Origin of the sequence: Pseudomonas sp. IC_126, from assembly GCF_004331835.1 — a bacterium.
In the GTDB taxonomy this organism is placed as follows: Bacteria; Pseudomonadota; Gammaproteobacteria; order Pseudomonadales; family Pseudomonadaceae; genus Stutzerimonas.
The window spans coordinates 1-115,343 of the sequence record NZ_SJSS01000008.1; the positions used below are offsets into that span (position 1 = coordinate 1).

At 58.0% G+C, this 115,343-nt stretch carries 97 protein-coding genes and 7 pseudogenes (1 of these 104 running past the window's edge); 48 read left to right on the forward strand and 56 right to left on the reverse strand.

Going from position 1 to position 115,343, the window contains the following annotated elements:
* Window positions 1-205: 205 nt before the first annotated feature.
* The 10 genes from E0D86_RS19500 to E0D86_RS19545 all read right to left on the reverse strand — a co-directional run bounded on the left by E0D86_RS19500 (window position 206) and on the right by E0D86_RS19545 (window position 13,774).
* Window positions 206-1,873, reverse strand: a complete 1,668-nt coding sequence (locus E0D86_RS19500) for a hypothetical protein (RefSeq protein ID WP_131651713.1) — start codon at window positions 1,871-1,873, stop codon at window positions 206-208.
* A gap of 104 nt (window positions 1,874-1,977) precedes the next feature.
* Complete coding sequence (locus E0D86_RS19505; RefSeq protein WP_131651714.1) at window positions 1,978-3,351, reverse strand: heavy metal sensor histidine kinase; 1,374 nt, start codon at window positions 3,349-3,351, stop codon at window positions 1,978-1,980.
* Between the two features lie 97 nt (window positions 3,352-3,448).
* Window positions 3,449-3,679 carry a hypothetical protein gene (locus E0D86_RS19510; protein ID WP_131651715.1) on the reverse strand — a complete coding sequence of 77 codons (231 nt, stop codon included), beginning with the start codon at window positions 3,677-3,679 and terminating at the stop codon, window positions 3,449-3,451.
* A 23-nt stretch (window positions 3,680-3,702) separates the two neighbouring features.
* Complete coding sequence (locus E0D86_RS19515) at window positions 3,703-3,960, reverse strand: DUF2933 domain-containing protein (RefSeq protein ID WP_131651716.1); 258 nt, start codon at window positions 3,958-3,960, stop codon at window positions 3,703-3,705.
* Between the two features lie 29 nt (window positions 3,961-3,989).
* The gene (locus E0D86_RS19520; protein ID WP_131651717.1) at window positions 3,990-4,307 is read right to left on the reverse strand and encodes a co-regulatory protein PtrA N-terminal domain-containing protein; all 318 of its coding nucleotides are present in this window, start codon (window positions 4,305-4,307) and stop codon (window positions 3,990-3,992) included.
* Window positions 4,308-4,444: 137 nt separating this feature from the next.
* Window positions 4,445-4,801: a copper-binding protein gene (locus E0D86_RS19525; protein WP_131651718.1), complete on the reverse strand. Its 357-nt coding sequence runs from the start codon at window positions 4,799-4,801 to the stop codon at window positions 4,445-4,447.
* A complete protein-coding gene (locus E0D86_RS19530; protein WP_131651719.1) occupies window positions 4,798-7,962 on the reverse strand; it encodes an efflux RND transporter permease subunit in 3,165 nt (1,054 codons plus the stop codon). Before E0D86_RS19530 ends, E0D86_RS19525 begins: the two co-directional genes overlap by 4 nt.
* The gene (locus tag E0D86_RS19535; RefSeq protein ID WP_131651720.1) at window positions 7,959-9,404 is read right to left on the reverse strand and encodes an efflux RND transporter periplasmic adaptor subunit; all 1,446 of its coding nucleotides are present in this window, start codon (window positions 9,402-9,404) and stop codon (window positions 7,959-7,961) included. Before E0D86_RS19535 ends, E0D86_RS19530 begins: the two co-directional genes overlap by 4 nt.
* Complete coding sequence (locus E0D86_RS19540) at window positions 9,401-10,678, reverse strand: TolC family protein (protein WP_256681280.1); 1,278 nt, start codon at window positions 10,676-10,678, stop codon at window positions 9,401-9,403. The genes E0D86_RS19535 and E0D86_RS19540 overlap by 4 nt, the downstream gene beginning before the upstream one ends.
* Before the next feature lie 735 nt (window positions 10,679-11,413).
* Window positions 11,414-13,774 (reverse strand): heavy metal translocating P-type ATPase, encoded by a 2,361-nt coding sequence (locus tag E0D86_RS19545; protein WP_131651721.1) that lies wholly within the window; start codon window positions 13,772-13,774, stop codon window positions 11,414-11,416.
* Window positions 13,775-14,044: 270 nt separating this feature from the next.
* Here E0D86_RS19545 and E0D86_RS19550 point away from each other — a divergent pair, with 270 nt between their 5' ends.
* Window positions 14,045-14,671 carry an HAD family hydrolase gene (locus E0D86_RS19550; RefSeq protein WP_131651722.1) on the forward strand — a complete coding sequence of 209 codons (627 nt, stop codon included), beginning with the start codon at window positions 14,045-14,047 and terminating at the stop codon, window positions 14,669-14,671.
* Window positions 14,672-14,879: 208 nt separating this feature from the next.
* Here E0D86_RS19550 and E0D86_RS19555 read toward each other — a convergent pair whose 3' ends face one another.
* Window positions 14,880-15,185 (reverse strand): hypothetical protein, encoded by a 306-nt coding sequence (locus E0D86_RS19555; RefSeq protein WP_131651723.1) that lies wholly within the window; start codon window positions 15,183-15,185, stop codon window positions 14,880-14,882.
* A gap of 49 nt (window positions 15,186-15,234) precedes the next feature.
* Window positions 15,235-16,128: a cation transporter gene (locus E0D86_RS19560; protein WP_026006648.1), complete on the reverse strand. Its 894-nt coding sequence runs from the start codon at window positions 16,126-16,128 to the stop codon at window positions 15,235-15,237.
* A 101-nt stretch (window positions 16,129-16,229) separates the two neighbouring features.
* On the opposite strand from E0D86_RS19560, the gene cadR reads away from it, so the two are divergent.
* The 6 genes from cadR to E0D86_RS19590 all read left to right on the forward strand — a co-directional run bounded on the left by cadR (window position 16,230) and on the right by E0D86_RS19590 (window position 20,587).
* On the forward strand, window positions 16,230-16,637 hold the full coding sequence (gene cadR, locus E0D86_RS19565; protein ID WP_017246254.1) for a Cd(II)/Pb(II)-responsive transcriptional regulator: 408 nt from the start codon (window positions 16,230-16,232) through the stop codon (window positions 16,635-16,637).
* A 107-nt stretch (window positions 16,638-16,744) separates the two neighbouring features.
* Window positions 16,745-17,092: a DUF3703 domain-containing protein gene (locus tag E0D86_RS19570; RefSeq protein WP_102821478.1), complete on the forward strand. Its 348-nt coding sequence runs from the start codon at window positions 16,745-16,747 to the stop codon at window positions 17,090-17,092.
* 44 nt (window positions 17,093-17,136) lie between these two features.
* The gene (gene lspA, locus E0D86_RS19575) at window positions 17,137-17,598 is read left to right on the forward strand and encodes a signal peptidase II (protein ID WP_230697886.1); all 462 of its coding nucleotides are present in this window, start codon (window positions 17,137-17,139) and stop codon (window positions 17,596-17,598) included.
* Window positions 17,595-18,341 carry an AraC family transcriptional regulator gene (locus E0D86_RS19580; protein ID WP_023083084.1) on the forward strand — a complete coding sequence of 249 codons (747 nt, stop codon included), beginning with the start codon at window positions 17,595-17,597 and terminating at the stop codon, window positions 18,339-18,341. The genes lspA and E0D86_RS19580 overlap by 4 nt, the downstream gene beginning before the upstream one ends.
* Before the next feature lie 68 nt (window positions 18,342-18,409).
* Window positions 18,410-19,318: a sterol desaturase family protein gene (locus E0D86_RS19585; protein WP_023083085.1), complete on the forward strand. Its 909-nt coding sequence runs from the start codon at window positions 18,410-18,412 to the stop codon at window positions 19,316-19,318.
* Between the two features lie 21 nt (window positions 19,319-19,339).
* Window positions 19,340-20,587 (forward strand): cytochrome P450, encoded by a 1,248-nt coding sequence (locus E0D86_RS19590; RefSeq protein WP_023083086.1) that lies wholly within the window; start codon window positions 19,340-19,342, stop codon window positions 20,585-20,587.
* 157 nt (window positions 20,588-20,744) lie between these two features.
* On the opposite strand, the gene E0D86_RS19595 is transcribed toward E0D86_RS19590, so the two are convergent.
* The 4 genes and pseudogenes from E0D86_RS19595 to lnt form a co-directional block, all read right to left on the reverse strand.
* The gene (locus E0D86_RS19595) at window positions 20,745-21,329 is read right to left on the reverse strand and encodes a protein-disulfide reductase DsbD domain-containing protein (RefSeq protein WP_017246245.1); all 585 of its coding nucleotides are present in this window, start codon (window positions 21,327-21,329) and stop codon (window positions 20,745-20,747) included.
* Window positions 21,330-21,346: 17 nt separating this feature from the next.
* The gene (locus E0D86_RS19600) at window positions 21,347-22,537 is read right to left on the reverse strand and encodes a protein-disulfide reductase DsbD (protein WP_017246246.1); all 1,191 of its coding nucleotides are present in this window, start codon (window positions 22,535-22,537) and stop codon (window positions 21,347-21,349) included.
* Between the two features lie 567 nt (window positions 22,538-23,104).
* Window positions 23,105-23,759: pseudogene (locus E0D86_RS19610) on the reverse strand (IS5 family transposase); the annotation flags it as partial.
* Between the two features lie 100 nt (window positions 23,760-23,859).
* Window positions 23,860-25,299 (reverse strand): apolipoprotein N-acyltransferase, encoded by a 1,440-nt coding sequence (gene lnt / locus E0D86_RS19615; protein WP_017246079.1) that lies wholly within the window; start codon window positions 25,297-25,299, stop codon window positions 23,860-23,862.
* A gap of 592 nt (window positions 25,300-25,891) precedes the next feature.
* Between lnt and E0D86_RS19620 the strand changes: the two are divergent.
* Window positions 25,892-26,005, forward strand: a pseudogene (locus tag E0D86_RS19620) (Cd(II)/Pb(II)-responsive transcriptional regulator); the annotation flags it as partial.
* A 122-nt stretch (window positions 26,006-26,127) separates the two neighbouring features.
* Here E0D86_RS19620 and E0D86_RS19625 read toward each other — a convergent pair.
* The 3 genes from E0D86_RS19625 to E0D86_RS19635 form a co-directional block, all read right to left on the reverse strand.
* Window positions 26,128-27,501, reverse strand: a complete 1,374-nt coding sequence (locus E0D86_RS19625; protein WP_003292663.1) for a heavy metal sensor histidine kinase — start codon at window positions 27,499-27,501, stop codon at window positions 26,128-26,130.
* Window positions 27,498-28,172: a heavy metal response regulator transcription factor gene (locus E0D86_RS19630; RefSeq protein WP_008569962.1), complete on the reverse strand. Its 675-nt coding sequence runs from the start codon at window positions 28,170-28,172 to the stop codon at window positions 27,498-27,500. Before E0D86_RS19630 ends, E0D86_RS19625 begins: the two co-directional genes overlap by 4 nt.
* A 320-nt stretch (window positions 28,173-28,492) precedes the next feature.
* Window positions 28,493-29,812, reverse strand: coding sequence for an OprD family porin (locus E0D86_RS19635; RefSeq protein ID WP_131651724.1), 1,320 nt, complete (start codon window positions 29,810-29,812; stop codon window positions 28,493-28,495).
* A gap of 840 nt (window positions 29,813-30,652) precedes the next feature.
* On the opposite strand from E0D86_RS19635, the gene E0D86_RS19640 reads away from it, so the two are divergent.
* The 3 genes from E0D86_RS19640 to E0D86_RS19650 are packed head-to-tail and all read left to right on the forward strand — an operon-like array spanning window position 30,653 to window position 36,510.
* On the forward strand, window positions 30,653-31,960 hold the full coding sequence (locus tag E0D86_RS19640) for a TolC family protein (protein ID WP_131651725.1): 1,308 nt from the start codon (window positions 30,653-30,655) through the stop codon (window positions 31,958-31,960).
* Between the two features lie 9 nt (window positions 31,961-31,969).
* Window positions 31,970-33,322, forward strand: a complete 1,353-nt coding sequence (locus E0D86_RS19645; RefSeq protein ID WP_037041095.1) for an efflux RND transporter periplasmic adaptor subunit — start codon at window positions 31,970-31,972, stop codon at window positions 33,320-33,322.
* A 17-nt stretch (window positions 33,323-33,339) separates the two neighbouring features.
* Complete coding sequence (locus E0D86_RS19650; protein WP_038663116.1) at window positions 33,340-36,510, forward strand: efflux RND transporter permease subunit; 3,171 nt, start codon at window positions 33,340-33,342, stop codon at window positions 36,508-36,510.
* 639 nt (window positions 36,511-37,149) lie between these two features.
* Here E0D86_RS19650 and E0D86_RS19655 read toward each other — a convergent pair.
* Window positions 37,150-37,479, reverse strand: a complete 330-nt coding sequence (locus tag E0D86_RS19655) for a hypothetical protein (RefSeq protein WP_128576267.1) — start codon at window positions 37,477-37,479, stop codon at window positions 37,150-37,152.
* Window positions 37,480-37,857: 378 nt separating this feature from the next.
* Between E0D86_RS19655 and E0D86_RS19660 the strand changes: the two genes are divergently transcribed.
* A complete protein-coding gene (locus tag E0D86_RS19660; protein ID WP_037041098.1) occupies window positions 37,858-38,778 on the forward strand; it encodes a cation diffusion facilitator family transporter in 921 nt (306 codons plus the stop codon).
* 216 nt (window positions 38,779-38,994) lie between these two features.
* On the opposite strand, the gene E0D86_RS19665 is transcribed toward E0D86_RS19660, so the two are convergent.
* From E0D86_RS19665 to E0D86_RS19675, 3 genes are read right to left on the reverse strand one after another with little or no spacing between them, the layout of a single operon-like run.
* Window positions 38,995-39,456 (reverse strand): isoprenylcysteine carboxylmethyltransferase family protein, encoded by a 462-nt coding sequence (locus E0D86_RS19665; RefSeq protein ID WP_131651726.1) that lies wholly within the window; start codon window positions 39,454-39,456, stop codon window positions 38,995-38,997.
* 4 nt (window positions 39,457-39,460) lie between these two features.
* On the reverse strand, window positions 39,461-40,141 hold the full coding sequence (locus E0D86_RS19670) for a thioredoxin domain-containing protein (RefSeq protein ID WP_023444712.1): 681 nt from the start codon (window positions 40,139-40,141) through the stop codon (window positions 39,461-39,463).
* Window positions 40,138-40,572 carry a disulfide bond formation protein B gene (locus E0D86_RS19675; RefSeq protein WP_031297409.1) on the reverse strand — a complete coding sequence of 145 codons (435 nt, stop codon included), beginning with the start codon at window positions 40,570-40,572 and terminating at the stop codon, window positions 40,138-40,140. The genes E0D86_RS19670 and E0D86_RS19675 overlap by 4 nt, the downstream gene beginning before the upstream one ends.
* A 230-nt stretch (window positions 40,573-40,802) precedes the next feature.
* Here E0D86_RS19675 and E0D86_RS19680 point away from each other — a divergent pair, with 230 nt between their 5' ends.
* Window positions 40,803-41,762: an arsenic resistance protein gene (locus tag E0D86_RS19680; RefSeq protein WP_131651727.1), complete on the forward strand. Its 960-nt coding sequence runs from the start codon at window positions 40,803-40,805 to the stop codon at window positions 41,760-41,762.
* Window positions 41,763-41,787: 25 nt separating this feature from the next.
* On the opposite strand, the gene tnpC is transcribed toward E0D86_RS19680, so the two are convergent.
* The 11 genes and pseudogenes from tnpC to E0D86_RS19735 all read right to left on the reverse strand — a co-directional run bounded on the left by tnpC (window position 41,788) and on the right by E0D86_RS19735 (window position 57,747).
* Entirely contained in the window at window positions 41,788-42,150 is a 363-nt protein-coding gene (tnpC, locus tag E0D86_RS19685) for a Tn3 family transposase post-transcriptional regulator TnpC (protein ID WP_131651728.1), read from the reverse strand.
* Window positions 42,147-45,160, reverse strand: a pseudogene (locus tag E0D86_RS19690) (Tn3 family transposase). The gene tnpC and the pseudogene E0D86_RS19690 overlap by 4 nt, the downstream one beginning before the upstream one ends.
* A 58-nt stretch (window positions 45,161-45,218) precedes the next feature.
* A complete protein-coding gene (locus tag E0D86_RS19695) occupies window positions 45,219-45,596 on the reverse strand; it encodes a UvrD-helicase domain-containing protein (RefSeq protein ID WP_256681283.1) in 378 nt (125 codons plus the stop codon).
* 2 nt (window positions 45,597-45,598) lie between these two features.
* Window positions 45,599-47,581: an ATP-dependent endonuclease gene (locus E0D86_RS19700; RefSeq protein WP_131651729.1), complete on the reverse strand. Its 1,983-nt coding sequence runs from the start codon at window positions 47,579-47,581 to the stop codon at window positions 45,599-45,601.
* Window positions 47,582-48,039: 458 nt separating this feature from the next.
* Window positions 48,040-49,311: a hypothetical protein gene (locus E0D86_RS19705; RefSeq protein WP_131651730.1), complete on the reverse strand. Its 1,272-nt coding sequence runs from the start codon at window positions 49,309-49,311 to the stop codon at window positions 48,040-48,042.
* The gene (locus E0D86_RS19710; protein ID WP_165914270.1) at window positions 49,298-50,842 is read right to left on the reverse strand and encodes a helix-hairpin-helix domain-containing protein; all 1,545 of its coding nucleotides are present in this window, start codon (window positions 50,840-50,842) and stop codon (window positions 49,298-49,300) included. The genes E0D86_RS19705 and E0D86_RS19710 overlap by 14 nt, the downstream gene beginning before the upstream one ends.
* A 696-nt stretch (window positions 50,843-51,538) precedes the next feature.
* The gene (locus E0D86_RS19715) at window positions 51,539-52,171 is read right to left on the reverse strand and encodes a hypothetical protein (protein WP_131651732.1); all 633 of its coding nucleotides are present in this window, start codon (window positions 52,169-52,171) and stop codon (window positions 51,539-51,541) included.
* Window positions 52,168-54,459: a site-specific integrase gene (locus tag E0D86_RS19720; protein ID WP_131651733.1), complete on the reverse strand. Its 2,292-nt coding sequence runs from the start codon at window positions 54,457-54,459 to the stop codon at window positions 52,168-52,170. Before E0D86_RS19720 ends, E0D86_RS19715 begins: the two co-directional genes overlap by 4 nt.
* Complete coding sequence (locus E0D86_RS19725) at window positions 54,456-56,309, reverse strand: hypothetical protein (protein WP_131651734.1); 1,854 nt, start codon at window positions 56,307-56,309, stop codon at window positions 54,456-54,458. The genes E0D86_RS19720 and E0D86_RS19725 overlap by 4 nt, the downstream gene beginning before the upstream one ends.
* A 109-nt stretch (window positions 56,310-56,418) precedes the next feature.
* Window positions 56,419-57,456: pseudogene (locus E0D86_RS19730) on the reverse strand (YifB family Mg chelatase-like AAA ATPase); the annotation flags it as partial.
* A 27-nt stretch (window positions 57,457-57,483) separates the two neighbouring features.
* Entirely contained in the window at window positions 57,484-57,747 is a 264-nt protein-coding gene (locus E0D86_RS19735) for an accessory factor UbiK family protein (protein WP_131651735.1), read from the reverse strand.
* A gap of 393 nt (window positions 57,748-58,140) precedes the next feature.
* On the opposite strand from E0D86_RS19735, the gene glnK reads away from it, so the two are divergent.
* The 5 genes from glnK to sutA all read left to right on the forward strand — a co-directional run bounded on the left by glnK (window position 58,141) and on the right by sutA (window position 62,257).
* Window positions 58,141-58,479 (forward strand): P-II family nitrogen regulator, encoded by a 339-nt coding sequence (gene glnK, locus E0D86_RS19740; protein ID WP_003096476.1) that lies wholly within the window; start codon window positions 58,141-58,143, stop codon window positions 58,477-58,479.
* A gap of 161 nt (window positions 58,480-58,640) precedes the next feature.
* Window positions 58,641-59,957, forward strand: a complete 1,317-nt coding sequence (locus E0D86_RS19745) for an ammonium transporter (protein ID WP_131651736.1) — start codon at window positions 58,641-58,643, stop codon at window positions 59,955-59,957.
* A 117-nt stretch (window positions 59,958-60,074) separates the two neighbouring features.
* On the forward strand, window positions 60,075-61,328 hold the full coding sequence (locus E0D86_RS19750) for an ammonium transporter (protein ID WP_131651737.1): 1,254 nt from the start codon (window positions 60,075-60,077) through the stop codon (window positions 61,326-61,328).
* A 96-nt stretch (window positions 61,329-61,424) separates the two neighbouring features.
* The gene (locus E0D86_RS19755) at window positions 61,425-61,850 is read left to right on the forward strand and encodes a secondary thiamine-phosphate synthase enzyme YjbQ (RefSeq protein WP_131651738.1); all 426 of its coding nucleotides are present in this window, start codon (window positions 61,425-61,427) and stop codon (window positions 61,848-61,850) included.
* 74 nt (window positions 61,851-61,924) lie between these two features.
* Entirely contained in the window at window positions 61,925-62,257 is a 333-nt protein-coding gene (gene sutA / locus E0D86_RS19760) for a transcriptional regulator SutA (RefSeq protein ID WP_131651739.1), read from the forward strand.
* 146 nt (window positions 62,258-62,403) lie between these two features.
* Here the strand turns inward: sutA and E0D86_RS19765 are convergent, their stop codons facing one another.
* From E0D86_RS19765 to E0D86_RS19790, 6 genes are all read right to left on the reverse strand, one after another.
* Complete coding sequence (locus E0D86_RS19765; protein WP_131651740.1) at window positions 62,404-63,099, reverse strand: HAD family hydrolase; 696 nt, start codon at window positions 63,097-63,099, stop codon at window positions 62,404-62,406.
* On the reverse strand, window positions 63,096-63,995 hold the full coding sequence (xerC, locus tag E0D86_RS19770) for a tyrosine recombinase XerC (protein WP_131651741.1): 900 nt from the start codon (window positions 63,993-63,995) through the stop codon (window positions 63,096-63,098). The genes E0D86_RS19765 and xerC overlap by 4 nt, the downstream gene beginning before the upstream one ends.
* 88 nt (window positions 63,996-64,083) lie before the next feature.
* On the reverse strand, window positions 64,084-64,779 hold the full coding sequence (locus tag E0D86_RS19775; protein ID WP_131651742.1) for a DUF484 family protein: 696 nt from the start codon (window positions 64,777-64,779) through the stop codon (window positions 64,084-64,086).
* The gene (gene dapF / locus E0D86_RS19780; RefSeq protein ID WP_131651743.1) at window positions 64,776-65,606 is read right to left on the reverse strand and encodes a diaminopimelate epimerase; all 831 of its coding nucleotides are present in this window, start codon (window positions 65,604-65,606) and stop codon (window positions 64,776-64,778) included. Before dapF ends, E0D86_RS19775 begins: the two co-directional genes overlap by 4 nt.
* A 10-nt stretch (window positions 65,607-65,616) precedes the next feature.
* Complete coding sequence (gene lysA / locus E0D86_RS19785) at window positions 65,617-66,864, reverse strand: diaminopimelate decarboxylase (RefSeq protein WP_131651744.1); 1,248 nt, start codon at window positions 66,862-66,864, stop codon at window positions 65,617-65,619.
* An 11-nt stretch (window positions 66,865-66,875) separates the two neighbouring features.
* Entirely contained in the window at window positions 66,876-67,016 is a 141-nt protein-coding gene (locus E0D86_RS19790; protein WP_131651745.1) for a lipoprotein, read from the reverse strand.
* 276 nt (window positions 67,017-67,292) lie between these two features.
* Between E0D86_RS19790 and cyaY the strand changes: the two genes are divergently transcribed.
* On the forward strand, window positions 67,293-67,625 hold the full coding sequence (gene cyaY / locus E0D86_RS19795) for an iron donor protein CyaY (protein ID WP_131651746.1): 333 nt from the start codon (window positions 67,293-67,295) through the stop codon (window positions 67,623-67,625).
* A 164-nt stretch (window positions 67,626-67,789) separates the two neighbouring features.
* Window positions 67,790-68,197, forward strand: a complete 408-nt coding sequence (gene rnk, locus E0D86_RS19800) for a nucleoside diphosphate kinase regulator (RefSeq protein ID WP_131651747.1) — start codon at window positions 67,790-67,792, stop codon at window positions 68,195-68,197.
* A 23-nt stretch (window positions 68,198-68,220) separates the two neighbouring features.
* Here the strand turns inward: rnk and E0D86_RS19805 are convergent, their stop codons facing one another.
* From E0D86_RS19805 to E0D86_RS19815, 3 genes and pseudogenes are all read right to left on the reverse strand, one after another.
* Window positions 68,221-71,046, reverse strand: a complete 2,826-nt coding sequence (locus tag E0D86_RS19805) for a class I adenylate cyclase (RefSeq protein ID WP_131651748.1) — start codon at window positions 71,044-71,046, stop codon at window positions 68,221-68,223.
* Between the two features lie 179 nt (window positions 71,047-71,225).
* Window positions 71,226-71,471 (reverse strand): TIGR02647 family protein, encoded by a 246-nt coding sequence (locus E0D86_RS19810; protein ID WP_131651749.1) that lies wholly within the window; start codon window positions 71,469-71,471, stop codon window positions 71,226-71,228.
* A gap of 78 nt (window positions 71,472-71,549) precedes the next feature.
* Window positions 71,550-71,807 (reverse strand): annotated as a pseudogene (locus E0D86_RS19815) (hypothetical protein); the annotation flags it as partial.
* Between the two features lie 153 nt (window positions 71,808-71,960).
* Between E0D86_RS19815 and E0D86_RS19820 the strand changes: the two are divergent.
* On the forward strand, window positions 71,961-72,923 hold the full coding sequence (locus E0D86_RS19820; RefSeq protein WP_131651751.1) for a magnesium transporter CorA family protein: 963 nt from the start codon (window positions 71,961-71,963) through the stop codon (window positions 72,921-72,923).
* Here the strand turns inward: E0D86_RS19820 and E0D86_RS19825 are convergent, their stop codons facing one another.
* The 5 genes and pseudogenes from E0D86_RS19825 to E0D86_RS22060 all read right to left on the reverse strand — a co-directional run.
* Complete coding sequence (locus E0D86_RS19825) at window positions 72,924-73,451, reverse strand: hypothetical protein (protein WP_131651752.1); 528 nt, start codon at window positions 73,449-73,451, stop codon at window positions 72,924-72,926.
* A 79-nt stretch (window positions 73,452-73,530) separates the two neighbouring features.
* Complete coding sequence (locus E0D86_RS19830; protein WP_131651753.1) at window positions 73,531-74,013, reverse strand: GNAT family N-acetyltransferase; 483 nt, start codon at window positions 74,011-74,013, stop codon at window positions 73,531-73,533.
* A 107-nt stretch (window positions 74,014-74,120) separates the two neighbouring features.
* Window positions 74,121-75,515, reverse strand: coding sequence for an argininosuccinate lyase (gene argH, locus E0D86_RS19835; RefSeq protein WP_131651754.1), 1,395 nt, complete (start codon window positions 75,513-75,515; stop codon window positions 74,121-74,123).
* 145 nt (window positions 75,516-75,660) lie between these two features.
* Window positions 75,661-76,158 (reverse strand): annotated as a pseudogene (locus E0D86_RS22055) (methyl-accepting chemotaxis protein); the annotation flags it as partial.
* A gap of 360 nt (window positions 76,159-76,518) precedes the next feature.
* Window positions 76,519-77,592: pseudogene (locus tag E0D86_RS22060) on the reverse strand (HAMP domain-containing protein); the annotation flags it as partial.
* 257 nt (window positions 77,593-77,849) lie between these two features.
* Between E0D86_RS22060 and E0D86_RS19845 the strand changes: the two are divergent.
* The 9 genes from E0D86_RS19845 (at window position 77,850) to E0D86_RS19885 (ending at window position 86,155) form a co-directional block, all read left to right on the forward strand.
* On the forward strand, window positions 77,850-78,932 hold the full coding sequence (locus tag E0D86_RS19845; protein WP_131651756.1) for a sensor histidine kinase: 1,083 nt from the start codon (window positions 77,850-77,852) through the stop codon (window positions 78,930-78,932).
* Complete coding sequence (locus E0D86_RS19850) at window positions 78,929-79,675, forward strand: LytTR family DNA-binding domain-containing protein (RefSeq protein ID WP_131651757.1); 747 nt, start codon at window positions 78,929-78,931, stop codon at window positions 79,673-79,675. Before E0D86_RS19845 ends, E0D86_RS19850 begins: the two co-directional genes overlap by 4 nt.
* Before the next feature lie 154 nt (window positions 79,676-79,829).
* Window positions 79,830-80,768: a hydroxymethylbilane synthase gene (gene hemC / locus E0D86_RS19855; RefSeq protein WP_131651758.1), complete on the forward strand. Its 939-nt coding sequence runs from the start codon at window positions 79,830-79,832 to the stop codon at window positions 80,766-80,768.
* Entirely contained in the window at window positions 80,765-81,535 is a 771-nt protein-coding gene (locus tag E0D86_RS19860) for a uroporphyrinogen-III synthase (RefSeq protein ID WP_131651759.1), read from the forward strand. Before hemC ends, E0D86_RS19860 begins: the two co-directional genes overlap by 4 nt.
* Window positions 81,536-81,551: 16 nt before the next feature.
* Window positions 81,552-82,757, forward strand: a complete 1,206-nt coding sequence (locus E0D86_RS19865) for a uroporphyrinogen-III C-methyltransferase (protein WP_131651760.1) — start codon at window positions 81,552-81,554, stop codon at window positions 82,755-82,757.
* Window positions 82,754-83,992: a heme biosynthesis HemY N-terminal domain-containing protein gene (locus tag E0D86_RS19870; protein WP_131651761.1), complete on the forward strand. Its 1,239-nt coding sequence runs from the start codon at window positions 82,754-82,756 to the stop codon at window positions 83,990-83,992. The genes E0D86_RS19865 and E0D86_RS19870 overlap by 4 nt, the downstream gene beginning before the upstream one ends.
* 82 nt (window positions 83,993-84,074) lie before the next feature.
* Entirely contained in the window at window positions 84,075-84,566 is a 492-nt protein-coding gene (locus tag E0D86_RS19875; protein ID WP_131651762.1) for a disulfide bond formation protein B, read from the forward strand.
* A gap of 254 nt (window positions 84,567-84,820) precedes the next feature.
* The gene (gene rsd / locus E0D86_RS19880) at window positions 84,821-85,282 is read left to right on the forward strand and encodes a sigma D regulator (RefSeq protein WP_131651763.1); all 462 of its coding nucleotides are present in this window, start codon (window positions 84,821-84,823) and stop codon (window positions 85,280-85,282) included.
* A 99-nt stretch (window positions 85,283-85,381) separates the two neighbouring features.
* Window positions 85,382-86,155, forward strand: a complete 774-nt coding sequence (locus E0D86_RS19885; RefSeq protein WP_131651764.1) for an AlgP family protein — start codon at window positions 85,382-85,384, stop codon at window positions 86,153-86,155.
* Here E0D86_RS19885 and E0D86_RS19890 read toward each other — a convergent pair.
* The gene (locus E0D86_RS19890; RefSeq protein WP_131651765.1) at window positions 86,131-86,610 is read right to left on the reverse strand and encodes a TIGR02444 family protein; all 480 of its coding nucleotides are present in this window, start codon (window positions 86,608-86,610) and stop codon (window positions 86,131-86,133) included. The genes E0D86_RS19885 and E0D86_RS19890 overlap by 25 nt on opposite strands.
* Window positions 86,611-86,677: 67 nt before the next feature.
* Between E0D86_RS19890 and E0D86_RS19895 the strand changes: the two genes are divergently transcribed.
* Genes E0D86_RS19895 through E0D86_RS19915 form a run of 5 tightly spaced genes read left to right on the forward strand, consistent with a single transcriptional unit; the run spans window position 86,678 to window position 91,087 of the window.
* Window positions 86,678-88,588, forward strand: a complete 1,911-nt coding sequence (locus tag E0D86_RS19895) for an ATP-binding cassette domain-containing protein (protein ID WP_131651766.1) — start codon at window positions 86,678-86,680, stop codon at window positions 88,586-88,588.
* Window positions 88,585-89,166: a mechanosensitive ion channel family protein gene (locus E0D86_RS19900; protein ID WP_131651767.1), complete on the forward strand. Its 582-nt coding sequence runs from the start codon at window positions 88,585-88,587 to the stop codon at window positions 89,164-89,166. The genes E0D86_RS19895 and E0D86_RS19900 overlap by 4 nt, the downstream gene beginning before the upstream one ends.
* A 5-nt stretch (window positions 89,167-89,171) precedes the next feature.
* Window positions 89,172-89,933 (forward strand): TerC family protein, encoded by a 762-nt coding sequence (locus E0D86_RS19905; protein WP_131651768.1) that lies wholly within the window; start codon window positions 89,172-89,174, stop codon window positions 89,931-89,933.
* A 51-nt stretch (window positions 89,934-89,984) separates the two neighbouring features.
* Window positions 89,985-90,617: a LysE family transporter gene (locus tag E0D86_RS19910; protein ID WP_131651769.1), complete on the forward strand. Its 633-nt coding sequence runs from the start codon at window positions 89,985-89,987 to the stop codon at window positions 90,615-90,617.
* Between the two features lie 14 nt (window positions 90,618-90,631).
* Window positions 90,632-91,087, forward strand: coding sequence for a YaiI/YqxD family protein (locus tag E0D86_RS19915; RefSeq protein ID WP_131651857.1), 456 nt, complete (start codon window positions 90,632-90,634; stop codon window positions 91,085-91,087).
* A gap of 104 nt (window positions 91,088-91,191) precedes the next feature.
* On the opposite strand, the gene E0D86_RS19920 is transcribed toward E0D86_RS19915, so the two are convergent.
* Window positions 91,192-91,659, reverse strand: a complete 468-nt coding sequence (locus tag E0D86_RS19920) for a thioesterase family protein (RefSeq protein ID WP_131651770.1) — start codon at window positions 91,657-91,659, stop codon at window positions 91,192-91,194.
* A 153-nt stretch (window positions 91,660-91,812) separates the two neighbouring features.
* On the reverse strand, window positions 91,813-92,475 hold the full coding sequence (gene elbB, locus E0D86_RS19925) for an isoprenoid biosynthesis glyoxalase ElbB (protein WP_131651771.1): 663 nt from the start codon (window positions 92,473-92,475) through the stop codon (window positions 91,813-91,815).
* A gap of 425 nt (window positions 92,476-92,900) precedes the next feature.
* Between elbB and hemB the strand changes: the two genes are divergently transcribed.
* Both hemB and ppk1 read left to right on the forward strand, forming a co-directional pair.
* A complete protein-coding gene (gene hemB / locus E0D86_RS19930; RefSeq protein WP_131651772.1) occupies window positions 92,901-93,914 on the forward strand; it encodes a porphobilinogen synthase in 1,014 nt (337 codons plus the stop codon).
* Between the two features lie 19 nt (window positions 93,915-93,933).
* Window positions 93,934-96,141 carry a polyphosphate kinase 1 gene (gene ppk1, locus E0D86_RS19935; RefSeq protein WP_131651773.1) on the forward strand — a complete coding sequence of 736 codons (2,208 nt, stop codon included), beginning with the start codon at window positions 93,934-93,936 and terminating at the stop codon, window positions 96,139-96,141.
* A gap of 61 nt (window positions 96,142-96,202) precedes the next feature.
* On the opposite strand, the gene ppx is transcribed toward ppk1, so the two are convergent.
* On the reverse strand, window positions 96,203-97,705 hold the full coding sequence (gene ppx / locus E0D86_RS19940; RefSeq protein ID WP_131651774.1) for an exopolyphosphatase: 1,503 nt from the start codon (window positions 97,703-97,705) through the stop codon (window positions 96,203-96,205).
* Between the two features lie 210 nt (window positions 97,706-97,915).
* Between ppx and trxA the strand changes: the two genes are divergently transcribed.
* The 4 genes from trxA (at window position 97,916) to E0D86_RS19960 (ending at window position 102,331) form a co-directional block, all read left to right on the forward strand.
* The gene (trxA, locus tag E0D86_RS19945) at window positions 97,916-98,242 is read left to right on the forward strand and encodes a thioredoxin TrxA (protein ID WP_021207111.1); all 327 of its coding nucleotides are present in this window, start codon (window positions 97,916-97,918) and stop codon (window positions 98,240-98,242) included.
* A 233-nt stretch (window positions 98,243-98,475) separates the two neighbouring features.
* Window positions 98,476-99,735: a transcription termination factor Rho gene (rho, locus tag E0D86_RS19950; protein WP_131651775.1), complete on the forward strand. Its 1,260-nt coding sequence runs from the start codon at window positions 98,476-98,478 to the stop codon at window positions 99,733-99,735.
* Between the two features lie 123 nt (window positions 99,736-99,858).
* Complete coding sequence (gene ubiD, locus E0D86_RS19955; protein ID WP_131651776.1) at window positions 99,859-101,325, forward strand: 4-hydroxy-3-polyprenylbenzoate decarboxylase; 1,467 nt, start codon at window positions 99,859-99,861, stop codon at window positions 101,323-101,325.
* Between the two features lie 34 nt (window positions 101,326-101,359).
* Window positions 101,360-102,331 (forward strand): CDP-6-deoxy-delta-3,4-glucoseen reductase, encoded by a 972-nt coding sequence (locus E0D86_RS19960; RefSeq protein WP_131651777.1) that lies wholly within the window; start codon window positions 101,360-101,362, stop codon window positions 102,329-102,331.
* A 45-nt stretch (window positions 102,332-102,376) separates the two neighbouring features.
* Here E0D86_RS19960 and E0D86_RS19965 read toward each other — a convergent pair whose 3' ends face one another.
* From E0D86_RS19965 to E0D86_RS19975, 3 genes are all read right to left on the reverse strand, one after another.
* Window positions 102,377-103,036, reverse strand: coding sequence for an SPOR domain-containing protein (locus E0D86_RS19965; RefSeq protein WP_131651778.1), 660 nt, complete (start codon window positions 103,034-103,036; stop codon window positions 102,377-102,379).
* A complete protein-coding gene (argS, locus tag E0D86_RS19970) occupies window positions 103,037-104,776 on the reverse strand; it encodes an arginine--tRNA ligase (protein ID WP_131651779.1) in 1,740 nt (579 codons plus the stop codon).
* 137 nt (window positions 104,777-104,913) lie between these two features.
* On the reverse strand, window positions 104,914-107,136 hold the full coding sequence (locus tag E0D86_RS19975) for a primosomal protein N' (protein WP_131651780.1): 2,223 nt from the start codon (window positions 107,134-107,136) through the stop codon (window positions 104,914-104,916).
* A gap of 209 nt (window positions 107,137-107,345) precedes the next feature.
* Here E0D86_RS19975 and rpmE point away from each other — a divergent pair, with 209 nt between their 5' ends.
* From rpmE to E0D86_RS19990, 3 genes are all read left to right on the forward strand, one after another.
* The gene (gene rpmE / locus E0D86_RS19980) at window positions 107,346-107,558 is read left to right on the forward strand and encodes a 50S ribosomal protein L31 (protein WP_131651781.1); all 213 of its coding nucleotides are present in this window, start codon (window positions 107,346-107,348) and stop codon (window positions 107,556-107,558) included.
* Between the two features lie 23 nt (window positions 107,559-107,581).
* On the forward strand, window positions 107,582-108,376 hold the full coding sequence (locus E0D86_RS19985) for a thermonuclease family protein (protein WP_131651782.1): 795 nt from the start codon (window positions 107,582-107,584) through the stop codon (window positions 108,374-108,376).
* A gap of 170 nt (window positions 108,377-108,546) precedes the next feature.
* Entirely contained in the window at window positions 108,547-109,815 is a 1,269-nt protein-coding gene (locus tag E0D86_RS19990) for a malic enzyme-like NAD(P)-binding protein (protein ID WP_131651783.1), read from the forward strand.
* Between the two features lie 160 nt (window positions 109,816-109,975).
* On the opposite strand, the gene E0D86_RS19995 is transcribed toward E0D86_RS19990, so the two are convergent.
* Entirely contained in the window at window positions 109,976-112,417 is a 2,442-nt protein-coding gene (locus tag E0D86_RS19995; RefSeq protein ID WP_131651784.1) for a penicillin-binding protein 1A, read from the reverse strand.
* A gap of 184 nt (window positions 112,418-112,601) precedes the next feature.
* On the opposite strand from E0D86_RS19995, the gene E0D86_RS20000 reads away from it, so the two are divergent.
* The 4 genes in view from E0D86_RS20000 to pilP are tightly spaced (each overlapping or abutting the next) and all read left to right on the forward strand, a layout consistent with a single transcriptional unit that may run on beyond the window.
* Entirely contained in the window at window positions 112,602-113,666 is a 1,065-nt protein-coding gene (locus E0D86_RS20000; protein ID WP_131651785.1) for a pilus assembly protein PilM, read from the forward strand.
* Window positions 113,666-114,238, forward strand: coding sequence for a type 4a pilus biogenesis protein PilN (gene pilN, locus E0D86_RS20005; RefSeq protein ID WP_131651786.1), 573 nt, complete (start codon window positions 113,666-113,668; stop codon window positions 114,236-114,238). The genes E0D86_RS20000 and pilN overlap by 1 nt, the downstream gene beginning before the upstream one ends.
* Complete coding sequence (pilO, locus tag E0D86_RS20010; protein WP_131651787.1) at window positions 114,235-114,858, forward strand: type 4a pilus biogenesis protein PilO; 624 nt, start codon at window positions 114,235-114,237, stop codon at window positions 114,856-114,858. Before pilN ends, pilO begins: the two co-directional genes overlap by 4 nt.
* Window positions 114,855-115,343, forward strand: the 5' portion of a protein-coding gene (gene pilP, locus E0D86_RS20015) for a type 4a pilus biogenesis lipoprotein PilP (protein WP_131651788.1). Its footprint extends 39 nt past the window's final position; the window shows 489 of its 528 coding nt (coding positions 1-489); it begins with the start codon at window positions 114,855-114,857; its stop codon lies off the right edge, out of view. The genes pilO and pilP overlap by 4 nt, the downstream gene beginning before the upstream one ends.

Here is a 115,343-nt window from a genome sequence, read left to right on the forward strand (position 1 = left end):
AGCACCAGGCAGGCGGCCTCTCGTTTGAACTCGGGCGTAAAGGAACGACGTTGCTTGGTCATCAGACACCTCTCTATGGCGAGCATTCTCGCCCTAAATGGGTGTCCGGAATCAGTAGACCACTACATCGGCTACTGGCGCTGGCACTGAGCGGCAAGCTTGGTTCTGCGCTCTAGGGGAACCTCTGGGGCGTGCAAGACCGGCATCACTCATTTCGAAACAATAGTCCCTCGATCTTATTGTGTTCTTCGAATGTCGGAAGAGCAGATGAGTCTACATTGCCAGCACTATCCGACTGGCCGTTTTTCGGTGAATCAACTTCAGGGTGGTAACCACCATCTGCGTCGAACGCTACCCAACCGTACCATTCTCGGATGACTTTGGACGGCTGGCCGGCTTCCATTGCCACATACCAATCCGCCAATCGGAAGCGCTTACCGGCAAGTTTCGAGGTAGCCCTTTCGGCACGAACCAACGCCAGATAGAGCGGGTGCGGCAGCTCCTCTACGGCGCCGTTTTCGTCGAGCAAGAAAGTGAACGAGGCGTGTGACCGTTGCTCTGAGGAGCCAGCTCGCTCCTCTTCCTCGCCTAGGGTAAACACAGGAGCAAAACCGCCCCCCTCCGTTCGAAAGTTGGTCGTCTGTCCTTGGTAAACCCTGGCAGCGTTCCACTGCACCTTGCCAGCATAAGCGTACGCGCGTAGGTCAAACTTCATCGGACGTACCTGAGGGTCGGCGACGGTTCTACGCTCGCCAGGAGCCACAAGGGACTGGGCCACGTAGTTTCCGCCAAGGATTTCTTCCCACACACGCTTGGTGAGCTTGTCTCCTCGGTACGCACCGCGACTACCAAACCCACTGACAGGTTTGAAAAAGAGGCTGCGGCGTTTTTCCCAAAGCTGCTCTGAATTACGATGCTCGACAGGGACCGTAAGCGGGACGTACTGGGCCAATACGGCTCGGGTCTGCGGATCAATGCCAATCTCTTCCAACAAACTTGCGTTGGTTAAGTCGACCAGCCTGCGTTTGTCGGCGTAAAGGGCATAGGCCTGAGGGTGTGGCGTTACCGTCACAGCATCAGCTAAATAAGCGCTCCGCAGCGCGCTGCAATTATCGCCTTCCAGATAGAAATCGGTGAGTCGGTTGTAGACGAGATCCACAGGCTTTCCGTCGATCAAGAGGCAATCGTTGTGAAAGGCCAGATCGGCTGGGTCTGCGATCATGCAGTCGATCCGTGCTGACTCGAACAACCGCTGAAAGAGAAAAAACTCCGGGTACAGGTACTGGGCTTGTGGGCTTTCATCCAAGATGACCAGGCGCTTGAGCGGTCGTTGCTCTCCGCTCGCAGACCATTCTTTGGTAAACATCTCCAGAATCGAATGCTCGAAGCCGCCAGCACCTTCCGGCCCCGGCGATAGCCCGACTACGCCGCTGCAACAACTGCGCTGCGCACGGGCGAGCAATACGTTCAGCATCGCTCCGCCCGCATTTGTGTTTATTTCGATGAGACCAAGCTTGTCCTCATCCAGGTGAAAATCGTAGCCGAAGAAGACGCCACGCGCGCCCCGGGGACTGTGTCGCGCAATAGGTGGGGCAGAACCCAGAGCATGTTCATGCCAAGCGGGCAAGCTCACGGTTCGCTCGATGGCCTGGATGACCTCACTCACCTGGCGCAGCCGCGACGGCGATACAAAGACCGGTCGCGCAGCAAACACATGGGGGCAACGTGACTTCAATAGATCTGACAGCTCGGGATTGCCAAGCTGTTCGGCCAGTGCATTTGCAAGCGCAACCTGATCCAGGCTTACACAGAAGCACGCTTCGTTGAGCGCTGAGGCTGTCGTACCGCACTTTCTCAATGAGGATGTATGCACGGGAACCTCCAGGACCAAACATACAGGTTCGAAAGGCGTGACCTCTTTCGGTTCAGCTGGGCATTTTCTATAGCATCGGTCAGAGGCATTGCAGGCCTGCGCCATTAACTGGACATAAGCCTTGGAAGCGTCATTGTGAAAGTCGTGTGCCCCTCATCCGATTTGCAAGCGATGCGCCCCTTGTGTGCTTCAACTATCGAGCGAGTGATAGCCATGCCGAGGCCCGCATTCATGGTGGTACCTTCGCGCCTTGCGGTATCGACCCTGTAGAACCGATCGAATATTCGGGTGTGAAGCTCGGCTGGAATAGTTGTGCCTCGGTTGGAAATAGCTGTGGATACCGAGGTACCGCTCTCGCTTATTTCAACGCTGATGGTGCTGCCTTCCTCTGCATACCGAACTGCGTTCGAGACTATGTTTGAGATAGCCCGTCTTAGCATTGACTTATCACCATGCACCGATCCATCGCCTGAAAGCGCTATTTCTACCTTTTTGTCCTCGGCCGCAAGCTCGTAATATTCAATGACGCTCGCGGTAATCTCAGCCATGCTGGCCTCTTCGGCATTGGGCGTAATTTTTCCGTTGTCTGCCTTGGCGAGAAACAGCATGTCATCTACCATTTTTGACATGCGCCTAAGCTCTTCGAGGGCGGAATACAAAATGTCTTTGTAGTCGGCATTCTCGCGATCGCGCAAGAGTGCGACTTCTATCTGGGTAAGCATGCTGTTCAGGGGGGTTCTTAGTTCGTGAGCAATGTCCGCCGAGAAACCTGACAACCTGAGAAAAGAGTCATCTAGGCGCGAGAGCATTTCATTGAAGTTGTCCACAAGTTCATGAAGCTCGCCTGGCACTGACTCGGTTGGAATTCTGGTATCCAAGCAATTGGCGGTTACCGTAGAAGATGTCTTGGACAGTTCGTCGATCGGTTTTAAACCCTTCTTGATCAGAACAACACCTAAAGCGCCACTCAGAAGCGCACTGACCGCCAGCGTATAAGCAAACCATTGCTGAATCATTTCGAAGAAGTGGATCCGGTGCGTTACATCCAAGGCCAAATAGATAACAGTATCCTGCCCTTCGATCCACCGGTTTACTTTTCTGGTAATTCCGCTGTACTGATGGCCACCGAAACTTACCGTCCAGCGTTCCTCTTGGAGGCCGGTGACAAGAGGCAGCAAGCTCTCAGACAAATTGTGGTGCGAATAAACAGTCTTCCCGTCTACCACGACCGCAGTTGCGAAACCAAAGGAGTGCTCAATAACCTTATCAATTCTTGATGCGGTTTCTTGTCCGAATGCCGTACTGCTGCGTAGCGTACGCTCTACTGCAGCGGCCTTTTCACTCAGCACTTGCGCATCTTTGCGTTCGAAATGGAGCTGGCAAAAGTAATTAAAGCTTATTGCAGCCGCCAATAACACAACCGTAACCACGAGCATGAAAGCTATCGCCATTCTGCTCGTCAGTGACACTTTACCCATCAGTACGATCCTGTTGGCCCATCACGCACAAAAGCAGGTACAGCACCCGAGGAGGAGCCCTACCTGCTTCGATCACTGCCGCTAGCACTTTTGTATTCTAGGCCTCGTCTGGATTTTGGCCATTTTGCGAGTGGCTGGCTTTGGCGGCCCCCATCATTTCACGGCATTCTTTCATCATTCCATGCATGTCGCCCATCATTTCCATATGCATGCCGCCACTCATCATGCCGTTTTCAGAATGGCTTTTGCTTTCTTTATCTGCCGCTGCGAAACTCAGCCCGCTCGCCAGAGTGATTGCAATTGCTGTTACTACTATGGTCTTTCGCATGTTAAATCTCCAAGTTTGATGGATTATTCGCTCTTGCTTAACAAGGTATTTTCGGCGACCTCCGGCTCCTTGGATTTGTCACACTTGCCGCTGGACATATGTTTCATGCATACGACCATCATCAACAGGCAGGGCAAGAGGAAAAGCAGGCTTGGCAAAGTAGTTGCCAACGCCCCGGTGCTTTGGCTCATGAGCATGTAGCCAACCACAGCGGCGGTTAAACCCGTTACGACCGGGTTGCGCTGCAGGATGGTTTTCATCTTCGAAAATAGGCTGTTCATCGGATTAACCTCGGTTATTAATCTGCAGGTTAGCCGTTGTTGACGCCTACTGGTGTGCTCAAGAACTCTACCGTATGGATCATTCCGTCGGGGGTCTTTACCTTCATCTCGTACGTCTGTACTTTTGCGTTAGTTCTATAGTTCTGGATCATGCCAGTCGTGCCGGTCGCCCCGGCGGGTGCAATGCTCAGCACATTACCTTCTTTAACAAGCGTTTTTAGTGTGGGCTTTGCTCCCGACGTATTATCAAGGCGTTGCAGTGTTCTGTCGCTTCCGCCTTCGGCCATTGCAAGCGAAGAAGCAATGGTCAGAATTAACGGGAGAAATACTTTGGTCATGCGGCTCATGGGTAACACCTCTTGGTTAGTTATGCCTTTAGGTTAAAGGGTCGGTCCTTACCAGGAGCTGTTCTCCACGTTACAAAGTTGTAATTAACGTAATTGATCTGATAGCGACCGCCGCGTGTGCGGCGGTCCTTCTTTTCTTACTGCTTTTCAATGCGTGTAATGGTTGAATTCATGCCTTTCGAGGTGAACTCGAATTCGACTTGGTCCCCCTCCTTCAACGCTTTGAGCTGATCAGGCTTTGCTTTGAAGCCCATCGTCATCGACGGCCAGCCCAGCGCTTCGACTGGGCCGTGGGCTATGGTGACGGTCCCGATTTCCTTATTCAGTTTCTTGACCGTACCGGTGGCAGTAGCGGTCTGTCCGGCCGACTTCTGGTCCATTTGCATGTTCATGCCTTTGTGATCCATGGGCATGCCGTCCATAGGCTCCTTTTCGGCGGCATAGGCGACTGGTACCAGGAAGAGTGTGGCAAGGGTGATGTGCTTGATGTTCATGGATGTTCTCCAGTGGGGTTGGTTGCTTGCTGGGTGGTGACTCGCAATTGCCGACGGCGCATCAGCAGGTAGGCTGCCGGCAGAACGAACAGGGAAAGCAAGGGGGCGGTGATCATCCCGCCTACCATCGGGGCGGCGATGCGGCTCATGATTTCGCTGCCGGTTCCGCTACCCCAGAGGATGGGCAGCAGGCCGGCGATGATCACTGCGACGGTCATGGCCTTGGGGCGCACCCGCTGTACGGCGCCTTCACGGATTGCGTCGAGCAGTACGCCTTCGCCTTGGGCTCCGGCGTTAACGCGATCTGTCCATGCGTTCTTCAAGTACAGCAGCATGATGACGCCGAACTCAGCGGAAACCCCTGCCAGCGCAATGAAGCCGATTCCGGTCGCTACGGATAGGTTGTACCCCAATAGGTACAGGAACCAGACGCCACCGGTAAGGGCGAATGGCAGCGTAGCCATGATGAGCAGCGCCTCGCCAAAGCGGGCAAACGTGAGGTAGAGCAAGACAAAAATGATCAGCAAGGTAGCCGGAACGACGAGCTTTAGCTTCGCGTTAGCTCGCTCCATGAATTCGAATTGACCGGAATAGCTGATGCTCATGCCGGACTCGAGCTGGACGCCTTCGCTGATCCTTTCCCTCAAATCGCCAACGACCGCCGCCATGTCGCGGCCTCGAACGTCGACGTAAACCCAACCCGACAGCCTCGCGTTTTCGCTTTTGAGCATTGGCGGCCCATCGGTCACCTGTACCTTCGCCACAGTCCCCAAGGTGATCTGACTGCCTTGCGGCGTGTAGATAGGCAGGTTGCGCAGATCGCTTATCGAGTCGCGCCACTCGCGACCATAGCGGAGGTTGATGGGATACCTGGCGAGCCCTTCCACGGTTTCACCAATGGTTTGACCACCGATGGCACCGGCCACGATTGATTGCACGTCCGCGATATTCAGGCCGTAGCGCGCGGCGGCGACACGATCGATATCCACATCGATGTACCGGCCACCGGTCAGTCGCTCAGCGAGCGCCGAACTGACCCCAGGCACCGTTTTGGCGATCTGCTCGACCACCAGGGTCGCTTTGTCGATTTGCGTGAGGTCAGTGCCGTATACCTTCACCCCTATCGGGCTTTTGATCCCCGTCGCCAGCATATCGATGCGGTTTCGAATGGGCGGGATCCACAGATTTGCCAGCCCGGGCACCTGCACCGTGCGATCCAGCTCTTCCACCAGTTTTTCCGGGGTCATTCCAGGGCGCCATTGGTCCTTTGGCTTGAATTGGATGGTCGTCTCGAACATCGTCAGCGGTGCCGGATCCGTCGCGGTATCGGCTCGGCCGGCTTTGCCGAACACGTGAGCCACCTCGGGCACGGTCTTGATAAGGCGGTCAGTCTGCTGCAGTAGCTCGGAAGCCTTCTGGGCGGAGAGGCCTGGAAGAGCGGTGGGCATATAAAGCAGGTCGCCTTCATCCAGCGGTGGCAAGAATTCACCACCGAGGCGAGAGGCGGGCCACAGGCCCGTCAAGAAAACCAGAACCGCCACAAGCAGGGTCATTTTGGGCCAGCGCAGCACAGCATCCAGGACCGGCTTGTAGATCCAGATGAGGCCACGGTTGAGCGGATTGCGGTGTTCGTCCGGGATATTGCCCCGTATCCAATACCCCATGAGCACCGGAACCAGCGTTACCGACAGACCCGCGGCCGCTGCCATTGCATAGGTTTTGGTGAACGCCAGTGGGCCGAACAGCCGGCCTTCTTGCGCTTCCAGGGTGAACACTGGGATGAACGACAGCGTGATGATCAGAAGGCTAAAGAACAGTGCCGGCCCCACCTCAACGGCTGCGTCAGTAATGACTTTCCAGTGCGCCTGGCCTTTCAAGGTGGAATCGGGATGCCGCTTGTGCCAGGCCTCGATGTGCTTGTGGGCGTTTTCGATCATGACGATTGCTGCATCGACCATCGCTCCGATCGCGATAGCGATGCCACCCAAAGACATGATGTTTGCGTTGATGCCTTGCCGCTGCATGATCACAAAGGCAATCAAGATGCCGATCGGCAACGAAACGATGGCGACCAGAGATGAGCGCAGATGCCACAGGAATAGTGCGCAAACCAGCGCAACGACGATGAATTCCTCGATGAGCTTGTGGGTGAGGTTTTCAACGGCACTGTCGATCAGCTTGCTACGGTCGTAAGTCGTGACGATTTCGACGCCTTCGGGAAGGCTCGCTTTGAGCTCATCAAGTTTGGTTTGAACGGCAGCGATCGTTTCCCGAGCGTTCTTGCCGCTACGCAGGATCACGACTCCGCCGACTACCTCGCCTTCGCCGTCAAGCTCGGCGATGCCGCGGCGCATTTCCGGGCCAAGCTGGATGTGCGCAACGTCCCCTAGGGTCACGGGCACGCCGCCGTCGAGACGCAAAGGAATGGCTCGAAAATCCTTGAGTGTCTTGAGATACCCGGTCGCACGGACCATGAACTCGGTTTCCGCGAGTTCCAGAACACTCCCGCCGGTTTCACGGTTGGCCTCATCGATCGCCGTTGCAATCTGCTGCTGCGTCACGCCTCTGCTGGCCATGCGTACGGGATCGAGTACCACCTGGTACTGCTTGACCATCCCGCCTATGGGCGCGACTTCCGCCACGTTGGGCAGTGTCTTGAGCTCATAGCGCAAGAACCAATCTTGCAAAGAGCGCAGCTGCGAAAGGTCATGTTTGCCCGTTCGGTCTACCAACGCATATTGGTAGATCCAACCGACACCCGTGGCGTCAGGCCCCAAGGCGGGTTTGGCGGCGGCGGGAAGCCGACTCTGCACCTGGCTCAGGTACTCCAGCACCCGTGAACGGGCCCAGTACAGATCCGTGCCGTCTTCGAACAGGACGTACACGTAGCTGTCCCCGAAGAAGGAGTAACCGCGGACTGTCTTCGCGCCGGGGACAGACAGCATGGTCGTTGTCAGCGGGTAGGTGACCTGATTCTCGACAATCTGGGGTGCCTGCCCGGGGTATGGCGTGCGAATGATGACCTGAACGTCGGAGAGGTCTGGCAACGCATCAACAGCGGTGTTTTTGACCGACCAGACACCCCAAGCCACCGCGAACACAGTAGCCAGCAGGATCAGGAAGCGGTTGGCCACTGACCAGCGGATTATGGCTGCGATCATTGTTGGCCCCCGAGCTTCTCGATGCGCTCGATGACCAAGCCTTCGTCGCTTTCACGCACGCCAACACGGACACGGTCGTTCACTTGCAAGCCTGAGAGGAGGGACTGATCGGCAACGGGAAAGGACATGGTCATTCCAGGCATGTTCAGCGTCTTGAACGGCCCATGCGACAGGCCAACCATGCCATCTTCCAGGCTGACGATCGTACCTTCAGCCTCATGCAAAGCAGGTTTGACAGGCGATGCCGGCTGCTCCAGACCCTGAGCGGTCAGCCCGCGTAGGCTCGCCTCTGAATCCAGGAGGAACTGACCGGATGCCACGACCTTCTGACCGGCTTCCAGCCCTTCAAGCACCTCTGTCTGGTCATCGAATTCCCGGCCTGTGCGAACCTCAATCGGGCGGTAACGGCCTTGATCCTCGGCCAGCATCACCAATGCGCGCCGGCCGGTGCGAATGACCGCCTCGGACGGGATGACCAAGACATCTTCGACGTTGCGACTCAACGTCACCTCGGCCGTCATGCCGGGGCGAAGCCGCTGCTGCGGGTTGGGCAGTTCGACTCGGACACGCACAGTGCGGCTATCCAGGTTGGCTTGCGACAGTACGGCCTGGATCGTGCCTTCCAGCGTTTCACCCGCAAAAGCAGGGAGGCGGGCTGTCACCGACTGCCCCGGCGCTAAATTTGTGATCTGCGCTTCAGGCACCGCAACCTCTAGCCAAACCGAGTCCAGCCCATTGATGCGTGCGAGAGAGGCGCCGGCGGGGACGGTCATGCCCTCGCGGACATCGAGACTGTTCAACACGCCACCGATCGGGCTCGTTACGGTCCATACGGGGCGCGCCTTACCGGTGCGTTCCAGCTGCGCAATGACCTCTGGTGGCATGCCAGCAAGGCGCAACCGCTGACGGGCTGCTGCGAGGAGCTGGGGTTGGCCGACCCCTTTGAGCGCCAGGTACTCTTCCTGTGCCGCTGACCATTCGGGCACCAACAGATCGGCCAGCGGTGCGCCTTTTTTGATGACATCTTCCGGCGCTCGGTCGTAAACGCGCTCGACAAAGCCACCAGCCCGCGCCTGCACAACCGCTACGTCTCGCTCGTCGAACATCAATGCGCCTGTCGCTTCGAGCGACTGGCTAATCGACTCGCGCGTTGCGGTCGCCAGGCGCATACCCAGGTTTTGCGTCACGCTCGGATCGATGCTAATCGACGCCCCGTCACCGCCTTCATCGGCATAGCGCGGAACCAGGTCCATATCCATAAAGGGGGATTTGCCCGGCTCATCGAATTTCTGTTGCGGATACATGGGGTCGTACCAATAAAGCACCTCCTTTTCTTCTTCCGCTTGCGCGAACACAGAGGTAGACAGACCGACAATGCCCCCAGTACCGATAATCAGCGGAAGGCTTAGGACGACGGCCAGCCGCTTGAGTAGAAATGTCATGGTCGGGTATCTCCAAAGGCAAAATGCAGGCGGGCGTTGCTCAGCGATCGGTCGCGGGCTACGTCAATACGACGCAGGCGAGTCTCAACGAGCTGGCGGCGCGCATCGATCACTGCGGTCAGTTCGCCGGTCCCGGCGCGGTAGTCCGCCATGGCAAGGCGGACCTTTTCCTCGGCGAGTGGCAGTAGGGTTTCTTCAACACGTGCGAATGCGCGGTCAAGGCGCTGATATTCAGCCAGGTCGGCGGCCAGCTCCTGGTTATGCATACGCAACATCGCCTGACGCTGCGCCTCGATCTGTGTGAGGCGCGCTCGCTCAGCCGCGATCTTTGGATCCTGTCGAGAGCTGGTAAACAGCGGCAGGTCGAAGCTGACGCTGAGGTTGACCATGTCGCCGTATTCTCTGCCGCGATGCAGATAGTCGACGCCCCAACTCCAGTCCGGAGTTTTTTCGGCGACTGCCTGGCGCACCTTGGCCTCCGCCTGTTGAGTCATCGGATCAAAAACGAGCAAGTCTGGATGTTGGTGAAGGTTGTGCTGGTAATGATCAAAACTCTCAAGCCATTGCGGCCAAGTGCCGGTAAGTGGCGCGGTTGCTTCGTTACCTATCCAGCGGCGAAGCTCGGCCCGTGCAACAGCCTGATTGCGTAAGAGTTCGTCCTCCTGCTCAGCCAGCAATGCTGCTTCTTGCTTTGGAGCCACGCTATCCGCGGCTTGGCCCCGACCACCGGCAATGCGTGCTGTCACAGCCCGCAAGAAAAGCTGGTTTTCGCCGTAGAGCTGTTTGAACAGGCTGAGTTTCTGCTCGACCGCGAAGGTGGCAATCCACGCCTCGGCAGTGTTTTGCCGCACTTTGAGCCGCTCAATGGTTTGTTGGATATCGGCGAGTGCTACATCGGCTTCCGCCGACTCGACACGCGCACGCCTTTTCGCTCGATTAGGTACGTCTTGCATGACCCCGACCATCTGCATGGTCATGAAGTCTTCATCCAGCCGCCAGCGTTGCTCGCCTTCAATAGGCACGTTTTGCAAGCCAAGTTTCAGCTTTGGGTCCGGTAGCTCACCTGCTGGAATGGCTGCGCTACGCGCTGCCTCTAGGTTGGCCCGCTGAGCATCGAGTGAGGGTGCTTCTTGCTCGGCCAGGTTCAGGGCCTGCTCCAAGGTTAGAGCGAAAGCGGACCCAGGCAGGCCAAAAGCGCCCGCCAGCAGGGCGGCCGAAATGGCACAAGCCCGCAAATCTTGGGGTTTCATGGTCAATGATTCCTGATCTTCCATGCGAGCCAGAGGCGCGCGAATTCAGCCCAGATTTCTACGGCTGGGAGGTGTTTAGGAGGGGATCGGAATCAGACCCGAGGTGGATGCCAGACGGGCTCAAGCGCTAAGGACGGAGCGAGGCCAATTGAAGGGGATGGGCGATGTGAATGTGGAAAATAGACCGCTGGCCTTTCCGTTAAGCTCTGAAGCATGCTGCTTGTTTGGCATTCTTGGCCGTTTTTGCAGACGCCTTGGTGCTTATGGCGGTGTTCCAGTGCGCAGCAGTCATGCTCAGCATCCAGTGCCTGGTTCGCAGCAAGATTTACGGCTTTGGCAGGTATCGTGGGATTTCCGGTTGTCATCAGCATTTGCGCCATCCCGGTAATTGGGATAGCGACACTGAGGAACAATGAGAAGCACAACCGGATGAACAGCTTCATATGATTAGTCTATTGGGTCTGAGCTTTTGGCACAACGGGCCTGCCGATAAGGAACCTGTTGCTGTAACCGAGCTTCCACGCAACTGAATGTTTGGCTCAACGGGCGTACCTTACAGAGCGTTTGCTGTCAGAAACCTGTTACTTACATTACTGTTTTGTCAGGAATTTTAGGGCCTGATGGACGTTGTGCATGCCGAGCAAGAGAACGCGACAGCGGGGCGCTTGCCCACACCGCCCGATACGCAGCGCCAAAGGTGTCCATCAATCCAGGTAGGAATGGGCAAATCAGCCCTCGATCAAACTGACGCTTCCATAGCTAGATCTTCGCGCTGCGTAGCCTAAGCGCGTTGAACACCACCGACGCTGAGCTAAGGCTCATAGCTAAGGCCGCGATGATCGGCGATAGAAGCAGTCCCATTAACGGATAGAGAACACCGGCCGCAATTGGGATACTTATACCGTTGTACATGAAGGCAAACAGGAGGTTCTGCCGCATGTTGCGGACGGTAGCAAGCGAAAGGGTTCTAGCCCGAACGATGCCCATCAGGTCCCCTTTTACTAAGGTCACCTGAGCACTGTTCATTGCTACGTCTGTCCCGGTACCCATCGCAATCCCTACATCTGCACGCGCCAGAGCTGGAGCGTCATTGATGCCATCACCCGCCATGGCCACGATTTTCCCTTGCGCCTGTAGCTTCGAAACTAACTGCTCCTTGTCTTTTGGTTTGACCTCCCCATGGACTTCTTCTATTCCCAACTCCCGAGCTACGGCCCGGGCGGTTGTCAGCCCATCACCAGTAGCCATGATGACTTTGACGCCGTTCGCTTGAAGGTTTTCCACCGCCTCCTTCGAAGTTGGTTTGATTGGGTCGGAAACCGCTAGTAGGCCAGCAAGAGCCCCGTCTACGGCTAAAAAGATAATGCTTGTACCGTTCTCACGGAGCTGCTCAGCCTTGTCTCTCAGCTCGTCCACGCTAACACCTGCTTCCTGCATAAGTGCCGTGTTGCCGAGCTGCAATTGCTTGCCCTCGACAATTCCCCGTACACCGATTCCGGAGCCCGACTCGAAAGTTTCAGGCCGTACCAGTTCAATTCCTTGGCCTCTGGCGTGGTCAACGATGGCATGAGCAAGTGGATGCTCGCTGCCTTGGTCAAGGCTGGCGGCCAATCGGATCACTTCCCGCTGGTCGTACGGCGATACGCCTTCGGCCCTATCAAAGACTGGCCGGCCCTCCGTCAGAGTCCCCGTCTTATCAACAATCAAGGTATCAATCTTACGGACGTTTTCGATTGCACTGGCGTCCCTGAAAAGCACACCGCTACCGGCGGCCTTGCCAGTAGCGACCATGATAGACATCGGTGTGGCTAGCCCAAGCGCGCATGGGCAGGCGATGATCAAAACCGCGACGGCGTTGATCAAGCCGAACATCCAACCATGCTCAGGGCCAAAAAGCCCCCAGCCCATAAATGTCAGCAAGGCGATGCCGATTACGGTGACTACAAAGTATCCCGCGACTTTGTCGGCCATGCGCTGCATAGGCGCTTTGGACCGTTGCGCATTAGCTACCATCTGCACGATCTGGGAGAGCATTGTTCCTGAGCCAACCTTCGTGGCCTTCATTACCAGGGAACCGCTGGTATTGAGCGTGGCCCCGATTACCGTATCACCAACTCGCTTGGTAACTGGCACAGGCTCGCCAGTCAGCATCGATTCGTCGACAGCACTTTCACCTTCAAGCACCTCACCGTCGACTGGGACCTTTTCGCCTGGTCGGATGCGTAGCTGATCGCCTTCTTGAACATCATTCAAAGGGACATCCACTTCGGTTCCATCATCAGCGATACGACGTGCTGTCTTAGGGGAAAGGCCCAAAAGAGACTTGATCGCGGATGACGTCTGCGAACGTGCCTTAAGCTCAAGCAGTTGGCCCAGAAGCGTCAAAGAGATAATGACCGCAGCCACCTCATAATAAACCCCGATCCCTCCTCCCATATTGAATGATTCAGGAAAGAGGCCAGGTAGCGCTGTCGCTACCAAACTGTAGAAATACGCTGCTCCGGTCCCTATGCCTATTAAGGTCCACATATTGGGGCTGCGCTGTCTGATTGACGCGAGCCCTCGTTTGAAGAATGGCCAGCCTGCCCACAGCACCACAGGCGTAGAGATAGCTAGCTCAACCCAGCTCTGGCTAGCGCCGTGAAATAGCGGTATCGAGTGTCCCGCCATGGCCAGTAACGTCACAGCAACCGTTAACGGCAATGACCACCAGAACCGCTTTGAAAAGTCCTTGAGTTCAGGATTCTCGTCTTCATCAAGTTCAGGGATCACTGGTTCCAGTGACATTCCGCAGATAGGGCAGTCACCTGGTCCCATTTGGCGAATCTCAGGGTGCATCGGGCAGGTGTATTCGGTCGTTACATCACCGTCGGGTGCCTTCTGTGCCGCCGACGTAGAAGCCTGAGACGACGCCCCATGATCCCGCTGTGCAGTGAGATATCTAGCAGGATCAGAACGAAACTTGGTCTGGCAGCCCTGGCTACAGAAGCGGTAAGTGCTTCCCTGATAGTGCTCTTGATGCTCGCTGTCCTCTTTCACCTTCATCCCGCAGACGGGGTCTGTGAGTCCTGCAGATCCTTTCGTTTGGTCAGGCTGATGATGGCAATGCGAGGAGGTCATGCGGGCTCCTTGATAAGTTAGTTAGCGACGATCATGGCTACTACACCGACAGTTGGGGGGATTTCTTCCATAATCGCTACGTCTGACAGCCAACATATGAAAAACGTCCTGACTTAGAACTGAAGCATCAATTACATTTTCGTAAGGTTGGCCTAAATTCTTCGGGCAGAAATAGTCAGGCTGCCTTCACAGAAGATGCTCGAATCTAAAGAATGAGGCTCGGCCCCGCATATTGGACGGCGGTTCGCCTTTAACCGTATAGGTACCAGCGTGATACAAGCAGTAGTTTTCGACGTATTCGGCACGCTGCTCCAAATTGGCGAGCGACGCCATCCTTTCCGTCAACTCATGAAGCAGGTGCGGCTTGAGGGCAGGCAACCCAAGTCGGACGATGCGCGGGCTTTGATGACGAAAAATTTAGGCTTGGCTGGAGCAGCCGCTTATTTCGGCGCGCAATTGAGCCACTCCGAGTTGGCTAGCCTTGAGGCCGACCTTTTCACTGAACTGGCCAGCGTTCGCCTTTTCGACGACACCCTGGAAACGTTAGCTCAGCTCAAAGACGCTGACCTGAAGCTCGCGTTGTGCTCCAACCTGGCGGCGCCTTACGCGATTCCAGCCAAGCTACTATTGTCCAAGTTCGACGTTTACGCGTGGAGTTTCGAGATCGGAGCGATAAAGCCAGAGCCTGCTATCTACTATCAGATGATAGAGCAGCTTGGCTGCGAGGCTTCCGCCATCGCTATGATTGGAGACACGTTGGAGGCCGACGCCCTAGGGCCGATTGCACATGGGATGCAGGGTTACCATTTGCAGCGAAGTGGGATATTAGGGGAGTCCGGATTCGCCTCGCTGACTGATTTTGCTTCTTATGTCGTGCAGCACGCACGTCACGCATAGCTCTAACGCTGTGGCAGATCGGCGCTAGACTACTGGGAACCGCTGGTATTGAGCGTGGATCCGATCTATATCACCGGCTCGCTTGGAATATTGCATGACTACAGCTGCTCAGCGCCGTGCGCACCTCGCAGCTTCACGTTGCTAAAGGCCCTTCGCTCAAAAGTGAGTTAGCTTCACCCGCAGCCCATTCGGCGCCTTCTCACCTTTTTTAAGAATTTCTAAGCGTCTTCGTAGTGCAGCTGCTCGCCCATTCCAAGTCGTACTGCACTTCAAGGTGAAAGGCCTCATAGAGTCGCCAGGCCTTTTTGCTAGCTTGCTCCAAGGCCTCCTCCACCCAGGCTTCTGTACGGGTTCTATTCACATCAGGCTGGGGTGGAAGCTGTTCACGAAGCGCCTCGAGCTTCACATAAACAGCATAAGCAGCATCGCGACTCTGTGCGGCATGCCCTTCGGCAATTTTGCCGTCCAATCCAGCCATCAGCTGTTCTATCTCAGCCGTCTCAACGTCACTCACAAGCTACGCGTCTCTGTTTGGAAAATGGGGGTGCTGTCGATCCGGTTGGTCAGGCTTTCAATGCCAGGATTCGGCGCGCACCGTTGAGTACGATGAGGCCAACTACCGTACCAATCACCAAATCTGGATAGGAAGAGCCTGTCCACGCAACCAGAGCTCCAGCGGCGATAACACCAATATTCGCGATCACATCGTTGGCCGAAAAAATCCAACTCGCTTTCATGTGTGCACCGCCTTCACGATGGCCGTAGATCAATAAGAGACAGCTGACGTTCGCGACGAGTGCAACTAAGCCAATCCCCATCATCAGCATCGACTCAGGTTCGCTGCCATAGATGAAGCGCCTAACCACCTCCACGAGTACCCCCAGAGCCAACACGATCTGGATAAAACCCGCCAGGTGCGCAGCGCGAACCTGCAGCTGCGCAGCCCGACCGACCGCAAAGAGAGCCAGACCATAGACGGCAGCATCAGCAAACATGTCCAGCGAGTCGGCGATCAGACCCGTCGACTGAGCAATCAAGCCTACGCCCAACTCGATGACAAACATCGTGGCATTGATACCGAGCAGGATTTTGAGCGAGCCAGCCTCCTTGGAAGCAGTCAGCTCTTCACTGGCGCTATTGGCCGAAGCTGCTTCCTGGCTGGCCGGTTGAGTACCGAGCAATGTTGCCCCCAAACCAAGTGATTCCAGCTTGGTTGCGATCTGGTCAACCGGACCGTCATGGAAAGCGCGTACCTGTCTGCTGCTCAGATCAAAGGACAGCGAATTGAGTTCAGAAAAGCCATTGAGCGCGAGCCGAATCATTCGCTCTTCTGACGGGCAATCCATCTTGGGCACAGAAAAACTGCTGACCCAAGTCCCTTCATTCGAAGGCGCGGCTGCCGCTTCAGTGCTTACCGGCTCAGGGCCACAGCCACAGGATTTATCACAAGAAGTCATGACTCGCCTCTCCTATAGGACTTGATTCTACCGATTAAAAACCATGTAGTGGCTATAGGGTCAAGCCTGGATATACTGGCTTTTTTACCAAGGGACAGACCATGCGCATCGGTCAACTTGCACAGCGGACAGGAGTGGACACTCAGACGATTCGTTTTTATGAACGTCAGGGACTGCTTCCACCGCCCGAACGCGAGGACAATGGCTATCGAACCTATAAAGCAGACCATGCGGACAAACTGCTGTTCATTCGCCGATGCCGCTCTTTTGGCATGTCACTGGAAGAAATTGGTGTTTTGCAGAGCTATCAGGAACAGCCGCAGCAACCCTGCGTTGCGGTCAATGAGCTCCTTGATAGACATATCGCACAGGTAAGGGCTCAGATCGCATCCTTACATGCTCTCGAAAACCAGCTGGTGACGTTGCGAGGTTGCTGCGATAACGAACGACAAAGTCTGGACTGCGGGATACTTTCGGGCCTGCTGGGGGGCGACAAACCTCTTTCGTAATTCCGACATAAAGTCATTTTTGCGTCGTCTTGAATCGCCCATAGCGCTTGACCCTATAGCAGCTATAGGGTGTTCACTCGGGCATCTACTGCGTAAGTGAGATCCAGATGAATACCGCCCTCAGCATTGCCATTGATGAGGCCTTCTTCCAGGCTAGGAAAGCACTTAATGCAGAGGCGCCAACCGAGGCTTTCTCCTGGCTGGAGCGAGCCCACATATTGAGCCAGCGAATGCCTATTCTTCATGCTCAGAGCCATTGGCTGATGCTGAGGGCCGACTGGCAGTTGCGCGACTTTCGAAAGGTGCTCAGCCAAGTACCGCGAATCATGGCGGCCCTGCTGTTCTCGAAGATCTGGGTGCCGCTCGGAAACAGCGGGCGCGCCAGGGTTAGTGCTTTTGCGCCGATGCCTATTTCACCGGAGCTGCAGCGACTTCTTCAAGGAGAAATGCAATGAGGTCGTCTCCTAGATCACCTCTTGTTGCTCCTGGGTTCTGGTGGATGCTATCGCTAGCCATTGCCTCGGCCGACCTAGCGTTGAAAAGCGCAATTACGGGTTCGCTCCCGGTCGGCACCGTGATTCCTCTCACCCCGTTCTTCAACCTGGTTCACTTCTGGAATACCGGTGCAGCGTTCAGCTTCCTGGCTGACGCGGGTGGTTGGCAGCGTTACTTCTTCATTGTCATAGCTTTGGTCGTTTCGATCGTGCTGGCTCTGATATTGCGTAAACGCAGAGCCAAAAGCGAAGCCCTAGGCTATAGCCTTATCTTGGGCGGGGCAGTTGGGAATCTGATTGATCGCGCATTTCGAGGCCATGTAATCGACTACCTGGATTTTTACTGGCAGTCCTGGCATTGGCCTGCGTTTAACCTGGCGGATATTGCTATCGTCGGTGGCGCCGCCATGTTGATCCTGAGCAGTTTGCTAAGCCCAAATGCGGAAGCCGACCGAGTCAACGAATGAAAGGCTCGCTCTCAACGGATACCGTACGCTGGGCAGGCCAGGCCTGGATAGGGCCCGGCATCGGCATCTTTCATGGCCGTGCCGGCCACCAGGAGTGGCACCACCATCAGGCGCATCAGATTTCAGTGGGCCTCGATTCACCTGTATCGGTTGAAACTCCGTTGGGCATTCAAACAGGGGCTGCCATCTTCATCGCCGCGGGCCTGAAACACCGGATCAGTGCTGGTCGAGTGCTGTCGATCTATCTGGATGCACTATCCGATGAAGCCCCAACTATGCGGGGTACCGAAGAAGCAAGGGTAGTCGTGATCGCCCCGGCGGACGTAGTAGCGATTATCGATATGCTGCGCGAGACAGGACATACCGCTCTCCAGGTTAGGACGGGGGTGCGCCAGGCACTGCGGCTACCCGATCCACCGATTCCAGATCCTCGCTTGACAAAGGTGATTGAAGCGCTGCATAGAGGCCAAATGAGGCGCGAAGAAATGGCCGCGTTGGTGCATTTATCCCCTACACGGTTTTCCCATTGGTTCGTGGAACAGACAGGCTTGCCGCTGCGCAGCTATGCGAAATGGTTACGTCTCACACAAGCCCTACAGCACCTAGCCAAAGGGGGTCTACTCACCGAAGCGGCCCATGAGGCGGGCTTTTCTGACTCGGCACATTTCTCCCGGACATTCCGGGCACTGCTGGGCATCGATCCTTCCTCCGCCCTGGCTGAAGTCGATCTTCAGGGGTCGTAGCTCTTTCGTTCAAGCCGAAAGCGGACCTTCCCACATACAGTCATGGCTCCCTACTCAGGAGCTGAGCGATGTCTATTCCCTTGCGATTCGCCATAAGGTGGCTGAGCTATCCACTTGTGTTTGGCGGCTGTGCCTCCTTCATGATTTGGGCGCTGTATGCAGGTATACCGTATTGGCCCACCACACCCATAGTCGCCGCGGCGGGGCTGCTACTCATTGCTGGCTTGGAGCGCATCCAGCCTTTTCGGCGAGCCTGGCTGGAAGATCATCAGGACACCCTGACGGATCTGCTGCACATGCTGGTGAACCTGTCTGTCATTCAATTTACTGCAGAATTCCTGGCTAAGTTAGGCGATGCGGTACCGGCTTCGGTTCGGCTCTTTCCGATCGAGAGCCCATTGTGGCTGCAATTGCTACTAGTCGCCGCCGTGCTCGACTTGAGCCTGTATGTGATGCACCGCATCAGCCACCGGGTGCATTGGCTGTGGCGCTTTCACATGATCCATCACAGCGCTGAGCGGCTCTACTGGATGAACGGAGAACGTCGACATCCTCTGCATGCGGCGTTGATGGCCGGGCCGGGGCTGGTGGTTTTGCTCATATCTGGAGCTCCGTCTGCCGTAGTCGCAACGTGGTTTGGGATCCTAACCGTCCATCTGGCCTTTCAGCATTCGAACCTGGACTACAGCGTGGGTTGGCTGCGGCATGTGCTAGGGGTTGCTGAGGTCCATCGTTGGCACCATAAGCGCGACTTCGAAGACGCTCAGGTCAACTTCGGTGAGTTTTCAACTGTGTGGGATCAGATGTTTGGAACCTTCTACGACAGCGCCGGGAAGCTGGGCGAGGCTGAGGTTGGATTGCATGAAAAGGACTACCCCAGAAATTATTTCGGGCAATTTATTGATCCTGTTCATCCAACATCTGCTTACCCGGCCGGTCACAATTCTTCAGAGCAGGATGAAATCCGCAACACGTAGCTAGAACGGGTGGAGTCAGCAATGCCAAACATACCGCGTGACACCGGATTGGACAGTACTTGGGCCTTTTTGCGAGATCCCTACCGATTTATCTCCACGCGCAGTAAGTTTCATCAATCGCCTGTGTTTCAAACTCGCTTGATATTACAGAAAACTCTGTGCCTAACAGGTGCCGAAGCTGCTCGCTTGATTTGCGACCCTGACCGATTCGTTCGCCAGAACGCTGCGCCCAAGCGACTGCAAAAAACCTTATTCGGACAAGACGGTGTCCAAGGTTTGGACGGTGATGCGCATCGTCACCGAAAGGCCCTCTTCATGGGAGTGCTCACACCCGCGAACGTGCAGGAACTAGCAGAGTTGAGCGAGGTTCGTTGGAGGGAGTATGCGCGAACTTGGCGTCCCGGTGAGTCAATCGTCCTCTACGAGATTGCTCGCGAAATTCTATGCCGCACCGTATGCGACTGGGCCGGTGCTCCAATCGCTGAAAGAGATGTTCAACAATGGACTCAAGATCTTGCAGCTCTCTATGAGCACGCCGGCGCGATCGGTCTGCAGCACTGGCAGGCACGGAAGGCACGTCGCCGATTGGAGCAATGGGCGGCAGAGCTCGTCGAGTCCACTCGCGCCGCTCCCCCTACACCCGAGCAATCGCCTCTCGAACGCATCGCCCATTACAAGGACCAGCACGGACAGCCGTTGGATCTACATACCGCATCAGTGGAACTACTAAATCTGCTGCGGCCGACGGTAGCCGTCTCTGTATTCATAACCTTTGCAGCGCTAGCGCTGCACAAGCACCCGTTCTGTCTGAGAAACCTGCAGTCGGGAGATGAAAGAGATATAGGTTGCTTTGTGCAGGAAGTGCGGCGTTTCTACCCCTTCTTCCCAGCGATCAGCGCTCGCGTGAAAGAAGATTTTCTATGGGAAGGATTTGCCTTTGGCAGGGGCACCTTAGTCCTGCTGGACTTATACGGAACCAATCACGATTCCCAGCTCTGGGAGGAGGCAGATCGTTTCAAGCCTGAGCGCTTTCGATCCAACTCTCCGTCGCCATACTGCTTCATCCCACAAGGACCAGGCGACCCGCATGTTAACCATCGCTGTCCAGGTGAAGGCGTCGCCGTCGCATTGATGAGCGTTGCTGTTCGCTTCCTGGCTCGCTCGCTCCAATATGAGGTTCCCGAACAGGATCTATCAATCACCTGGGACCGATTGCCGGCACTGCCCCGAAGCCACTTCGTCATGCGGAATGCGCGAATCACAATGTAAGTTTGGTGTTTAACGAAGCGAGTCTCGCCCATCTCAAGATATGAACGGTGGGGCATGGCGTTGAGCTGCCCAGCGCAACCACGGCAATCGGGGAATACTCAGAATAAGCTGTTCACAGTCATTCCCCAATTGAGTCATTTCCGAGGGCCGTTCTGACTTATTGTCGCTTGGTATCGTCCAGATTCAGCGCAACGGGCAGGTCAGTCGGTGCCAGACAAATGCCCTCGTCACTGCAGGCCTGCACCCGTACAATCATTTCGAGCCTGCCTACCTTTTCCAGCACGGCGGTCTGTTTTTCGTCGGGCCGCAGCCGAATACTTGCACCGTCGTCATACACCTCTAGGGCGGTGTCACTCAGCACAATGTCACTGACCCGGCCGCGCGGGTACTGCGTCGGGATTATAAGCGCCTGGCCGTTGACTGAAGAGCTGACGACGGTGGGAATCAGGAATTCCATGGAGGCCGGATTTGCATTCACATGCCAGCCCGGTTGAATGTTCAGTGTTAAAACGAAATCACCCGTCTTTCCCGCCATTGCTGCGGCGCCTCCCGCAACAGTGAGGCGGACCTTATCAGCGGAATTTGCCAACCCTGCTCGGGTCGGCACCGGGACTTCAAGACCGGCACGTTCAGTCTGGGCAGCGTCGAGGTTGTTTCCGTTGGTGTCGATCAACATGAACGCAGCGATCGCGATCGCAAAAACCACTACTCCAGCTAGCAATCCTTTTTGTCGAATCACCATGATTGGGTCTCCAGTATCTAAGGTTGTGGGTTTCCGGTGCGATTGATAGCTTCGACCAAGCTGTCGGTGTCAAAAAGCCCCGTGAAACGGGCGATAACGGTGTCGTCACGGTCAACAACCACTGCGAAGGGTAAGGCCTGCCCGCCGGTCGCAGTTAATAGCGCATCTTTTTCTGGGTTGCTCGCTGTCACGTCAACTTGTATGGGCACCATCTTGGTGCGCCGCACGGCTTCGGCCACAGCGGCCTCCTGGTAGACCGTGCGCTCAAGTATCTTGCAGTTGATGCACCAGTCGGCGGTGAACTCCAGCAAATAGGGTGTGCCCTGGGCTTTTGTCTCCGTCAGTAGTTTTGCGGAGTAGGGTTGCCAGACGAGTTCGTCTTCGCTGTTGCCCAGCGGGGATGCGAATTCCACAGTCATCGCAAGGGCAAGGCCTGCCGCCGTTGTGGTGATCACACGCACGGTACCATTACCCTGGACGAAACGGCGGGCACCCCAGGCCAGCACCAGGGCCAGCCAAGACCACCATAGCCAGGTATAAACCGCTTTGGGCACCAGGCTCGCGCTGAAAAAGACGGCTGCGGCCAGCAAGACCAACGCGAGCACTTCTCTAATGACCAGGGTCCAGGGCCCCGCCTTGGGCAACCGGCTCAGCCAATCGGGTTTGAGCATCAATGCTGCGTAGGGCAGCGACAACCCCAGCCCGATACTGCCGAATATCCCCATACTTACCGGCGTCGGCTGGGTAACGGCAAAGGCTAGGACTCCACCAAGGAAAGGACCGGCGCAGGGTGCGGCCAAAACCGCACTCAATAACCCAGATACGAATGCTTCAAAGTAGCGCCGGCCATGGACCGAGGCGGCGAACGCCGGGATCGGGATGGGCAAATCCAGCCAGGTGACCACCGCAAACCCGACCATCAAGGCAACAAGGACACCAACGAACACCGCAGACTGAAACAAAGTGCCCCAGCTCCACTGCAGAAGTGCGGTCAGTCCGCCCAACGTCAGGAAAAACGCGAGCGTTCCTGCGGTGAACGCCAATGCCGCCAGCACGCGGTGCGATCGTTGGCTGCCCGCCTCTCGTAAGATGGTCCGGACCTTAATGGGAATTGCAGGCAAAACGCAGGGCGTCAGGTTGAGCAGCAAACCTGCCACTATCGCCATTAAGAGCTGGCCGGCGATGAGTAAAGAGGGAATTTGATCCATCACTCAGCTATTCCCAGCCCCTTCCCACCCTTCCTGGCCGGAACGTCCGGTCTGACCCCGCCATTGGCTGCTTGCATACTTAAACAGCAGATTTTTTGAGTGCTCATATCTCTTCTCCATATAGACCCCGTCCTTTGAGTTATTGGCAAACGTCAGCTATCGGTAACGATTATCGCATCGGCTTCAGGCATCGCGAAGAGCTGAGATGACATTAAAGAATTTTACACAGGCGAGGCAGATGCTTGGTTAGTGCCACTCTGGGTATGCTAAAAACCTAGCGGCTTACCATTTTCATACGACTAGCCAACAACTAAATATAAGTCTGTTCACGCTGAGGCCCACAATCGCTCAATGAGCAGCTGCACGCACCGAGCCTACTGGTCCTCTCAAGAATAAGTAATGGCCTATAAACAATCCCCTAGGGATGGTCTGAAGTAGCCATGTATTTCTGGCTGACTTCAGCTTCCGCCGATTTTGAAAGCGGAAAATCGACCAAAAATGATCAGATCACCGCTCATTTCTGTGTTTTTAGCCGCCGCGAGCACCTCGCGGCGGCCATTCCCCGCATTACAGGCGCACCTCTCCCGCGTTGGTCAGTAACCGTCGGCGCGCCTTCCACAGATTCGACAGCGCGAACAGCGTGACCAACTGAGCGGTGTTCTTCACCAGCCCGCGGAAGCGCACCTTGGTATAGCCAAACTGCCGCTTGATCACGCGGAACGGGTGCTCGACCTTGGCGCGTACTTGGGGCTTTGGCCTTCTCGATCTTGCGCTTGGCTTTGTATAGCGCGCTGCGCTTATCGAGCTTCTTGTAGGTGATGCGGCGTGCCGCAACCTGCCAGATCACCTGACGCCCCTCATGCTCGGGACGCTTCTCAACGCCGGTGTAACCAGCGTCGGCGCAAACCACATTCTCGTCGCCGTGCAGCAGCTTATCGACCTGGGTGACATCCGCCACGTTGGCCGCCGTGCCCACCACGCTGTGCACCAAGCCCGATTCGTCATCCACGCCGATGTGCGCCTTCATGCCGAAGTAGTATTGCTGGCCTTTCTTGGTCTGGTGCATCTCCGGGTCGCGCTTGCCGTCCTTGTTCTTGGTTGAACTCGGCGCGTTGATCAGTGTGGCATCGACGATAGTGCCTTGGCGCAGCGACAGGCCGTGGTCACCCAGGTGGCCGTTGATCACAGCCAGGATGCCGGCAGCCAGCTCATGTTTCTCCAGCCCGGCTTTGGAGCTTTTTCCTGCGAGCCAATGCCATATGTAGACAAATCCCTTCCTTCTCACCCGATACAGAGTCTGCTCGCTGTGAGAATGGCAAGCGTTATGTATCCAACCGATGATACTGCCGAATTCGACGAAGCAGGAGCAAACCGAGTCCGAGTGCGATCACGCCAAGGATAGGCCAATCCCGCCAGCGCACATAAGGGGTCGCGCCAGTTCGGGGGGTCACTTCGGCGCTGAGGGTGGCTACGCGGAATTGAGGAGCGCGTGTAAGGACCTTTCCCTCATAGCTGACAGTTGCTGTGATGCCCGTGTTCGTGGCTCGCAGTAGGTCACGTCCGGTTTCGATGGCACGCATGCGGACCATCTGGAAGTGCTGGAGAGGGCCGATTGAGCTGCCGAACCAAGCATCGTTGCTGACATTCACCAGTAACTGCGCTTCGGGCAGAAGTTCCGTGACTTCAGCACCAAAGACCGCCTCGTAGCAGATGAGTGCTCCGACGGGCACACCCGCTGCGTTAAGGACGTGCGCTTCCCGTCCTGGTGTGAAATCGGACATAGGCGCCCCGAGCACGTCGAGGGCCGAACCCAAGAAGTTCCGGAGCGGAACATATTCACCGAATGGCACCAGGTGGCGTTTGTAGTAGTACCCTGCGGGATCTGAGAGGCTTATCACCGCGTTGTAGGTGCGACCGTCCGTCTCGCGTATAGGGACGCCAATCATTAACGAGGTGCCGGCCTGATCGGCTAACGCCTCGAGCTCAGCAAGATATTCTCTAGCCTGGTCATGCCACATCGGGATTGCCGCTTCTGGCCAAATCACGATGTCGGCCCCGAGATGCTGCTTCGTAAGCGTCTGATAGCGGTCAAGCGTGATTTCCCGGGAATCCGGGTCCCATTTTTTGTCTTGCGTGATGTTTCCCTGCAAGAGGGCAATATTGATAGGGCCAGCGGCTGGCTGCGTCCACTCACGATCCAGAATCTGCAAGCTGGCGAGAGTAGCGATTAACACGGCACCGGCTACCGTCGCACGGTGCAGGCTTAAGCCCAAGATAACCCACGCAAGCCCGCCAGCGAGCAAGGCCACCAGAAAACTCACGCCAAGCACACCAAAGACAGGAGCGATAGTGGCAAGTGTGGTGTCGGTCTGGCTGTAGCCGATAAAAAGCCAAGGAAAGCCGGTTAAGAACCAGGTGCGCATCCATTCACTCAACACCCATGCCGCTGGTAGCCCTAGCCAGAGCGCCGTCGCATCGATCTCAGGGTGCAGGCGGCGTACGAGATACGCGACGCCCCATGGGAAGAGAGCTAGCAGCGAGACAAAGGCCGTTGTGGCTAACACTGCCACCACGGGGCCATTGCCGTACTGGCTGATGCTGATGTAGACCCAGGAGACACCTACGCCGAAGTAACCAAGGCCAAATATGTAGGCCGACCATAGCGCCTGACGCCTTGAAGATTGCGCGACCAGGACAAATAATGCGGCAAGAGCCATCACCGCAATCCATGCCCAGCCCACAGGGGCAAAGGCAAGCGGCATGGCGCCTCCGGCTAGTAAAGCCATCACCCTTGTCAGAAACGTCTTGTAGCGCATTCCCGAGGTTAAGTCGGACGGTAGAGCGCACTTATCACCCAATGCTCTCGCCTCCTAAGCCAAGATCAACCCTGTAGCTCATGCTTTCTTGCTCCGCTCAACTCACACCCATCAACCCATTCGACGGGCTGACCAGAGTAGCAAAGTGAACTTTCTGAACTCGACAAGGTGCGCCGTAAGCTGGGAGCTGCTCCGTATTCGGGGCCATGCCGAGATAACGGGAAAATTCACTCACATCCATCCTAACTGATTGATTTATCAGAACATTTCCATGACGGGAATTTTTATGGAATCATAACGAGATCACGGAAAATTAAGACATTCAAACCATAAATGTTTGATTTCTAGGCTTTGTGTTGCTCTCACATGCTTGCGCATGTTCGCCCACCTTCAATTAGTCTCAAATGTGGGCTCGATGGCAGCTGTAAACTTTCCTCCCCTCGGAGGTGATGATCATGCGGCACGTTGCAATGCAGCCAACGGAAACGACTTCAGACGTTACCTGTGACGCTTGTTGCCAAAGCACAAGTATTGAGGGCTGCAATCACTCGAACGACAACTCGTTTCACTGCGGGCTAATTGCAACGATGGGCGGGAAGTTGAGGCTTGCGGCATTCTCGCCGGAATTAGCGAGGACGCATGCATTAAATGAACGGCGTTGGGGCTTGCGGGCCTGGTTACCCGGCCAACGCGCATGCCCTCGAAATGGTTGTTTGTCCCTGTGGTTTTTGCCCCTTCGTAGTGATGGCTGTCTCCGTGCGGTATCACTTTGAGTCAGGCCTGCCGAGGAAACGTGAGTTCAAACGTGGTCCGACCGTCTTTGCTGGCGACGGCCACGTGGCCTTTGTGGAGGTTCATCACTGAGCGGACAATCGCTAGCCCCAATCCTGCCCCGCGAGGTTGTATGCCGTTAACGCGGTAAAAGCGGTCGAACAGATGTGGGAGATGATCCGATTCGATAGTCGCGCCATGATTGGTGACAGCCAGCGAGACGATGTCTACGTCCTCCTCAAGGATCTTAAGTTCGACCGTACTGCCAGTATTTGAATGCCGCAGCGCGTTGGATAGCAGGTTGGAAATGGCCCGCTGGACCATAAGTCGATTTCCCAAAATCATGGCATCGCCCGTTACTGTCGTAGCGACTCCCGCTTCTTCGGCAAGGACTTCGAAGTATTCACATACGCGCCTCGCCTCGCTTCCTAAAGATAATTGTTCGAGCTTCAGTGCTGGGCTGGCGTGGCTGGCCTGGGCGAGAAACAGCATGTCTGACACGATTCGATCCATGCGTTCGAGTTCTTCAACCGACGACTCGATCACCTCCCGATAATGCTCCTTGCTTCGCTCACGCACCAAAGTCACCTGCGCCTTGCCTATCAGGTTGTTCAGCGGAGTTTTTAACTCATGAGCCACATCGTCCGAGAATTGTGACAGTTGCTGAACGCCGTCATCGAGTCGATGAAGCATTACGTTGAGGCTGTGCGCCAATGCCTGGAGCTCTTGCGGAAGCCGATCGGTGCGGATTCGAGGTGATAGATCCTGTGTAGATACCTTAGTCGCCAAGGCCCGGAACTTGCGAAGCGGCCGCAAGCCATTTTGGGCGATTAGCCATCCAGCCAATCCGATCAATATCAGTAGCATCGGCACGGTCACTAAGGCCGAGCGCAGGAATGCAGCCACCAGCCGTTGATCGGCACTGCGATCTTGCGAAAGTAAAAGCGTCATTGGAGCCAGTCCCGGGACTTGGATTTGCTTGCGCCCGGTTAGCATCTGCACGCCATCTTTCGTTGTCCAGCCAAGATAGTCGCCGTCCCTGCTCACGAGATCCAGCTGCTGCGGCGCATTGGCGAATCGGCCGATACTGAAAATGGGTGATTTCGCTGTATCGCCGATGACCGTAATCGAAAGGTTGTCATGGCCGAGTACGGTATCGCTCAATGCGTGTTGCCAGGAGCGGCCCATACGGGCTTTGGTGTCTTCGAGGAGTCCATGATCGATCTGAGAGAGCTTGGCCGTCACTTCCTCCTGGGCGCGCAGTTCCAGTTGGCGCACCAGTACCCAGTAGCTCAGTGCAATCAGCAGCGCGACCAAAGCGGCGCCGGTCAGTGTGATTTGAAGCGCGAGACGCGATGCGAGGCTGAGTGGCTTCAAGGCCGCGCCTCCAGCACGTAGCCCACACCCCGGATGGTGTGTATCAGGCGATCGCCGAAGGGTTCGTCCACTTTCATCCGCAGGCGACGAATCGCAACATCCACCACATTGGTATCGCAGTCGAAATTGATGTCCCACACCATGGCAGTTATTTCCGTACGCGTGAGGACTTCGCCAGTCCGGCGCATGAGCAGATGCAATAACGCAAATTCTTTGCTGGTGAGGTCGATACGCTGACCGCTCCGGTAAGCCCTATGCCGGGCCGGGTCCAGTTCGAGGTCGGCTACACGCAGGTTGCTCGGAAGTGTGACTGCCTCGCCTCGCCGCAACAGTGTCCGGATACGGGCAAGCAGCTCGGGGAACTGGAACGGCTTGACCAGATAGTCGTCGGCGCCCGATTCCAAGCCGCGGACTTTTTGCTCTAAGCGGCCATTGGCAGTCAGCATGATGACGCGTGTCTGCTTACGCCGCCTGATGAGTTCGAGAACCTCCCACCCATCCATGGTTGGCAGATTCACATCTAGCAGCACGATGTCATAGTCGTTCTGCAGTGCCAGGTGAAACCCATCGAGGCCATCACTTACGCAATCGACCAAGTAACCACATTCGATAAGACCCTGCTGCAAGTATTCCGCAGCTTTGATCTCGTCTTCGACAACCAGGATGCGCATGTTTTCAGGTAACTCGGCAAGGAGGTGCGCGGTAAGCGGAACCAAAAAAATCCATGTAGTAACTAGGTCAAGACGAAAGCGGCTTGGCTCTAGCGTGAAAGGCAGAGGCGAAAAGATCTGCCCAGGGAAGCGGGAAGCACTTTAACGCGGTAAAAGCCCTGTGAGGGCTATCTTGCGAATTTGTAATCTACCGGTCATTTGGTTGACCCGCAGCGCGAGCGGGTGCACCAAACGAAAAAAGGCGCCCTGATGGGCGCCTGAAACACATCTTCAAACCAAGGGAGCAAAACTAAAGAAGATGTGGTGTTGCCCATGGTGTTTCACAAGATCGAGAGAGGGTACTCGGCGATGAATCGGACCTCATCGAGGTCGGACTCGAAAGCAGTCGCCCGCGTGGTAGCCTGGCGCACCCGCAGAGACAAATCCTTGAGAGAGCCAGTCTGTACAACGTAGCGGGCTTCGACGTCGCGTTCCCAGCGGTTCTGTCCCGTCAGCGGCGCACCGTTATCGTCTTGGCGCATGTACACCTCGTTCGCGTTGCTGTAATCGGCGCCCCAACCGCGGGCGTAGCGGGTCATGAAAGTAAGCCCGGGTATGCCGTACTCCGCCATGTTCAGGTCGTAGCGCAGCATCCAGGACTGCTCTTTAGGCGAGTTGAAATCACTGTACTGGATGGAGTTGTTCAGGTAGATCGAGTCCGCCTGGCGCAAGTAGTCAAAGTCGTTGTTACCGTTGTTTCGCTGATACGACGCCGTGACGGTGTGCGCGCCGAAGGCGACACCCAGGCTGGAGCTCCAGATGTTGTTGTTGAACTCGCCCAGCAACTCGCGGCCTTCGTCGGTTGCCTTGTAGTAGTTGAAACTGCCCAGCAACGCGACGACATCGGAAAGCGGATAGGTGGCCGATAGACCGAAGTAATGTTGGTTCCAGGCATCCTTGAGCCGGCTGGTATACAGGCTAAGACTAAGATTTTCGTTGACGCTATAATCGCCGCCTGCGTAGCCGAGCCAAGGCGCGTCGACGTTTCCGCCGTAGAAGGTGACGAAGTCTTCGTTCATGTTACTAGTGTTGGGCTGGCTCATCGCGTGCAAGCGGCCTCCCTGGAGGGTGAGGTCGTCCAGCGAGTTGTTCACAACGGTGACACCCTTGAAAGACTCTGGCAGCAGCCGTGAGTCGCCGAAGTGCACGACAGGTGTAGTGGGAAATACATCGCCGGCCTTGATCTCGGTGTCGAGCAATCGTGCTTTCACCGCGCCTCCCACCCGTGTGAAATCATCCTCAGGATCGCCGGCGCTGTCGTGGGGAAGCAGGTCGATGCTGCTGCCCACACCGGAGCGCCCCGAACCGGAGTCGAGTTTGAGGCCGAGCATGGCGAATGCGTCGACGCCGATCCCCACCGAGCCTTGGGTATATCCGGACTCAAAGAAGGCCATCAATCCGTGGGCCCATTCCTCGGAGTAGCCATTGCCGGTGGCGCTCTCACCGTCGCGAAAATCCCTATTGAAATAGAAGTTGCGATTTATCAGCGATAGCGTGCTGCCTTCGATGAAGCCCTCCGCTGTTTCCGATTGGGCAAAGACCGGGGCGCTGCCCAGTGCCAATGAAAGGGCTGTCAGTGAAAGGGCGGCCTTTTTGCTCATGATGATGCTCCTGATATACGGCAGGTCAGCGCTCGAATGGCGCCTCTTGCCTTTTTGTTCTTTAGCGCCTGGCCATGTTCTTCCCCTGCAGATGACCGCAGGATTAGCGGCAAATGACTATTTTGTAATCTGGGGGAAAAGCAATCGCGCATTTCCTCGATTACAGATTTGTAATGTTGCGGTCACCCGGTCGTTATCCACTCTTCTTTAAAGTCACCACCCCATAGCATCAGCTATCTCGCCGGCTTGGCAAGGCTGAAAAAAAACGCTTATGTGTATTTGTCTAAACCTAAGGCGAATCACTATCGCAGTAGAGGCGCATGTGTTTCGCGTCTTGGCGGGGGTAGTTCTTATGATTGGATTCGACATCTAAACCAGGAAGTCATCGTTTTGCCTTGGATGAGAAAAATAGTTTTGCTGATGTTGCTAGCCTTGTTCCCATTGCAATCATCATGGGCAGTTGTTAGCACGAGCTGCAGTCATGAGGATGGTTCGGCAGCAAATCATCTTGGACATCACGAACATCCGCACGAGTCTCTGGGTACTGACGAGGAAGGATCGTCAAAAGCCGCAAAAAAAAAAATCAGTCTGGATGGAGACTGTGTCTTTCATGGCGACCATATCAAGCCGCTTATAACGAAAGGGATCTGCCCTGGTTCGGTATTATCAATGAGCTTGAAACCGTTTCCTTCTGCTAGCTACGCATCGGCTGAAGCGGGGCGTCCTGAGAAACCTAATTGGCGCATCGGTGCAAAACCGGTGGGACGCCAAAGTAACCAGTAAGCGCCATTTATCTGTATCTGACGTCTCACCGAACCTTCCCTTTTTTAGGAGATTTCGGTGCGAAAAGCTCTTTTCTCGCTGGGGTTGACGACGTTGTCGTGCAATCTCGCCTTTGCGCAACCCTTAGAGTTGCCGACCTTCACACAGACCTTACCTGTCGGTGTGTCAAATACATTCCCCGTTGAGTCTGTCGAATCCATAAGCTTTCTACGCGCCTTGGAACTCGCTAGCTCTGCAAGCCCTGAACTGGCTGTTGCAAGACGTGAGCTGGCTGCTTCTCGCGCATTAATTAGCCAAGCCGGAGCACGTCCGAATCCAATATTGTCCGCTAGCCAGGAGGGAATCCGGGGCGATGCCCCGGAGACCACGCTTGAACTGAGCCAAGAAATAGAGCTGGGTGGTAAACGTTCGGCTCGTATTGAGGCGGCGCAACGAGCCTTGGACGTAGCAGCTGCTGACCTACAGGACGCCCAAGCTCGACTGAGGGGGGCAGTGATGGGCGCGTACTACGATGTGCTTACTGCTCAAGAACGGCTGGACCTCGCTCAGGCTGCTTCAAAGCTTGCGAAGCAAGCAGTGAACGTGGCCAATCGACGTGTGAGGGCCGGCATGGTCTCTCCCGTAGAGGAAACCCGGGCGCAGGTTGCGGCTACTGGAGTGCAAGTAGAGCTTGCCCAGGCCACAGCTGAACTCGAAGCTGCGCGCACTCGGCTGGCGGCCAACTGGGGAAATCCACAGCCACGCTTTGAGCGAGTAGAAGAGCCGGCAGAGGCAGTGCCTCCTCTTCCAGAGCTAGCTGAGCTTTACAGCCGTTTGAACGATTCCGCCCAACTAACCCGCGCGCGTCGGGAGGCTGAAAGACGTCGGGCTGCGTTGGAGCTGGAAAGGACGAATCGCTTTTCTAACGTGACGGTTAGCGTAGGTGCCCAACGCTCAGATGAATATAACGGCACGCTGGGACTGGTGAGTATCTCGATGCCCCTGCCGTTGTTTGATCGAAACCAAGGCAACATCGGAGCAGCGCAGGAACGGGCCTACCAGGCGCAGGACGAGCTCAACGCCGTCCATATACGCCTGAAAAGCGAACTTTCCCAAGCGCACATGCGGCTGCGCACTGCTCGCCAGCAGTTTGAACTGTTGCGCAACGATATGCTCCCCAGTGCCCAAAGCGCTTATGAAGCTGCCAGCAAGGGGTTCGAACTTGGAAAATTCACGTTCCTTGACGTACTGGATGCTCAACGCACGCTTTTCCAAGCCCGATCTCAGTATCTGTCTGCGCTATCACAAGCTAACCAGGCGGCGGCAGAAATCTCGCGAATTGTCGGCGATGGGTCGGCCGTTATCACCTCGGCCACTCAGCCATAAGGAATCCATATGAAAAGTAAATCGAATACATCTTCCTTGGCTGGTCACAAGAAGCAGATTTTTTGGATCGTCGTCATATTAAGCGTGGCACTTATGCTTGGCGGATTGCTTCTTCGCAGTAGTCCAACTGTGCCCGATGCGGGCGACGCACATAGCGAGCATGGTGACGAATCGGAGCATGAGGATGAAGGGCATTCGGATGAGGATGCAGAAGCAGAAGCAGAAGGAGATCATGGCCATGATGAAGGAGGCGCCGATAGCGATCACGAGGTCGGTGCGGCAGAGAAAGATGAGCATGACGATGGTCCTGAGGGAGCAGCGCACGCCGAAGCAGCAGAGGTTGAACTCTCCGAGACCCAAATCCTAGCCGCGGGCATCTCGCTGGCAACCGCTCAGCCTGCAAAGATACAAAGCGCAATCGAGCTGCCAGGTGAAATTACGTTTAACCAGGATCGCACAGCGCAAGTTGTGCCTCGTCTCTCAGGTGTCGTTGAAGCGGTCAAAGTCGATTTGGGCGAACAGGTGAAACAGGGGCAAGTACTTGCTGTGATCGCGAGTACAGACCTGTCGGAACGTAGAAGCGAGTTCTACGCGGCGCAAAAACGTCTTGCATTGGCTCAAAAAACCTATCGACGCGAAAAGGAGCTATGGGAAGAGCGTATTTCTGCGGAACAGGATTATTTACAGGCACAACAGGCTTTACGGGAAGCAGAGCTGACTGTTGCGAATGCAAACGCACAGCTACAAGCGCTTGGCAGTGATGCTGGCAAGCCAGACGCATTGAGCCGCTACGAACTCAGGGCGCCGTTCGATGGGATGATCGTTGAGAAGGACATCACGCTCGGTGAGTCAGTCAATACCGATGACCAGATATTCATCATTTCCGATCTCTCTACCGTTTGGGCAGATATCAGCGTTCCTGCCAATGCACTCAGCGCGGTACGAGTCGGCAGCAATGCCGTTATCGAGGCCACAGCATTCGAGTCCAGTGCCAATGGCACCGTTTCTTATGTCGGCTCACTTGTTGGTCAGCAAAGCCGCGCCGCTACCGCCCGGGTCACACTTCCCAACCCTGAAGGGGTTTGGCGCCCCGGCCTGTTCGTCAAAGTGCAGGTAGGCGCTGGCGAAGCATCCGTGCCAGTCGCAGTAAGTCCTGATGCGATCCACACATTGGAAGAAAAGCCGGTGGTGTTTGTACGGACCGACCATGGCTTTGCTGCTCAGCCAATCGTGAGTGGCCGCAGCGATAGTGAAGCGGTCGAAATCAAGGAAGGCCTCCAGGCCGGAGCGCGCTATGCCTTGGATAACAGCTTCATCATCAAGTCCGAGCTTGGCAAAGCCAGCGCCTCGCATGCTCACTGATACGGAGTTATAGAATCGTGTTCGAACGTATCATTCGTTTTTCTATCGAGCATCGCTGGTTGGTTATGCTAGCCGTGCTTGGCATGGCAGCGTTAGGAGCTTACAGCTACCAAAAGCTGCCTATCGATGCTGTCCCGGATATCACCAACGTACAGGTGCAAATCAACACTGCGGCGCCAGGTTATTCCCCGCTGGAAGTGGAGCAGCGTATTACCTACCCGCTCGAGACGGTAATGGCTGGGCTGCCCAAGCTCGAGCAGACACGATCCTTGTCTCGATATGGACTTTCTCAGATCACAGTTATTTTTGAGGAAGGCACTGACATCTATTTTGCCCGCCAACTTGTGAACGAGCGCCTGGGAGGGGCCAAAGATCAGCTCCCAGATGGCGTCACTCCAACACTTGGACCTATTTCCACTGGGCTTGGCGAAATCTATTTTTGGACGGTTGAAGCTGAGGAAGGTGCCACCAAATCGGACGGTACGCCGTATACCCCTGCTGACTTGCGTGAGATTCAAGATTGGATCATCAAACCGCAAGTCCGAAATGTACCTGGTGTTACTGAGATCAATACGATTGGAGGATATGCAAAGGAATATCAGATCGCCCCCAACCCAGACACTTTGCGGTCGTTTGGACTAACACTACAAGATTTGATCGAGGCGGTTGAGCAAAACAATAACAATCTAGGTGCCGGATATATTGAAAAGCGCGGCGAGCAGTATCTTGTTCGCGCGCCAGGGCAAATGCAGTCTGTGGAGGACATCCGCGATACCCTTATTAGCAACGTTGACGGTACCCCAGTGCGTATCCGCGACGTTGCGACGGTCAAGGTTGGAAAGGAGCTCCGCACTGGCGCAGCCACCGAGAATGGCCGCGAAGTGGTGCTAGGTACGGCTTTCATGCTTATCGGTGAAAATAGCCGGGTAGTTTCTAGGGCTGTCGATGACAAAATGAAAGAGATAAACCTTTCGCTTCCGGAGGGCGTAAAGGCGATTACTGTCTACGATCGTACTGTGCTCGTAGACAAAGCTATATCCACCGTTAAGAAGAACCTCACTGAAGGTGCCATTCTTGTTGTGGTTATACTTTTTCTCTTCTTGGGCAATATCCGTGCGGCGATCCTAACCGCACTTGTTATACCGCTGGCGATGCTCTTTACGTTCACCGGCATGGTAGCCAACGAGGTCAGCGCCAACCTGATGAGCTTAGGCGCATTGGATTTCGGCATCATTATCGATGGTGCCGTGGTGATTGTTGAGAACTGCGTGCGTCGACTTGCTCACGCTCAGTCCCATCACGGGCGGGCATTAACGCTGTCCGAACGGCTTCATGAAGTGTTCGCTGCGGCAAAGGAAGTGCGTCGACCTCTACTCTATGGGCAGCTGATCATTATGATCGTATATCTGCCGATATTCGCCCTTACAGGGGTCGAAGGTAAGATGTTCACGCCCATGGCGTTTACCGTAGTGACAGCGCTATTCGGGGCGATGATCCTCTCGGTGACGTTCGTCCCAGCAGCCGTTGCGCTATTTATCGGTAAGCGGGTTACGGAGAAGGAAAACTTTCTAATCCGCAATGCTAAACGGGCCTACGCACCTGCACTCGATGCGGTGATGGCCAACAAGCCAGCGGTTCTCACCTTTGCCGTAGTTGTAGTCATACTTTCCGGCCTCGTAGGGTCACGTATGGGCAGTGAATTCGTGCCTAGCCTCAACGAGGGGGACTTCGCTATCCAAGCCCTTCGTGTACCGGCTACCAGCCTTAGTCAGTCTGTCGAGATGCAGCAGCAGCTGGAACGAAAGCTTATGGACGAGTTTCCGGAGATCGAGCGGATTTTTGCGCGCACAGGCACTGCGGAGGTGGCATCCGATGCCATGCCACCAAATATCTCTGACGGGTACGTCATGCTGAAGCCTCAAGAACAATGGCCGGATCCAGGCAAGTCGCGCAATGAACTCTTAAGCGAGGTCCAAGCATCCGCCGCTGAGCTACCGGGCAATAACTACGAGTTTTCCCAGCCGATTCAACTGCGTTTCAACGAATTGATTTCCGGTGTTCGTGCCGCTGTAGCCGTGAAAATCTATGGTGATGACATGGACGTTCTTAACAGCACGGCGGCGGAAGTGTCCGAGGTGCTAGGACAAGTACCAGGCGCTTCAGAGGTTACGGTCGAGCAAACAACTGGTCTTCCTATGCTCACGATCGATATCGATCGCGATCAAATCGCACGATACGGCCTGAGTCTAGATACCGTACAGCAAGCGGTTGCAGTAGCCATCGGGGGCCGAGAGGCAGGCACCTTGTTTCAAGGAGACCGGCGTTTCGATATCGTAGTTCGTTTACCGGACGAGATACGCAGCGATCTCGCCGCAATTGAGCGGCTTCCAATTGCCCTTCCAAGGGAATTAAACAGCGCCATAAGTTATATCCCCCTCGGCGAGGTGGCCACCCTGGATTTGGCCCCCGGTCCGAATCAGATCAGTAGAGAGGAAGGGAAACGGCGAATTGTTGTCAGTGCAAACGTCCGTGGTCGGGACATTGGATCATTCGTATCCGAGGCAGAACAGAAAATCCAGGCTCAGGTAGATATCCCGGCAGGTTATTGGATCGATTGGGGCGGTACCTTTGAGCAGCTTGAATCGGCAACGAAGCGGCTGCAGATTGTCGTCCCCGTGGCGCTGCTCCTGGTCTTCATTCTGCTTTTCATGATGTTCAACAATGTCAAAGACGGCTTGTTGGTCTTTACCGGGATTCCATTTGCGCTCACGGGAGGCATTGTTGCGCTGTGGCTCAGAGATATCCCATTGTCCATTTCAGCAGGTGTTGGCTTTATTGCTCTGTCAGGCGTCGCAGTTCTAAATGGCCTGGTAATGATCTCCTTCATCCGTAGCCTACGGGAGCAAGGTTTGCCTCTGGACACCGCGATCCGCGAGGGCGCTCTTACCCGGCTACGCCCGGTATTGATGACGGCCCTAGTGGCTTCACTCGGGTTCGTTCCAATGGCCTTGAATGTGGGTACCGGTGCAGAGGTGCAGCGCCCCCTTGCGACGGTGGTAATCGGGGGGATTCTCTCCTCAACGGTGCTAACGCTATTAGTTTTGCCGTTGCTCTACCAGATGGCTCATCGGCGCGAAGACGAATTGGAGGAGCAAGAAATCGCGCTAGCCGCCGACAGAACGAGCTAGATATCGGATGGCGGTACACAACGCCCCGTTCTTGCTAGCAAGCAAGAACGGGGCGTGTTGATTATCGGAGCGCTAAGTTCATTAGCGGCGCAGCGGGCAGTACAGCCTTGGTGGCGCAGGTCTGATGCATCTAAGCGGTAAATAAGAAACTTGCTCGCGCTAAGTGCTATGACCTGCGCTACATACGCCTCCTCGACCTGATGGCTTTCACCCAAGGTGAGCTGACGAAGGATTATGCGAGCAGCGGCTGACCTGCCCTGGTTGGCAGCAAGGGGCGATAGCTACGACAACGCCCTGGCTGGAATGATCAGCAGGCTGTACAAGACCGAGCTGACACCTTCAATCATGCACGAACCGCGAGACCGCTGAGATGACGACCCCCGACATGGATGCGGGGTAGGCCACCAGCGTCTGTTCAGCTCACTCGATATGCTCCTTGCGAAGGCTAATAACAACAGATCAGGCGATGGCGGCCTGACTTAAACGAAACGGCTTTTATAAATCAAGGGCGATTCGCTGGTAGCGATGTTGCGGGCAAGTTATGGAAACAAAAAAGCGCCCCGAAGGCGCTTAGAGTGCAACTGCTTCCAAAGGAGCTTGGAAGCTGCCGGAGGCGAATATCGTTCAGATATGAAGCGGTTAGTCAGCTTTGGTTTCTTTCTTGCTTTCCGTATTGTTCTGATCTTGGCGGGTATCCTTAATCTGTAATTCGTCTATTTTTCGTTTGGCGGATTCGGTTCCGTGAATTCGTTTTTGATCTGCTCGGAATTTTTCATTAAATTTAATTGAGCGGTCATAGCCATCTTCTGCATAAGACAATGCGGAGCCGCAGATTACCAAACCAACAACAATAGCTTTCAACAGATTCATAGGGCAGTCCTCGCTAAATTCAAAGGTGGCTTGCTGAGCTTTCTCGCTGAGCCCTGCAGGTTCGAATGAATTTTGCGTGATTGAAGCTAACAGCAGCATGAGCCAAGCATTACATTATTGAAATGTAATGCTTCCATTGCGCGGTGACATGAGCGCCTTGCTTCGTCATGTCAGCACCGAGGCGCACCAATCTGCAAGGGCCTATCCTACGAAAAGAATGATTGGAAGATTACAATTTTGTCATCCTCGGATTGACGCCGTATCATCTATCATTAGCGAGCAACGTCGTTTAACGTTTGAGAGGGATCGGCCAGTTATCGGCAAGTTTCAGACGATAATGCACGAACTCGCTTGAGAGTGGTCGCATTTCTGTCAGTGTGGTTTGGAAGGCCAGATGGTATTGGTGCTAGTATTATCTATTACTTTTTTTGGGCTCCCTATCCTTGTCTTATGTTATTTAAGGACGGTTAAAAACCAATGGCTCACGAACATAACCATAACACCGAAGCCATAGGCGATAAGCGTTTAATCGCTGCCATTGGCGTTAATACTGTGCTAACTCTGGCACAAGTTGTTGGAGGAATACTTTCTGGCAGTTTATCGCTCATAGCTGACGCGCTACATAACTTGAGCGATGCCGCATCACTGGTTATTGCGCTCATCGCACGTAAAATCGGTCGCAAACCGCCAGATGCTTTTAAAACCTTCGGCTACCGACGCAGTGAAACCATAGCGGCTTTGATTAACTTGGTCACGCTGATTATCGTTGGTCTCTACCTCATCTACGAAGCTATAGGTCGGTTTTTTGCCCCACAGCCCATTGAAGGATGGACAGTGGTCGTGGTGGCGGGAATAGCCTTGATTGTAGATGTCGTCACGGCCTTGCTCACCTACACAATGTCTAAGAATAGCATGAATATAAAGGCGGCATTCCTGCACAATGTGTCGGATGCGCTGGCCTCCGTCGGGGTTATTATTGCCGGAACATTGATTCTTCTGTATGGCTGGTACTGGACGGATACTGTCCTGACACTGATGATTGCTGGGTACGTGCTCTGGCAGGGCTTTAGCATGCTGCCTAAAACCATTCACTTGTTAATGGAGGGCGCACCAGAAGGAGTTTCCATCACTGATATAATCAATGTCATGGAGCAAGTGGACGACGTTGTGAGTGTTCACCACGTACATGTCTGGGAAATTGCCGAACATTCAACTGCATTGGAAGCTCACGTTGTCATCAAGAAGGCTAGCCTGCCCGAAATTGAACGAGTAAAGACTGATTTAAAACGAGTACTTCATGAGCAATTCAAAGTCAGCCACTCGACACTTGAAATGGAACTAGACGGCAGTGTTTGTATCGACACCAGGCAGGCCGACAGTCATCGCAGCGAAGCATAAGCCTGCTTTGCGCTCAACGCTGTTGCTAGACAGTTAGCTCGATATCAACCGGAGTGAACTTGTGACATCACTCGTTGCCGCTATGTCATCGACCAGAGACATGCTAGCGGCATGTGCCCAAATCAGTTCCTCACGAGGAGATCAGGCTAGGTCGTGGGCATCTTCGGCATGCTGATGTGACGAGTATGCCCCGGCAGTCGCTAACGCCGCCGAGGCTCAGAGCCAGCGGCGGACTTGTGCGCGGTAGCGGACGAATGATTCGCCGAACAGTGCTTCCAGCGCCCACTCTTCGGCTGCTATCTGGAAACGGTTCATGTACAGCACGAAAGCAACCACGCCCAGCAGGGTCAGAGGCGAGGCCAAGGCCAGCGCCCAAGCCGCAAGGATAATGGCGAAGCCTAAGTACATGGGGTTGCGGCTGTATTGGTAGATGCCAGCCTCCACTAATGCCGAAGCCTGCTGCGGCATTAGTGGATTGACCGTAGTGCGAGCGCGGCGAAACGACAGTACGCCGGCGAGGCACACGCCGAGCCCCAGGAGCAGTACCGGCAAAGCGAAGGTCAGGCGCGCGGTCCATGCCAGTTCGAAGCCCGGCAATTTGGTTCCCGACAAACCCATCAGCACAGCCATCAGGCCCGCCACGAGCAGCGGTGGCACGCGGTTTTCCAGCGCGCTCATAGTGTCATTTCCGTGCCTTGGCCACTTCGCTGTTCACCAACTGGCGCAGCGGCTCCGGGCCAAACTCGCTGAGCGCACGACCATTGACAAAAAAGGTCGGCGTGCCACGAACCCCAACGGCCTTAACGTCCTGCATGTCCGTTTCCAGCACGGCGTTGACGCCAGGCGTATGCATGTCCTGGCGGGCCTGCTCCAAGTTCAAACCGACGCGCTCTGCGGCAGCCCATGCCTGCGTGACTTTGGGGTCATCGTGCCAACCGGGTTGGGCCTCCAGCACAGCCTCCAACACTTGTTCATGGAGATTTTGCTTACGCGCCGCCTCCAGCATCCGCGCCACCTCTTCGGAGCCTTGATGGAACAGTACATAGCGCAGCACCAAACGCACGTCTTCCGGGTTCTCGGCGAGGATCTGCTTCACATAGGGGTGGAAGGCGCGACATGCCTCGCAGGAAGGGTCAAAGAATTCGACGATGGTTACTGGGGCCTGCGCCGGGCCGAACACCGGTGAGTGGAAGCGAACCAACTGGCCGCCGCCTTGTTTGGTTTGTGTCGCGGCCTCTTGGGCGGTCGAACCGGGAGCCTGGGCCTGTTGAGGCGACTGGGAGGGGGAATAGAAGAATGCAGCGGCAGCAAAGACGGCCAGGATCACGACACTGACGATCAGGACCACGGAACGGCGATTCATGGGGCGGTTCTCCGACGGATAATAATGAGCAGGATGCCGATAAGGATAAAAGCTAACAAGGCGAGCGCCGGCAGGGGCACTACGCCGAAAAGGGTCATTCCGGCGCCTGAGCAGGATGGACCGGTGGCCGTGCAGGGCTGGATCGGCTGTGGAATCAGCCCTGCATAGAGCAGCGTATGAACAAATGCCAGCGCCGCACCGATAACGGTCAGCGGTAGGGCATAACGCCAGACTGTGAAATCCGAGCGGTAGCAGGCGATGGCCAGGATCACCGTCAGCGGAAACATGAAGGCTCGCTGGAACCAGCACAGCACGCAGGGTGCCTGGCCCATCACCTCGCCAATGAACAGCGCGGACAGGGTCGATATCAGTGCGACCAGCCAGGTTAGCAGCAGGAGATTCCAGGTCATGCCTGAAGGTTGAGGATTCATCTCGGTTAGCTCCTGGCGGTGAAGAACACTTGCGTCAGACCCGCCATCCGGTTTTTTCGAAACACCATGCTTCCTCTTCTCGGTAGGACTTGTTGGAGCGTTGTAAACCTTCGCCCACTGGCACAAGCGAAAAGCAACCAGGCAGCCCGCTGCGTAACCAGCCTCAACGCTGGGTTAAATCCGATGCCAGTGCGAGAATGTCGCCCTTGCGCAACAAGGGAAGATATCAGATGTCGCGGGACTGGCTGGAAGAACACCAGATAGCATTTTATTTCGCGGCGGTGGTGGCCGCTGCCATTGCAGGTTTGAGCTCTGCGCAATTCACCGGACTGACGGCCATGGCCATCACACCGGCGATTGCCGTGCTGATGTATGCCATGTTTCTGCAGATCCCTTTTCTGGAACTGCGAGAAGCCTTTGCCAACCGCCGCTTCGTCGGTGCCCTGTTGCTGGCCAACTTCCTGTTAGTGCCATTGATGGTGTGGCTGGTGACGTGGCCGCTCTCATCGAACAAGGCCTTGTTGGTCGGCGCGCTGCTTGTCCTGCTGACGCCTTGTATCGATTACGTGGTGGTCTTCACCCACCTGGGCAAAGGGGACTCTCGTCTGGTGCTCGCGGCGACGCCATTGCTGCTGTTGCTCCAGCTTCTGCTGCTGCCCCTCTACTTGCAGCTAATCCTTGGTTCCGAAGCCGGCACAGTGATCGAGCTGTGGCCCTTCGCAGAAGCATTCCTGTTACTGATCGTCCTACCCTTGGTAGCGGCTGTGCTCACCGAATTTGGAGGGCGCCGATCTCTGCTGGTTCGCGCATGGAGCGCAGGTTGGGCCTGGCTGCCAGTGCCTGCGATGGCCCTGGTTCTAATCGTGGTGGTGGGTTCGCAGATCGCGGCCGTCGTGTACCAACTCGACATCCTGGCGCCGTTGCTTCCGGTATACGGAGCCTTTCTTTTACTCGCTCCCGCCCTCGGCGTGCTCAGCTCCCGGCTATTTGGCTTGGAGGCTTCTGCCGCACGTGCAGTGGCCTTTAGCTCAGGCACTCGCAACTCGCTTGTAGTGCTTCCCCTGGCCCTAGCGCTCCCCGAGTCCATTCGCGCGCTGGCCGCAGCGGCTGTGATCACTCAGACACTCGTAGAACTGATTGGTGAATTGATCTACTTACGGGCGATTCCAGCCATGGTCAGGAACAGGTGAACCTGGTCGAAATCGGCGAGAGCGCTCATGCCTCGTGCTGTGGAGCAAGATTTATCAGCGGCGCAATGATGAGCTGAGCAGTGCGAGCCCAGGCAACCAGCGCCTCAAGATCCGTCTGCAGAGATTCGGCTTCTGCCCAGATACAAGCACTCTCGGCAGGCACCGTAAGGGCGATGCCCTCAATTATCGTCAGAGCCATCGCATGCAATCTCAGCAGCTCGTCGCGAATGGCGGTGGTTCCGCCCAGTTGCAGCAAGCAGGCGTCCAATCGATCAATCAGCCGGAGCAGTTGAGAGGTGTCGAAGCCGTCGCGCAGGTTTTCCAACGCCACCGCATCGACTTCGCCGTACGGTGTAACGCGAAAGGCTGCGGGAGGAACATTGATCATGTCGTTTTCTCGGTATCTAGCTGGCGAGATGTGATCACCCGCAGCGAGCCGGCAGCTTGTTGGAACACCGAGTCCTTAATCCAGGGCTCCGGTGGCCGGTTGAGCTTGAGGTTGAATTCGCCGAAGCGTTTGACGTTGCTGGTCAGGTAGGGGCTGAGGAAGGACACATCCTCGTCGGTGAACTGCCAACCCTCTCGGGCCAATTTCAGCAGAATGCGCATCATATCCACAGTGTTCTGCAGGATCACCGATGAGGCCACCATGTCGTTGTAGCGCAGACGTTTTTGCTGTTCGTCCGGATCGTTCTCGGCAATCACGTCGCCACCGAACGAAAGCCACTTCGAGAAACCATTGTAGGACTCGATTTTGTTGGTGTTCGCGGTGACTTCCTGGCGCAACTCGCGGCTGCCGATCCAGTTGAGCAGGAAGATCGTGCGGATCACGCTGCCCAGTGCCTGGGCCGCATGGTAGAGCTTGTTGCGCCGACTATAGGAGCCGAGTTTTCGCAGCAGCATAGGCGAGGAGATTTTGCCGGCCTGGATGGACAGCGCGACCTGCATCAGATCTTGCCAGTGAGTTTCGATCAAGTGCCAGTCGGCAGTGTCGGTGAACAGGCGGTTGATATGCTTGTACGACGCACCGCGATCCGGCCTGCACATCACCAGGTCACGCCAGTTGCGGATACGCGGCATCAGGTTGATGCCCAGCAGATGGGTGAAGGCAAAGACTGTCGCCGATTGCCCCTGAGTATCTGAATACACAGTGTCTGCCTCGACACTGAGATCAGCCTTAAGCAGCCCTCAATTACGTAAATCGCCTCCCAGATGCCTGGTGGGATGAAGTGCTGGAACACAGCGATGTAGTTGTTGGCCACGTGCCGATAGGCCACGGCACCCATCTTGCGGTAGCGGAAATGATAGCCGGCCAGCAGGTTGTCATCATAGAAGTCGAACTGCGTGCCGTCCGCTGCCACCGCCTTGCCATCGCCCCAGAGCTTAGGCAGATCAAGCTGCAAATAGAGTTCCACCAGCTCGCGGTTAGCCTTGTCCAGCTTCTCCAGTGAAAGGTGGCGGCGATTCGTATAGGACAGCATGTGTGGCGTGACATTACCGGCCAGATGCCGCGCAGCCTGGTTGGGACCAAGATTGCAGCCCATGGCGAAGATGGTCATCAGATAGCGCTCGGCAGGCTCTTTGAGCTTCGGCTCGTTACCGGACATGGGACCGAAATGCCGCGTGAACTGAATCCAATGCTCGATGTTGGCCATGATGTCGAGCACGTGCCTGGCCGGCATGCGCTGCATAAGCGCCGTCTGTAGTGAGATGGCCGAAGGTGGAATGTCCCGCGCCGTTACTCGGCGCAACACCGGTTCTCCGGCTTCGTTAATCGATACGTCCCCTCGGCAAGATGGGAATTTGTCGTCCAGTTGTTGCGCGGTTTCCTCCAGCTGAGTCTTGAGGGAGGCAACAAACTCCTTGGCCGTGCCTGGCAGCCCGACCTTTTCGCAGTAGGCCGGTAGTCGCTGCAGGCATTCTTCCCAGGGCAGCAACTGCTTGCGGTAGTCGGCGAAGGATTCCGACCCCTGTACACACATGTCACCCGATCGCAGCTCGCTGGCCAGGTAGGAGAACACGCAGACTTCTAAATAGCGCCGGTTGGTCGGTGGCCCCTCACTGGCAGGACGGCGAACGACCTTGCCCCAGCGCTCCGACGCAAACGACAAGTCGACGTGCTCGTCGACCCATTCGCGGTGTAGATTCTCGCTGTCCTGGATCAGTTGAAGAGCCTGAACCAGCGATCGATCCTGAGTCGTGGGCTCCAGTTGAAGAAGGTGGCTTAGACGGAACAATAACGAGCGATGGGACTTGAAGTGCTTCCAGATCAGCGGGAGGTAGTTATTACCGCCGGTAGCCTGTACTTCGGCGCAAGTCTCACGCAACCGATCCAGATTGCCACCGGGGGAGAGGTATTCCCGAATTAGACTGCCAGCCTCCTGGTCATCCGGTTCTTGAACCAGAATCTGCACCACGCCATCTAGGGTCGCCGCCAACTGCTCTAGCTTCTGGCGTTGCCGCGCCTGGATTTGCTCCAACTCCTCCTTGGCGCGTTTATGGATCGTCGAAATCCGTCGGATGAACATCTCGGCCAAGTGATCCCGGGTCCGCACGCGCATGCGGTAGATTAAGGCCAGCATCAGCGTGTAGCGCTTCGGCAGTAAGCAGTCCTTCAACTCGGCTACGTCCGACGCCGCGGCTTGGGCAGCGAAGTGACGGATCTTGGTGTCGACTATTCCTTCAAAAATGGCACCCAGATCCCCGAAGCTCTCTAGCCATGCCAGATGATCGATCAGTACCTCCAAGTGCTTGCGAGATGGCTTCTTGGGCGCCTGCTTCAGCGCATTGAAGTCGCTCTGGCGTCGGCCGAAGTCAGTATCGAGCAGATCCTTTAGCTTGTGGATCACCTCGACTGGCGTTCTGGTTACTACAAGGTTGAATATTGCCTCTTGGGATTCGGCATGAATTCGCTCAGCAAGATCATTCAGGGTCGAGTACGCAGGGAGCTCATGATCCTGGCGGATCAGCTCTTCGATTACGGAGTTGATGATGTCGGCGCGCTGGTCAAGCACAAACGACATTGCTTTGGCATGCCGCTCGGCGAGCTCCATGGCATCAGAGCCGTAGAATGCCGTCACACCGAGGCGAGCTCGGATCGCGTTCATGTGGCGATATTGCTGGAACCACTTGTATTCCGCGATTTTCACCTTGCTACGCTGACCCAACTCTCCGCGAATGAAGTCCACTAGTTGATTAGGTACGTCGGTGATATCAGGAAAATATCGGAGCACCTGAAAGGTCTTGAGGAGAACGGCGAGATTGAGGTGAAAGGGGGCCTTGGACTTGCTTCGTACCCACTTAATCTCATCATCTGAGAATGAAAAATCACGCTGCAGCTCAGCTTTTGAATACGCCTTTGGCAGAGTGGGATACGCCGTACGCTCTAATGAAGCCATAGGAACTCCTTTTTCTGAGGAGTCAGAAAAGATAGTCCACGATCAGAGGCTGTGCGGTCTATTTGGTAAACTCTCCTGGCATCAACACGTTACGAGCGAAGTGAGTGAATTTTCCCTTTATCTCGGCATGACCCCTCATCGAGTCGAAGCGGCTCGCGTGGGTATGGTGACAGCGCTGACGTACGCGTGCTGCCAGATTGGCCGCAGCATCGCGTTTGAAACTGATCGCCAAAATACGCCGAGGAGATGAGGCGGTATCAGTCTGAAGCAGAAAGGCCGCGCGCTGTGCGAGTAGCTCTGTCTTGCCAGCGCCTGGCCCCGCAATAACGGACCGATTTTTTCTCGAACGGACCACTTTCAGGGCGTTGGGCTCAAGAGCTTTAACCCCTACGGGCTTCCAATCCTCGGGACGGATTCGGCGTGACGAGGCGGGCATGCTCAGTCCCGCTTCAACGAGCTGGCAATATGGCGAACGACTTCGGCCAGAACTGCTGGCATGTCCTCGACTAGGCTCGCCTTGCTAATCCGGGCCAATGCCGCCAAATGCGTAGCTGGCTTGCTGTGGGTGAGAAAGTGGTACCGATAATCCGGAAACAATGGTGGGTAGTTCTCATAGGGTCCCGTGTATACCGAAAGCCCCGGACCTGACACCCCCAAGACAACCTCCGCGGCCTTGTCAGCGGCCATACGGGGACCACCCCCTTTAGGGATCACGGCGGCATAGTCCGCGGGGAAGCCATTCAGCATGCCTAGATCAAGGTCTAGCGGGGCCGAAAAGTAGACCCCGTACTGCTTCAAGCTGTTAACCCAACCCAACAAACAAGAGTGGTCCGGCGAGTTTTCCCATTCGTGCATTTTGGCAAATGACGCGTCGGTCATAACGCCGTTTGTGGTTTTCAGCAGTTCAGCCTTGGGTGCGCCGAACTCAATAAGCTTCTCAATCGCTGTTTTCACTCGCCCCCAACCACCACCATCACGGCCGAGGTCCAAGTCTAGGAGAGTCGCGTGAGGAATACCTAATCCCCTAAGTAGTCGCCAGAAATATTGTACGTGTCGTCCACCTAGAGGGACGATCGCGACGAAAGCTGGGTCGATGAGAAGATCAAGCGCCTCGGCGAGTTGAGGTAGAACAATCCTTTCCGAGTCTCCCTCAACAAGCAGGACGAACCGAGCGAAGTACAGCTCTGGATAGGCCAAGATGGCTCCACGTACAAACTTGCTGGCTTCAACATCGTCAGTTGGAAGCTCAATTCGTTTCACAGTAGAGACGCGCGTCTTTGCGTGGCAGCGGCAGTAGCGGACCTCACTCGGCTCGACTCGGCTAAGAACTGCCGGCGAATGGCTGGTAATTATAACCTGAGCCCCGCTGGCCTCAGTCAACGATCGAGCCTGGCGGATGATTCGAGCAAGAAAGTAGGGTGAAAGATGGTTTTCAGGTTCCTCAAGGGCAAACAATGTGAGTGCGGGAATATGGAGTACATCCTCCCGAAATCCTTCTACAGAACCTTCAACGACCTCGCGCTCCAGGTCAAAAACGGCGGCGGCCAATGCGAAGTAAAATAGTGACTGTTGTCCGTCGCTTAGGGCTTCGATACCTCTTTCTCGCTTGTCAGGCCCCTGCTCAAATATGACTGCGATCTTGTTTATCACCTCCTCAAACCGTCGGCTCACCAGACTGAGTCTTGGCTTGGTACTGGAAGCGTCGTCATGCAAATCTGCCCAGCGAGTTTGCAGAGCCTCGGTAATCGCGGTGATCGCAGATTCGCCTTCAAATGCGGCTGTCAGGCTCTCAGTCGCCTCTTGCACTTTGTCTTCAGTGTCGGAGGACCATTCAATAGCCCTCAGCAGTCGGGCGGCCAGCGTACCGGCAGTTGTTCGGACTTGGCCGGCGGCATCCCGGCTAGCTGGGGTGTAATAAAGTTGTATGAGGCCCCGATCGGTTACAGCCACAGGGTGGTATTTGTCCTCTGCGGGCTCTGCATCCAGGCTATCGATCCAAAAGAGGTTCTGTGACACCTCTCCCTCTAGCGTGCCGTCGTCGTCCCATTGTGCTTCAAGCCGCATTCGGCAAACAGGCGCTTGGGCCGCTCTAGTGATCAACATGTGCCGAAATGAAGGAGCGATGGTTTCTGGGGTTGCAGACCCGTCCATCAACTCTGGGAAAGCGATGAGCGCCTCGATGAAAAGTTCTTTGGAATCGCGGCTTTCAGGATCCTCTCCAAGAGCGAGGTGAAAATCTGAAAGTAGTACGGTGCGCTGCGCCCGTGTGACCCCAAACAGCTTTGACATAGCCTGGAGAAGCGCAGTTTTACCCGCAGCGTTAGGGCCAACGATCGTGGTGACCTTATCTGAGATTGGGATGACAATCTCATTCGGCCCGAAACAACGAAAACCAGATACCGTGATCGACTCGATGCGCAAAGGTTCCTTCCTCAATGCGGTAACAGGCACACATGCTCGTTACTATTCGGTGAGGTTAGCGCAGTATCCTTTCGCGCACAGCCCAGTGATCGGGATTTTTGGACCACTCTGGCCATTTATGTATTCAGGCCATGGGGACCAACTACTGGATAGCAGCAAGCTGATTTCCAGTCTCCCAAACACCAGCGCAAGCGTCCCCGCCGAACTCGAATGCCATGCGGTCTGCCTCACTCAAAGTCGTCAGTGGAGGAATGAGACTATGTCGAGGCGATCATCGGCGCAGCGATCATCAAAGTATTCAGTTGAGGCTGCATGCTGACTCACACTCGTAGATCACCCATTTCATGAGCGGTGGTATATATATCTCCGCCAGTACATCTGCGGAGGCCATTCGCTTTTTGGTCCGCCAGGCTCATTCGCTCGACTTATGCCCGCGTTTTTCCATAAAGGCTGCACGTTCATCTCTTAGTAGAGCGCAGTCGTGCATCTAATGCTGCTAATTCCCTCGATAGGGACGCGACATCCGCCCGCAGACGGTTATTTTCGTCAGCGAGGCGCGCATTTGCTTCTTTGTCACGGAAAGTGGAGCTGCCGCGGATTCGTCGTTGCGTATCCCGAACATATGCCGCCTGGCTACCCAAGCTTTCCTGACCCAGTGCTTGCGCGATCGACATTGACAGCGATTCCCCGCTGGTATCCAGTCCAAGTTCTATTCGAGCGTCTAAATCACGCTCCAGATAAGCGTTGGTGAAGCCTCTACGCCAAGCGTGCAGCCCTGCCCCCCAAGGCCAATCCAAAGCATGCCGAGCGCGGTTGAATAAGGTCGACACAGCCCCGGCCGTAAGGGGCTGACCATTTCGATCATTAAGAAAAATCTCGGACCGGGAGCTTCGGGTCCGAATTAGACAATCACCGCGCTCGGTATCAATATAGTTCAGAAGTCGAGCTACCACGCGCCCAGGCACGTCAAAGCTATTGTCATAGCCAAACTTTTGTTTCGCGGGGGTTACTGGAAAATCCTCATAGGGCTGCGCACGCGCGGCAGCAAAATCTGCGACTGTTAGACTCAGTATCGAGCCTCTTCGCCAACCTACTAACCAAGCCAGCTCAAAAATTAGGCAGTTGCGCAGTGCCAGATGCGAAGGGAATGTATCGTAAAAATATTCAGTAAGTGCTGATCGATGGGACTCATTAGGCACGAATCCTAGGCGATGCTTGCTGCGCTCACCCGCATGTTTAAACGTAAGCGGATAACGTTGGCGGTTGCGTTTCTGTGGGTTGATGTCTAGCAATAATGTACTTGTTATCTGACACTGATGCACACCTAGTAAACGTCGGTTGGCGCCATACGTGGGGTCCTTTTGAAGCCATGCGTAAAAGAGATATACATTACGAAGATCTAAGTTAACTGAACGTCGACGGGCCTGAGGACTTTTGCCGCTATTGACTGCTCGCCGTTCAACCAGCGCGTTGCGAAATATCTTCAAGGTTTCGTCCGTTACATTCCACATCCCGACCTGCTGGTTATGCAGAAAGCGGAACCACTTCAATAGTGCATATGCTCGATTTTCGATGGTTTTATGGTTGAGCTCGTCAACGTCCACACAGTCTATGATGTAGTCAATGAATGGCCAAATTGTGCCACCATAGTGATCACATAAATGCCAGTATGTACTGCCATCGCTGGCGGCATCTCTATACAAAGCAATTGAAGTTTTATTTATTGCCATCAGGGCTACCCAAAATTCGAGATTTTGCCTGGGTAATGAGCTGCTTGCTCAATGACAGTAAAGCATGGCTAATGTGCTTATTAATTTCATCCGGTACTCCCGATGACACATCAATTGTGGCCACAGTTACAAACCGTTCACACTTCAACGTCCGAAATGCCGGCCGGCCGGGGAAGGGGAATCTGCTTAGCGGCAAAGGGAGTACCATGGTTGTCACGTCTTCAGACTCGATAGCGTCTAACGTAGTGACGGTCAAAGACTCGTGGAAAGGTGGCGCTGGCAACTGTGAGAGGTCATTCGCCCAGCGCGCTTTAAAAAAATCACAATCGTCCCGATTAGCAAAAACTACCGCAACAGGGCCGTTTTTAAGTTGTTGGAAACATAGTCCTATCAATGCTCTAAAAAAATCGCTAGAACCTACCCGTAGAACGAAATTTCCGGGCTTTTTTGGCGCCGATGAGCGATACGGCTCCAGACTTTCCAGAAAGCAGCTTGTGAGATTTTCGGCATGAGGTTCTTTGGTTTCGTTTGAGGAGCCGGGATCTATAAGGTGCGCAGAAGGTAATTCGCTATAAGTTAGAAGTGTTGCGACCAGATCCTTCTCAGTTGCCGCTAATCCATCGTCAACTAAAACAAAACGGGTCGCACCACTGGCACACGCTAACGCTCGAGCCAATGCCATTAAAGACTGTGATGATGACAGCCAAATGACTGTGTGTCTTCCGGGTGGTGCTGTTTCAAATAAAGCCTTTGTCGAAGTGCTTACTGGGAGATTCTTCGATTTGTTAAGTAGGCTTTCTTCAACTAAAGGACTTTCAACAATTATTTGAAATGACTCATTTTGTGATGTCAGCGCTTCAGTTAATGATGTGATAAAAGCGTGCCGAAGTTTGGCTGAATGACCACGTACCCAGCTGCTTTTATAACATAAGGTCTGCAGCACCGCATCCTCAATAGATATGTGTCTTCGTCGGCGTGCCGAGGACTTGTAGGAGTGGACTAAAGTTGTCAGTGTATAAGTTACAAACGCCAACTGGCGCGCGGTTGCCTCACTTATCAATATTTCAGTGGCTAGGCGTACTAGCTGGCCATCTTTCTCTGCCCGAAGAATAGCCGCAAACGTTTCATGCTTTTGAATGCATAGCAGTTTAGCTACTGCTTCCTGCAGCTGTGAAGACTCCAGCCCGAGCTGTCCATGGTCCTGACTTTGGTACATGACCGCGTCTATGGCTGCCGTCAGACGCCGAGGGTCTTCCATCGGAATACCCATACTTAGTGCGATCAGATCGGCTTCTTGAAAAGACGTGAACGCCAGCAACCGATATGGGTTTACACGCAGCTTCTCGTAGGCTTCATTCCCGTAATGATCGAACATTAGCTTGGCCAATTCGTCCGCGCAGGCCGAGACGTGCATTCTTTTTATCAAGGGTAAGCACTGTATAAACGTTTGCCAGAATAGGACGGTCCGCTCTGCAATTTGATATTGCAAGGGGCCGCCTAATGTATCTGCTAACAGATGGACATTGGCCATAGAAAGAGACTCAGTTAACAAGTCACCTAACCGAGATTCCCATCGCTTAGCGCGATGCTCGTGGAGGCCGGGGACATTCTTGCAAAGGAAAGGGATAATGAGTGGGCTTGGCGGCATACATCTTTCACCCCTCAAGATCTCCCATCGCTCGCCAGTCTCTGGGTCGTAACCTCTAATGCCCTCAAAGAACCATACCTGTCCAGGCAACGGGCGAGTAATGAGAGCATATGGCGGAATGTGGGCGCGCCAAGCTCCAGAGACGGTTCGCCAGCGCAAGATGATGGTGCTATCGCTTTCCTCGAGCACGCTCTCCACGAGCCCGGTGTGCGAAGAGAGCAGATTCTTCTCGACCAATCCACAGGTCATGGATGAAGGCTTCGGCCAGTGGTAAGCAGAAGCGTCACAGCATGCAACTTGCGTTTCAGATCAGCATTCTCTTCCTCTAGCGCGGTAACTGCGCGTTCAAGTTCCGAAACTTTAGACGCTGATTCGGGCTTGGGGGATAGCGGCTGTGATTTTTCCAGAGACGCAATCAATTCTCGTAGTCTGGGGTTCGATCCTAGTGTCGACCGAGTTATGCCAACAGCAGCGCACAAGGCTGCTTTGTTAAGCCGACCGTTACGCCGCGGAACGATATTAGCGCCTGACAGCCATGCTTGTAGCCTCTTAACAGCGGCATCGGCTTTGGCCTGAGTGCTAGCTGCCATGGGGGGCTCTCAGAGGGCTTACCTTAGCCAGCAGTTTGGTTAGTTTGGCGTTTCGTTGTTGCTCCTGACTCAGCGCAGCCGCTGTAAGGTTCAGATTTTTCCTGAGCTCGGCATTATCTCCTTCGTATTTTGCTCGGAGCTGCGCATGCTCTCGCTTCATCTGGCGCAGTTCCCGTTGCTGTTCCCTGAGCTCAGCGACCCGTAAACCGATTGTGTGCTGAGCAATTTTCAAAGCTTGCTGGAGCTTGCGCGCAGTGGTTGCGCTGCCAGACGCTTGTTGATTTTCTGCGCACAGACGCAATGCGGCAATAAGGCGAGCAGCTTGCTCTGCGCTTGCCGGACGCTTAGATAGCGTGTCATTCCCTGTCACGGTCAGTAGAGGGAGTTTTGCTTGCAAGCGGGGAGAGTTCTGGGATCCATCCCACAGCTTAAATTGCCGCAAGCTGGTTGGAAAGAACTCCAGTACCTTGCGATCCCGTGAGTCAAGTAACACATGCCCGTCTTCATCCATACGGTATGGAATGCCTTGTTCGATCCAGTCGTTCAACAGAGCAAGCTTGCGATCAATAGCCGCCTGCGCAGCTTGTTTTGATACTTGTGATTGATGCAGTAGTCGACTCACGAAATGACTTCTCGCGCACGGTTAATCTGGTTTAATTGATCAGCATTTTTTTGTATTTGCTCCTCAGTCACCGCAATTAATTGAACCAAGTTATCATAGTCAAAAGCTGCACGAGCTTGCTGAAGAGGTGGTAACAAAATATCACAGCTATCGGTCTCTAACTGTTTTAGATCATCCCGAAGGTTGTCGAGATAGGCTTGGTTATTAAAATGGTATGGGCAATGTTGACATAGCCGAGCGCTTGCATGCTCGCGTGCCAAATCACTACCGCGTTCGCACTTCGCCTTCAGTTGGCGTTTCGCATCAGGAGCATGGCATTGCCCATGAAACATAGGTTTTGCGCGGTAACCACGACCTGATAATGTTTTAGTTATAGGTGCTGCCGCCTCATTCTGCGCAATGGCAAGATTGGACCGCATTTGGCGGTACAGCTTGCGGACAATTCGGCTAAATCCCCCTGCTGTCCCTTCCCCTGACAAAATTTGTTCTACCGCCATCGAAAGCTTTTCCTGTTCCACTTCGGCCAACGCTGTGTCCAGGTCTGCGTAACTTTCATCTAAGGCTGAGCGTAATTTCTCATTCGCTACCGAGAAACGTGATTGACCTAGACGCGCACGGATCTGCTCTGCAAGCGGCCGACTCGACGGATCAGTGACGTATACCCGAGTCCTAGCTACGTCAAGGTGCCTTAGTTGCTGTTTAAGTGCGCGTAGATCCGCATGTTCGTATTGATGAAAATACAATAGAGCATAGAAGCGTCTAAACATATGTGGCGACAGGCTCAAGTCATCGGAATTCCCACCTAAGGCTACTTGGAAAAAGCTAACAAGTGACCTGGTTCGCCCTGAATCATTGGCAAAACTTAGGTGTGCCTCGCCTTGTATGCCCCGTTGGTTACGTCGGCCGCAGGTAAAGATACTTCCCCCCGATTCAGCTTCTCTATCCGGCGGCAAGCTCAGCCTTGCGAGCTCCTCCAAGCACCGAATAGCATCTGCTGAGGTCCGGTTGATATAAAATACATGACGCCCGAAATATGTTTTTTCGATGTAGAATCGAGTTTGATAAATTCCGGCGTCGTCATCGATCACAGTTAAATCATCAACCCGCAGGCCATAATGTACGTCACATATCTCGCGATTACGCCGAGCGTTCATGGCTGCCAAAATGATCGCGCACGCGCACTGTATCGCACTGAGAACTTGGTCCACTGTATGGCTATGATCGTTCTTCGCGTAACATCCTGAAGTCATCCAGAGCGTGATAGGTTTTCGCAAGAGGCTGTTTAGCTTTTGAGTGACCGGGTGCGTTGCGAGCCAAGAATTGGACAGGGAAGAGAGTTTTGGATGGCGTCCTTCTGCGGTCCTGGCGCTTTTTAGTAACTCTATCAGTATTGGTGCCACTTCATAGAGCATGTGTAAGGCCTGGAGCATTACCCTAACTGCTTCTTCTAATTTCAGGTTGGCAGTTCTGGTTGCCTTTTTCGGAGACAAGCGTCTAGATGAACGCGCGGGCTGTTCAGCTGAGCGCTGCTGCAACCGATCAACTACAGGGGACAATAAACACCAGTCGTTAAGCGAACTTAAGGTGTTTTGAACGACTAGACGGCCGACCGGAACCGCATCAGAAGCTTTGCGCTTCTTCCAGTCCGCAGTAAATTGTAACGTGGGTATGGCCTCGATTCTTGATTTGACGCTATAAGGCAATGGCAATAATCCACCCCATCCAATTCGTTCGCGCCAAAATGGTTGCCGTAACGTTTCAATATATCTGATTCCTCTACACGTCCTGTAGTGAAAGCCAAGTTCGAAGTCGTCTGATGTGGTCAGGTCTAAGGCACAATGCCAACGCTCGTCGACCTTGAGCGCAGCCACCCAGCCTCCTTTGGCATAAGCATCCATCAACTCCGCAATGTCATGCTTCGTAGCGTCGCGTAGTCGATATATTCCCCGGGATCTAAGCCAGTCGAGGACATGGCGAAGTAAATATAGCTGCCGTGTTAAGGTCCTAGCCGGGGGTCGTTCCATCTTTGCGTTGCGCAGCTTCCGATCAGCTATGGCTATTGCCGTATTGATATAATCTTGCTCATCACTAAGGCGAATAAACGAAGGCTGCCCGAGTGTTGGTGGGAGAATGAAATCCGCAAGGTTGATGATGTGATTGCCTAGATTGTCTTGATAGTGAATTGACGTTCCGCTATAGGCTAATTTCTCCGAGACAGGTACATAGCAAAAACCTGCATCAATGCCTAACGCATCGTGCTCTATATGCTCTGCAAGAAGAGAATTCATACCAGCTTTTCCTCTGCTTTTCTAAGCAGGTCGGGACGCTGCTCATGAACAATAGACAACAAAACATGTATGTACAGAAGTCGTGGAATATGTAACCGTGAAAAGGCAGCCTGATTTATGTGATAGAGATTGCTCCATCGAGATTGATAGTAACGCAAAGTCCTAAGAGCCATTTCGAGAGTGCGTTCTGTGACAGTCAGTCGATAATTAGGGCAGCCTGTTCCGGATTGGCATAATGTACCGGCACAAGGCTCGCCAGGCTCTAAGTTTTCCTCTGGGTGCCCGCAGTAAGGATCAATGCAGGCGCCTCCATCTCCTGTTGGGAAAAGTAAATTTTGATCTATATCGGAATGGTTTAACTTTCGCTCCGTTACAAGATGTTCGCCGCCAGAAAGATAAGTCAATGATGTTTCTATGCGACGCTGAAACTGCAACATATTTGCTTCATTCATGCGAAAGAAAAGCGTATTTTGGAGGTATCCATCCGTCACTAATAGGTGCTTATGCCCTAGTAATACACGTACTGCTTCGAGGTCGCGTTGAGGAAGATAGGTTAGTGCAGATCTAAGGGGGCGTATCTCCGATGCCGTGAACTTGTCTAGGTTGTGGCTAATACAAAATCTTTTTATCCGTAGAGCGTCGGCAAAATTGATAGTATATTTAAATCCGTCAATCTGCCAGCCGAACCATAATCGTAATTCTGAAGGTGCGATCAGATTTAGCGCTTTGAGCTGTTGATGGTTCCACAGCAGAAGGGAAATAGCCTTGCAGACCAGTCGTGAAGATGGGAAAACATCTACCACCGGTGTGTCGTCGTCCGTTTTTCCCTTATACCCCTGCAATTGATAGCCGCCCTGCGGCTGCGGTGTGATATCGGATAAAGTGAGAGAGCCAACGGCGCTCTGGTTCCAGCCGGTGTGAATAAGAAGCGCAATAAATATTGCAACCATAACCGGATTAGGAAGCCGATAGCGAGCTTGGAACCAAGGCGCCGAGCTATTACGGAATTGGTATGCTGATACACCTTCGATTGCGGTAGCAACGCTGCAAACGGGATAAACTCCTTCTGGGAGTCCGGTTGAGTCAGTCGCTGGTTTATGCTGTTCTAGTTGTTGAAGCAAGACTGCAGCTAAGAGAGCCGGTTCAGGCTTGGCCCTTAAATATTTGTTCTTGTCTCTATTCCATCCTACTGTTTTGTATCTGCTCTCTTGCGAAATTGGGACAGCCAACCACTGGTTTTGCTGAGTGATGATCCTCTCATATAAATAAAACTCTTTAGCTATTGCCTCCTCGATAGCCGTCTGTCGATTAAGTAATGTCTCATGCGTCTGGCGCACTAAATCATCCCAATCTACATGACGTTGGAGTGCTAGTTCAGAAGGAAGATCGTTTCTCGGCAATCGTTTGCGACGTCGTAAACGGGGAAAGTGCTCTTGGACTACTCCTCTCAGGCTATTTCCGTCTCCTAGTTTGTCAGGTCCTGATGTGAGAATGCGGCGCAAAGCTGTAGAGAATTTCGACGCACTTTCGCGCGTTAGCTTAGTATTTGTTGAGAGATCGGCCTCCATGGCATGTAGAATTGCCACTATGTCGCGTTCTATCAATTGCGTTGGACTGCGATTGAGCATTTCTGCCGATGATTCGCTCAAGTATTTTAGAGCTTGGCGTATCTGGCTGATGGATGTGCTATCTATCGGACACAGCCTCGACTGATGTGCAAGTGCCTCAATTCCTTGGCGAAGGATAGACGCTTGTGCCCATCTACTCGCATCCAGCGAGCTGCTGCCTTCTCTAATGCCCCCGGCTCTCGTTCTACATACAGAAAACACCACCAAATCGCTTTCCGACATCTCGTATACCTGTTCCTGGTGAAAAAAGATGTTGTATTCTCAAAAAAGATAATGTTTTCAGCAAAATAAGCTTGCTCAGTCGGTAGGTACACCATTGAAGAGTACACTTCATAAGCGCGACCAGCTGAAAACGGGCCGGAAAACGCACTTTGTCGCGCGCCCGTGCGATCACGATACAGCCTGATTCCAGGGGCTCTCTGAGCACTTCCAATACCTTGCGATCGAACTCCGGCAGCTCGTCGAGGAACAGCACGCCCTGGTGCGCCAGCGTAATCTCGCCGGGTCTCGGCCGGCTGCCGCCACCGACTAGCGCCGGCCCGGATGCACTGTGATGGGGCTGGCGAAACGGTCGTTGCGGCCAATGCTCCAGCGGCGACTGGCTGGCGACCGAATGAATCGCCGCGACTTCCAGCGCTTCCTGTTCTTCAAGTGGTGGGAGCAAACCGGGAAGGCGGCTGGCCAGCAGCGTCTTGCCGGTGCCCGGGGGGCCTGAAAAAAGCAGATTGTGCGCGCCAGCCGCCGCGACCAATAAACCGCGTTTGGCGGCGGCCTGGCCCTGCACATCGGCCAGATCGGGGTAGGGCAGCACCTGACGCAGCAGGCCCTGGGCCTCGAAGGGAGCGATAGGCATGACGCCGTTGAAGTGCGCCGCGACTTCCAGCAAATGATCAGCGGCGTAAACCACCAGCCCTGAAGCCAGACTGGCTTCCTCCGCATTGGCTCGCGGCACCAGCAGCGCGCGCCCGGCCTGACGTGCCGCCAGGGCCGCAGGCAACACGCCCTGCACCGGGCGCAACGCGCCGGATAGCGCCAGCTCGCCCAGACATTCCAGGGTATCGAGGCGGTCTGTGGGAATCTGTCCACTGGCGGCGAGAATGCCCAAGGCGATGGCCAGATCGAAGCGGCCACCGTCTTTCGGCAGGTCGGCAGGGGCGAGATTGAGTGTGATGCGGCGGGCCGGGAAATCGAAGTCGGAGGTCAGGATCGCACTGCGCACGCGATCCTTGCTCTCCTTGACGGCGGTCTCGGGCAACCCAACCAGTGCCAGCGAAGGCAGGCCATTGGCCAAGTGGGCTTCGACAGTGACAGCGGGCGCCTCGACGCCCACCTGGGCGCGGCTATGAACTATGGCGAGGGACATTCGATCACTCCTTTGATCGTGTCGCCACCGAGCTTAGTCGGCGGCGGGTGGCTGCAGTCTTTCTTCCAGCTCGGCGACCTTGGCCTCGAGTGCTTCGAGCCGCGCTCGGGTGCGCGCGAGCACCACCATCTGGTTGTCGAATTCGTCGCGGCTGACAACGTCCAGTTTGCTCAGCGCGCCCTGCACGATGCTTTTGAACTGGGCTTCGATTTCGGGGCGGGGTAGCGGCGTCTCGCCGTTGAACAGGCGTGAAGCCTGAGAGCCGATGGCGTCGAGAAAAGCTTTGGGTGGGAGCATGGACATCACCTGTTTCTGAGCGGCGGGCAGTGTAGCACGGCCTGTTTGAGGCCGATTTTCGTCGCAGTGCACGTTTATGGGCAGGCGGTCGCATCGCCTTGCCCGGTATTGGTGCGCGGTTTTGTGGGTCTGTCAGCGATGCGACCCGAGCGGCTGCGGTGGGGCGCGCTATCACGCACTTCTCACGGACCTGGCATTGATTCTGCTTGGCTCGTCATGAAGACGCACCGGTGCGTTGCGGTGCGCAGACGATTCAGGACGTTTCGTCGGATCGGCTGATGGTGTTGGAGGTCGCTCGGCTATGTCGACGCGTTACAAGAGCCAGACACAGAGCTTAGACTTGTCCTGGGTTCGTACTTCTGGGGCAAGTCCACCTAAACGGGAGAAGTTTTCATGAAATTAGTTACTGCCATCATCAAGCCGTTCAAGCTGGACGACGTACGCGAGTCGCTGTCCGAAATCGGCGTCCAGGGCATCACGGTCACCGAGGTCAAGGGTTTCGGGCGCCAGAAAGGCCACACCGAACTGTATCGCGGCGCTGAATACGTGGTCGATTTTCTGCCGAAGGTGAAAATCGACGTGGCGATTGCCGACGACCAGCTGGATCGCGTGATCGAGGCCATCACCAAGGCCGCCAACACCGGCAAGATCGGCGACGGCAAGATTTTCGTCGTCAATCTGGAGCAGGCCATCCGCATCCGCACAGGCGAAACCGATACCGACGCGATCTGATCGGCGTCGTCGCGTAGTGAACGATTGACCGGGCAGCGCCCGGGCTCAGGCGAAATCAGGCAAGCCAGTCGAGTCTGATTTCACACGCTACGCACGATCCGACGCTTTGCGATTGCCTGCTTCGGCAGGCCTACGAACCCCCACGCCCCAGGAGTAAAACCATGACTCTGCGAAGATTCGCAGGGCTAGGAGCCCTTTTGTCTCTGATAAGCCCAGGCATCGCCTTGGCGCAGGACGCGACGCTCGATTCAGGCGACACGGCCTGGATGCTCACCGCCACCGCGCTGGTGCTGTTCATGACCATCCCTGGCCTGGCCTTGTTCTATGGCGGCATGGTCCGCTCCAAGAACATCCTGTCCGTCATGCTGCAGTGCTTCGCCATCGCTGGCCTGATGAGCATCCTCTGGATGGCCTACGGCTACAGCCTGGCGTTCGACACCACCGGCATGGAAGCAGGCGTCACCAATTTCAGCTCCTTTATCGGTGGTCTCGACCGTGCTTTTCTCAGCGGCCTGACCCCAGACAGCCTCACCGGCACGGTTCCGGAAAGCGTGTTCATCACCTTCCAGATGACCTTCGCCATCATCACTCCGGCGCTGATCGTCGGGGCTTTCGCCGAACGCATGAAGTTCTCCGCGATGCTGGTGTTCATGGGCGTCTGGTTCACCCTGGTCTATGCGCCGATCGCACATATGGTCTGGGGCGGTGACGGCGGCCTGATGTGGGATTGGGGCGTACTCGATTTCGCCGGCGGTACCGTGGTGCACATCAATGCCGGTATCGCTGGCCTAGTGGCCTGCCTTGTGCTCGGCAAGCGCAAGGGCTTTCCGACCACGCCGATGGCGCCGCACAACCTGGGGCTGACATTGGTGGGCGCCGCAATGCTCTGGATCGGCTGGTTCGGCTTCAATGCCGGGTCCTCGCTGGGCGCCAACGGCACCGCGGGCATGGCCATGCTCGTGACGCAGATCGCCACTGCTGCTGCGGCTTTGGGCTGGATGTTTGCCGAGTGGCTGACCCATGGCAAACCCAGTGCCCTGGGCATCGCCTCCGGCGTGGTCGCCGGCCTGGTTGCCATCACGCCGGCTGCCGGCACGGTCGGGCCGATGGGCGCGCTGATCATCGGCCTGGCGTCGGGCGTCATCTGCTTCTTCTGCGCCACCAGCCTGAAACGCAAGCTCGGTTACGACGATTCGCTGGACGCCTTTGGTGTGCACGGCATCGGCGGCATCGTCGGTGCGTTGCTCACCGGCGCATTCGCAGCGCCTGCACTGGGCGGCTTCGGTGAGGTGGACAACATCGCGCTGCAGCTGTGGATCCAGCTCAAGGGCGTGCTGTTCACCGTCGTCTACACGGCAATCGTCACCTTTGTGATTCTCAAGGTGATCGATTGGGTGATGGGCCTGCGGGTCAGCGATGACGAAGAAACTATCGGACTCGACCTCAGCCTGCACAACGAGCGCGGCTACAACCTGTAAATCCCGATCAAGCGTATGAAACCCCCGGAGCCAACCCCGGGTTTGGGGCCGGCTTGCCGCTAGAAAGGCCAGCCGGCGACCGAATGGCGCGAAACGCGCGACACATAGAGGTGACACATGGACAGCACAGCTCTGATACCCGTCCAGTACGGACTCGATACCTTCTACTTCGTCATCTGCGGTGCGCTGGTGATGTGGATGGCGGCCGGTTTCGCCATGCTCGAATCCGGTCTGGTGCGGGCCAAGAACACGGCGGAAATTCTCACCAAGAATATCGTGCTGTATTCGGTGGCTTCGATCATGTATCTGCTGATCGGCTACTACATCATGTATTCGAGCCCCGAAGGCGGCATCCTGCCGAGCCTGGGTTTCCTGATCGGTGACGAGAACGCCGTGGATGTAGTCGCCGCGGGTGGTGAGGATGCGCCTTACTACTCGGCGAGGGCCGACTTCTTCTTCCAGATCGTATTTGCCGCAACCTGTATGTCGGTGGTGTCCGGCGCGGTGGCCGAGCGCATGAAGCTCTGGGCCTTCATTGCCTTCGCCGTAGTGATGACCGGGTTCATCTACCCGATTCAAGGCTTCTGGAAGTGGGGCGGCGGTTTCCTCGACGCGGCAGGCTTCCTCGATTTCGCGGGCTCCGGTCTGGTGCACATGGCGGGTGCTTCGGCTGCGCTGGCTGGCGTGCTGCTGCTGGGCCCGCGAAAGGACAAGTACGGCCCGAACGGCCAAATCAATGCGATTCCCGGCGCCAATCTGCCGCTGGCGACCCTGGGTGCCTTCATCCTGTGGATGGGCTGGTTCGGCTTCAACGGCGGCTCGCAGCTGCGCATGAGCACTATCGAGGACGCCAATGCAGTCGCTCAGGTGTTCACCAATACCAACATGGCGGCTGCCGGCGGCTTGGTCGCGGCGCTGATCACCGCACGGTTGCTGTTCGGCAAATCCGATCTGACCATGATTCTCAACGGTGCGCTGGCCGGGCTGGTGGCGATCACCGCCGAGCCGCTGACGCCGAGCGCCCTGCAAGCCGTGCTTATTGGCGGTGTCGGTGGCGTGCTGGTGGTGTTCAGCATCCTCGGCCTGGATAAGCTGCGTATCGATGACCCGGTCGGTGCCATTTCGGTGCACGGTGTGGTCGGCATGTGGGGGCTGCTGGCGGTGCCGCTGACCAACGCCGATGCGTCCTTTGGCGCGCAGCTGCTGGGGCTGGCTTCGATCTTCGCCTGGGTATTCGTCGCCAGCCTGATCGTCTGGGGCATCCTCAAGGCCGTGATGGGGCTGCGAGTGAGCGAGGAGGAGGAATACGAGGGCGTCGATGTGGTCGAGTGCGGTCTCGAAGCCTATCCGGAGTTCACCAACAAGCGGTGATCGCAACGTGACGATAAAGGGCGCTCGCGAGCGCCCTTTGTTTTTTCTGCCGCCGCGCTAGAATGCGCCCGTTCAGGTGTCGAGGGGCTTTCCAGCATGTGGCAACAGACCGTGATCACACTGCGTCCTAGACCGCGTGGCTTCCATCTGATTACTGATGATCTGCTTGCACAACTACCGGAACTGCAACAATGCCGGGTCGGTCTGTTACACCTGTGGCTGCGCCATACCTCGGCCTCGCTGACCATCAACGAGAACGCCGATGGCGCGGTGCGGCGCGACTTCGAGACGTTTTTCAACCGTTTGGTGCCGCAAGGCCAGAATGGCTACGAACATGATTACGAAGGGCCGGACGATCTGCCGGCGCATTTCAAGGCGAGCCTGCTCGGTTGTCAGGTGAGCTTGCCGGTCGGCGACGGGCAGCTGGTATTAGGGACTTGGCAAGGTATCTATCTGGGGGAACACCGCGATCGAGGGGGTGCCAGACAGGTCGTCGCAACGCTGCACGGGATGGCAAGTTGAATTTTTTTTGGCGGTGGCGAACAAAGCACATCGCTGGGCTATAACTTCCGCTTTGGCAAGGTACGAGGTTGAACATGAGCGACGAAGAATTAGAACAAGACGATCTGGACGTTAACGACGAGGAGGAAGGCGAGGAGCTGGCCGCCGCCGATGACGGCGACGACAACGCTGACGACGAGGGGACCGACAGTGAGCGCGCCACCCCGACGACCAAGAAGGCCAAGGCCAAGACGGTGGTCGTCGAGGAAATGCCAAGCCTGGAAGCCAAGCAGCGCGAACGTGACGAGCTGGCACGTGCGATGGAAGAGTTCCTCGCCCGTGGCGGGCGCGTACAGGAAGTCGAACCGAACGTAGTCGCCGATCCGCCGAAAAAGCCTGACAGCAAGTACGGCAGCCGGCCTATCTGAATCACAGCGAAAAGCGCTGGTGGCGGAAGGCTGGTCGAGCTCGCAGGAGCCATGCCATCGCCTTGAGCTGTATCAGCGCTTGAGCACGAGCGAAGCCCAACACCGCCCGGTGTTGGGCTTCGTCGTATTTGCGATTCGTTGAAGCGTTATCGCCAACCGGCCAGCAAAGCCGGGAGCTCTGCGAGGCTGCGGATCTCCGCGTCTGGCTGACCGTCGTGCTGCCAAGGCGTTCCGGCTGGATTGAACCAGATGGCGCGAACGCCGGCCCGCTGCGCGCCACCGATATCGTCATCAGGGTGATCACCGATATGCACCGCGTGCTCGGCGCTCACCCCCGCGCGGCCCTGTGCTTCCTGGAAAGGCCGCGGGTCCGGCTTGCCGATGCCCAATTCTTCGGCGCATAGGGTGAACTGAAAGTAGTCGGCGAGGCCCAGGCGACGGACATCGGCGTTGCCATTGGTCAGCACACCGAGTGTGTATTGGTTGGCCAGGCACTCCAGCGTCGGGTGCACGTCGGGAAAGAGATCGATCGCATGGCGAGCTTCGAGAAAAACTTCGAATGCCTGGTCGGCAATGCCTTGCGCTTCGCCACTCGGATAGCCGGCGTCATGCAGCGCATGGAAGAGGATGCGCCGGCGCAGTTCGCTGATGCGGTGCTTCAGGCCTGGCTCGGACTCGACCAGCATGCGGCGGATCGCGGCCAGCGACTCGACAGGAAAGTCGCCCAGGCGCGGCGCGTATTGGCCGAGCCAATCTCGCAAGCGGATTTCGGCGCTCTGAATGACTGGGCCGACATCCCACAGCGTGTCATCGAGGTCGAAGGTGATCAGTTGAATGCTCATGGGTCACTGTCCTGCTTACGTTTGGCTCGCGGGTGCGCCTGGTCATAGACCTTGGCCAAATGCTGAAAATCCAGGTGGGTATAGATCTGCGTGGTGCCGATGTCGGCATGGCCGAGCATTTCCTGTACGGAGCGCAGATCTTGCGACGATTCGAGTACATGGCTGGCAAAACTGTGCCTCAGCATGTGCGGGTGCAGGTGCTGGCCGAGCTCGCGCACACCGGCCTGGCGTACCCGCAGTTGCACCGCGCGCGCACCGAGGCGGCGTCCCTGCTGGCTGACGAATACCGCGCCATCGGCCGGATTGCTCAACGTCCGCAGCGGCAGCCAAGCCTGCAGCGCTTCGCGGGCCTTGCGTCCGATAGGGAGCACACGCTCCTTGTTGCCTTTGCCATGGACGTGAACCAGGCCGGCCGGGACGTCGAGCTGATCGAGATTCAGGCCGATTAGCTCTGCCAGGCGCAGTCCGGATGAATAGAACAATTCGAGCATGGCATGATCACGGTGGCCGATGAAATCATCCTCGATGCCACCGTCGAGCAGCTGCATTGCCCGGTCGGTGTCGAGCAGTCGTGGCAGGCGTTTCTCGCCCTTGGGCGCGGAGATGCCGGCGGCCGGGTCGTAAGCGCAGCGTCCTTCCTGATTGAGGTAGCGATACAGGCCGCGCAGCGATGAGAGCAGACGTGCCAGGCTACGGCTGGATTGACCCTGGCGGTGCTGTTCGGCAACCAATTGGCGAACGTGGGCGCTTTTCAGCTCGGACCACTGCCCAAGCTGCTGCTTTTGGCAGTAGCCCATCACCTTGATCAGGTCGCGCCGGTAGGCATCCAGCGTATGCGGCGACACGTGCCGCTCGCTGCGCAGATGTTGGAAATAAGCGTCGAGATCGGTTTGCATCAGAGCTCACTTCGATATGAGACAGCCATTAGCTTGAAGCTGAAAGCTAGACGCGAATCGCTCGTGGGCCGCGCATTGCCTTCAGCTTTCAGCGTACCGATCGCAGCGGCGCAGAGTAATGCGGCAGCACTCGAGTCAGCACCTCGGCGATATAGCTGAGGAACAGCGTGCCCAGCGAGCTCTTGTAGTGCTGCGGGTCCTTGCTGCCGATCGCCAGGATGCCTTGCTGCTGGTTGAGCGCGACCACCGCCGCCGAGCCGATCTCTTTGCTTTCCTCTTCGCCGAACAGAAACACCAGCTCATGCGGGCGCAGCACGCCGCAGATGGTCTTGCCGCCGCCGAGCAGGCCGCCGATGGCTTGCTGTGCCTCGGCGCTGGTGACGCTGCGGCCGACCGGCAAGGGCGCTTCGCTGAACAGGATCAGGCTGACATAAGGCACCTGGAACTCGTGCCGTAGGCTTTCGTCCACCGCACCGATGACTTCTTCCAAGGAGTTGGCATCCAGCAGGTCGAGGACCAGTCGGCGGGTTTTGTCGAACAATCTGTCGTTGTCGCGGGCCACGTCCATCAATTGCGACAGACGGTGACGCATCTCGATGTTGCGTTCGCGCAGCAGCTTTACCTGCCGTTCGACCAGCGACACCGCGCCACCCGGCAGGTGTGGAATGCGCAGCTCGGGTATCAATTCATCATGGTCGACGAAAAATTCTGGATGAGCACTCAGATAAGCCGCGACGGCTTCGGCGTCCGGCAGTTGCGGCTTATCCTGGTTTTGCTCGGTCATAGGCGAACCTGTCCTTCAAAAACGCGAACGGCGGGGCCGGTCATCATAACGGGCTGACCTGGGCCTGCCCATTCGATGGACAGACGGCCACCCGGCAGATCGATCTGCACCGGCGAGTCCATCCAGCCCTGGCCAATCGCGGCGACCGCAGCGGCGCAAGCGCCGGTGCCGCAGGCCTGGGTCTCACCCGCGCCACGTTCCCATACGCGCAGCTTGGCGTGCTGGCGATCGATGACTTGCACAAAGCCGGCGTTGACGCGTTGTGGAAAGCGCGGGTGATGCTCGATCTTCGGTCCGAGCACCTGCACTGGCGCGCTGTCGATGTCGTCCACACGCAGCACCGAATGCGGGTTGCCCATGGACACAGCGGCAATCTCCAGCTGCTGTCCGTCGACGTCCAGCGGATAGCTCATGGCTTCACCGTCGGCTTGGAAGGGAATCTCGGCCGGAACCAGCCGTGGCGGGCCCATATCGACGCTGATCTGCCCGTCGGGACGGATATCCAGTTCGATGATGCCGCCCTTGGTCTCGACGCGAATTCGGCGCTTCATGGTCAGCCGCTTGTCCAGCACGAAGCGGGCAAAGCAGCGGGCGCCGTTGCCGCACTGCTCCACTTCGGAACCGTCTGAATTGAAGATGCGATAGCGGAAATCCACGTCGGGATTGTGCGGCGGCTCGACCAGCAGCAACTGATCGAAACCGATGCCGGTATGCCGATCACCCCATTGCTTGGCGTGCTTGGGCTGGATATGCGCGTGCTGGCTGATCAGGTCGATGACCATGAAGTCGTTGCCCAGGCCGTGCATCTTGGTAAAACGCAAAAGCATCGTCGTGGCCTCAGGCAGGCAGCAGGCTTTCGCCGGCGTAGAGTTCCTGCACGCTTTCGCGGCGGCGCACTTCGTAGGCTTGGTCGCCGTCCACCAGCACCTCGGCGGCGCGGCCACGGGTGTTGTAGTTGGAACTCATGACGAAACCGTAGGCGCCGGCCGAACGAACAGCCAACAGATCACCCTCGGCCAAGGTCAGTGGACGTTCCTTGGCGAGGAAATCGCCGGTTTCGCAGATCGGGCCGACGATGTCGTAGTGGCGGGGCTGACCTTCGCGCGGCTGCACCGGCACCACGTCCATCCAGGCCTGATACAACGCGGGGCGGATCAGGTCGTTCATCGCCGCGTCGACGATGGCGAAATCCTTGTGTTCGGTGTGCTTGAGGTATTCCACGCGGGTCAGCAGCAGACCGGCGTTGGCGACGATGGAACGGCCCGGCTCGAACACCAGTGCCAGGTCGCGGCCCTCGATACGCTGGCGCACAGCCTTAATGTAATCACCAGCCAGCGGCGGTTGCTCGTCACGGTAGCGAACACCGAGGCCGCCACCCAGATCCAGGTGGCGAATACGGATGCCGGCTACCGCGAGGCGATCGATCAGCGCCAGCAGGCGGTCGAGCGCGTCGAGGAAGGGCGGCAGGCTGGTGAGCTGGGAGCCGATGTGGCAATCGACACCGACGACGTCGAGGTTGCTGAGCTCGTGAGCCCGCGCATAGACCGTCTCGGCATCGGCGATGGCGATGCCGAATTTGTTTTCCTTGAGACCGGTGGAAATGTACGGGTGGGTGCCGGCATCCACATCGGGGTTGACCCGCAGTGATACCGGTGCCATCACACCGAGTTCGGCTGCGACCTGTTGCAGGCGTTCGAGCTCTTCGGTGGATTCGACGTTGAAGCAGTGCACGCCGACTTTCAGCGCGCGGCGCATGTCGTCACGGGTCTTGCCGACGCCGGAGAAGACGATGCGCTCCGGCTGCCCGCCAGCGGCCAGCACGCGCTCCAGTTCACCGCGCGAAACGATGTCGAAGCCGGCGCCGAGCCGGGCCAATACGTTCAGCACGCCAAGGTTCGAGTTCGCCTTGACCGCGAAGCAGACCAGATGCGGCATGCCGCTCAGCGCATCGGCATAGGCGTGGTACTGAGCCTCGATATGGGCGCGCGAGTAAACGTAGGTGGGGGTGCCGAAGCGTTGCGCGAGAGCGGGCAGCGCCACGCCCTCCGCGAAGAGTTGACCGTCGCGGTACGAGAAGGCCTCCATGGAATGCCTCCTTACAGTTCGAATCGGTCTTTGGAGCGTTCTTTGACGGCAGCCTCGTCGTCCGGCAGATACAGCGGGCCTTTCTGGCCGCAGCCGCCAAGCGCGGAAGCGAGAACCGCGAGGGCAATGAATGGAAGCAACAGACGCTTCATGGGGGTGCAATCCTAGAAAAATCGATGGGCCGGAGTATACCCAGCACCCACCAGATTGCCTATGTGGGCCGCGCTCGGCGGTAAGCGTCGCTATAGGGTCTGTTGTCGTTTCGTCGCGAGCTGCGTTGCCGCGCAACCCTACAGGCCCGGCGCGGCCGCACACGAAACATCAACAGACCCCAGCCGCTCGCTAGACGCGGTGGTCGCCTGCTAAGCTCGCCGGCATCGTTGGTGGCCGCTATGCCGCCGTATAACCCGCACCGAGGAAAACGATCCATGAGTTTGAGCGAAGCCCGCTTTCACGATCTCGTCGACGCCGCGCAGGAAGAAATCGAGGATGTTTTCGATCACAGCGGCATGGATGTCGATCTGGAAAATTCCGGTGGCGTGCTCACCGTGCGTTTCGAGAACGGCACGCAACTCATCTTCAGCCGCCAACCGCCGTTGCGTCAGCTATGGGTGGCTGCGCGCTCGGGCGGTTTTCACTTCGACTATGACGAGGCCGCCTCGCTGTGGATTTGCGACGCCAACGACGAGCGCCTCGGTGAACTGTTGACGCGGGTCACTCAGGAGCAGGGTGGCGAGGCACTCGAATTCGAAGAGCTTTGAGGCACTACGCTGAACGAATCGGGTCGCTGCGATGAGCCTCGATCTGGGCTCTTGCTTATTTAATCGGCTGTGATAGGGTCGACTTCCGGTTAAAAAAACCCCGCCTTCGGGCGGGGTTTTGCTTTTCTACCCCTTTTACTTTTTACAGGAGTTTACCCGGCACCATGTCCAGCGCACCGCCTATCATCATCACCCAAACCGATCTGCAGCGGCTCGAGCGGCTGCTCAACAGCCTGTCTGACTACGGTCCGGCCGCTGAAGCGCTCGATGAGGAGTTGTCGCGCGCGCAGGTGGTCGAGCGTAGCGAATTGCCCGCTGGCGTAGTGTCGATGAATTCTCGTGTTCATTGCCGCGAAGAGGGCAGTGGCAAGGACTACCACCTGACGTTGGTTTTCCCGCAGGACGCCGGCAAGGAAGGTACCGTTTCGGTATTGGCACCAGTAGGCACCGCCTTGTTGGGCTTGAGCGTCGGGCAGCATATCGATTGGCCGACGCCCGGCGGCAAGCTCCTCAAGCTTACTCTGCTGGCTGTCGAGTACCAGCCGGAAGCCGCCGGTGACGTGAATCTGTAATGGCGCTTCGTGCCATGCGCCGGTCAGACCGAGATCAGTGCTTGATTGATTGCCGCCTCAAGCTGCGCCTTGTAGCGCAGGTGCTGCACGGTCTGGGTTCGCCCTTCGCCGTGCAGGCCAGATAGATCCAGATCAGTGATGTAGCAAGGATAACGCTCGGCGGCGCTACGCTGCCCGAGGATATAGCGAGCCACCGCGGCGAACAGTTCGGCACCGTATTCCAGGCTGGAAAACTCCTGATGATTGCAATACAGCGTGACCTGCGAGCGGCCCCGCTCGTTGGGCTCTATGATTGCCTGGATGTCGTGGAGCGGATCGCTGGCTTCCTCGCGCGGCGTGGCCCTGCGTTCGATGGTCAATGGGATGTCCGGCGAGGACTGCTGTAGCCGGTAGATCAGGATATCCATGGCCGCTAGATGGCTGTCCTCAAAGGGTAGCTGCGTCGTGCGGCGGTAGGTTATTGATTTCAGGAAGCGCAGCAGCGGAGTCAGCAGGCTCTGTTCGTCACGGTACGCGACCTGTTGGCGCCATAAAGCGTTGAACTCGTCCAATACCGTCAGCTCCGCCATCGCGCCCTGGACGCGATAGAACACCTGCAGGCACTGCGCTCTGGCCTGGGCCAGGATAAGCGACAGATCCTGGCCCTCCAGTGCCTGCCGATCCACCCGCACAGGGCGGTCCCGATGGTGTGCCTCGCCGAGGTGTTCGATCAGGGCGCGTAGATCGTTCAGTTTGGTATGGCGGACATTGCCGGCAGTAAGGTCGAGCATGTGAAAATGCTGACGGATCTGTAGCAGGTAGCGATTGTTGGTCGCTTCGTCGAGGGCGGTCTGGGCGTCGCGGAACAGCGCCTCCATCCGCCGCGCGATGGCCAGCCCGGAATGGCTGCCAAAGCAGTGCACCTGCAAACCGGGGCGGGCACCGTTCGCGGGCAGGGCGTCGAGATAGTCGCGCAAGCAATCGGGTAGAGCCGAAGCGCCCCCGTAGCGATTGGCGATCAGCTCGTTCCAACTGTTCAGGCTGAGTTGGTCGATGCTCAGGACCAGATTCTCGCGCGCCCCGCCATAGCCGAGCGGATCGTTGCGCTCGTCGGGAGAATGTTCGCTGCGGAACGGGTCGAGTCCGATATTCACCAGCAGCAGGACCTGGGTCGGCACGGCGGTCGTCAGCAGCGCCTGCTCGGCCACCGTGGGCAGCGGCATGGGAAACGCTTGGCGCAGGTCGGTCAGCAGCGAGAACAGCTCCGCCTCGATCAACCCGCTGTCGCCCGGGTGCAGCGCGACGTGGGTCGCGGTGTCGACGATGCCGTTGCGATGACACCAGCCGAGCAGCGGTACCAAATCTCGCGAACGCTTCAGGGGCGAGAAATTCTCTACTTCCCGAACGCTCAGACAGCCTTCATAGAGCGCCCAGGAGATATCGCCGGCCGCGTCATAGCCTTGCACCAGGGTCAGGCTGTGCTCGGCCATGTCCGGCGAGATACCCATGTTGATCGCCTCGATCTTTCCCGCCTTGCGTTCGATGGCGGCGTGCAGCCGCCGGCCCAGCACGGCGAAATCACGCCCGTTGATGCTGCTGGTGATCTGCAGGCGCTTGGCGAATTCACTGAGGAAGCGATAGCCGTAGGTCAGTTCGTTGAACAGAGCGCGTCGCTCCTGGTCGACCTGCCGGGTCTTCCACTGGCTGCGGCGATCGAGCTGGGCGAACTGACGCTCGTCCCAACCCCAGTCATGCGTGAGGCGCTCGAGCAGGCGGCGCTTCCAGCTCCGGGTACGGTTGATCGGCGGACGGCTCAATGGTTGATTGATCTTCAGATACAAACAGCGCCGCAACAGGGCCAGGCGCTCCATGTCGCCGCGGTCTGCGAGATAAGCTTCGACCCGGCGGTAGGCGACGATATAGGGATCCAGATCGTCCAACTCCAGGCGGTTGGCATAGACCGCGTGTTTGAAGTCCAGGCTCAGGCAGCGCACCTGTGGATAGTCGCTGGCGTAGGCCTCCACCAGCAGCAGCTTGAACAGCGACTTGTAGGGCGACTCGATGGCCTTGTACAGCTGCCACAAGCCGGCGCCCAGATACTCGCCCGGCGGAATGCTGGCGAGACTGCCAAGGTCCAGCACCTCGTCGCTGCGTACGAAACGTTTTTCCAGAAGAGTGCGTACGTACTCGGCGTACCGATGTTCTTCGTAAGCCGGCACCAGCCACCAGAGCGGCGTGCGACCGCCGAGCCAGATCGCGGTGCGGTAGAACTCGTCCAGCAGCAGATAGTGCTGGGTAGTGCCGCAATCATCGGAGGTCAGCTTCGCTTCGCGCGCGCCCTGGGTGAAGCGCACCGGGTCGACCAGAAAGAAATGCGCCTCGCTGCCCTGGGTCGCCGCCCAGCCCCGCAGCTGATCGCATTTTCGCTGTAGCTCGTCGCGCTGGTGTTCCGAAAGATTCGGGTCGTGACAGACCCAGACATCCAGATCGCTCTGTTCGTCCTGCGCGACCGTGCCCAGGCTGCCCATGAGAAACAGACCCAGGATCGGCTGCGGCGGCTGGCCGCGCAACGGCTTATAGGAAAACGAGCGGCTCAGGCGCTGCGCTTCTGCCAGCGTCTCGGCATCCGGCTCGAACCCGGCCAGCCCAGCCGGCGTGAGCGCCGATACGTAGCCCGGCAGGATGGGATGGTTGACGTGAAACAGCAGCGGCAACAGCTTGATGACCGCCTGCTGGCGCGGCGACATGCCCAGGCGGGTGCGCTCCAGGCGACCGGCATTCAACGTCAGAAAACGCGTGCGCAGCGCACTGAGTACCTTGCGGTCGATGCCCTCTTCGAGAACGGGGCGGATTTCCTGGTGGCGGGTCATTCAAGCAATTCGTGCGGAGGTCGAAGATTGTGGACCTGATTATCGAGGCGCTAGGCGCGGGAAGGTAACACGGGCTTGGCCGGAGCAAGAACTACAGCGACCGTTACTCGAAGGTAGAGCGACCGCTTGCCGCGAACCTTAAGGCGTGGCGTTTGCGCCACGCCAAAAAAAGGTCATCGTTACGCAGGGGCGGTTTGCGAAAGGATGGTCAGCAGCCCTTGCGCATGCTCGGCCGCATCGCGGCCGAGGCTGGTCAGGTAGCCACCGTCAGGTTGGGTCGTCAGGCCTTTGGCGTGCAGGCGTTCGGCGGCGGTGACGGCCGCATTTCCGGCGTCGTGGTGCACTTTCAGGCCTTCGAGCGTGTTGTCGAGATTGAACAGGCGAAGGATTTCCAGCTCGGCTATCACATCGGACGTGAAGGACATGTTTGCTCCTTGAGTGGTGAACATCGGCCTCGTTCTGCGAAGTGTAGATGCTGTGCGCAAGCTTGCCGCGCTCGGCTGTTAATCCGGTAGATCGGGTAGATTGCGCAGCTGCGTTTCGTACCTGATGGCGTCGAACGGGCGGTCTTGCTCGAGCATTTGCCGAATCTCGTCGGCAAGCACCAGTGCCATCATCTTCAGTATCTCGTCGCGTTCGTAGCCGACCAGGGTCAGCTTGTTCAGCGTGGCCTGAGTGGCAGGTGGGTCGCCGGCCTCCAGCTGATTTTCGATCGCCTGGATCAGCGTTTCCTCGGCGAATGTTTCGTCGTCGGCAGTGGTATCGGTCATGGAGCAACTCTCGTTAGGGAACATCTTGATAGCGTGTTTCGGCGTGTCCCGGCAAGCTGCGCGTCTGCAGCAGATGCCGCCTGAACGCTTCGCCTGGGTCGGTCTCTATTCCTACTACGGACTTTCGAGGAGCGCGACCAAGTCATGATCATTTTCCACTGTCTTGAAAACGGCGCGCTGGTGCGGCGTGCTGCCCAGGATCTGCAGGCGCTCCCTGACAATGTGCTATGGATCGACCTGCTTTCCCCTGACCAGCAGGAAGAACGCTTCGTCGAGTCGGCGCTGGGCCTGGATATCCCAACCCGCGAAGAGCTGGCGGAAATTGAGGATTCTTCGCGTTTTTACGATGAGGAAGGCGCCATCTTCATGACGACTACAGTGGTAATGGGGATTGCCGACCGCCGTCCAGAGAACGCTGAAGTCACTTTCGTCCTAACCCAGCGCTGCCTGGTAACCGTGCGCTATGCCGAACTCAGTGCGTTTCGCCAGTTCGAAACCAAAAGTGCACGGCAGCCATCGGTGTATGGCACCAGTCACCAAATTTTTCTTGGCTTGGCCGATGCCATCGTCGACCGTATCGCCGATGTGCTGGAAAACGTTCAGGTTGCGCTCCAGGCTCTGTCGCGTTGCGTCTTCGATAAACGCAAGGAGCAGCGCACGGACCTGCAGCAGATCATTCAGCAGCTTGGTCAGCACCGCTCGCTGCTGTCGCAGCTGGGCGAGAGCCTGTTCAGCTCGACTCGCCTGATCGCTTTCTACCGCCTGCACGCCGGCGAGACCAAGCAGGGAGCTAAAGGAGTTTTGAAGGCGCTGGAGCGGGACGTGCGCTCGCTGGGTGAGCATCAGGCGCGACTATTGGGCGACATCGCCTTTCTGCTCGATGCCACGCTCGGCCTGATCAATATCGAGCAGAGTAGCATCATCAAGGTGTTCTCCATCGCCGCCGTGCTATTCCTGCCACCGACGCTGGTCGGCACGGTCTACGGCATGAACTTCGAACACATGCCTGAGCTCGGCTGGCTGCTTGGCTACCCGATGGCCCTGGCGATGATGGTGGTATCGGCGATTATTCCCTACGCATGGTTCAAGTTCCGCGATTGGCTCTGATCAGCCGAAGAAATGCAGCACTACGCAAAACCCACCGAAAAGCGTCCAGACCGAGGCAAAAATCAGCGGCGTGCGCAGGGAAAACAGCAGTGTTCGCTTGTAGCGATAACCCCCGGTGGGGCTGTTGCCTTCGCCGAACAATGCCGACTCCTGGTTCGGTAGCAGGCCCGCGCGGCCCTCTACCTGTAGCAGCTCGGCCTGTTTCTGGTGCCAGCGCTCTATGATATCGAAGCTGGATTTGATCCCAGGCATCGCATGGAAAGACGTCAGCAGGCCCAGTCCCGCCAGGACTGCGGGCACGACCAGGCGGAACAGACTGCCCCATTCAGGGTTGGTATTGGCCATTGACGAGGCAAAGGCGATCATCAAAAACGACTGCGCTGACAGGTAGGAACTGGTTCGCTCGGCCAGCAGCGTCGACTCGAAATGGATTTCAGAGCGGTAGAATTGCAGGCGCTCCTTGGGCGTATCGAAGACTTCTTCGCCTTGCGTATCTTGGTTTAACAGCAGTGTTCGGAGGTCGGTCATAAGCGTACCGGTTGGCGACAGGAGTGAACCTGTCGGGTGAGAGGTTACCGGTAGGCCAATACGGCGCGCGCAGGTTCCGTCAGTCGGTATTTGCGAGTGCCAACAGCGCACCACCGCTCAGGCGATAGGTTGTCCATTCTTCCTGCGGTCGGGCGCCCAGTGACTCGTAAAAGCGGATCGCCGGTTCGTTCCAGTCCAGCACAGCCCATTCGAAACGGCCGCAATCCTTGCCTACAGCGAGTTTCGCCAGATGCCGCAGCAGCGCCTTGCCAGCGCCGGTACCGCGTGCTGCGGGACTGACATAAAGGTCTTCGAGATACAGCCCGTTACGGCCAAGCCACGTGGAGTAGTTGAAAAAGTACACCGCATAGCCGATCGGCTCGCCGGCGCGCTCGCAGATCAGCGCTTGTGCCGTGGAGTTTGCGGAGAACAGGCTGGACTCGATGCCTGCCGCATCCGTTTTCACCTCATGCTCGGCTTTCTCGTAAATCGCAAGCTCGGTGATGAAGCGCAGGATCAGCGTGGCGTCATCGCGAGTGGCGGGGCGGATGTTCAGAGGCATGTGGAATTCCTGTCTTCCTGATCTGAGTAGGAGCGAGCGTGCTCGCGAAAAGGCCCAGCAGACAGCCCGTTCGCGAGCACGCTCGCTCCTACGAAAACAGCATGTGCTTAGCGCGAGGCGAGCAGGTCCCGCCCGCGCTGCACCGCTGCTCTCACCTGATTCGGTGCGGTGCCGCCGATATGGTCGCGAGCGTTGACCGAGCCTTCCAGGGTCAGCACCGCAAACACATCGTCACCGATCTGGTCGCTGAAGCGGCGCAGCTCGTCCAGGCTCATTTCGGCCAGATCTTTGCCGCTGTCGACGCCGTACTTCACCGCATGGCCGACGATTTCGTGGCAGTCGCGGAACGGCAAGCCCTTGCGGACCAAGTAGTCGGCCAGGTCCGTGGCGGTAGAGAAGCCGCGTAGGGCCGCTTCGCGCATGATTTCGCGCTTCGGCTTGATCGCCGGAACCATGTCGGCGAAGGCGCGCAGGCTGTCACGCAAAGTGTCGGCGGCGTCGAACAGTGGTTCCTTGTCTTCCTGATTGTCCTTGTTGTAGGCCAGCGGCTGGCCTTTCATCAGCACCAGCAGGCCGGCGAGGGCGCCGAATACGCGGCCGGTCTTGCCGCGTACCAGTTCCGGCACGTCGGGGTTCTTCTTCTGCGGCATGATCGAGCTGCCGGTGCAGAAACGGTCGGGCAGGTCGATGAACTGGAACTGCGCGCTGGTCCATAGCACCAGCTCTTCGGAGAAGCGCGACAGGTGCATCATCGCCACGGAGGCGGTGGCGCAGAATTCGATGGCGAAGTCACGATCCGAGACGCCATCGAGCGAGTTGCCGGAAATTGCCTCGAAGCCCAGCAGCTCGCAGGTGATTTCCCGCTGAATCGGGTAGGTGGTGCCGGCCAGCGCGGCCGAGCCCAGGGGCATGCGGTTGGTGCGCTTGCGGCAGTCCACCAGACGCTCGTAATCACGCGAGAGCATTTCGAACCAGGCCAGCAGATGATGGCCGAAGGTTACCGGCTGCGCGGTCTGCAAATGGGTGAAGCCCGGCATTATGGTGTCGGCTTCGGCTTCTGCCAGGCCTAGCAGACCCTGCTGCAAACGGGTGATTTCGGCGAGGATGGTGTCGATTTCGTCGCGCAGCCACAGACGGATGTCGGTGGCGACCTGGTCGTTGCGCGAGCGGCCGGTGTGCAGCTTCTTGCCGGTGACGCCGATGCGGTCGGTCAGCCGCGCCTCGATGTTCATGTGCACGTCTTCCAGGTCGACGCGCCAGTCGAAGCTGTCGGCTTCGATCTCGCCCTGGATGTCCTTGAGGTTGGCGATGATCGCGTCGCGCTCATCGACGCTCAGTACGCCGGCTTTCTCCAGCATGGTGGCGTGGGCGATCGAGCCCATGATGTCGTGGCGATAAAGGCGCTTGTCGAACTCGACGGAGGCGGTGAATCGGGCGACGAAGGCGTCGACGGGCTCGCTGAAGCGGCCGCCCCAGGACTGGTTGGTCTTGTCGGTGCTCATGAAATGCGCTCGCTGAAATCGGATGCTGGAAAAAACGCGGATGATAACAGGGTTGGCCGGCGCCTCATCGGGTGCGCCGCGACGAGCGCTGCGGGAGGAAGGGCGCTCGCGGCCTCCTTCAGGTGATTACTCCGTCTGGTGCGAATCAGGCCCTGAACTGACCCAGGCTGGCTTCGAGCCGCTGCGCCAGGCTACCCAACGTTCGACCACTGGCCGCGGTGGCGGTAACCGCTTCGGCGGATCGCTCGGCCTCGGTCATGATCACCTGTACGCGCTCGCGCACATCCGCCGCGGTGCCGGCTTGTCGCTCGGCACCCTGGGTCGCCTTTTCCATGGCGTCATGCACCTGGGCCACGGCGCGCTGCAATGCCTGCTGCAGCTCGCGGCTGGTGGTGAGCGAGGCCAGGCCGCTGTCGGCCTGCTTGCCGGTCTTGCCGATTGCTGAGACGGCGTCGTGCGCGCCTCGTTGCAGGCTTTCGATATGCGCGCGGATGTCTCCGGTGGATTGCTGGGTCTTGCTGGCGAGCGCGCGAACTTCGTCGGCGACGACGGCAAAGCCACGCCCGCTCTCGCCGGCGCGAGCCGCTTCGATGGCGGCGTTCAGTGCGAGCAGGTTGGTCTGCTCGGCGATGCCCTGGATGACCGTCAGTACCATTTCGATCTGCTCGCTCTGCTTGGCCAGTTTTTCGATCACATCGGCGCTGCCCCGTACGCCTTCGCCGAGCGCTTCGATGGTTTTGCCGACCTGATCCGAAATCGCTTCGTTGTCGAGCGCCGCCTTGCGAATCGAGGCGACCTGTTCCATGGCCGTCTGCATCGCCTGGCTTTCTTGCTGGGCGCGGCTGGTCATTTCCGCAAGCGCCTGCAGGCTGCCGGCGACCTCGTCGCGCTGACGTCCGGCGGCAGCCGCCGCGGCATTGCTGCGGCTCCCCAGCGCGTCGATTTCGGCGCCGGTCTGGACAGCGATGGCGCGGGCTTCCTGCACGATAGGCTGAAGTTTGGCCAGGAACAGGTTGACCGCGTCGGCCATGTCACCCACTTCGTCCGCGCTGTGAATCTCCACGCGCTGGGTGAGATCGCCGTGCCCGTCCGACAAGCCCCGTAGCGCCGTCACCAGCAAGCTGAGGCGGCGCAATACCTGACGGCCCAGCACCAGCGTGATGGCAATCAACAGCAGCGCGCCGGTCACCGCCAGGCCGAGGCTGATTTTCCATAGCAGCGCGGTCGCCGAGCGTTCCACGGTCTTTTGGCTGTTCACGTCAATGGTTTCCGCCACATCGGCGGCGGCAGCCAAGCGCGTCGCCAGCACCTTGGTGCTCTCGGTTGCGGTGGCGGCGAGGCCGGTTTCGACCATGCTCGAGGTTTCCCCGATCAGCGTCTGGAAGCGATTGTTGAAGGCGGCAAGCTCGGTGTTAACGGCCGAAGTGGACAAGCCAAGCATGACCTGGCCGATTTCAGCGCCCTTGGGGTTGATGGACGTCCTGGCGAGATACAGCGCCGGATCGTTCTCGGCTGCGGACAGGATCTTGTCGAAAGCGGTTCGGCCAGTGCCTTTGTCCAGCAGCGTCTTGACCCTCGGGTCGTTGCGATTCAGATGACGGGTGAGCTGTTTGCCAGCCGCGTCGAAATAGACGACGAAAACGACGGCTGGGTTTTGGTGGGCCATCCTGACGAATTCAGTCAGAGCGGGTGTGTCGTTGTCCCAGATAGCCGCGGGCGCAACGCCGGCCAGCAGGATGGCCAAATCGTCGCCCGATTGCTTGAGATGGCGTTCCAGGACGTTCTGCAGTTGCATCTGTTCATCGGTGAGCCGTTGCGTCAGCCCCTGCGCCAGATCGCTTTTCATGCGTTCGGACAGGTTGAGCAGTCCGCCGCGCACTTCAACGTCCGCGGACTGAAGCTCGCCCAGCAGCTGCACTGCGTCCTCGCTCAGGCTCTTGCGTATCTCCTGTTCGAGCGCCCCGATGGTACCGCGTGTCAAAGCAAGGGCGACCACCACCTGAACCACGACGGCGGCAAGCAGAGTAAGGAAAACCGGACGCAGCAAGCGGCTACGCAACGAGGAGAACAGCAACATGGCTCAGGCCTCCTGCCGCAACGGGCAGCCAGTGTGACGGGTGGGTTGATATTGTTATGCCACGATTCCGTTATCGGCACCTTAGCTCAACTTTTTAGTTTTTGCCGACGACCGTCTGCTCGATGTCACGCAAGTTACGAAGGCAGGTCACGCACCGGTTCGTGGTGGGTCGCATAGACTATGCCGCCATAAGTGCGGCGGCGCAGGCTGCGCTCCCGCTCTGCTCATTGCATCCCGACCGCGCGGAAACTCGATCCATGCAGATAACAAGGCCTGACCGGCCACGCTCCGCCGACCCGACCGACGATTTCTTCGTGCCGGAACTGTGCCAGCCGGAAGCGCTGCTTGGTCTGGTTCTGCTCGCCGAACTGCTGGTGCTGGTGTTCGTCCTCGCCGAGCCGATGCAGCCCGGCTTCAACTGGATGCGCCTGGCGCTGACCTCGTTGTTCGTGCAATGGGTGATGCTGCTTTCGGCCGGCTTGACCTGCCAGCTGCGGCCATTGCTGGCGCGTCTATCGCCCTGGGCGGCAGGGCTCGCCTGTTGTGTGATGGTGGTCGGGCTGACGCTGGCCTGCACCGCCGTGGCGGATATCTACCAGCTAGGCGGACCGCTGACGCGCGCCGGTGAGGTCAATCTGTATCTGCGACATGCGCTGATCAGCCTGATCATGTCGGGGTTGCTGCTGCGCTATTTCTATCTGCAAAGCCAGTGGCGGCGGCAGGAGCAGGCCGAGCTCAAGGCGCGCATCGAGTCGCTGCAGGCGCGCATCCGCCCGCATTTCCTGTTCAACAGCCTGAACAGCATTGCCAGCCTGGTGGTGACCGATCCAAGCAAGGCCGAGCAGGCGGTGCTGGATCTGTCCGACCTGTTCCGCGCCAGTCTGGCGCGTCCAGGCACGCTGGTGCCATGGCGCGACGAACTGGAGCTGTCGCGCCGCTACCTGTCGATCGAGCACTACAGGCTTGGCGACAGGCTGCAAGTGGAGTGGCAGGTGGACGGCGTTCCGGATGATTTGCTCATCCCGCAACTGACGCTGCAGCCGCTACTGGAAAATGCCCTGATCCATGGCATCCAGCCCCGCATCGACGGCGGTATGGTCAGCGTGACGGCAAATTATGTTGACGGCATGTTTCATCTGGAAGTCAGCAACCCGTTCGATGACGGCGCTCAGACGCAGCCATCACGGGGCACGCAACAGGCCCTGCACAATATAGACGCACGACTAACGGCACTTTTCGGTCCCGCAGCGAGTCTCAGCGTGAAGCGGTATAACGCCCGTTACTACACCTGTCTACGCTATCCATGTGCGACACAAAAGCAGGAAGCCAGATCCATATGAATGTTCTGATTGTCGATGACGAACCTCTAGCCCGCGAGCGCCTCAGCCGACTGGTAGGTGATCTTGACGGTTATCGTGTACTGGAACCTTCCGCCGCCAATGGCGAGGAAGCGTTGTCCCTGATTGAGGAGCTGCGTCCCGATGTCGTGTTGCTGGATATCCGTATGCCAGGCCTCGACGGTCTTCAGGTCGCAGCCAAGCTATGCGAGCGCGATGCGCCCCCCGCCGTGATTTTCTGCACGGCCCATGACGAATTTGCGTTGGATGCATTCCAAGTCAGCGCGGTTGGCTACCTGGTCAAGCCAGTACGCCCTGAGCATCTTGCCGAAGCTCTGAAAAAGGCCGAGCGGCCCAACCGGGTTCAGCTCGCTGCACTGACCCGACCCGCCGCGGTGTCTGGTAGCGGACCGCGCAGCCACATCAGCGCCCGCACCCGCAAGGGTATCGAGCTGATTCCACTGCCTCAGGTCATCTACTTCATCGCCGACCACAAGTACGTCACCCTGCGTCACGAAGGTGGCGAGGTGCTGCTGGATGAACCGCTCAAGGCACTGGAAGATGAATTCGGCGACCGCTTCGTGCGTATTCATCGCAATGCGCTGGTGTACCGCGACCGCATCGAGCGTCTGCAGCGCACCCCGCTTGGCCATTTCCAGTTGTTTCTCAAGGGCCTCGAAGGCGAACCACTGACGGTCAGCCGGCGACATGTCGCGGGGGTTCGCAAGTTGATGAGCACGCTGTAAGCCAAAGGTTGCAAGCGTGCTCGGCGGGTGCCACGTACTTGCATCTAGTTGAGGCTTGCCGCTCCAAGTCTTGCCGCTTCTTGACCCCTGCCAACCCAGCGACGGCGCTGGCCCTGTTATCATTCGCGGCAATTCACTGGTTCTGGATTAGCCCATGTCTCGCGAAATTCGCATCGCCACCCGCAAGAGTGCCCTGGCCCTGTGGCAGGCCGAATACGTCAAGGCGCGTCTTGAAGCGGCTCATCCCGACGTGACCGTCAGCCTGGTTCCGATGGTCAGCCGCGGTGACAAACTGCTCGACGCGCCGCTGGCGAAAATTGGCGGCAAGGGCTTGTTCGTCAAGGAACTGGAAACGGCGCTGATGGAGCACGAGGCGGACATCGCCGTGCACTCCATGAAGGACGTGCCGATGGAGTTTCCTGAAGGGCTTGGCCTGTACTGCATCTGCGAGCGCGAGGACCCGCGTGACGCTTTTGTCTCCAATCACTACGAGAATTTTGACGCGTTGCCGTCCGGGGCGATCGTCGGAACCTCCAGCCTGCGTCGCCAGGCGCAGCTGCTGGCGCGGCGCCCGGATCTGAAAATTCAGTTCTTGCGCGGCAACGTCAATACCCGTCTGGCCAAGCTCGATGCCGGCGAGTACGACGCCATCATCCTTGCTGCCGCCGGGCTCATCCGCCTCGGCTTTGGTGAGCGCATCCGTTCCAGCATCAGTGTCGAAGACAGTCTGCCGGCTGGCGGCCAGGGTGCGGTCGGCATCGAGTGTCGGACCGGCGACACCGAGCTGCACCAACTGCTGCAATGCATGAACGATCCGCAGACGGCGGTCAGGGTCAGTGCCGAACGCGCCTTGAATCGTCATCTGAACGGTGGTTGCCAGGTGCCGATCGCCTGCTATGCGGTACTCGAAGACAATCAGCTGTGGTTGCGTGGCCTGGTCGGGCAGCCGGACGGTACGCTGCTGTTGCGCGCCGAAGACCGCGCGCCCGCTGCGGATGCCGAGGCCCTAGGCGTGCGGGTCGCCGAGGCGCTACTGGCGCAGGGCGCGGAGAAGATCCTGCAAGACGTTTACGGTGAGGCCGGCAAGGCGTGACCGATTGGCGTCTGCTGCTGACCCGTCCCGCTGAAGAATGCGTCGCCCTCGCGGCTGCTCTGTCCGAGCTGGATATTCACAGCGCTAGCGTGCCGCTGCTCGCCATCGAGCCGCTGGCAGAAACCCCCGAGCAGCGCGCGACGATGCTCGAACTGGACCGTTATTGCGCGGTGGTGGTGGTGAGCAAACCGGCCGCGCGGCTGAGTCTGGAACTGCTCGAGCGTTACTGGCCGCAACCGCCGCTCGGCCAGGTCTGGTTCAGCGTCGGTGCGGCCACAGGGACCATCCTGGAAGGCTTCGGCCTGGATGTCAGCTGGCCCAGCACGGGCGACGACAGTGAGGCATTGTTGGCGCTGCCACGCCTGAAAGAGACGCTCGATGTGGCAGACCCCAGAGTGCTGATTTTGCGCGGCGAAGGCGGTCGTGAGCATATTGCCGAAACGCTTCGCTGCCGAGGCGTGCAGGTCGATCGCCTGGAGTTGTATCGGCGCTATTTGCCCGACTACCCGCCCGGAACGCTGCTCGAAACCCTTCGTTCGGAACGGCTGAATGCCGTGGTGGTCAGCAGTGGGCAGGGTTTGCTGTCATTGCACGAGCTGGCGGGCGCCGACTGGCCCGCGCTGCGTGAACTACCCTTGTTCGTACCGAGCCCTCGCGTGGCCGAAATGGCTGCGACCTTGGGTGCCAGACGAATACTGGACTGCCGCGGTGCCGGAACCGCGGCTTTGCTGGCGGCGCTACGGGAAAATTCCCAGCCCGCCTCCTGATGCAAAGGATGGAAACGTGAGCGAAGTAGACGCCGACAAGGCAGCGCAGCAACCCAAGGGCAACGATCCCGTCATCCCCACCCAAGACATTCCGCCGAAGAAGCCGGTAGGCAACAGGTCGAAAACCGACGGTCCCGGCCGTGGCCTCGCGGGTCTGGCATTGGTAATCGGCCTGGCCGGTCTGGCGGCGGGTGGCTACAGCGTTTGGCAGACCCAGCAGCTCGCTGAACAGGAACGCCAGCAGCTCGGTGCGGCGCAGGCGACGCGGGAGCAGGCGCGTCAGTTGGATACGCGCAGTCAGCAGCTGGCCAGCCGTCTCGGGCGACTGGAGCAATTGCCTTCTGCTGAGCAGCTGGAAGAGCGACGCCGTCTGCTTTCGGAGCTGCAAAGCGACCAGCAGCGACTCTCGGGACGGGTAGAGCAGGTACTGGGGGCAAGCCGTGAACAGTGGCGATTGGCCGAGGCCGAGCATCTGCTGCGTATGGCGATGCTGCGTCTGTCGGCCATGCAGGACGTGCAAAGTGCCGAGTCGCTGATCGCCGAAGCCGATCTGATCCTGCGCAAGCAGGACGATCCAGGCGCGTACGGCACGCGGCAGAAGCTGCTGGAAGGCCTCGAGGCGCTGCGCAGCTTGCCGGATATGGATCGGACCGGCCTGTTTTTGCAGTTGGGTGCGCTGCGTGGTCAGGCCAATCAGCTCAACGGTCTGGCGCCAGAGTTCGAAAACGGCCCAAGTCAGCCACAGACGCAGGGTGAAAGCCGCTGGCGGCAATGGTTGGACGAGCTGACGCGTTACGTGCGGATCGACTTCAATGCCGGCACCGACGTCAAACCGCTGCTGGCCGGCCAAAGCCTGGCGCAGGTGCGGCTGGCGCTGTCACTGGCTATCGAGCAGGCGCAGTGGGCGGTGCTCAATGGCAACGAGGAGGTTTATCGGCAGTCGCTGGAGCAGGCCGCTCGGCTGATCGAGGATCACTTCAGCGAAGAGAACGGCCAGAGCCGTGGCTTGCGCGATCGAATTGGGGAGCTTGCGAAACGGCAGGTCTCGGTCACCCTGCCGGACCTGACGCCCGCATTGCAGGCGATGCAGTCTTATGTGCAAACACGCGAGTCTGCCGATAGCAACGAGCCGGACGATAACGCTGAGCGCGGCGCGCCGGCCAGCGAGGCCGAGCAGCCGGCCGACGCCGAACGGGCGGTCGAAGGGGATCTGCGCACATGAAGCGACTTGCCGTTGTTGTTCTCATCCTGCTTGCCTTTGCCGGTTTTCTCGGCTGGGCCATTTTTCAAGATGCCGGCTACGTCCTGATCAGCTACGACCGCTTTCGCTATGAGTCGAGCTTCTGGGTCTTCGTCGGACTGATCGCCTGCTTCTGGCTGCTGGCAATGGTGATTCACTGGGTGCTCGGTTTGCTTCATGCATCCGGCACGCTGGTCAACCCCTGGTCGCGTCGCCATCGCGCGCGGCGCGTCTCCAAGGCTTCGCGCGCCGGGCTGCGGGAGCTGGCCGAGGGGCAATGGAGCCCTGCGCTCGGCCATCTGCGCACCGCAGCCGAACATGATCAACAACCGCTGGTGCATTATCTCGGTGCTGCCCGCGCCGCGAGCGAATTGGGTGAGTACGAACAAAGTGACGAATTGCTGCGCAACGCTCGCGAACGCGAACCCGAGGCAGGGCTGGCCATCGGGCTTACCCAGGCTCAGTTGCAGATCGCGCGCGGCCAGTACGGCGAGGCACGCGAATCCCTGAACGTGCTGCACAATGACAACCCGCGCCATCCCTATGTGCTGACGCTGCTCCAGCAGCTCTACGTCCAGCTGCAGGACTGGCCCGCCTTGTGCCGTCTGCTTCCGGAACTGCGCAAGCATCGTGTGTTGCCCCCGGCACGGCTGGACGAGTTGGAGCTGCTGGCCTGGACCGCCGCCCTGGAACAGACGCCGCAGGCACCGGTCGCGACAGTGGAGGAGGGACAGCAAGCGTTCGATCAGCGTTGGCAGACCGTGCCCAGCAAGCTGCGTAACGAGCCGGTGCTGGTACGTGCCTATGCGGACGGCCTGACTCGGCTGGGCGCAGAGGAGAGGGCCGAAGAAGTGCTTCATGCCGCGCTCAAGCGCCAATTCGATGATCGCCTGATCGAGCGCTATGGCCGTGTTCGCGGGCGCGAGCCGGCTCGCCAGTTGGCGCAGGCCGAGGCTTGGCTGAAGGGCCATCCGGAAAATGCCGAACTGCTGCTCGCACTCGGTCGTCTGAGCCTGCGCAATGAATTCTGGGGCAAGGCGCGCGACTATCTGGAAGCCAGTCTGCGCTTGGAACACCGTGCGGAAACCTGCGCGGAGCTGGCCCGGCTGCTGGCGCAGCTGGGAGACAAAGAGCGAAGCAATCGGCTGTTCCAGGAGGGGCTTGGGTTAATCGACGGTGCGAACGGTGTCCGCTTGCCGGCGATCAGCAACGGATGACCACGGATACTGGCGCTGCCATAGCTTGCAGCCCGCAGCTTGGACTAATACCGTAGCGAGCTTTCCTGTCTGCGGAGTCGCCATGAATCTGGCCAGCCCACGTTCGCTGTTTCTTCTGGCTTTCATCGGCTGTGTGCTGATGATGGTCGCTGCGCTGTATCTCGAGCATGTGGTCGGGCTGGCGCCATGCCCGTTATGTATCGTTCAGCGCATTTGCGTGATCGCCTTCGGCCTGGTCTGCCTTATCGCTGCGATTCATGGGCCGCGCAAAACCGGTCGCCGCGTCTATTCGATCCTGGCACTGCTGTTCGCGATAGCGGGTGGCGCCACGGCCGTGCGTCAGATATGGCTGCAGAACATACCGGCCGATCAGTTGCCAGCGTGCCTGCCCAGCCTCGAATACATGATGGATGCGCTGCCCTTCCAGGACATTGCCCGGCTGGTGCTTCACGGTACCGCCGAATGCGCCGAGGTCAGCTGGACATTGCTGGGCATGAGCATTCCCGAGTGGACCCTGCTGGCATTCATCGCGATGGGCCTGTTCTGCCTTTGGCAGCTGCTGCGGCGCGACTGAGGCCTTTTTGTCGAAACAGGCGAATGATCGCTGCGCTTGGTGGTCAATGGACCAGAGCGAAGCGATCCGGTCATGCCTTGCCTGGATGATTTTCGTCCAGGCGGCTTGATGCTTCGGTCGCCGCAGCTTAGTCTGCGCTGGCGGCAACGGTTATCCGCCGATTTCGCTGCCACTCACCCAAGGCCGATACCCCAAGACAACAAAACGTCTCGGAAGGCGCAATAAGCATCATCGATTAGGGAAGTGAGGTCATCATGCTCGAGAGCTGTCGGAACGCCCAGGAACGCTGGGGAGGTGTACACCTGCTGATCGACCGCTGGCTGCAGGAACGCCACGCACTGATCAACGCATTCGATGGGCTGCATGGCGACGCCGCCGCAAGTCGCCCTGCCTTGCAAAAATTCTGCGAAATCCTGCTCGACTATGTGTCGGCTGGACATTTCGAGATCTACGAGCAGCTGCTCAACGAGGCCGAGGCGTTCGGTGACAAGCGCGGCCTCGAGCTTGCTCGCCAGATCTACCCGCGCATCGAAGCCATTACCGAAGTGGCGGTGGTTTTCAATGACCGTTGCGATAGCGGCGATTGTCTGGATAGCCCAGGCCTGCCCGATGAGTTGAAGCGTCTGGGGCAGCTGCTGCACGAGCGCTTCGAGCTCGAAGACTGCCTGATCGAGGTGCTTCACACCGCTCACAAACAGACCGCCGCGCTGGCCTGATACCAGCCGGCGAGTTCGGTCATATCGCGTACGACGGTCGGTAGCGGAGCGCGCGGACCGTCCAACATGGCAGTGCCCATCTCATCAGGAGGCATGTTCATGCCTGCGAAGAAAAACTCGATCACGACGCCGCTGCATCTACTGCAGCAGCTGTCCCATAGCCTCGTTGCTCATCTGCAAAAGGCCTGCAACGAGGCGCAGAGGGACGCCGAAGTGCTGCTGGCCAAGCTTGAAAAGCAGCGCGGCAAGACGCAGGAAAAAGTCATCAAGGCGCGCGCCAAGCTCGATGAGGCGGGTGATGCGGGTAAATCGAAGGCGCAGAGCAAGGCCCGCGCCAGGCTGGCCGAACTGGATGACATGCTTGCCGTACTGCAGGCGCGGCAGAGTGAAACGCTGGGCTATCTGTCGGAACTCAAGCGCGACGCCGAACAGAGCCTGAAGCTCGCCCGAGGCATCACCGATGTCGAGAAGGCGGCCGCCCAAGCTCTGGCTACGCGCCAGAAGCCCGCGGCCGCGACCCGCAGCAAGGCGCCCACCAAGGCGACCAAACCAGCTGCAGCCGAGGCCGCGCCAGCCAAGCCGGCTGCTGGTAAAGCGGTTTCAGGCACGGTTTCGCCGCGTTCGGCTGCTAGTCGCTCCGAACCCGCCGTCAAGACTGGCAGCACCACGGCAAAACCGGCCGAGGCCAAGGCGCCGGCTACCAAAGCGGCGGCTGCCAAGGCAACGAGCGCTCCGCGCCGTCCTGCCAGCAAACCGGCATCCACTGCAAAGCCCGCGTCGGCAGCCTCCAGACCCGCTGCGGCGAAGAAGCCAGCCCGCAAGCCGGCGGCCAAGCGCGAAACCTCAACTCAATCGCCGCCGGTTGCGAGCTGAGATCCAGCCACACGCCTAAGGGTTTCCCAGAGTGCTTGTTTCTCGCCGCTGAGGCCGGCACAGAGCGGGCCCAGCCAATTGGTTCGCTCGCTGCCTTTCGGCCAAGGCTGCGTCGCCGATTGCAGGCGCTGAAGCTGGATATGTTCGGCGTCCAGCTCAAGCGCTTTCACTCGTTCACGCAGCCCAGCGAGCGCGTAGTCCGTCGCAGCCTGTTGGCGCCAGCTCTGGCGGAGAGTGCGTAACGGTGCGACCACCATGGCTCGCCAGTCATCGCTGAGGTCTTTCAGCTGTCTCAGCCGTGCGTCATCACATGCGACGCCGCGGCGTTCCAGCCAGGCGCCGGTCAACAATAGGCAAACATCCGCGCCGGCGGCCTGCAGTTCGAGGCAGGCCGCTTCGATGCCGGGCTGCTGGTAGCAGCTGAGGGCGAAAGACCAGAGATCGTCACGTTTCATGGGTGTCGGTTTTTTTCGTAAGCAGCCGGATGGATTTCCGGGCGACCTGATAAACTCCGCCGCCATTATGATCCGACTACAGAACCTGACTCTACAGCGCGGTCCCCAGCGGTTGCTGGAAGGCGCCGAGCTGACCCTGCATCCTGGCCAGAAGATCGGGCTGGTGGGTGCTAATGGCGCTGGAAAATCCAGCCTGTTCGCACTGTTACGCGGCGAATTCGCACCCGACGGCGGCGACTGCCAGTTGCCGCCGGACTGGCGCATCGCCCACATGCGGCAGGAGGTCGATACGCTCGACCGTCTCGCCGTGGATTATGTCCTTGATGGCGATGCCGAGCTGCGCCGCGTGCAGGCCGCACTGATTGCCGCCGAGGCCGCTCATGACGGTACCTCGCTTGCGCGCCTGCATACTGAGTTGGACAACGCCGACGGTTACAGCGCCGACGCGCGGGCGCGCAAGCTGCTCGCCGGACTGGGCTTTGCCAACGAGCAAATGGACCTTCCGGTCAGCAGCTTTTCCGGTGGCTGGCGGATGCGTCTGAATCTTGCGCAGGCGCTGATGTGCCCATCCGATCTGTTGCTACTCGACGAGCCGACCAACCACCTCGATCTGGATGCCATCCTCTGGCTCGAATCTTGGCTGAAGAGCTACCCCGGCACGCTGATGCTGATCTCCCACGACCGCGACTTTCTCGACGAGGTGGTCGGCAACGTGGTGCATGTCGAGCAACGTAAGCTGATGCTCTATCGCGGTGGCTATTCAGCCTTCGAGCGGGCTCGCGCCGAGCGCCTGGCGCAGCAGCAGCAAGCGTTCGAGAAGCAGCAGGCGCAGCGCGAGCACATGGAAGACTTCATCCGGCGCTTCAAGGCCAAGGCAAGCAAGGCACGCCAGGCGCAGAGCAGGATCAAGGCGCTGGAAAAGCTCGAGGAACTGGCGCCAGCGCATATCGATTCGCCGTTCGACTTCGCTTTCCGTGAAGCGGACAAGGTCTCCAGCCCGTTACTGGATCTGGCCGAAGGCGGCCTCGGCTACGGTGACAAACTGGTGCTGGACAAGGTCAAGCTGCAGTTGGTGCCCGGTGCGCGAATCGGTCTGCTCGGCCCGAACGGTGCGGGCAAGTCCACCCTGATCAAAACGCTGGCTAACGAACTGCAACCATTGGGTGGCCGCCTGCAGCGCGGCGAGAATCTCGTGATCGGCTATTTCGCCCAGCATCAGCTCGATGCGCTGGACCCGAAGGCCAGCCCGTTGTTGCACTTGCAGCGCATTGCACCGGGTGAACGCGAACAGCTGTTGCGCGACTTTCTCGGCGGTTTCGATTTCCGCGGCAATCGCTGTGACGAACCGGTCGTCAATTTCTCCGGCGGCGAAAAGGCCCGTCTGGCGCTGGCGCTGATCGCCTGGGGCAAGCCCAACCTGCTGCTGCTCGACGAACCGACCAACCATCTCGATCTGGAGATGCGACTGGCGCTGACCTTGGCGCTGCAGGATTTCGAGGGTGCCGTGCTGGTGGTGTCGCACGATCGGCACCTGCTCAAGAGCACCACTGACGAGTTTCTGCTGGTGGCCGATGGGCGAGTCGTCGCGTTCGACGGTGATCTCGAAGATTACGCGCGGTGGCTGGTGGATTACCGTGCCCGTCAGCAACCCACTAGCGCCACCGAGTCCTCCGCAGACAAGACCGATAAGCGTGCTTTACGTCAGGCTGCCGCCGCGTTGCGCCAGCAGCTTGCGCCGTTCAAACGTCAGTCCGACAAGCTCGAAAAGGATCTGGCCGGGGTTCAGGAAAAGCTTGCCGCGCTGGAACAGCGCCTGGGTGATGCCGCCGTCTATGAGGCGGCGCGCAAGGAAGAATTACGCGAATTGCTAGCCAATCAGGCGGAACTGAAGGCTCGCGAGGGCGAGCTGGAGGAGGCCTGGCTGACAGCGCTGGAGGCGCTCGAAACCTTGCAGGGGCAGCTGGAGGGCGGCGCATGAACGAGCAGTTGTTGATTCTTTCGCAGGAATGGGGGGACCAGCTACTACTGGGCCTGCAGGTTCTGCTCATTCTGTTGGTCGCCTACGCCTTGCAGCGTTTCGTAGTACGAGCGCTGACGCGGCTAGGCAGCCGCTATCCGCTACCGCCTGAACTGCTGCTGCCGCTGCGTGGCGGCATTCGCTGGTTCATCATCGGCGGCGCGCTGATCATGGTGCTAGAGCGCTTCGGTGTCTCGGCGACGGTGCTCTGGACCGCCTTCTCCGGTTTCGTGGCGGTGGCCGCCATCGCCTTCTTCGCTATCTGGAGCGTATTGTCGAACCTGCTTTGCGCCGTGCTGATCATGACCGTCGGGCCCTTCCGCCTGGGTGATCTGGTGGAGCTGGTTGAGAGCTTCGACAAGCCCATCGTCAAAGGGCGCGTCATCGATATAAACCTGCTCTACACCACCCTCGAAGAGGTGTCCGAAAACGGAACTGGCGCAATCGTCCAGGTGCCAAACAGCTTGTTCTTTCAGAAGGTCGTGCGCCGCTGGCGCGGAACCGACATACAAACGCCTAATCACAGCACTCACGAGTAGCACCTATGGAATGGCTTAGCAGCCCCGAAATCTGGGTCGCGTTTCTGACCCTGACCGCCCTGGAAATCGTCCTCGGCATCGACAACATCATCTTCATCTCCATTCTGGTCGGCCGCCTGCCGAAGGAGCAGCAGCCCAAGGCTCGCTTCTTCGGGCTGGCCCTGGCCATGGGGACGCGGATCCTGCTGCTGCTGTCGATCACTTGGGTCATGCGCCTGACCAACGATCTGTTCACGATCTTTGGGCATGGCGTGTCCGGGCGCGACCTGATTCTGTTCTTCGGTGGTCTGTTCCTGTTGTTCAAGAGCACCATGGAAATCTGGCACAGCGTCGAAGGTGAAGAGGAGCAGGACGGCACTACGAGTGGCGCGGTCAAGGCCGGCTTCGTCGGTATCATTCTGCAGATTGCGGTAATCGATATCGTCTTCTCGCTGGACTCGGTGATTACGGCGGTGGGGCTGGTGGACAACGTGCAGGTGATGATCGCCGCGATCGTCATCGCCGTCGGTGTGATGATGCTGTCTGCCAGCACCATCAGCGACTTCATCGAAAAGCATCCGACTCTGAAGATTCTCGCATTGTCGTTCCTGATCGTGGTCGGCACCCTGCTGATCGCCGAAGCCTTCGGCGCTCACGTGCCCAAGGGCTACGTGTACTTCGCCATGGCATTCTCGCTGACGGTCGAAGCGCTCAATATCCGGATGCGCAAGGCAATGAATCGCAAGCTGAAAGACCCGGTCAAGCTTGGCAAGGACATGCCGGACTGAGGATGAACAACCGGCTGCATTCAGGTGCAGCCGTTGCCTGAGGCTCAAATCATGACGTTCGAAAGCTGGCTTGCATTCTTCGCAGCCTGTTGGGTCATCAGCCTGTCACCGGGCGCCGGAGCTATCGCCTCGATGTCCTGCGGTTTGCAGTACGGCTTTTGGCGCGGCTACTGGAACGCCATTGGTTTGCAGATCGCCTTGGCGTTGCAGATCGCAGTGGTGGCGGCCGGTGTCGGCGCGGTGTTGGCGACCTCATCGCTGGCCTTCAGCCTGATCAAATGGTTTGGTGTCGCCTATCTGCTGTGGCTCGCGCTGAAGCAGTGGCAGGCGGTGCCGGAAATGCTCGATGACAGCGCGGCGCCACGGCCCATCGGGCGACCGCTGACGCTGGTGCTCCGGGGTTTTCTGGTCAATGCCAGCAATCCCAAGGCCATCGTGTTCATCCTGGCCGTGCTGCCACAATTTCTCGATCCGCAGCGCGATTTGGTGATGCAGTACCTGCACATGGCCGCGACCATGGTGGTGGTCGATCTGATCGTCATGGCGGGTTACACCGGTCTGGCGGCGAAGGTGCTGCGCTTGTTGCGTACGCCGCGTCAGCAGCGTCTGGTCAATCGCAGCTTTGCCGCCATGTTCGCCGGCGCGGCGGCATTGCTGGCGACAGTGCGGCGGGCCGTGGTGTGACAGTCGCCAAACTTTTGCGGGTGTGGGTCGATGCCGATGCCTGTCCCAAGGCAGCCAAAGAGCAGCTGATCAAGTTCGCGCTCAAGCGTAAGTTCGACGTCTTGCTGGTAGCGGGGCAGAGCCAGATCAAGCCGGCCTTCGCCTGTATTCGCCTGATCGTGGTTCCGAGCGGCCCGGACGCCGCGGACGATTATCTGGTCGAGCATGCGCAGCCGGGCGAATTGGTAATCTGCAGCGATGTACCGCTGGCCGATCGCCTAGTCAAGAAAGGCGTGGCGGCCCTCGATCCGCGTGGTCGCGAGTTCGACGAGCGCAACATGGGCGATCGTCTGGCCGTGCGCAACCTGTTCACTGACCTGCGTGAGCAAGGGCAGGTCGGGGGTGGCCAGGCTGCTTATGGCGAGCGGGATCGTCAGGCTTTTGCCAACGCGCTGGACCGGTTGCTCACGCAGTTGATGAAAAGCCGATAACGGTGCCGAAGGCTTGACGGCTGGACGTGGAGGAGCAGCCTGAAGCTATTAGCTCGAAGAAAAAGCTTGATGGGTCTGGCCGTAAACCAAACGCGTCCAGCTTCTCAGCCGCAAAGATAAGTGCCGGTGCCCACGGCGACCAATACGCCTTCCTCGTTGTGCAACTCGGAGCGAACCACGGCCACCTTGTTGCCGGAGCGCAGCAGCGTCGCGCTGGCGCTGAAGCGCTGGCCTCGTCCCGGTCGTAGATAGTCGATTCGCAGATCGATGGTGCCGAGCCGTGAAAGGCGGAGGGCGCGTTCCTCGGTGGTCAGATGCTGGTGCTTTTCGAATGCGCCGATCATGGCCATCGCACCACCGGCCACGTCGAGCAGAGAAGCGATCACGCCGCCATGCAGGATGCCATGGAAAAAATTGCCGACCAGTTCATTCTTCATCGGCAGATGCATCACCACGCGCTGGTGCGTCACTTCCTCCAGTTCGATACCCAGATACTCGTTGAACGGAATGCGCTCGAAGAGCTGGCGCACGGCTTGTTGCTGCTCTTCGATGGTGTCGGATGTGTGGGGCATGAGTTCGGCCTCTGTCAGATCGGCCAAAACTGCCGTAGCGAGGCAGGAATGAACAGGGGGGGCGGCCGGAGCGCCGGTACGATTGGCTGTATAGCCATAGGCCGAACGAAAATCCCGAGCCTGAGCTCGGGATGAGGGAGGTGGGCCTGGTGCTTACTTGTGGGTGAGCTCCAGCACTCGGTCGACTAGTTTGTAGATGCCCGACGCCGCTTCGCTGATCGATTGCGCGAGCATGTAGGCAGGGGTCGTCACCAGATTGTGCCTGGAATCCTCGACGAGTTCGGTGACCTCGCAGGCTTGGTGCTCGATGCCCATTTCGCGCGCTGCGCTTGCGGCGGGATCGTCGTCATTGCCCAGCGTGCAGACTACGCCAGCGCCGAAGATCTGTGCCGCCATGGTGGGTGCGATGCACATCATGCCAACCGGCTTGCCGGCTTTCGCAAACGCCTGAGCCGCTGACAGCACATCCGGGAGGACCTTGCTGGCGGCGCCCTGAGTGGCGAAATCGGAGAGGTTCTTTGCCGCGCCAAAGCCGCCGGGCATGATCAGCGCATCGAACTCGTCCACATTCAACTCGCGCAGATCGCTGATTTCGCCGCGAGCCAGGCGGGCGGATTCGATCAGCACGTTGCGGCTCTCCGGCATCTCGTCGCCGGTCAGATGGTTGATCACATGCATCTGCGCGATGTTAGGCGCGAAGCAGCGAACCGTTGCGCCGCGTTGGTCCAGGCGCAACAAGGTAATCACGCTCTCGTAGATTTCCGAACCGTCGTAGACGCCACAGCCGGAAAGGATCACGGCGACTTTTTTGTTCATAGGGATACTCCTGGTCAGATTCAGCGGCCCGGAAGACGCCGGGCGAAAGTCTTCGATGCTAATCCCTGGCGGGGTTCAAGGTAAGCCCGTACCCGGTGGCCTGAATTAAAAGCTAGCGGTTCAGTTCTGGCGGCGCATTTTGCTGACAGACCGCATGCAAAACTCATTCGCCAGTTTTTACACGAGCTTCAACGGCAGCCGGTTGTACTGTTGGATTCCTCGCCAGGACGGGTGTTCAGTCGAAGCCAGGGCTTGCACGCAGGCTTTCAGCCAGACGGTTGCCCGATCAAAGCACTGGCAGTGCCTGCCTCGGCTGGCGACAATGAGGGCAACGCGCGGCGTCGTTTAACGGCGCTGTCATCAATCGGTCACGAAGTCGGCCTATAAACGTCATATTCGCCCGTTCTGCGGGCCAGGAGTTCGCTGTGAGTTTCGTTCCTGCCAATCGATTGTTTCCCGCTACTCGCCTGCGTCGTAACCGTCGTGACGATTTTTCCCGGCGGCTGGTGCGCGAACATAAGCTGAGCGTGGACGACCTGATTCTGCCTGTGTTCGTCCTCGATGGCGAAAATCGCCGCGAGCAGGTGCCTTCGATGCCCGGCGTTGAGCGTCTGTCCATTGATCTGTTGCTCGAAGAGGCAGAGGAATTGGTGGCGCTGGGCATTCCGGCGCTGGCGCTGTTTCCGGTCACGCCACTGGAGAAGAAATCCCTGGACGCGGCCGAAGCCTGGAATCCGGACGGCATCGCCCAGCGCGCCACGCGCGCACTGCGTGAGCGGTTCCCGGAGCTGGGCATCATCACCGACGTTGCGCTCGACCCGTTCACCACCCATGGCCAGGACGGCATTCTGGATGAGCAGGGCTATGTGCAGAACGATGTGACGGTCGATGCGCTGGTCCGCCAGGCGCTCTCCCATGCCGAGGCCGGCGCCCAGGTGTTGGCGCCGTCAGACATGATGGATGGGCGCATCCAGGCCATCCGCGAGGCGCTCGAAGTGGCCGAGCATCACAACGTGCGCATCATGGCCTACTCGGCCAAATATGCCAGCGCCTACTATGGCCCGTTCCGCGATGCGGTGGGGTCGGCCGGTAATCTCGGCAAGGGAAGCAAGAACACCTATCAGATGGACCCGGCCAACAGTGACGAGGCGCTGCACGAAGTGGGCGCCGATCTCTCCGAGGGTGCCGACATGGTCATGGTCAAGCCGGGCATGCCCTATCTCGACATTCTCTGGCGGGTCAAGGATGCCTTCCGCGTGCCGACGTTCGTCTATCAGGTCAGTGGCGAATACGCGATGCATAAGGCCGCCATCCAGAACGGTTGGTTGAGCGAGGCGGTGATTCTGGAGTCGCTGACCGCCTTCAAACGTGCCGGCGCCGATGGCATCCTCACCTACTTCGCCAAACAGGCCGCACAACAATTGAAACAGGGGCACTGAGCCCCTTCGAGGCAGACCCATGACCAACCAGGGACTCAGCGAAAGCGAATTGCAGCTTGCCAACAACGAGGCGCAACCCCTAGAGGAGCTGGCTGCGCCAGTTCCCGAGGTGGAGACGCAGGAGGAGGCGCCCGTACCGGCACCGCAGCCAGCGCCCAACCTGGACGACAACAGCCTCTATATCCATCGTGAGTTGTCGCAGCTGCAATTCAATATCCGCGTGCTGGAGCAGGCGCTGGATGAGTCCAATCCGTTGCTGGAACGGTTGAAGTTCCTGCTGATCTTTTCCAGCAACCTCGACGAATTCTTCGAGATTCGCGTCGCCGGGCTGAAGAAGCAGGTTACCTATGCCCGCGAACAGGCCGGCGCCGACGGGCTGCAGCCGCATCAGGCGCTGGCGCGGATTTCCGAGCTAGTCCACGAACAGGTCAGCCGGCAGTATTCGATCCTCAACGAAGTGCTGCTGCCGGAGCTGGCCGAGCACCAGGTGCGCTTCATTCGTCGCCGTCACTGGACGGTCAAGATCAAAACTTGGGTGCGTCGTTATTTCCGTGACGAAATCGCGCCGATCATCACCCCGATCGGGTTGGACCCGACGCATCCGTTTCCCTTGCTGGTCAACAAAAGTCTCAACTTCATCGTCGAACTTGAAGGCATCGACGCCTTTGGTCGGGACTCGGGACTGGCGATCATTCCGGCGCCGCGACTGTTGCCGCGAGTGATCCGCGTACCGGAAGAGGTGGGTGGGGCGGGCGCCAATCATGTATTCCTTTCGTCGATGATCCACGCGCACGCGGACGATCTATTCCACGGCATGAAGGTTAAGGGCTGCTATCAGTTCCGCCTGACGCGCAACGCCGACCTTTCGGTCGATACCGAGGATGTCGAGGACCTCGCGAGGGCGTTGCGCGGCGAGCTGATGTCCCGACGCTACGGCGATGCGGTGCGTCTGGAGGTAGCCGATACCTGCCCACCTCACCTGGCCAATTTCCTGCTCAAGCAATTCAGCCTCAGCGAGAGCGAACTGTATCGAGTGAACGGGCCGGTCAACCTGACCCGACTGTTCAGCATCACAGGGCTGGATAGCCATCCGCAGCTGCAATACATGCCCTTCACTCCGGCGATTCCAAAACTTCTGCAGAACAGCGAAAACATCTTCAACGTCGTCGGCAAGCAGGACATCCTGCTGTTGCACCCGTACGAATCCTTCACGCCGGTCATCGACCTGTTGCGCGAGGCGGCCAAGGACCCTTGCGTGCTGGCGGTCAAGCAAACGCTCTATCGCTCCGGCGCCAACTCGGAGATCGTCGATGCGCTGGTCGAGGCGGCGCGCAATGGCAAGGAAGTCACTGCGGTGATCGAGTTGCGTGCACGGTTCGACGAGGAATCCAACCTGCAGCTGGCCAGCCGCCTGCAGCAGGCCGGCGCGGTCGTCATCTACGGCGTGGTTGGTTACAAGACCCACGCCAAGATGATGCTGATCCTGCGCCGCGAAAACGGCGAACTGCGCCGCTACGCTCATCTAGGGACCGGCAACTATCACGCTGGCAACGCGCGGTTGTACACCGATTACAGCCTGCTGACCTCGGACGATGCGCTTTGCGAAGACGTCTCCAAACTGTTCAGCCAGCTGATCGGCATGGGCAAGACGATGCGCATGAAAAAGCTCCTGCACGCGCCGTTCACGCTGAAGAAATCGTTGCTCGACATGATCACGCAGGAGACTCAGCACGCCAGCGAAGGCAAACCGGCGCACATCATTCTCAAGGTCAACTCGTTGACCGATCCGAAGATGATCCGTGCGTTGTACAAGGCTAGCCAGACGGGCGTGCGCATCGACCTGATCGTGCGTGGCATGTGCTGCTTGCGCCCGGGAATTCTGGGCGTCTCGCACAACATCCAGGTGCGCTCGATCATCGGACGCTTCCTTGAACACAGTCGGGTCTTTTACTTCCTCAACGGTGGCGACGAGAAACTCTACCTGTCCAGTGCCGACTGGATGGAACGCAATCTGGACCGTCGCGTCGAGACCTGCTTCCCCGTCGAAGGTAAGAAGCTGATCACGCGGGTGAAAAAAGAACTGGAAGGATTCCTGACCGACAATACCCAGAGCTGGGTGCTGCAGCCCGATGGCAGCTACGTGCGTAACAGTCCGAGTGGCAACCAGAACCCGCGTAACGTGCAGAGCGCTCTGCTGGAGCGCCTGGGTAGCCCGAGCGCGCGCTGACGCGCCCGGTGCGTGAGATCGCCGACGCTTGAGCTGCGCGCCCGCGTGGTCGGGCGCGCGCTCAGCGTACCGTCAAGGTGAAATCAATGCGCTTCAGCCATTCCGCTTCCAAGGCGAAATCGGCCTGGGTCAACGGATTGTTTTCCAGCCAGCCGCTGGGAAAGGCCACGTCGAGGCTGTTGTCGTCAGCCTTGAGCGTGAACGCCGGCGCCTGCTGCGGCCCGCGGATGTGGTGGAACAGGATGGCGAACCGCAATAGCACGCAGAGGCGGGTCAGCTTCACGCCGTCCTCACTCAGCTCTTCGAACTTTTGCCTCGGTATGTTGCGACGATGCCCGCGCACCAGTAGCGCGAGCATTTGCTGATCCTGACGTGAGAAACCCGGAAGATCAGAGTGCTCGATCAGGTAGGCGCCGTGTTTGTGGTAATGGTAGTGCGCGATATCAAGGCCCACTTCGTGCACCCGAGCAGCCCAAGTCAGCAGCTCACGGTGCCAGTCCTCGACTAGCTCCCAATCGGCCGACACTTGGTCGAGCGCCTCCAGAGCCTTGCTTTCAACCCGCGCCGCCTGCTCGTTGTCGACGTGATAGCGCTCCATGAGAAAGCTCAGGGTGCGGCTGCGGATGTCTTCCTGATGATGGCGGCCGATGAGGTCGTAGAGCACGCCTTCGCGTAGCGCGCCCTCGGAATGCGCCATGCTGCTGAGTTCCAGCGCATCGAACGCCGCTTCAAGGATGGCCAGGCCTGCGGGAAAAATGCTGCGACGATCCGGCTTGATGCCGTCCATGTCGATCCTGTCTACATCGCCCAGCTTGAACAGCTTGCGCTTGAGCCACCCCAGTCCTTCGCTGGTCACCTGGCCATTGCTCAACCCCGCGCCTTTGATCGCCAGACCGATGGCGCGAATGGTGCCGGACGCGCCGACCGTATCCTGCCAGCCGAGCCGGCGCAGACCATGCTCGATGCTCATCAGCTCGAGTCGTGCCGCCGTGTAGGCCTGGGCATAGCGTGCAGCGGTGATCTTGCCGTCACGGAAGAAACGCTGGGTGAAGCTCACGCAACCCATCTGCAGGCTCTCGCGCAGCAGCGAATCGAAACCCTCACCGATGATGAACTCGGTACTGCCGCCGCCGATATCGATGACCAGCCGCTTGCCGGGCGCCGTCGGGAAGGTGTGCGACACCCCGAGATAGATCAGTCGCGCTTCTTCCCGGCCGGAAATCACTTCAACCTGATGATTGATGATCGTCTCGGCCTGGCGGATGAACAGCGCTCGATTGCGAGCTTCACGCAGGGCGTTGGTGCCTACCACACGCACCGAGCCTTGAGGCAGATGATTGACCAGTTGCGCGAAGCGGCGCAGACAGTCGAGGCCGCGCTGCATGGCGGCATCGTCGAGCATTCGGTTCTCATCGATGCCGGCGGCCAATTGAACCTTTTCACCGAGCCGCTCAAGGATGCGCATTTCGCCGTTGCTGATGCGGGCCAGGACCATGTGGAAGCTGTTGGATCCGAGATCGAGGGCGGCGATCAGTGGAGAGGGTTCGGCGGCTGGTGGGGGCATGGCGCGGTCTCTGTGCAAAACCCCGACATCCTGACATGATCATCGGCATCCGCCAACGCGCAGCGCCTTCACGTAGGGCCCGATTATCGGCCACAGGGCTTGTAATTCGTCGCCGTGCCCCGATTGACCAAGTAACAGGCTGCGACTTTCGGTCCGCATCAAGCCGGGCTATGATGGCGTCACTTTCAGTTTTGACCCTGGAGAACATCCATGAGCGAATACATCAACAATGTCAGCGACAGCAGTTTCGAGCAGGACGTGCTCCAGGCAGATGGCCCTGTGCTGGTCGATTACTGGGCCGAGTGGTGTGGTCCATGCAAGATGATCGCTCCGGTACTCGATGAGATCGCCAAGGATTACGAGGGCAAGCTCAAGGTCTGCAAGCTGAACATCGACGAGAATCAGGAAACCCCGCCGAAGTACGGCGTTCGCGGCATTCCGACACTGATGCTGTTCAAGAACGGCAACGTCGAAGCCACCAAGGTTGGCGCTTTGTCGAAGTCGCAGCTGGCTGCGTTTCTCGACAGCAACATCTGAGTTAGAGAAGCGCTGCTATCCAAAGCCCCCGCAAATGCGGGGGCTTTTTTCTTGCGGCAGGGTGGACGCTTCGTCTGCGCGGTGCTAAATTCGGCCCCGCGACGCTTCTTCCGTCGCCCTCTGCATGCCGTCGCCGACGCACTTCAGCCTCATAAAGCACAACGAATCTGTTCGTATCCTGCTGCGCGGCTTCTAAAGCTAATCGCTTTCTTCATCCTTCCTGATCTCTTTCTATGAATCTGACCGAACTTAAGCAAAAGCCCATCACCGAGCTGCTGGAAATGGCCGAACAGATGGGCATCGACAACATGGCCCGTTCGCGTAAGCAGGACGTGATTTTCTCCCTGCTGAAAAAGCACGCGAAAAGCGGCGAGGAAATCTCCGGTGATGGCGTGCTGGAGATTCTCCAGGATGGCTTCGGCTTCCTGCGCTCCGCGGATTCGTCATACCTCGCCGGCCCTGACGACATCTATGTCTCGCCGAGCCAGATCCGCCGCTTCAACCTGCGCACCGGCGACACCATTGTCGGCAAGATTCGTCCGCCTAAAGAAGGCGAGCGTTATTTCGCGCTGCTCAAAGTCGATACGATCAATTTCGACCGGCCGGAAAACGCCAAGAGCAAGATCCTGTTCGAGAACCTGACGCCGCTGTTCGCCAACAAGCGGCTGACGATGGAAGCCGGAAACGGCTCCACCGAAGACCTGACCGGCCGGGTGATCGACCTCTGCGCGCCGATCGGCAAGGGTCAGCGTGGCCTGATCGTCGCTCCGCCGAAAGCGGGCAAGACGATCATGCTGCAGAACATCGCCAGCAACATCACCCGCAATAACCCCGAGTGCCACCTGATCGTCTTGTTGATCGACGAGCGCCCGGAGGAAGTGACCGAAATGCAGCGCACCGTGCGCGGCGAAGTGGTCGCGTCCACCTTCGACGAGCCGCCGACTCGCCACGTGCAGGTCGCCGAAATGGTGATCGAGAAGGCCAAGCGCCTGGTCGAGCACAAAAAGGATGTGGTCATCCTGCTCGATTCCATCACCCGTCTGGCGCGCGCCTACAACACTGTTATCCCAAGCTCTGGCAAGGTGTTGACCGGTGGTGTCGACGCCCATGCGCTGGAAAAGCCCAAGCGCTTCTTCGGCGCCGCGCGCAACATCGAGGAAGGCGGCAGCCTGACGATTCTCGCCACCGCGCTGGTGGAAACCGGCTCGAAGATGGACGAGGTGATCTACGAGGAATTCAAGGGCACCGGTAACCTCGAGCTGCAGCTGGACCGCCGCATCGCCGAGAAACGTGTGTTCCCTGCCATCAACATCAACCGATCGGGCACTCGTCGCGAAGAGTTGCTGACCAGCGAAGAGGAGCTGCAGCGCATCTGGATTCTGCGCAAGCTGCTGCACCCGATGGATGAAAGCGCCGCCATCGAGTTCCTGCTGGACAAGCTCAAGGACACCAAGACCAACGATGAATTCTTCATGTCGATGAAGCGCAAGTAAGCGTCTGGTCGTGCCACCGAGGCCGGGGAAACCTGGCCTTTGTCTGTCTGCAGGTTTTGGAATCGGCCGCGCCAAGGCTAAACTCTGCGCCTCGACACTTGCCGGCCCATGCGAGGCTCAAGCATGCAGTATCGCGATTTGCGCGACTTTATCAGTGGCTTGGAACAGCGCGGCGAACTCAAGCGCGTTTCGGCCGCCGTCTCTCCCGTTCTGGAAATGACTGAAGTATGTGACCGCACTCTGCGTAAGCAGGGCCCGGCGTTGCTTTTCGAAAATCCGACCGGCTTCGACATGCCGGTGCTGGGCAACCTGTTCGGCACGCCCAAACGCGTCGCGCTCGGTATGGGCGCCGAGGAAGTCTCGGAACTCCGTGAGATCGGCAAGCTGCTGGCCTTTCTCAAAGAGCCGGAGCCGCCGAAAGGCCTCAAGGATGCCTGGAGCAAGCTGCCGATCTATAAGAAGGTCATCAGCATGGCGCCCAAGGTGCTCAAGGATGCGCCCTGCCAGGAAGTGGTGATAGAAGGCGAGGACGTCGATTTGTCCGCGCTGCCGGTACAGACCTGTTGGCCGGGCGATGCCGCGCCGCTGATTACCTGGGGCCTGACCATCACCAAGGGACCGAACAAGGATCGGCAGAATCTGGGTATCTATCGTCAGCAGGTGATTGGCCGCAACAAGGTCATCATGCGCTGGCTCAGCCATCGCGGTGGTGCGCTGGATTACCGTGAGTGGTGCGAGAAATATCCCGATCGACCCTACCCGGTCGCGGTGGCACTTGGCGCAGACCCGGCCACCATTCTCGGCGCCGTCACGCCGGTACCCGATTCGCTCTCCGAATACGCCTTTGCCGGCCTGTTGCGCGGCAGCCGCACCGAGCTGGTGAAATGCCGCGGCAGCGATCTGCAGGTCCCGGCCGGTGCCGAAATCATTCTCGAAGGGCACATCTATCCCGGCGAGATGGCCGACGAAGGGCCCTACGGCGACCACACCGGCTATTACAACGAAGTGGATCGCTTCCCCGTGTTCACCATCGAGCGCATCACCAAGCGCCGCGATGCGATCTACCACAGCACCTACACCGGCCGCCCGCCGGACGAGCCGGCGATCCTTGGCGTGGCGCTCAACGAAGTCTTCGTGCCGATCCTGCAGAAGCAGTTCCCGGAAATCACCGATTTCTACCTGCCGCCTGAAGGTTGTTCCTACCGCATGGCGGTGGTGACCATGAAGAAGCAGTACCCCGGCCATGCCAAGCGGGTGATGCTTGGCGTGTGGAGCTTCCTGCGCCAGTTCATGTACACCAAGTTCGTCATCGTTACCGACGACGACATCGATGCTCGCGACTGGAACGATGTGATATGGGCGATCACCACACGCATGGACCCCAAGCGCGATACGGTGATGATCGAGAACACGCCCATCGATTACCTTGATTTTGCCTCTCCGGTATCCGGCCTCGGCAGCAAGATGGGGCTCGACGCCACGCACAAGTGGCCGGGCGAGACCAGCCGCGAGTGGGGTCGCGCCATCGTTCAGGATGAGGCGGTCAAACGCCGGGTCGACGAACTCTGGGCTGAGCTGGGCATCGACTGATGATCCGTAGTCGTTATTTCAGGTTTTTGCATAGATGAAAGTTACGCTACAACCCTCTGGGGCCGTGCTTGAAGTCCAGCGGGGCGAGCTGATACTCGACGCTGCCCGGCGCCTGGGCTACGACTGCCCGCAGGCCTGTCGCAACGGTAACTGTCTGGTCTGCGCGGCCTTGCTGGTCAATGGTCGGGTGCGCCAGCGTGGTGTAAGTCAGGATCATGGCGAGGTTTTCGCCTGTCTGGCCGAGCCTGAAGAGGATTGTGTCCTGCTATGGGACGGCGTGCTCGCCCCTGGCGAGCTGCCGGTACGGACGTTCGGTTGCCAGCTGATCAGTTGCCAGGACGTGGGCGGCGACGTGTTCCGGTTGCTGCTCCGCGCGCCTGCAGGCAAGCCGCCGCGCTATCACGCCGGACAGTACCTGCTGCTGAAGCGCGAAGACGGCGAGTTCAGTGCCTTTTCCCTGGCGTCTGCGCCGGGGCGTGGTCGTGAACTGGAACTGCATGTGCTGGCACGTGAGCCGTCGACGATCGGTTTGCTCGATTTCATCAGGCGCCAAGGGATGGTCAGCGTGCAGATGCCGTTCGGCGATACGCATCTCGCCGAGCTCCCGAATGGACCGCTGGTACTGATCGCGGCCGGAACCGGAATGGCGCAGATGCACAGCCTGATCGAACATTGCCGGGCCGAGGGCTTCGCCCATCCGGTGCATCTGTACTGGGGCGTGCGCCGGCCGGAAGACTTCTATCAGTTACCCCACTGGGATGAGTGGCGAGAGATGCCCAATCTATTTCTCCACCAAGTGGTCAGTGACGTCTGTGGCTGGCAGGGGCGTTGCGGCATGCTGCACGAAGCCGTATGCGAGGACTTCGGTGATCTCAAGCCGGTGCATGTCTATGCCAGCGGTTCGCCGGCAATGATCTACGGCACGCTGGATGCGCTGGTAGAGGCGGGGATGGACGCGACCCAGATGCGCGCCGATGTCTTCGCTTACGCGCCGCGGGAAGGCTAGAGCCGCTGTTTCGCGGCTCTTGTGTGTTTCGGGTGACGCCTTGGTTTAGCGTGCCTGCCGTTGCTGAAGCAGCAAGTTGTTGTAGCCGCTTGCAGATAGCGTCTTCTGTGCCTGACCAAGCTGCTCCCGATTGGCGAAGGGGCCGACCAGAACGCGGTACCAATCCTCATCACGAACGGTGACGTTCTCGACACGCACATCCTGACCCAGCAGGATGATCTGAGCCCTGACCTTTTCCGCTTCCTGCTGCTTGCGGAACGAGCCGGCCTGCAGGAAGAACTGGGTAACCGGCGCCTTGGCCACCAGCGGTGGAGGCGGCGGTACCTGGCCGTTCAGCGCAGCTTCTGCCCGCGCCGTGTCGATCTTGGCGGCTTCTTCGGGTGTCACCGGCTTGGGCGGTTCGGGCTTAGACGCTTCCGGCGGCAGAATCACTTCGGACTCAGGTAGCAACGTATAGAAGTCGTACTTGGGCTTTACCGGTTGCTCCTGTGCCGGCAAGGAGCGCTTCGGTTGCTCTTTAGGCTTGGGTGCGTCCGTGGTGCGCTTGATCTCGTCCCGGCCGGGTTCGAGGTTCATCAGGAACGTGATGAAACCGCCGATGACCAAACCACAAACCAGCCAGACCCAGCCGGGTACGGGCTTTTTGGCGGGCGCCTGATAGCGGCTCGCCCCGCGCTTGGGGGCGGGTTTTTTCCTGGTTGCCACTTACATCCGCTCCAGGGTTTCCAGGCCGAGCAATTCCAGGCCTTGCTTGAGGGTCTTGCCGGTCAGCGCGGCCAGGCGCAGGCGACTCTGCTTCGCAGTGTCGCTATCGGCGGTGAGTATCGGGCAGTGTTCGTAGAAGCTCGAAAACAACCCGGCCAGATCGTACAGGTAGCTGCATAGCAAATGCGGGACGCCCTTCTCGCCGACACCATTCAGTACTTCTGCGAACTGGGCAAGCTTCGCGCCCAGCGCTTGTTCCTGTTCGGCTTGCAGCTGTATCTCGCCGGTCAGGCCGTCCATCCCGGTACCAAGCTTGCGGAACACGCTGGCCACGCGGGTGTAAGCATAGAGAAGATAGGGCGCGGTGTTGCCTTCGAAACTGAGCATCTGTTCGAAGTTGAAGCTGTAGTCGCTGGTGCGGTGCTTGGACAGGTCCGCATATTTCACTGCGCCGATACCGACGGCGCGAGCGATCTGGCGGAGCTCTGCCTCGTCCAGATCCGGGTTCTTGCCCTTCACCAGGCTGTAGGCGCGCTGTTCGGCTTCGTCGAGCAGGTCGACCAGCTTCACGGTGCCACCGTCGCGAGTCTTGAATGGCCGGCCATCGGCACCGTTCATGGTGCCGAAACCCATGTGCTCGAGCTGCATGTCGCTGCTGACGAAGCCGGCAAGGCGCGCGACTTCGAAGGCCATCTGGAAGTGCAGGGCCTGGCGTTGATCGACGAAGTACAGGGCGCGATCGGCTTTCAATTGCTGGCTGCGGTAGCGCATGGACGCCAGATCGGTGGTGGCATAGAGGTAGCCGCCGCCGGCCTTCTGCACGATGACCGGGAGCGGGTTGCCCTCGGCGTTCTTGAATTCCTCGATAAACACGCACTGGGCGCCGTTGCTTTCGCTCAAAAGCCCCTTGGCTTTCAATGACTCGACGATGTCGCCCAGCTCGGCGTTGTAGGCACTTTCGCCTTTGACGTCGTCAGGGGTGAGTTTGACGTTCAGGCGGTCGTAGACCTTCTGGCAGTGCGACAGGGAAATCTCGTTGAAGCGATTCCACAGGCGCAGGCAGTCGGCGTCGCCGGCCTGCAGCTTCACTACCAGTTCGCGGGCTCGATCGGCGAACGCGGCAGAATCATCGAAGCGCTGTTTCGCGGCGCGATAGAACTGTTCCAGGTCGGACAGCTCCGTTTCGGCGGCGGCGGGGTTTTCCTCTAGGTAAGCGAGCAACATGCCGAACTGCGTACCCCAATCACCGACGTGGTTCTGCCGGATCACCTCGTCGCCGAGAAACTCCAGCACGCGCGCCACCGCATCGCCGATGATGGTCGAGCGCAGGTGGCCAACGTGCATTTCCTTCGCCAGGTTCGGCGACGACAGGTCAATTACGACTCGCTGCGTTGGACCTGCCTTGCTGACGCAGAGATGCGGGTCGCCGAGCGCCGCGTCAAGACGTTGGGCGAGCGCGGCGCTGTTCTGAAAGAAGTTGAGAAAGCCCGGGCCGGCGATCTCCACCTTGCTAACGCTGGGGTCCGCCGGTAATGCCTCGATGAGCTTCTGGGCCAGGTCGCGGGGTTTCATTCCGGCAGGTTTGGCCAGCATCATGGCGATGTTGCTGGCGAAGTCGCCGTGAGTCTTGTCGCGGGTGTTCTCCACCTGGATGGTCGGACTCAATCCTTCAGGCAGCACCCCTTCAGCGGTGAGGCGAACAAGGGCTTGCTGGATAAGGTGGCGAATGCTGTCTTTCATCGTTTGCTCGGTCGGCCCGGAGGCTTTGGTCGAAAACTGCGCATTATAAGAGCAGCGGCAAGCGACAAGCCACCAGGGCAAGCGGAAGCCAAAAAGCCGACGAAAGTTTGTAGCTGGATGGCTGCGGCAGGGCAGGGTTAGAACAAATCGATCGGATCGATATCCAGCGACCAGCGCACCGCGCGACTGGAAGGAAGTTGCTCGATTATTGGCAGCCATGCGTTCATCAACTTGTGCAGAGGGGCGCGGGCATTGGCCTGCAGCAACAGCTGGGCGCGATAACGCCCTGCGCGACGCTCCATTGGTGCCGGCACCGGTCCCAGCAGTTCGATACCGCTGAGGCCGAGCTGCGCCATGAGCTGTTCGGCCTCATGGCAGGCGTGATCGAGGAATTCTTCGGCCTGACCGGGCTTCGTCGCCTCGGCACGCAGCAGAGCCAGATGGCTAAATGGCGGCAGGCCAGCGGCACGGCGCTCGCTCAGTGCTTGGTCGGCAAAAGCGAAATAGCCTTGTTCGGTGAGCTGGACCAGCAGCGGGTGATCGGCAAGGTGTGTCTGAATGATGACTTTGCCGGTCTCTTCGGCGCGGCCCGCGCGACCGGCTACCTGGACGATTAGCTGGGCCATGCGCTCGCTGGCACGGAAGTCAGCCGAGAATAGCCCGCCATCGGCGTCGAGAATGGCGACCAGTGTGACGCGGGGGAAATGGTGACCTTTGGCAAGCATCTGGGTGCCGATCAGCAGGCAAGGTTCGCCGCGGTTGATGGTGGCCAGCAGCTGCTCCATCGAGCCCTTGCGCGAAGTGCTGTCGCGATCAATGCGCAGCACAGGATAGTCCGGAAAGATGATGCCCAATCGTTCTTCGGCGCGCTCGGTACCGGTTCCAACGGGGCGTAGATCGACGCTGTTGCAATCCGGGCAACTGCGCGGTGGGCGTTCGGCGTGGCCGCAATGGTGGCAGCGTAGCTCGTTGTGACGCTGATGCAGGGTCATTCTGGCGTCACAACGCGGGCATTGGCTGAGCCAGCCGCAATCGTGGCAAAGCAGCGATGGAGCGAAGCCGCGGCGGTTCAGGAACACGAGGACCTGTTGTCCGGCAGCGAGTGTCTGAGCCATGGCCTGCTGCAGCGGGCCGGAGATGCCTGAGTCCAGAGGTCGACTTTTCACATCCAGACGCAGAAAGCGTGGGGCCTGCGCATCGCCAGCGCGCTGGGTCAGCTTTAGCAGGGCGTAGCGGCCGCTGTGGGCATTGTGCAGGCTTTCCAGTGAGGGTGTGGCCGACCCCAGCAGAACCGGCAGATTCTCCTGGCGTGCTCTGACGATTGCCAGATTACGGGCGTGGTAGCGCAGGCCTTCCTGCTGTTTATACGAGGCGTCATGCTCCTCGTCGAGGATGATCAGCCCGGGGCTTTTCATCGGGGTGAACAGCGCTGAGCGGGTGCCGATGATGATGTCCGCCTCGCCGTCCCGTGCCGCCAGCCAGGCATCCAGGCGTTCACGGTCGTTGACGTTGGAGTGCAGTAGGGCGATGCGGGCGTTGAAGCGCTTCTCAAAGCGGGCCAGGGTTTGCGGGCCGAGGTTGATTTCGGGGATCAGCACCAAGGCCTGCTTGCCGGCTTTGAGCACCTGGTGGATCAGCTGCAGATAGACCTCGGTCTTGCCGCTGCCGGTGACGCCCGCCAGCAGAGATACCTGGAACCCATCCAGGCCGGCGCGAATGGCTTCGAACGCGGCGCGTTGTTCCTGATTCAGCGGCAGTTCAGGCTGTAGCAGCCAGCTGCCCTGATGGCGCTGAACCTGATGACTACGGCGGGTCTCGATGCGTAACAAACCCTTTTGCAGCAGCAGATCCAGGCTGTCCTTGCTCAATTGCAACTGGGTGAGTAGTGAGTGGGCCACGCCGTGGGGATGTTGGGCGATGGTTCTCAACGCCTCGCGCTGACGCGGAGCTCGGCTGAGGCGAGGGTCTTCGGGCCGCGCCCCGTCGGTGACATGCCAGAAACGCTCCTGTCTTGCCTCGGCGGGTTCGCCCTGGCGCAACAGAACCGGCAGTGCCCAACTGAAGGTATCGCCCAAGCTGTGCTGATAATACTGGGCAGTCCACAGACACAATCTGAACAGAGCGGACGGGAGCGGGGAGCGGGTATCGAGCAGCTCCAGCGCCGGTTTGAGCTTCGCTTCGGGGACCGCACTATGATCAACGACCTCAACCAGAACCCCGACGATTTCACGCCGCCCGAACGGCACGCGCAGCCGCATGCCTGGCTGCAGCGACGCGGGTGGGACGCTAGCGGGTGGAAGGTAGTCGAAGAGTCTGCGCAGCGGAGAGGGGAGCGCGAGACGGAGTATGGGTTGGGGCACGCGGTAGTCCTTAGCGACGAATGCCGATCTTAAACGATACGGCGCGATGACAGTGTCGCGATGCCTTGAGCGGGGCGGGTGTCCGCATCGGCACTATATGAGGCGATCAGCTGTCCTTGCATCGATATCGGGCTCTGGTATCATTCGCGCCCTTCCGTGCGGTACTCGACATAGGGTCGGGTGGCGGCACAAGTCCTAGAGGATTTTCCATGAAAGCCGATATCCATCCTAATTACGTTGAAATCGACGCCACTTGCAGCTGCGGCAACGTTATCAAGACTCGCTCCACGCTGGGCAAAGATCTGAGCATCGACGTCTGCTCCGAGTGCCATCCGTTCTACACCGGCAAGCAGAAAGTGCTAGATACCGGCGGCCGTATCGACCGCTTCAAGCAGCGTTTCGGTGTGTTCGGCGCCAAGTAAGCTGTCGCCGCGACGGAAATCCCATGAGGTTTTCCGAGCAACTGAAAAAGGCGTCCCTGGTGGGCGCCTTTTTCGTTTGTGCCATTTTCAGCCTGCAGGCGCAGGCGTTCTGTCCCGTCAGTGGTCCGCTGTCACGAGTAAAGGTGGCGACGGTCATCGATGGCGATACGTTGCGCCTGGCCGATGGGCGCAACGTGCGCCTCATCGGCGTGAATGCGCCTGAGATGGGCCGCAAGGGACGCAGTGCCGAGCCTTTCGCGGATGCGGCCCGGCAACGACTGCAGGCATTGGTGAAAGCCAGCGGTGGGCGGTTGGATCTGCGCCTCGGTCAACAGGCTCGGGATCACTACGGCCGTCTTCTGGCCCATGCCTTCAACGATCGCGGCGAGAACCTGGAAGCTGTGCTGCTTGCCGAAGGGCTGGGTTTCTTTGTGGCTATCGCGCCCAATAGCTTGTTGGCCGATTGTCACCGAGCCGTAGAGCGTCAGGCCCGCTCCGCCGGCGAGGGGGTATGGCGCCGATCTCCGGTAATCTCGACGGAGCGTTTACGCCATGGCGGTTTTGCGCTGGTCCGGGCACGTGTCGATCGGCTGGAGGTGAATCGGGGTGGCGTCTGGCTGGAACTGGACGGCCCATTGGTCCTGCAGATTCCGCGCGATGCCGTTGCGGGGTTTGACGATTCATTGAAAGACCTGCCCGGCAAAGAGATCGAGGCAAGGGGTTGGGTGGTCGATCGCAAGGGGCGCGCGAATTTGTCGCAGCAGGCGCGCTGGTTGCTGAGAATAAGCCACCCATCGATGCTCGCTCCGCTGCCCTGACGCGTTTTACGCGCGGCGCAGGAGGTATAGGGATCGTTGCTCGCCTGTCATCTGAAGGTCGTAGAGCGAGCACTTGACAGTCAGCTTTTTCCATTGGGTTGTGACGGCGATCAGTCTTGGCGTATGCTCGGCGGCCTGTCTGTCCCAGAAAAAACAAGCGGAAATGCCCCATGACTGACCTGAAAACAGCCGCGCTCGAATACCACGCCAAGCCCCGTCCGGGAAAGCTGAGCGTCGAGTTGACCAAGCCCACTTCCACCGCTCGGGACCTGGCATTGGCCTACAGCCCTGGCGTAGCAGAGCCGGTACGAGAAATCGGCCGTGACCCGGAGCTGGCTTACCGATACACCGGTAAAGGCAATCTGGTCGCTGTGATTTCCGATGGCACCGCGATTCTTGGCCTTGGCAACCTTGGGCCGTTGGCATCCAAGCCGGTTATGGAAGGCAAGGGTGTCCTGTTCAAGCGCTTCGCCGGCGTCGACGTGTTCGATATCGAAGTCGATGCGGAAAGCCCGCAGGCCTTCATTGATACGGTCAAGCGCATCTCCATCACCTTCGGTGGCATCAACCTGGAAGATATCAAGGCCCCGGAATGCTTCGAGATCGAGCGCGCGCTGATCGAGCAGTGCGATATCCCGGTGTTTCATGATGACCAGCACGGTACTGCCATCGTTACCGCGGCGGGCATGCTCAACGCACTGGAGATCGCCGGCAAAACGCTGGAGCAGGCCAAGATCGTCTGCCTCGGTGCAGGCGCTGCGGCGACTTCCTGCATGAAGTTGCTGGTGAGCATGGGTGCGAAGATCGAGAACATCTTCATGATCGATCGCAAGGGTGTCATCCATGCCGGCCGCGACGACCTAAACCAGTACAAGGCTGTATTTGCTCACGAAACCGACAAGCGCACGCTGGATGATGCGCTCGATGGCGCGGATGTCTTCGTTGGTTTGTCTGGCGCCAACCTGCTGAGCGCTGAAGGACTCAATCGCATGGCGGCGAACCCGGTAGTCTTTGCTTGCTCGAACCCGGATCCTGAGATCAGCCCGGAACTGGCACGCGCGACACGTTCCGATGTGATCATGGCGACGGGGCGCTCGGATTACCCGAACCAGGTCAACAATGTGCTGGGTTTCCCTTTCATTTTCCGTGGGGCATTGGACGTTCGTGCGTCGCGCATCAACGAGGAAATGAAGATCGCCGCCGCACTGGCGCTGCGAGACTTGGCCAAACTTCCGGTTCCGGCTGAAGTAGCCTCCGCTTATGGCGTAGAACAGCTGCAGTTCGGTCGTGAATACATCATTCCGAAGCCGATGGATCCACGCTTGATTACCCTCGTTTCCGATGCGGTGGCCAAGGCGGCGATCGAAAGTGGCGTGGCGACCCTGCCGTACCCGTCGAACTACCCGCTCAAATCGGTCGACGACGTGTTCAATGTCTGACTAGGTCTGGCATGGCCCCGCTTTGGCGGGGCTTGCAGCATGAAAAAAAACCCGGCTTCGGTCGGGTTTTTTTTATTTGGCGCTGCTTTTTAATGGAGAAGAATTGCCTTAAAGATTCTGAATAGCTCAGCCGTTGTCACAGCTGAGCCGTTCTGGTGGGTTAGAACAGGTCGATGGGTGCGGCTTCGGACGCAGGTAGCGGACTGCCGGGCAACGTGGAGCCAGGAATGATCTCGTCATCCATGTTGGGCGGTGAGTCTTCACTTCGAAAGATTTCGAAATAGGCATCTGGTGTGCCCGGAGAAGCTGCGCGGCCGCTTTTCGGGTCGATCCGCAGTGTCAGGATTCCTTCGGGTTCGGCAGGTGCATGCTCGGGAATGCCTTCCAGTACCGAACTCATGTAATCGATCCAGATAGGCAGCGCCACCGTTCCTCCGTACTCCCGCCGACCAAGCGTTTGTGGCTGATCGAAGCCGGCCCAGACCGTTGTCACGATGTCCGCGTTATAGCCGGAAAACCAGCTGTCCTTGGACTCGTTTGTGGTGCCGGTCTTCCCGGCGATATCGCTACGTCCCATCGCCAGCGCCTTTCTGCCCGTGCCGCGCTTGATAACGTCCTGCAGCATGCTGGTCATGATGTACGCGGTGCGCTCGTCAATGATTTGCTCGGCATGCAGCGGTTGCTGCGTGTCTAGATCCGATGTGCCCATCGGCGGGGCGTCGCTCTGAGCGTAAGTGGTCACCTGTGCTTCACCATCTTCCACTTGAGCGGCGCTGCGTTGCGGCACGCGCACAGGATTTGCCTCGAATATGGTCTTGCCGTCTCGATCCTCGATCCGCTCGATCAGGTAGGGTTCGATCTTGTAACCACCATTGGCGAAAGCGGTCCAGCCAATGGTTACTTCCATGGGGGTCAGGGTTGCGGTGCCAAGTGCGAGCGAGAGGTTCGGGGGCAGGTCCTCGCCTTTGAAGCCAAAGCGCTTGATGTAATCGACCGTGTAGGGAATGCCCAGGGTTTGCAGAAGGCGAATCGAAACCAGATTGCGCGACTTGTACAGGGCTTCGCGCAGGCGTATCGGACCTAGGAACGTGTTGTTGTCATTCTTTGGGCGCCAAACGCGATCGAGGCCTTCCTCGACGAAGACGATAGGTGAGTCGTTTACCAGGGTTGCGGGGGTAAATCCGGCATCCAGTGCCGCGCTGTAGACGAAGGGTTTGAAGCTGGATCCAGGTTGGCGCTTGGCCTGGATGGCACGGTTGTAATTGCTTTGGCCAAAGGAAAAGCCGCCGGTCAAGGCTTCGATAGAGCCATCAATAGGGTCGATAGATACAAGAGCGCCCTGCACTTGAGGCACTTGGGTGAACAGCGTTTCATCACCCGTGATGCTGACGCGGATCACGTCCCCAACGTTGACTACATCCGATGGGGCTTTGGGTTGCGGCCCAAGGCTGTTGCTGTTGATGAACGGGCGGGCCCACTTCATGCTCTCCCATCCGATGCTCCGCTCGCTGCCGTCACGAAGGATGACCTTGATGGCGTCTTTGGAAATCGCACTGACTACAGCGGGTAGTAGGCCGGACTGGCTGCGATAAGTGCCCAGTTCTTTCAGCCATTCTTCATGATCAGTACCTGCCAGCTGAGCTTCCGGACCACGATAGCCGTGACGCTGGTCGTATTCGATCAAGCCCCGTGTCAGAGCCTCATTGGCGGCAATCTGGCGTTCACTGGTTGTGGTGGTATAAACGCGGAAACCGTCGGTGTAGGCTGCGCTGCCGAAGCGGCCCACCATTTCAGCGCGCGCCATTTCGGCTATATAAGGGGCGTTGAGTTCGGGCGAGGAGCCGTGATAGGACGCGTCGACAACTTCCGCCAGTGCTTGTTGGTAGCGCGCCTCGTCTATTCTTCCCAGTCGATACATCCGGCCCAGAATCCAATCACGCCGCTCCTTGGCGCGTTCAGCGTTGGCCAGCGGATTGAAAGCCGATGGCGCCTTGGGTAGGCCTGCGATCATGGCCATTTGCGCCAGACTCAGCTCGCTCATTGATTTGCCATAGTAGACGTGGGCTGCGGCCTCGATGCCATAGGCGCGATTGCCTAGATAGATTTTGTTGACGTACAGCTCGAGAATCTCGTCCTTGCTCAGCTCTCTTTCGATCTGGAGCGCAAGGAGTATCTCGTTGATCTTGCGCGAAAAGCTCCGCTCGCTGGTCAGAAAGTAATTTTTTGCGACCTGCATGGTAATAGTGCTGCCGCCGGTCTGAATCTGGCCGGTTTTCAATAATTGCGTGGCAGCGCGCATCAGGCTTTTCACGTCGACGCCATAATGGTTAGCGAAGTTATCGTCTTCGGCGGCCAACAGCGCGGCGATAAAGTCTTTGGGTATTTCGTCGAAGCCGATAGGGGAGCGACGCATTTCGCCATACTCGGCGATCAGCTTGTTGTCATTGCTATAGACGCGCAGCGGTATCTGAAGCTGGATGCTGCGCAGCGATTCAACTGACGGCAAGTTGGGGCTGAGATACAGGAAAGCGCCACTCAAACTGAGCAAAAGCCCGCAGAAAATAGCCAGGCACGACCATAGGAAAAACTTCAGAAAACGCATCGGGGTTCTTTGAATCCAGGGTGGGGAATGAGGGGTAAGCCGCAGACGATGCTGAAAGGAAAAACCGTTCACATTATAAGCGGTTTTTTTGCCGGGGAGCCATTTGCGCTTCTGTCAAGGCTGTTATCTAATGCGGACAAACATAATTAATCCGTAAGTGGCGGATAAAGATAGGAAATCGGCCGTGCTAGGGCTCTTCACTAAGAAAGCGAACACGCTGCTTGGGATCGACATCAGTTCGACGTCCGTCAAGCTACTCGAATTAAGCCGCTCAGGCTCCCGATATAGGGTTGAGTCCTATGCGGTCGAACCGCTTCCGCCAAATGCCGTGGTGGAAAAGAACATTGCTGAACTCGAAGGTGTAGGTCAGGCGCTGACTCGGTTGTTAGCCAAGGCCAAAACCGGAGTCAAGTCGGCCGCCGTAGCTGTTTCCGGTTCGGCAGTCATCACCAAGAGCATCGAGATGGAAGCCGGATTGTCTGATGACGATCTGGAAAACCAGCTGAAGATCGAGGCGGACCAATACATTCCTTATCCGCTGGAAGAAGTCGCGATAGATTTCGAAGTGCAGGGCGCTGCGCCTCGTTCTCCGGGACGCGTCGAAGTGCTTCTGGCCGCGTGCCGCAAGGAGAACGTGGAGATTCGCGAGGCGGCGCTCGCTCTTGCGGGGTTGACGGCCAAGGTCGTTGATGTCGAAGCCTATGCGCTGGAGCGTTCTTACAATCTATTGGCGCCGCAATTGGGCGCTGGTCATGATGAGCTGACAGTGGCACTCGTGGATATCGGCGCGACCATGACCACGCTGAGCGTGCTGCATAACGGTCGCACCATCTATACGCGCGAACAGTTGTTCGGTGGCCGCCAGCTCACCGAGGAAATCCAGCGTCGCTACGGCCTTTCGATGGAAGAGGCCGGTCTGGCCAAAAAGCAGGGAGGCCTTCCAGACGACTATGACAGCGAAGTGTTGCAGCCGTTCAAAGAGGCGGTTGTTCAGCAGGTTTCACGCTCGCTGCAGTTCTTCTTCGCTGCGGGGCAGTTCCATGATGTGGACTACATCCTTTTGGCGGGCGGTACGGCTTCAATCCCCGGGCTGGATCGGTTGATTCAGCAGAAAATCGGAACCCAGACTTTAGTCGCCAACCCTTTTGCCGATATGGCTTTGAGCGGCAAGGTTAACGCGGGTGCACTGGCTAGTGATGCGCCATCGCTGATGATTGCCTGTGGGTTGGCCTTGAGGAGTTTCGACTGATGGCCCGGATCAACCTTTTACCTTGGCGAGAGCAGCTTCGCGAAGAGCGTAAGCAGCGCTTTCTGGTTTCCCTCGCCGGCGTTGCAATCCTGGCGGCGGGCCTGTTGTTTCTCGCAGATCAGTACCTCAATCACGCCATCGAGCGGCAGAACGCGCGGAACGACTTCGTCCGCAAGGAGATTGCCGTTCTGGATGCGCGAATCGCCGAGATCAAAGAGTTGCGTGAGCGTCGGCAGCAATTGCTCGAACGTATGAAGATCATTCAGGACCTGCAGGGCAATCGCCCCATCATTGGCAGGGTGTTCGATCAACTGGTACGTACGCTTCCCGATGGCGTGTATTTCACCGAGCTGAAAATGACCGGCAAGAACATCGCCATCGTTGGCGGCGCGGAATCCAATAACCGGGTCTCAAACCTGATGCGCAATTTGGATGGATCTGAATGGCTGGAAGCGCCAAACCTCAACGAAGTGAAGGCTGTTACTGCTGGTGCAGTGGATCAGGAGAACATGTTCCAGCTAACGGTGCAGCAGACGCAGCCGGCCGCAGTTGCTGAAGGAGATAAGCCATGAGTCTGGCTAGTTCTCTGGAAAGCCTGCGCAGCGTCGATCTCGCCGACCTGGATATGAATAATTTGGGCTCATGGCCCGCCGCGGTGAAGGTTATCGCCGCGATACTGCTGATGGTTCTGTTGCTCGGAGGAGGCTATTACTTCCATCTCAGCGATCTGCAGGCCGGACTTGATCAGCAGAAGGCTCAAGAGGAAACCTTGAAGCAGCAGTTCTCTTCGAAAGCGTTCCAGGCTGCGAACCTTGAGGCTTACAAGGCGCAGATGGTGGAAATGGAGGCGTCGTTTGGCGCGTTGCTACGCCAGCTGCCCAGCGACACTGAAGTTCCAGGCTTGCTTGAAGACATCACTCATACCGGTTTGGGTAGCGGGCTCGAGTTCGAAGAAATCAAGCTGCAGCCAGAAGTTACCCAGCAGTTCTACATCGAACTGCCGATACAGATCAAAGTGGTTGGCGGTTATCACGATCTTGCGACTTTTGTCAGTGGAGTGGCGAGCCTGCCGCGGATCGTCACCCTGCATGACTTCGAGATCAAGCCTCTCAGCAAGGATTCTTCTTCCAAGCTGCACATGAGCGTTCTGGCCAAGACCTACCGCTACAACGACAAGGGGCTGCAGAAATGAATGGAGCCCGAAATATTGCACTGGGCATGGCTCTAGTTTTGCTGACTGGCTGTGGCGTCAGCAGTGACTTCGAGGATCTGCGCGCTTACATGGACGACGTGCGGGCCAAGCCGAAAGGAACGATCGAGCCATTGCCAGCGTTCTTGCCATACGAGGCCTTCACCTATAGCGCGGCCTCGCTGCGGCATCCATTTCAGCCGCCAATGAAGATCGACCTGACCCAGCGGCAAAAAGGATCGAAAGACATTCGGCCTGACGAGACTCGCATCAAGCAGTTCCTCGAAGAGTTCAATATCGAAAACTTCGTCATGGTCGGAACATTGACCAATGATGCTGGGAGATACGCCTTGATCAAAGGTGGTGACGGGGTTCACCGAGTCAAGGTCGGTGACTATCTGGGGCGCAACCATGGTCGTATCGTTGATATCAGCGAAGCCGAGGTGGATGTGCTCGAAATCGTTCCTGACGGAGAGGGTGGTTGGCTT

Coding starts and splice junctions, on each gene's coding strand:
- E0D86_RS19505 (WP_131651714.1), bottom strand. CDS start 3,351: ATGGGTAAAGTGTCACTGACGAGCAGAATGGCGATAGCTTTCATGCTC.
- E0D86_RS19510 (WP_131651715.1), bottom strand. CDS start 3,679: ATGCGAAAGACCATAGTAGTAACAGCAATTGCAATCACTCTGGCGAGC.
- E0D86_RS19515 (WP_131651716.1), bottom strand. CDS start 3,960: ATGAACAGCCTATTTTCGAAGATGAAAACCATCCTGCAGCGCAACCCG.
- E0D86_RS19520 (WP_131651717.1), bottom strand. CDS start 4,307: ATGAGCCGCATGACCAAAGTATTTCTCCCGTTAATTCTGACCATTGCT.
- E0D86_RS19525 (WP_131651718.1), bottom strand. CDS start 4,801: ATGAACATCAAGCACATCACCCTTGCCACACTCTTCCTGGTACCAGTC.
- E0D86_RS19530 (WP_131651719.1), bottom strand. CDS start 7,962: ATGATCGCAGCCATAATCCGCTGGTCAGTGGCCAACCGCTTCCTGATC.
- E0D86_RS19535 (WP_131651720.1), bottom strand. CDS start 9,404: ATGACATTTCTACTCAAGCGGCTGGCCGTCGTCCTAAGCCTTCCGCTG.
- E0D86_RS19540 (WP_256681280.1), bottom strand. CDS start 10,678: ATGGAAGATCAGGAATCATTGACCATGAAACCCCAAGATTTGCGGGCT.
- E0D86_RS19545 (WP_131651721.1), bottom strand. CDS start 13,774: ATGACCTCCTCGCATTGCCATCATCAGCCTGACCAAACGAAAGGATCT.
- E0D86_RS19560 (WP_026006648.1), bottom strand. CDS start 16,128: ATGACTTCTTGTGATAAATCCTGTGGCTGTGGCCCTGAGCCGGTAAGC.
- cadR (WP_017246254.1), top strand. CDS start 16,230: ATGCGCATCGGTCAACTTGCACAGCGGACAGGAGTGGACACTCAGACG.
- E0D86_RS19570 (WP_102821478.1), top strand. CDS start 16,745: ATGAATACCGCCCTCAGCATTGCCATTGATGAGGCCTTCTTCCAGGCT.
- lspA (WP_230697886.1), top strand. CDS start 17,137: ATGCTATCGCTAGCCATTGCCTCGGCCGACCTAGCGTTGAAAAGCGCA.
- E0D86_RS19580 (WP_023083084.1), top strand. CDS start 17,595: ATGAAAGGCTCGCTCTCAACGGATACCGTACGCTGGGCAGGCCAGGCC.
- E0D86_RS19585 (WP_023083085.1), top strand. CDS start 18,410: ATGTCTATTCCCTTGCGATTCGCCATAAGGTGGCTGAGCTATCCACTT.
- E0D86_RS19590 (WP_023083086.1), top strand. CDS start 19,340: ATGCCAAACATACCGCGTGACACCGGATTGGACAGTACTTGGGCCTTT.
- E0D86_RS19595 (WP_017246245.1), bottom strand. CDS start 21,329: ATGGTGATTCGACAAAAAGGATTGCTAGCTGGAGTAGTGGTTTTTGCG.
- E0D86_RS19600 (WP_017246246.1), bottom strand. CDS start 22,537: ATGGATCAAATTCCCTCTTTACTCATCGCCGGCCAGCTCTTAATGGCG.
- lnt (WP_017246079.1), bottom strand. CDS start 25,299: ATGCCGCTTGCCTTTGCCCCTGTGGGCTGGGCATGGATTGCGGTGATG.
- E0D86_RS19630 (WP_008569962.1), bottom strand. CDS start 28,172: ATGCGCATCCTGGTTGTCGAAGACGAGATCAAAGCTGCGGAATACTTG.
- E0D86_RS19635 (WP_131651724.1), bottom strand. CDS start 29,812: ATGAGCAAAAAGGCCGCCCTTTCACTGACAGCCCTTTCATTGGCACTG.
- E0D86_RS19645 (WP_037041095.1), top strand. CDS start 31,970: ATGAAAAGTAAATCGAATACATCTTCCTTGGCTGGTCACAAGAAGCAG.
- E0D86_RS19655 (WP_128576267.1), bottom strand. CDS start 37,479: ATGCTGCTGTTAGCTTCAATCACGCAAAATTCATTCGAACCTGCAGGG.
- E0D86_RS19660 (WP_037041098.1), top strand. CDS start 37,858: ATGGCTCACGAACATAACCATAACACCGAAGCCATAGGCGATAAGCGT.
- E0D86_RS19665 (WP_131651726.1), bottom strand. CDS start 39,456: ATGAGCGCGCTGGAAAACCGCGTGCCACCGCTGCTCGTGGCGGGCCTG.
- E0D86_RS19670 (WP_023444712.1), bottom strand. CDS start 40,141: ATGAATCGCCGTTCCGTGGTCCTGATCGTCAGTGTCGTGATCCTGGCC.
- E0D86_RS19675 (WP_031297409.1), bottom strand. CDS start 40,572: ATGAATCCTCAACCTTCAGGCATGACCTGGAATCTCCTGCTGCTAACC.
- E0D86_RS19680 (WP_131651727.1), top strand. CDS start 40,803: ATGTCGCGGGACTGGCTGGAAGAACACCAGATAGCATTTTATTTCGCG.
- tnpC (WP_131651728.1), bottom strand. CDS start 42,150: ATGATCAATGTTCCTCCCGCAGCCTTTCGCGTTACACCGTACGGCGAA.
- E0D86_RS19695 (WP_256681283.1), bottom strand. CDS start 45,596: ATGCCCGCCTCGTCACGCCGAATCCGTCCCGAGGATTGGAAGCCCGTA.
- E0D86_RS19705 (WP_131651730.1), bottom strand. CDS start 49,311: ATGGCAATAAATAAAACTTCAATTGCTTTGTATAGAGATGCCGCCAGC.
- E0D86_RS19710 (WP_165914270.1), bottom strand. CDS start 50,842: ATGGCCAATGTCCATCTGTTAGCAGATACATTAGGCGGCCCCTTGCAA.
- E0D86_RS19720 (WP_131651733.1), bottom strand. CDS start 54,459: ATGAATTCTCTTCTTGCAGAGCATATAGAGCACGATGCGTTAGGCATT.
- E0D86_RS19725 (WP_131651734.1), bottom strand. CDS start 56,309: ATGTCGGAAAGCGATTTGGTGGTGTTTTCTGTATGTAGAACGAGAGCC.
- E0D86_RS19735 (WP_131651735.1), bottom strand. CDS start 57,747: ATGCTCCCACCCAAAGCTTTTCTCGACGCCATCGGCTCTCAGGCTTCA.
- glnK (WP_003096476.1), top strand. CDS start 58,141: ATGAAATTAGTTACTGCCATCATCAAGCCGTTCAAGCTGGACGACGTA.
- E0D86_RS19745 (WP_131651736.1), top strand. CDS start 58,641: ATGACTCTGCGAAGATTCGCAGGGCTAGGAGCCCTTTTGTCTCTGATA.
- E0D86_RS19750 (WP_131651737.1), top strand. CDS start 60,075: ATGGACAGCACAGCTCTGATACCCGTCCAGTACGGACTCGATACCTTC.
- E0D86_RS19755 (WP_131651738.1), top strand. CDS start 61,425: ATGTGGCAACAGACCGTGATCACACTGCGTCCTAGACCGCGTGGCTTC.
- sutA (WP_131651739.1), top strand. CDS start 61,925: ATGAGCGACGAAGAATTAGAACAAGACGATCTGGACGTTAACGACGAG.
- E0D86_RS19765 (WP_131651740.1), bottom strand. CDS start 63,099: ATGAGCATTCAACTGATCACCTTCGACCTCGATGACACGCTGTGGGAT.
- xerC (WP_131651741.1), bottom strand. CDS start 63,995: ATGCAAACCGATCTCGACGCTTATTTCCAACATCTGCGCAGCGAGCGG.
- E0D86_RS19775 (WP_131651742.1), bottom strand. CDS start 64,779: ATGACCGAGCAAAACCAGGATAAGCCGCAACTGCCGGACGCCGAAGCC.
- dapF (WP_131651743.1), bottom strand. CDS start 65,606: ATGCTTTTGCGTTTTACCAAGATGCACGGCCTGGGCAACGACTTCATG.
- lysA (WP_131651744.1), bottom strand. CDS start 66,864: ATGGAGGCCTTCTCGTACCGCGACGGTCAACTCTTCGCGGAGGGCGTG.
- E0D86_RS19790 (WP_131651745.1), bottom strand. CDS start 67,016: ATGAAGCGTCTGTTGCTTCCATTCATTGCCCTCGCGGTTCTCGCTTCC.
- cyaY (WP_131651746.1), top strand. CDS start 67,293: ATGAGTTTGAGCGAAGCCCGCTTTCACGATCTCGTCGACGCCGCGCAG.
- rnk (WP_131651747.1), top strand. CDS start 67,790: ATGTCCAGCGCACCGCCTATCATCATCACCCAAACCGATCTGCAGCGG.
- E0D86_RS19805 (WP_131651748.1), bottom strand. CDS start 71,046: ATGACCCGCCACCAGGAAATCCGCCCCGTTCTCGAAGAGGGCATCGAC.
- E0D86_RS19810 (WP_131651749.1), bottom strand. CDS start 71,471: ATGTCCTTCACGTCCGATGTGATAGCCGAGCTGGAAATCCTTCGCCTG.
- E0D86_RS19820 (WP_131651751.1), top strand. CDS start 71,961: ATGATCATTTTCCACTGTCTTGAAAACGGCGCGCTGGTGCGGCGTGCT.
- E0D86_RS19825 (WP_131651752.1), bottom strand. CDS start 73,451: ATGACCGACCTCCGAACACTGCTGTTAAACCAAGATACGCAAGGCGAA.
- E0D86_RS19830 (WP_131651753.1), bottom strand. CDS start 74,013: ATGCCTCTGAACATCCGCCCCGCCACTCGCGATGACGCCACGCTGATC.
- argH (WP_131651754.1), bottom strand. CDS start 75,515: ATGAGCACCGACAAGACCAACCAGTCCTGGGGCGGCCGCTTCAGCGAG.
- E0D86_RS19845 (WP_131651756.1), top strand. CDS start 77,850: ATGCAGATAACAAGGCCTGACCGGCCACGCTCCGCCGACCCGACCGAC.
- E0D86_RS19850 (WP_131651757.1), top strand. CDS start 78,929: ATGAATGTTCTGATTGTCGATGACGAACCTCTAGCCCGCGAGCGCCTC.
- hemC (WP_131651758.1), top strand. CDS start 79,830: ATGTCTCGCGAAATTCGCATCGCCACCCGCAAGAGTGCCCTGGCCCTG.
- E0D86_RS19870 (WP_131651761.1), top strand. CDS start 82,754: ATGAAGCGACTTGCCGTTGTTGTTCTCATCCTGCTTGCCTTTGCCGGT.
- E0D86_RS19875 (WP_131651762.1), top strand. CDS start 84,075: ATGAATCTGGCCAGCCCACGTTCGCTGTTTCTTCTGGCTTTCATCGGC.
- rsd (WP_131651763.1), top strand. CDS start 84,821: ATGCTCGAGAGCTGTCGGAACGCCCAGGAACGCTGGGGAGGTGTACAC.
- E0D86_RS19885 (WP_131651764.1), top strand. CDS start 85,382: ATGCCTGCGAAGAAAAACTCGATCACGACGCCGCTGCATCTACTGCAG.
- E0D86_RS19890 (WP_131651765.1), bottom strand. CDS start 86,610: ATGAAACGTGACGATCTCTGGTCTTTCGCCCTCAGCTGCTACCAGCAG.
- E0D86_RS19895 (WP_131651766.1), top strand. CDS start 86,678: ATGATCCGACTACAGAACCTGACTCTACAGCGCGGTCCCCAGCGGTTG.
- E0D86_RS19900 (WP_131651767.1), top strand. CDS start 88,585: ATGAACGAGCAGTTGTTGATTCTTTCGCAGGAATGGGGGGACCAGCTA.
- E0D86_RS19905 (WP_131651768.1), top strand. CDS start 89,172: ATGGAATGGCTTAGCAGCCCCGAAATCTGGGTCGCGTTTCTGACCCTG.
- E0D86_RS19910 (WP_131651769.1), top strand. CDS start 89,985: ATGACGTTCGAAAGCTGGCTTGCATTCTTCGCAGCCTGTTGGGTCATC.
- E0D86_RS19920 (WP_131651770.1), bottom strand. CDS start 91,659: ATGCCCCACACATCCGACACCATCGAAGAGCAGCAACAAGCCGTGCGC.
- elbB (WP_131651771.1), bottom strand. CDS start 92,475: ATGAACAAAAAAGTCGCCGTGATCCTTTCCGGCTGTGGCGTCTACGAC.
- ppk1 (WP_131651773.1), top strand. CDS start 93,934: ATGACCAACCAGGGACTCAGCGAAAGCGAATTGCAGCTTGCCAACAAC.
- ppx (WP_131651774.1), bottom strand. CDS start 97,705: ATGCCCCCACCAGCCGCCGAACCCTCTCCACTGATCGCCGCCCTCGAT.
- trxA (WP_021207111.1), top strand. CDS start 97,916: ATGAGCGAATACATCAACAATGTCAGCGACAGCAGTTTCGAGCAGGAC.
- rho (WP_131651775.1), top strand. CDS start 98,476: ATGAATCTGACCGAACTTAAGCAAAAGCCCATCACCGAGCTGCTGGAA.
- ubiD (WP_131651776.1), top strand. CDS start 99,859: ATGCAGTATCGCGATTTGCGCGACTTTATCAGTGGCTTGGAACAGCGC.
- E0D86_RS19960 (WP_131651777.1), top strand. CDS start 101,360: ATGAAAGTTACGCTACAACCCTCTGGGGCCGTGCTTGAAGTCCAGCGG.
- argS (WP_131651779.1), bottom strand. CDS start 104,776: ATGAAAGACAGCATTCGCCACCTTATCCAGCAAGCCCTTGTTCGCCTC.
- rpmE (WP_131651781.1), top strand. CDS start 107,346: ATGAAAGCCGATATCCATCCTAATTACGTTGAAATCGACGCCACTTGC.
- E0D86_RS19985 (WP_131651782.1), top strand. CDS start 107,582: ATGAGGTTTTCCGAGCAACTGAAAAAGGCGTCCCTGGTGGGCGCCTTT.
- E0D86_RS19990 (WP_131651783.1), top strand. CDS start 108,547: ATGACTGACCTGAAAACAGCCGCGCTCGAATACCACGCCAAGCCCCGT.
- E0D86_RS19995 (WP_131651784.1), bottom strand. CDS start 112,417: ATGCGTTTTCTGAAGTTTTTCCTATGGTCGTGCCTGGCTATTTTCTGC.
- pilN (WP_131651786.1), top strand. CDS start 113,666: ATGGCCCGGATCAACCTTTTACCTTGGCGAGAGCAGCTTCGCGAAGAG.
- pilO (WP_131651787.1), top strand. CDS start 114,235: ATGAGTCTGGCTAGTTCTCTGGAAAGCCTGCGCAGCGTCGATCTCGCC.